General features: G+C 46.7%; 104 protein-coding genes (2 of these 104 cut by a window edge). 60 read left to right on the forward strand and 44 right to left on the reverse strand.

From position 1 onward, the window contains the following. Positions 1-794 carry the 3' portion of a NupC/NupG family nucleoside CNT transporter gene (locus ACF8CV_RS00665; RefSeq protein WP_005459233.1) on the forward strand. Its footprint begins 415 nt before the window's first position, so only the last 794 of its 1,209 coding nucleotides appear in the window; the start codon falls outside the window, past its left edge; it ends in the stop codon at positions 792-794. Between the two features lie 109 nt (positions 795-903). Here ACF8CV_RS00665 and ACF8CV_RS00670 read toward each other — a convergent pair whose 3' ends face one another. Next, positions 904-1,998 carry a DUF3541 domain-containing protein gene (locus ACF8CV_RS00670; protein ID WP_069526002.1) on the reverse strand — a complete coding sequence of 365 codons (1,095 nt, stop codon included), beginning with the start codon at positions 1,996-1,998 and terminating at the stop codon, positions 904-906. Between the two features lie 69 nt (positions 1,999-2,067). Further along, positions 2,068-2,673, reverse strand: coding sequence for an alpha-ketoglutarate-dependent dioxygenase AlkB (locus ACF8CV_RS00675; protein ID WP_069534862.1), 606 nt, complete (start codon positions 2,671-2,673; stop codon positions 2,068-2,070). Between the two features lie 137 nt (positions 2,674-2,810). Between ACF8CV_RS00675 and ACF8CV_RS00680 the strand changes: the two genes are divergently transcribed. After that, positions 2,811-4,166 carry a diguanylate cyclase gene (locus ACF8CV_RS00680; protein WP_138938218.1) on the forward strand — a complete coding sequence of 452 codons (1,356 nt, stop codon included), beginning with the start codon at positions 2,811-2,813 and terminating at the stop codon, positions 4,164-4,166. Between the two features lie 90 nt (positions 4,167-4,256). On the opposite strand, the gene ACF8CV_RS00685 is transcribed toward ACF8CV_RS00680, so the two are convergent. Together ACF8CV_RS00685 and ACF8CV_RS00690 are read right to left on the reverse strand one after the other, a co-directional pair. Beyond that, positions 4,257-6,254, reverse strand: a complete 1,998-nt coding sequence (locus tag ACF8CV_RS00685) for a methyl-accepting chemotaxis protein (RefSeq protein WP_138938217.1) — start codon at positions 6,252-6,254, stop codon at positions 4,257-4,259. A gap of 397 nt (positions 6,255-6,651) precedes the next feature. Next, the gene (locus tag ACF8CV_RS00690; protein ID WP_023583880.1) at positions 6,652-8,208 is read right to left on the reverse strand and encodes a DUF3612 domain-containing protein; all 1,557 of its coding nucleotides are present in this window, start codon (positions 8,206-8,208) and stop codon (positions 6,652-6,654) included. Positions 8,209-8,382: 174 nt separating this feature from the next. Here ACF8CV_RS00690 and ACF8CV_RS00695 point away from each other — a divergent pair, with 174 nt between their 5' ends. After that, a complete protein-coding gene (locus ACF8CV_RS00695; RefSeq protein ID WP_005484284.1) occupies positions 8,383-8,961 on the forward strand; it encodes a malate synthase in 579 nt (192 codons plus the stop codon). Between the two features lie 125 nt (positions 8,962-9,086). On the opposite strand, the gene ACF8CV_RS00700 is transcribed toward ACF8CV_RS00695, so the two are convergent. Further along, the gene (locus tag ACF8CV_RS00700; RefSeq protein WP_005479978.1) at positions 9,087-10,100 is read right to left on the reverse strand and encodes a GGDEF domain-containing protein; all 1,014 of its coding nucleotides are present in this window, start codon (positions 10,098-10,100) and stop codon (positions 9,087-9,089) included. Between the two features lie 320 nt (positions 10,101-10,420). Here ACF8CV_RS00700 and ACF8CV_RS00705 point away from each other — a divergent pair, with 320 nt between their 5' ends. The 3 genes from ACF8CV_RS00705 to ACF8CV_RS00715 are packed head-to-tail and all read left to right on the forward strand — an operon-like array spanning position 10,421 to position 14,010. Continuing rightward, positions 10,421-11,758, forward strand: a complete 1,338-nt coding sequence (locus ACF8CV_RS00705; protein WP_138938216.1) for a DASH family cryptochrome — start codon at positions 10,421-10,423, stop codon at positions 11,756-11,758. Then, the gene (locus ACF8CV_RS00710) at positions 11,759-13,303 is read left to right on the forward strand and encodes a cryptochrome/photolyase family protein (protein ID WP_208871054.1); all 1,545 of its coding nucleotides are present in this window, start codon (positions 11,759-11,761) and stop codon (positions 13,301-13,303) included. Next, on the forward strand, positions 13,303-14,010 hold the full coding sequence (locus ACF8CV_RS00715; protein ID WP_138938215.1) for an SDR family oxidoreductase: 708 nt from the start codon (positions 13,303-13,305) through the stop codon (positions 14,008-14,010). The genes ACF8CV_RS00710 and ACF8CV_RS00715 overlap by 1 nt, the downstream gene beginning before the upstream one ends. Before the next feature lie 3 nt (positions 14,011-14,013). On the opposite strand, the gene ACF8CV_RS00720 is transcribed toward ACF8CV_RS00715, so the two are convergent. Continuing rightward, on the reverse strand, positions 14,014-14,163 hold the full coding sequence (locus ACF8CV_RS00720; RefSeq protein WP_071653083.1) for a DUF2256 domain-containing protein: 150 nt from the start codon (positions 14,161-14,163) through the stop codon (positions 14,014-14,016). Positions 14,164-14,195: 32 nt separating this feature from the next. Further along, the gene (gene msrB / locus ACF8CV_RS00725) at positions 14,196-15,338 is read right to left on the reverse strand and encodes a peptide-methionine (R)-S-oxide reductase MsrB (protein ID WP_138938214.1); all 1,143 of its coding nucleotides are present in this window, start codon (positions 15,336-15,338) and stop codon (positions 14,196-14,198) included. Positions 15,339-15,543: 205 nt separating this feature from the next. Between msrB and ACF8CV_RS00730 the strand changes: the two genes are divergently transcribed. The 5 genes from ACF8CV_RS00730 to ACF8CV_RS00750 all read left to right on the forward strand — a co-directional run bounded on the left by ACF8CV_RS00730 (position 15,544) and on the right by ACF8CV_RS00750 (position 22,992). Further along, entirely contained in the window at positions 15,544-15,942 is a 399-nt protein-coding gene (locus tag ACF8CV_RS00730) for an OsmC family protein (RefSeq protein WP_005459319.1), read from the forward strand. Between the two features lie 123 nt (positions 15,943-16,065). Continuing rightward, on the forward strand, positions 16,066-16,620 hold the full coding sequence (locus tag ACF8CV_RS00735) for a sugar O-acetyltransferase (protein WP_005459239.1): 555 nt from the start codon (positions 16,066-16,068) through the stop codon (positions 16,618-16,620). Positions 16,621-16,707: 87 nt separating this feature from the next. Beyond that, on the forward strand, positions 16,708-16,938 hold the full coding sequence (locus tag ACF8CV_RS00740) for a hypothetical protein (RefSeq protein ID WP_025535771.1): 231 nt from the start codon (positions 16,708-16,710) through the stop codon (positions 16,936-16,938). Positions 16,939-17,972: 1,034 nt separating this feature from the next. After that, positions 17,973-18,842, forward strand: a complete 870-nt coding sequence (locus ACF8CV_RS00745; protein ID WP_138937847.1) for a hypothetical protein — start codon at positions 17,973-17,975, stop codon at positions 18,840-18,842. A 31-nt stretch (positions 18,843-18,873) separates the two neighbouring features. After that, a complete protein-coding gene (locus ACF8CV_RS00750; protein ID WP_392415823.1) occupies positions 18,874-22,992 on the forward strand; it encodes a M66 family metalloprotease in 4,119 nt (1,372 codons plus the stop codon). A gap of 70 nt (positions 22,993-23,062) precedes the next feature. Here the strand turns inward: ACF8CV_RS00750 and ACF8CV_RS00755 are convergent, their stop codons facing one another. The 4 genes from ACF8CV_RS00755 to ACF8CV_RS00770 form a co-directional block, all read right to left on the reverse strand. Beyond that, complete coding sequence (locus ACF8CV_RS00755) at positions 23,063-23,245, reverse strand: hypothetical protein (protein ID WP_171055904.1); 183 nt, start codon at positions 23,243-23,245, stop codon at positions 23,063-23,065. A 164-nt stretch (positions 23,246-23,409) separates the two neighbouring features. Further along, positions 23,410-24,096, reverse strand: coding sequence for a YafY family protein (locus ACF8CV_RS00760; RefSeq protein WP_005497912.1), 687 nt, complete (start codon positions 24,094-24,096; stop codon positions 23,410-23,412). 47 nt (positions 24,097-24,143) lie between these two features. Further along, positions 24,144-24,458, reverse strand: a complete 315-nt coding sequence (locus ACF8CV_RS00765) for a hypothetical protein (protein WP_005497913.1) — start codon at positions 24,456-24,458, stop codon at positions 24,144-24,146. 115 nt (positions 24,459-24,573) lie between these two features. Further along, positions 24,574-25,497 carry a LysR family transcriptional regulator gene (locus tag ACF8CV_RS00770; RefSeq protein WP_021452373.1) on the reverse strand — a complete coding sequence of 308 codons (924 nt, stop codon included), beginning with the start codon at positions 25,495-25,497 and terminating at the stop codon, positions 24,574-24,576. Between the two features lie 138 nt (positions 25,498-25,635). Between ACF8CV_RS00770 and yjjG the strand changes: the two genes are divergently transcribed. Together yjjG and ACF8CV_RS00780 are read left to right on the forward strand one after the other, a co-directional pair. Next, positions 25,636-26,310 carry a pyrimidine 5'-nucleotidase gene (yjjG, locus tag ACF8CV_RS00775; RefSeq protein ID WP_005374109.1) on the forward strand — a complete coding sequence of 225 codons (675 nt, stop codon included), beginning with the start codon at positions 25,636-25,638 and terminating at the stop codon, positions 26,308-26,310. A 51-nt stretch (positions 26,311-26,361) separates the two neighbouring features. Then, positions 26,362-26,901, forward strand: coding sequence for an NUDIX hydrolase (locus ACF8CV_RS00780; protein WP_017635078.1), 540 nt, complete (start codon positions 26,362-26,364; stop codon positions 26,899-26,901). Between the two features lie 79 nt (positions 26,902-26,980). On the opposite strand, the gene ACF8CV_RS00785 is transcribed toward ACF8CV_RS00780, so the two are convergent. From ACF8CV_RS00785 to ACF8CV_RS00800, 4 genes are all read right to left on the reverse strand, one after another. Beyond that, complete coding sequence (locus tag ACF8CV_RS00785) at positions 26,981-27,415, reverse strand: hypothetical protein (protein WP_024701557.1); 435 nt, start codon at positions 27,413-27,415, stop codon at positions 26,981-26,983. A 20-nt stretch (positions 27,416-27,435) separates the two neighbouring features. Next, a complete protein-coding gene (locus ACF8CV_RS00790; RefSeq protein WP_005480925.1) occupies positions 27,436-27,987 on the reverse strand; it encodes a YtfJ family protein in 552 nt (183 codons plus the stop codon). Between the two features lie 79 nt (positions 27,988-28,066). Then, positions 28,067-28,786 (reverse strand): carbonic anhydrase, encoded by a 720-nt coding sequence (locus ACF8CV_RS00795; protein WP_020841751.1) that lies wholly within the window; start codon positions 28,784-28,786, stop codon positions 28,067-28,069. A 78-nt stretch (positions 28,787-28,864) separates the two neighbouring features. Then, positions 28,865-30,208 carry an OmpP1/FadL family transporter gene (locus ACF8CV_RS00800; protein ID WP_005497916.1) on the reverse strand — a complete coding sequence of 448 codons (1,344 nt, stop codon included), beginning with the start codon at positions 30,206-30,208 and terminating at the stop codon, positions 28,865-28,867. A gap of 773 nt (positions 30,209-30,981) precedes the next feature. On the opposite strand from ACF8CV_RS00800, the gene ACF8CV_RS00805 reads away from it, so the two are divergent. From ACF8CV_RS00805 to ACF8CV_RS00815, 3 genes are read left to right on the forward strand one after another with little or no spacing between them, the layout of a single operon-like run. Then, on the forward strand, positions 30,982-32,157 hold the full coding sequence (locus ACF8CV_RS00805; protein ID WP_069508280.1) for an efflux RND transporter periplasmic adaptor subunit: 1,176 nt from the start codon (positions 30,982-30,984) through the stop codon (positions 32,155-32,157). Position 32,158: 1 nt separating this feature from the next. After that, positions 32,159-34,123: a MacB family efflux pump subunit gene (locus ACF8CV_RS00810; RefSeq protein WP_030000367.1), complete on the forward strand. Its 1,965-nt coding sequence runs from the start codon at positions 32,159-32,161 to the stop codon at positions 34,121-34,123. A gap of 14 nt (positions 34,124-34,137) precedes the next feature. Beyond that, complete coding sequence (locus ACF8CV_RS00815; protein ID WP_025794540.1) at positions 34,138-35,514, forward strand: efflux transporter outer membrane subunit; 1,377 nt, start codon at positions 34,138-34,140, stop codon at positions 35,512-35,514. 127 nt (positions 35,515-35,641) lie between these two features. Here ACF8CV_RS00815 and ACF8CV_RS00820 read toward each other — a convergent pair whose 3' ends face one another. Further along, complete coding sequence (locus ACF8CV_RS00820; protein ID WP_138937844.1) at positions 35,642-36,898, reverse strand: type 2 secretion system lipase; 1,257 nt, start codon at positions 36,896-36,898, stop codon at positions 35,642-35,644. Between the two features lie 469 nt (positions 36,899-37,367). Here ACF8CV_RS00820 and ACF8CV_RS00825 point away from each other — a divergent pair, with 469 nt between their 5' ends. After that, a complete protein-coding gene (locus ACF8CV_RS00825; protein ID WP_005464000.1) occupies positions 37,368-39,401 on the forward strand; it encodes a S8 family serine peptidase in 2,034 nt (677 codons plus the stop codon). Between the two features lie 9 nt (positions 39,402-39,410). Next, positions 39,411-39,758 carry a hypothetical protein gene (locus tag ACF8CV_RS00830; protein ID WP_005464009.1) on the forward strand — a complete coding sequence of 116 codons (348 nt, stop codon included), beginning with the start codon at positions 39,411-39,413 and terminating at the stop codon, positions 39,756-39,758. A 123-nt stretch (positions 39,759-39,881) separates the two neighbouring features. On the opposite strand, the gene ACF8CV_RS00835 is transcribed toward ACF8CV_RS00830, so the two are convergent. The 3 genes from ACF8CV_RS00835 to ACF8CV_RS00845 form a co-directional block, all read right to left on the reverse strand. Next, the gene (locus ACF8CV_RS00835) at positions 39,882-41,138 is read right to left on the reverse strand and encodes a PTS ascorbate transporter subunit IIC (protein WP_005463995.1); all 1,257 of its coding nucleotides are present in this window, start codon (positions 41,136-41,138) and stop codon (positions 39,882-39,884) included. Positions 41,139-41,147: 9 nt separating this feature from the next. Next, complete coding sequence (locus ACF8CV_RS00840; protein ID WP_005463968.1) at positions 41,148-41,435, reverse strand: PTS sugar transporter subunit IIB; 288 nt, start codon at positions 41,433-41,435, stop codon at positions 41,148-41,150. Positions 41,436-41,502: 67 nt separating this feature from the next. Next, complete coding sequence (locus ACF8CV_RS00845; RefSeq protein ID WP_021484352.1) at positions 41,503-41,946, reverse strand: PTS sugar transporter subunit IIA; 444 nt, start codon at positions 41,944-41,946, stop codon at positions 41,503-41,505. A gap of 249 nt (positions 41,947-42,195) precedes the next feature. On the opposite strand from ACF8CV_RS00845, the gene ACF8CV_RS00850 reads away from it, so the two are divergent. Beyond that, positions 42,196-43,224 (forward strand): LacI family DNA-binding transcriptional regulator, encoded by a 1,029-nt coding sequence (locus ACF8CV_RS00850; RefSeq protein WP_025527338.1) that lies wholly within the window; start codon positions 42,196-42,198, stop codon positions 43,222-43,224. Between the two features lie 76 nt (positions 43,225-43,300). On the opposite strand, the gene phnX is transcribed toward ACF8CV_RS00850, so the two are convergent. The 3 genes from phnX to phnW form a co-directional block, all read right to left on the reverse strand. Then, positions 43,301-44,116 (reverse strand): phosphonoacetaldehyde hydrolase, encoded by an 816-nt coding sequence (phnX, locus tag ACF8CV_RS00855; protein WP_138937843.1) that lies wholly within the window; start codon positions 44,114-44,116, stop codon positions 43,301-43,303. A 90-nt stretch (positions 44,117-44,206) separates the two neighbouring features. Next, the gene (locus ACF8CV_RS00860) at positions 44,207-45,586 is read right to left on the reverse strand and encodes an aspartate aminotransferase family protein (RefSeq protein WP_138937842.1); all 1,380 of its coding nucleotides are present in this window, start codon (positions 45,584-45,586) and stop codon (positions 44,207-44,209) included. A 26-nt stretch (positions 45,587-45,612) separates the two neighbouring features. Then, the gene (gene phnW / locus ACF8CV_RS00865; RefSeq protein WP_138937841.1) at positions 45,613-46,716 is read right to left on the reverse strand and encodes a 2-aminoethylphosphonate--pyruvate transaminase; all 1,104 of its coding nucleotides are present in this window, start codon (positions 46,714-46,716) and stop codon (positions 45,613-45,615) included. Between the two features lie 267 nt (positions 46,717-46,983). Here phnW and ACF8CV_RS00870 point away from each other — a divergent pair, with 267 nt between their 5' ends. The 6 genes from ACF8CV_RS00870 (at position 46,984) to ACF8CV_RS00895 (ending at position 53,160) form a co-directional block, all read left to right on the forward strand. Further along, complete coding sequence (locus ACF8CV_RS00870; protein WP_025533230.1) at positions 46,984-47,994, forward strand: putative 2-aminoethylphosphonate ABC transporter substrate-binding protein; 1,011 nt, start codon at positions 46,984-46,986, stop codon at positions 47,992-47,994. A gap of 112 nt (positions 47,995-48,106) precedes the next feature. Further along, positions 48,107-48,517, forward strand: a complete 411-nt coding sequence (locus ACF8CV_RS00875) for a GNAT family N-acetyltransferase (protein WP_029804988.1) — start codon at positions 48,107-48,109, stop codon at positions 48,515-48,517. 103 nt (positions 48,518-48,620) lie between these two features. Continuing rightward, the gene (locus ACF8CV_RS00880; RefSeq protein WP_025536258.1) at positions 48,621-49,739 is read left to right on the forward strand and encodes a putative 2-aminoethylphosphonate ABC transporter ATP-binding protein; all 1,119 of its coding nucleotides are present in this window, start codon (positions 48,621-48,623) and stop codon (positions 49,737-49,739) included. Positions 49,740-49,747: 8 nt separating this feature from the next. Next, the gene (locus ACF8CV_RS00885; protein WP_025522305.1) at positions 49,748-51,472 is read left to right on the forward strand and encodes a putative 2-aminoethylphosphonate ABC transporter permease subunit; all 1,725 of its coding nucleotides are present in this window, start codon (positions 49,748-49,750) and stop codon (positions 51,470-51,472) included. A gap of 9 nt (positions 51,473-51,481) precedes the next feature. Beyond that, positions 51,482-52,186: a phosphonate utilization transcriptional regulator PhnR gene (phnR, locus tag ACF8CV_RS00890; protein ID WP_005463955.1), complete on the forward strand. Its 705-nt coding sequence runs from the start codon at positions 51,482-51,484 to the stop codon at positions 52,184-52,186. Between the two features lie 65 nt (positions 52,187-52,251). Then, positions 52,252-53,160 carry a multidrug transporter gene (locus ACF8CV_RS00895; protein WP_025575102.1) on the forward strand — a complete coding sequence of 303 codons (909 nt, stop codon included), beginning with the start codon at positions 52,252-52,254 and terminating at the stop codon, positions 53,158-53,160. Between the two features lie 53 nt (positions 53,161-53,213). On the opposite strand, the gene ACF8CV_RS00900 is transcribed toward ACF8CV_RS00895, so the two are convergent. Further along, the gene (locus ACF8CV_RS00900) at positions 53,214-53,765 is read right to left on the reverse strand and encodes an outer membrane beta-barrel protein (RefSeq protein WP_017448000.1); all 552 of its coding nucleotides are present in this window, start codon (positions 53,763-53,765) and stop codon (positions 53,214-53,216) included. Positions 53,766-53,815: 50 nt separating this feature from the next. After that, positions 53,816-54,724 carry a VirK/YbjX family protein gene (locus tag ACF8CV_RS00905; RefSeq protein ID WP_025505036.1) on the reverse strand — a complete coding sequence of 303 codons (909 nt, stop codon included), beginning with the start codon at positions 54,722-54,724 and terminating at the stop codon, positions 53,816-53,818. A 425-nt stretch (positions 54,725-55,149) separates the two neighbouring features. On the opposite strand from ACF8CV_RS00905, the gene ACF8CV_RS00910 reads away from it, so the two are divergent. The 6 genes from ACF8CV_RS00910 (at position 55,150) to ACF8CV_RS00935 (ending at position 61,832) form a co-directional block, all read left to right on the forward strand. Continuing rightward, on the forward strand, positions 55,150-55,509 hold the full coding sequence (locus tag ACF8CV_RS00910; protein WP_020841762.1) for a DUF3316 domain-containing protein: 360 nt from the start codon (positions 55,150-55,152) through the stop codon (positions 55,507-55,509). A gap of 233 nt (positions 55,510-55,742) precedes the next feature. After that, complete coding sequence (locus tag ACF8CV_RS00915; RefSeq protein ID WP_138937840.1) at positions 55,743-57,143, forward strand: FAD-dependent oxidoreductase; 1,401 nt, start codon at positions 55,743-55,745, stop codon at positions 57,141-57,143. A gap of 113 nt (positions 57,144-57,256) precedes the next feature. Next, positions 57,257-58,381, forward strand: coding sequence for a M14-type cytosolic carboxypeptidase (locus tag ACF8CV_RS00920; protein ID WP_005481455.1), 1,125 nt, complete (start codon positions 57,257-57,259; stop codon positions 58,379-58,381). 454 nt (positions 58,382-58,835) lie between these two features. Next, on the forward strand, positions 58,836-59,813 hold the full coding sequence (locus tag ACF8CV_RS00925; protein WP_015312861.1) for an OmpA family protein: 978 nt from the start codon (positions 58,836-58,838) through the stop codon (positions 59,811-59,813). Between the two features lie 204 nt (positions 59,814-60,017). Then, a complete protein-coding gene (locus ACF8CV_RS00930; protein WP_029805660.1) occupies positions 60,018-60,887 on the forward strand; it encodes a LysR substrate-binding domain-containing protein in 870 nt (289 codons plus the stop codon). Positions 60,888-61,052: 165 nt separating this feature from the next. Next, on the forward strand, positions 61,053-61,832 hold the full coding sequence (locus ACF8CV_RS00935) for a phosphotransferase enzyme family protein (protein ID WP_171055905.1): 780 nt from the start codon (positions 61,053-61,055) through the stop codon (positions 61,830-61,832). Here the strand turns inward: ACF8CV_RS00935 and ACF8CV_RS00940 are convergent. Continuing rightward, a complete protein-coding gene (locus ACF8CV_RS00940) occupies positions 61,829-62,704 on the reverse strand; it encodes a LysR family transcriptional regulator (RefSeq protein WP_023624802.1) in 876 nt (291 codons plus the stop codon). The two genes, ACF8CV_RS00935 and ACF8CV_RS00940, sit on opposite strands and share 4 nt — an antisense overlap. A 208-nt stretch (positions 62,705-62,912) precedes the next feature. Here ACF8CV_RS00940 and ACF8CV_RS00945 point away from each other — a divergent pair, with 208 nt between their 5' ends. Beyond that, positions 62,913-63,149, forward strand: coding sequence for a hypothetical protein (locus ACF8CV_RS00945; RefSeq protein WP_005464033.1), 237 nt, complete (start codon positions 62,913-62,915; stop codon positions 63,147-63,149). A 93-nt stretch (positions 63,150-63,242) separates the two neighbouring features. On the opposite strand, the gene ACF8CV_RS00950 is transcribed toward ACF8CV_RS00945, so the two are convergent. Then, positions 63,243-64,739, reverse strand: coding sequence for a peptide MFS transporter (locus tag ACF8CV_RS00950; RefSeq protein WP_025629881.1), 1,497 nt, complete (start codon positions 64,737-64,739; stop codon positions 63,243-63,245). A 359-nt stretch (positions 64,740-65,098) separates the two neighbouring features. Next, entirely contained in the window at positions 65,099-66,469 is a 1,371-nt protein-coding gene (locus tag ACF8CV_RS00955) for an L-serine ammonia-lyase (RefSeq protein ID WP_025499386.1), read from the reverse strand. A gap of 158 nt (positions 66,470-66,627) precedes the next feature. Here ACF8CV_RS00955 and ACF8CV_RS00960 point away from each other — a divergent pair, with 158 nt between their 5' ends. Further along, positions 66,628-67,470 (forward strand): YdcF family protein, encoded by an 843-nt coding sequence (locus ACF8CV_RS00960; protein ID WP_042765958.1) that lies wholly within the window; start codon positions 66,628-66,630, stop codon positions 67,468-67,470. Here the strand turns inward: ACF8CV_RS00960 and ACF8CV_RS00965 are convergent. Further along, entirely contained in the window at positions 67,460-68,116 is a 657-nt protein-coding gene (locus ACF8CV_RS00965) for a hypothetical protein (RefSeq protein WP_005481502.1), read from the reverse strand. The two genes, ACF8CV_RS00960 and ACF8CV_RS00965, sit on opposite strands and share 11 nt — an antisense overlap. A gap of 258 nt (positions 68,117-68,374) precedes the next feature. After that, positions 68,375-68,629: a DUF333 domain-containing protein gene (locus ACF8CV_RS00970; protein ID WP_069547840.1), complete on the reverse strand. Its 255-nt coding sequence runs from the start codon at positions 68,627-68,629 to the stop codon at positions 68,375-68,377. Positions 68,630-68,962: 333 nt separating this feature from the next. Here ACF8CV_RS00970 and ACF8CV_RS00975 point away from each other — a divergent pair, with 333 nt between their 5' ends. Then, the gene (locus ACF8CV_RS00975; protein WP_005464022.1) at positions 68,963-69,481 is read left to right on the forward strand and encodes an NUDIX hydrolase; all 519 of its coding nucleotides are present in this window, start codon (positions 68,963-68,965) and stop codon (positions 69,479-69,481) included. A 500-nt stretch (positions 69,482-69,981) separates the two neighbouring features. Here ACF8CV_RS00975 and ACF8CV_RS00980 read toward each other — a convergent pair whose 3' ends face one another. The 4 genes from ACF8CV_RS00980 to flgA form a co-directional block, all read right to left on the reverse strand. Beyond that, positions 69,982-70,728, reverse strand: coding sequence for a lytic transglycosylase domain-containing protein (locus tag ACF8CV_RS00980; RefSeq protein ID WP_025579533.1), 747 nt, complete (start codon positions 70,726-70,728; stop codon positions 69,982-69,984). Continuing rightward, entirely contained in the window at positions 70,709-71,146 is a 438-nt protein-coding gene (gene flgN / locus ACF8CV_RS00985; RefSeq protein ID WP_005463929.1) for a flagellar export chaperone FlgN, read from the reverse strand. Before flgN ends, ACF8CV_RS00980 begins: the two co-directional genes overlap by 20 nt. A 23-nt stretch (positions 71,147-71,169) precedes the next feature. Next, positions 71,170-71,451, reverse strand: a complete 282-nt coding sequence (flgM, locus tag ACF8CV_RS00990; protein ID WP_005464040.1) for a flagellar biosynthesis anti-sigma factor FlgM — start codon at positions 71,449-71,451, stop codon at positions 71,170-71,172. A 135-nt stretch (positions 71,452-71,586) separates the two neighbouring features. Then, positions 71,587-72,384 (reverse strand): flagellar basal body P-ring formation chaperone FlgA, encoded by a 798-nt coding sequence (flgA, locus tag ACF8CV_RS00995; RefSeq protein ID WP_138937838.1) that lies wholly within the window; start codon positions 72,382-72,384, stop codon positions 71,587-71,589. 78 nt (positions 72,385-72,462) lie between these two features. Between flgA and flgB the strand changes: the two genes are divergently transcribed. From flgB to ACF8CV_RS01055, 12 genes are read left to right on the forward strand one after another with little or no spacing between them, the layout of a single operon-like run. Beyond that, a complete protein-coding gene (flgB, locus tag ACF8CV_RS01000) occupies positions 72,463-72,825 on the forward strand; it encodes a flagellar basal body rod protein FlgB (protein WP_005463947.1) in 363 nt (120 codons plus the stop codon). Between the two features lie 2 nt (positions 72,826-72,827). After that, positions 72,828-73,262, forward strand: a complete 435-nt coding sequence (gene flgC / locus ACF8CV_RS01005) for a flagellar basal body rod protein FlgC (RefSeq protein ID WP_005464013.1) — start codon at positions 72,828-72,830, stop codon at positions 73,260-73,262. Further along, entirely contained in the window at positions 73,262-73,945 is a 684-nt protein-coding gene (flgD, locus tag ACF8CV_RS01010; RefSeq protein ID WP_005463939.1) for a flagellar hook assembly protein FlgD, read from the forward strand. The genes flgC and flgD overlap by 1 nt, the downstream gene beginning before the upstream one ends. Positions 73,946-73,971: 26 nt before the next feature. Next, positions 73,972-75,168 carry a flagellar hook protein FlgE gene (flgE, locus tag ACF8CV_RS01015; RefSeq protein WP_005463978.1) on the forward strand — a complete coding sequence of 399 codons (1,197 nt, stop codon included), beginning with the start codon at positions 73,972-73,974 and terminating at the stop codon, positions 75,166-75,168. A 12-nt stretch (positions 75,169-75,180) separates the two neighbouring features. After that, a complete protein-coding gene (locus ACF8CV_RS01020) occupies positions 75,181-75,912 on the forward strand; it encodes a flagellar basal body rod protein FlgF (protein WP_005464045.1) in 732 nt (243 codons plus the stop codon). A gap of 25 nt (positions 75,913-75,937) precedes the next feature. Further along, complete coding sequence (gene flgG / locus ACF8CV_RS01025; RefSeq protein ID WP_005481471.1) at positions 75,938-76,723, forward strand: flagellar basal-body rod protein FlgG; 786 nt, start codon at positions 75,938-75,940, stop codon at positions 76,721-76,723. Between the two features lie 32 nt (positions 76,724-76,755). Beyond that, on the forward strand, positions 76,756-77,427 hold the full coding sequence (flgH, locus tag ACF8CV_RS01030) for a flagellar basal body L-ring protein FlgH (RefSeq protein ID WP_011106240.1): 672 nt from the start codon (positions 76,756-76,758) through the stop codon (positions 77,425-77,427). Then, a complete protein-coding gene (locus ACF8CV_RS01035) occupies positions 77,427-78,548 on the forward strand; it encodes a flagellar basal body P-ring protein FlgI (RefSeq protein ID WP_005463987.1) in 1,122 nt (373 codons plus the stop codon). The genes flgH and ACF8CV_RS01035 overlap by 1 nt, the downstream gene beginning before the upstream one ends. Positions 78,549-78,558: 10 nt before the next feature. Continuing rightward, positions 78,559-79,098 carry a rod-binding protein gene (locus ACF8CV_RS01040; protein ID WP_005463927.1) on the forward strand — a complete coding sequence of 180 codons (540 nt, stop codon included), beginning with the start codon at positions 78,559-78,561 and terminating at the stop codon, positions 79,096-79,098. Then, positions 79,099-80,472, forward strand: coding sequence for a flagellar hook-associated protein FlgK (gene flgK, locus ACF8CV_RS01045; protein WP_138937837.1), 1,374 nt, complete (start codon positions 79,099-79,101; stop codon positions 80,470-80,472). Positions 80,473-80,483: 11 nt separating this feature from the next. Continuing rightward, positions 80,484-81,383 carry a flagellar hook-associated protein FlgL gene (flgL, locus tag ACF8CV_RS01050; RefSeq protein WP_138937836.1) on the forward strand — a complete coding sequence of 300 codons (900 nt, stop codon included), beginning with the start codon at positions 80,484-80,486 and terminating at the stop codon, positions 81,381-81,383. Positions 81,384-81,400: 17 nt separating this feature from the next. Then, the gene (locus ACF8CV_RS01055; protein WP_138937835.1) at positions 81,401-82,441 is read left to right on the forward strand and encodes a flagellin; all 1,041 of its coding nucleotides are present in this window, start codon (positions 81,401-81,403) and stop codon (positions 82,439-82,441) included. Positions 82,442-82,565: 124 nt separating this feature from the next. Here the strand turns inward: ACF8CV_RS01055 and ACF8CV_RS01060 are convergent, their stop codons facing one another. Continuing rightward, positions 82,566-85,280: a DUF2339 domain-containing protein gene (locus ACF8CV_RS01060; protein ID WP_138937834.1), complete on the reverse strand. Its 2,715-nt coding sequence runs from the start codon at positions 85,278-85,280 to the stop codon at positions 82,566-82,568. A gap of 314 nt (positions 85,281-85,594) precedes the next feature. Between ACF8CV_RS01060 and ACF8CV_RS01065 the strand changes: the two genes are divergently transcribed. The 6 genes from ACF8CV_RS01065 (at position 85,595) to ACF8CV_RS01090 (ending at position 92,109) form a co-directional block, all read left to right on the forward strand. Next, positions 85,595-87,394 (forward strand): sodium:proton antiporter, encoded by a 1,800-nt coding sequence (locus ACF8CV_RS01065; protein ID WP_138937833.1) that lies wholly within the window; start codon positions 85,595-85,597, stop codon positions 87,392-87,394. Positions 87,395-87,637: 243 nt separating this feature from the next. Further along, positions 87,638-88,657, forward strand: coding sequence for a type 2 isopentenyl-diphosphate Delta-isomerase (gene fni, locus ACF8CV_RS01070; protein WP_005481444.1), 1,020 nt, complete (start codon positions 87,638-87,640; stop codon positions 88,655-88,657). A 160-nt stretch (positions 88,658-88,817) separates the two neighbouring features. Next, positions 88,818-89,081, forward strand: coding sequence for a DUF3012 domain-containing protein (locus tag ACF8CV_RS01075; RefSeq protein ID WP_005481466.1), 264 nt, complete (start codon positions 88,818-88,820; stop codon positions 89,079-89,081). Between the two features lie 235 nt (positions 89,082-89,316). Next, positions 89,317-89,718 (forward strand): GFA family protein, encoded by a 402-nt coding sequence (locus tag ACF8CV_RS01080; protein WP_005464047.1) that lies wholly within the window; start codon positions 89,317-89,319, stop codon positions 89,716-89,718. A 236-nt stretch (positions 89,719-89,954) separates the two neighbouring features. Next, entirely contained in the window at positions 89,955-91,634 is a 1,680-nt protein-coding gene (locus tag ACF8CV_RS01085) for an LruC domain-containing protein (protein ID WP_025508549.1), read from the forward strand. A gap of 10 nt (positions 91,635-91,644) precedes the next feature. Then, positions 91,645-92,109, forward strand: coding sequence for a hypothetical protein (locus ACF8CV_RS01090; RefSeq protein ID WP_138937832.1), 465 nt, complete (start codon positions 91,645-91,647; stop codon positions 92,107-92,109). 155 nt (positions 92,110-92,264) lie between these two features. On the opposite strand, the gene ACF8CV_RS01095 is transcribed toward ACF8CV_RS01090, so the two are convergent. After that, entirely contained in the window at positions 92,265-92,615 is a 351-nt protein-coding gene (locus tag ACF8CV_RS01095) for a rhodanese-like domain-containing protein (RefSeq protein WP_005463885.1), read from the reverse strand. Between the two features lie 259 nt (positions 92,616-92,874). Here ACF8CV_RS01095 and ACF8CV_RS01100 point away from each other — a divergent pair, with 259 nt between their 5' ends. From ACF8CV_RS01100 to ACF8CV_RS01115, 4 genes are all read left to right on the forward strand, one after another. Continuing rightward, positions 92,875-93,165 carry a co-chaperone GroES gene (locus ACF8CV_RS01100; RefSeq protein WP_005373989.1) on the forward strand — a complete coding sequence of 97 codons (291 nt, stop codon included), beginning with the start codon at positions 92,875-92,877 and terminating at the stop codon, positions 93,163-93,165. 33 nt (positions 93,166-93,198) lie between these two features. Then, positions 93,199-94,797: a chaperonin GroEL gene (gene groL / locus ACF8CV_RS01105; protein ID WP_025442509.1), complete on the forward strand. Its 1,599-nt coding sequence runs from the start codon at positions 93,199-93,201 to the stop codon at positions 94,795-94,797. A 105-nt stretch (positions 94,798-94,902) separates the two neighbouring features. Beyond that, positions 94,903-95,112: a hypothetical protein gene (locus ACF8CV_RS01110; protein WP_005464025.1), complete on the forward strand. Its 210-nt coding sequence runs from the start codon at positions 94,903-94,905 to the stop codon at positions 95,110-95,112. Positions 95,113-95,266: 154 nt separating this feature from the next. Beyond that, complete coding sequence (locus ACF8CV_RS01115; protein ID WP_005463923.1) at positions 95,267-96,238, forward strand: leukocidin family pore-forming toxin; 972 nt, start codon at positions 95,267-95,269, stop codon at positions 96,236-96,238. Positions 96,239-96,327: 89 nt separating this feature from the next. Here the strand turns inward: ACF8CV_RS01115 and ACF8CV_RS01120 are convergent, their stop codons facing one another. Continuing rightward, entirely contained in the window at positions 96,328-96,939 is a 612-nt protein-coding gene (locus ACF8CV_RS01120) for a LysE family translocator (protein WP_138937831.1), read from the reverse strand. A 109-nt stretch (positions 96,940-97,048) separates the two neighbouring features. Here ACF8CV_RS01120 and ACF8CV_RS01125 point away from each other — a divergent pair, with 109 nt between their 5' ends. Beyond that, complete coding sequence (locus tag ACF8CV_RS01125; protein WP_025571758.1) at positions 97,049-97,939, forward strand: LysR family transcriptional regulator; 891 nt, start codon at positions 97,049-97,051, stop codon at positions 97,937-97,939. A gap of 59 nt (positions 97,940-97,998) precedes the next feature. Then, positions 97,999-98,370, forward strand: coding sequence for a VOC family protein (locus ACF8CV_RS01130; protein ID WP_005395273.1), 372 nt, complete (start codon positions 97,999-98,001; stop codon positions 98,368-98,370). 100 nt (positions 98,371-98,470) lie between these two features. Here the strand turns inward: ACF8CV_RS01130 and ACF8CV_RS01135 are convergent, their stop codons facing one another. Further along, on the reverse strand, positions 98,471-98,692 hold the full coding sequence (locus ACF8CV_RS01135; RefSeq protein WP_005481464.1) for a hypothetical protein: 222 nt from the start codon (positions 98,690-98,692) through the stop codon (positions 98,471-98,473). Positions 98,693-98,816: 124 nt separating this feature from the next. On the opposite strand from ACF8CV_RS01135, the gene ACF8CV_RS01140 reads away from it, so the two are divergent. Next, positions 98,817-99,353, forward strand: a complete 537-nt coding sequence (locus ACF8CV_RS01140) for a TetR/AcrR family transcriptional regulator (RefSeq protein WP_020841781.1) — start codon at positions 98,817-98,819, stop codon at positions 99,351-99,353. A 73-nt stretch (positions 99,354-99,426) separates the two neighbouring features. Here ACF8CV_RS01140 and ACF8CV_RS01145 read toward each other — a convergent pair whose 3' ends face one another. Beyond that, positions 99,427-100,869, reverse strand: coding sequence for a hypothetical protein (locus tag ACF8CV_RS01145; RefSeq protein ID WP_138937830.1), 1,443 nt, complete (start codon positions 100,867-100,869; stop codon positions 99,427-99,429). Positions 100,870-100,902: 33 nt separating this feature from the next. After that, positions 100,903-102,468, reverse strand: coding sequence for a bifunctional UDP-sugar hydrolase/5'-nucleotidase (locus tag ACF8CV_RS01150; RefSeq protein ID WP_138937829.1), 1,566 nt, complete (start codon positions 102,466-102,468; stop codon positions 100,903-100,905). Positions 102,469-102,746: 278 nt separating this feature from the next. Between ACF8CV_RS01150 and ACF8CV_RS01155 the strand changes: the two genes are divergently transcribed. Then, positions 102,747-103,817 (forward strand): nitronate monooxygenase family protein, encoded by a 1,071-nt coding sequence (locus ACF8CV_RS01155; protein ID WP_138937828.1) that lies wholly within the window; start codon positions 102,747-102,749, stop codon positions 103,815-103,817. A gap of 31 nt (positions 103,818-103,848) precedes the next feature. Here ACF8CV_RS01155 and ACF8CV_RS01160 read toward each other — a convergent pair whose 3' ends face one another. The 5 genes from ACF8CV_RS01160 to ACF8CV_RS01180 form a co-directional block, all read right to left on the reverse strand. After that, positions 103,849-106,329 carry a GH92 family glycosyl hydrolase gene (locus tag ACF8CV_RS01160; protein WP_155006952.1) on the reverse strand — a complete coding sequence of 827 codons (2,481 nt, stop codon included), beginning with the start codon at positions 106,327-106,329 and terminating at the stop codon, positions 103,849-103,851. A gap of 89 nt (positions 106,330-106,418) precedes the next feature. Further along, positions 106,419-108,875: a GH92 family glycosyl hydrolase gene (locus ACF8CV_RS01165; protein ID WP_138937198.1), complete on the reverse strand. Its 2,457-nt coding sequence runs from the start codon at positions 108,873-108,875 to the stop codon at positions 106,419-106,421. A gap of 72 nt (positions 108,876-108,947) precedes the next feature. Then, a complete protein-coding gene (locus tag ACF8CV_RS01170; protein WP_138937197.1) occupies positions 108,948-111,653 on the reverse strand; it encodes a GH92 family glycosyl hydrolase in 2,706 nt (901 codons plus the stop codon). A gap of 47 nt (positions 111,654-111,700) precedes the next feature. Further along, a complete protein-coding gene (locus ACF8CV_RS01175) occupies positions 111,701-114,121 on the reverse strand; it encodes a GH92 family glycosyl hydrolase (RefSeq protein ID WP_138937196.1) in 2,421 nt (806 codons plus the stop codon). A gap of 133 nt (positions 114,122-114,254) precedes the next feature. Then, positions 114,255-115,343: the 3' portion of a GH92 family glycosyl hydrolase gene (locus ACF8CV_RS01180; RefSeq protein ID WP_138937195.1), read on the reverse strand. It continues 1,743 nt past the right edge of the window; 1,089 of the gene's 2,832 nt are visible here — the last part of the coding sequence; its start codon lies off the right edge, out of view — the gene reads right to left on this strand; the stop codon is at positions 114,255-114,257.

Consider the following 115,343-nt stretch of genomic DNA (forward strand, 5'->3'; position numbering starts at 1 on the left):
GTAATATCTTCCTATCTCAAGGTGAGTCACCACTTCTTATTCGTCCGTTCCTATCAAACATGACTCGTTCTGAGCTATTTGCAGTAATGGCTGGTGGTATGGCATCGGTAGCGGGCAGTGTGCTTGGCGGCTATGCCGGCTTGGGTGTAGAGCTGAAATACCTTATCGCTGCGAGCTTCATGGCAGCACCCGGTAGTTTGCTAATGGCAAAAATCATCGTTCCTGAGCGTCAAACGCCAAGCGATTACAACAACATTGAGCTAGACAAATCAGAAGAAAGCAACGTTATCGATGCACTAGCAAGCGGTGCGATGGGCGGTATGAAAGTCGCAGTGGCTGTCGGTACTATGCTGATTGCCTTTGTGAGTGTGATTGCGATGGTGAACACAGGCCTAGAAAACCTAGGTGAAATGTTTGGTTTTGCTGGCGTAACACTGCAAGCGATTTTGGGTTACCTATTTGCACCGCTAGCATGGTTGATTGGTGTGCCAAGCCACGAGATCCTAGCGGCTGGTTCTTACATTGGTCAGAAAGTTGTAATGAACGAATTTGTGGCGTTCATCGACTTCGTACAGCACAAAGCGACACTGTCTGAGCACACTCAAGTGATCATCACATTCGCTCTATGTGGTTTCGCGAACATCGGTTCGATTGCGATTCAGCTAGGTTCTATCGGTGTGATGGCACCTGAACGTCGTAAAGATGTAGCAAGCATGGGTCTTAAAGCGGTAGCTGCTGGTACGCTAGCGAACCTAATGAGCGCATGTCTAGCAGGTATCTTTATCTCGCTTTAATATGATTGAGCAATAAATGAAAACCCGCCGATGTGGCGGGTTTTTTTATGGTGTTGGGAAAGTCGTGTGAGTCAGTGCAAGAGCATTCCCAAACCATGTTTATTCGATGTTATTTGGGGGATTTAGGTACTAACCCATAAGGGATCGATTTGAACGCTTTCGGGTGCGCTTGATATGTTGGTGCCTTGTGCACACCTTTCCAATCTAAAAGCATAATCGCGAGCACATTGCGATGTTCCCCAAACTTTAGATCAAAGTCACCATCAAGGGATGGAATCATCCCTTGTTCGGTGCTGATGGCATCTCGAATCGCTTGGCGTGTTTTCTCAACGACGGGATCGTGGTCAAGGCCAGCCAGTAAAAATGAAATACCTACCTCGGCAATGATGTCTTCTTTTGCTCGCAATAAAATCGTGTCGATGTTGTCGCGGAAGTAATCATAAATCCATTGATGATCCGCTTCATTCACGCGCTTTTGATAATACTGAGAGTCGGCAAAGATGATGTGTGTCATGCCATAGATTTTGTTGCCGTATTGCTGAGCAGAGAGCTTTTTATCATTGTCGTCGGGGTAGGTCGCTCGGAATGCTTCAATGAACGCGTTCACCACATCTTGTTCACCCAGTTGACGCAGCCAATAGACCTGATTTGCCAACTGCGCCGCCCATGCTTCAATCATCTCTTTATCGGTGGCGTAGCGAGTAAAATCGTAACGACGAATGATTTCTCGTAGTGTTTTATCTTGTTGGTGCTTTAAGCCGTACTCATCTGCTCTCGCCATCGCGCCCAGTAAATCGACGCCAAGATACAAATACTCAGGGTGATGTTTTGTTACGGTATAACGACGTTGGCTGCGTTCGTCCTCTTTTTCTTGGTAGCGAGTAAGCCGCTCAGAGGAATATAAAATGATGTCTTCTGGTTTGACGACGTCATTCGCGAAGCGATTCAATCGGCTTGCGACTTGAGCCATGTCCGTCCAAATGGTTGCGTAGTATTTTTCATCTAAGGTTTGGCGGAACATACGCAGCCCAAAGTGGCCTTCCTTAAAGGGAGGAAGCGTGAATAACTCACGTTCGTATGTGTCGCGAATCAGCTGTGCTGATTGAGAGTAATTAAGTGCAGGCACCTCTTCTTGAGATGCCTGAACATTCAACATGAGTGAGCAAGAGAGCAAAACCGCCAAGCTGATAGGTTTGATACGCATAAATCCATTCCCTGATATAACCTGGATGTAAACTTATCATCAATGTTTGTTAAGAATGTAAAACCTGAGTCAATAGTTCAAAATATGTCTAAAAGTCAGGTTGATACGTTCTCCTTTTGGTTTGGCTGTTTTGGGAACACAGTGTCTCCAATGGTGCTGAAGCTCCCCAGCCATGATCAATAATGCGCCGTGGCCGAGCTCATATTCTATTTGAGTTTTACAATGTAAATTTCGTAGCACAAATCGGCGCGTATCACCTAAGTTCAACGAGGCGATCACCGGATTTCTGCCCAGCTCTGGTTCATTGTCTTGGTGCCATCCCATCGAATCTTGACCGTCGCGATACAGATTCGCCAATACAGAGTTGAATGGGGTGTTGGCAAGGCTTTCACAGCGAGCCTTGAGTGATGACAGCTCAGACGTCCAAGGGTGAGGTGCCATGGTTAAACCCGAATAGGTGTAAGGCGCATCGCCATGCCAAGTCTGCAAACGAGGTTGAAGTACCGATTTCCCGAAAATGGTTATGCGTTCTTGTTGCCAAGGCAAGGTACTCCTAAGCGTTGAAAAGTACGTATCCGCTTCTTGCTGAGAAAGAAAGTTTGGCTGATAAAAGAGCTTACCTTGGCGTACCTCTTGCCAATCCGTACTTTCAAATAAATCGCCTTGTCCTTGCATCCCGTTGCCTATTTAAACCATAAAAATTTCAGATAATTATTACCTTTGCAAAGGCTATTGGTTATTCTTGTAGATAATAAGAATTTTAACAATAAAAGAATAATTCTCGTAGTAACGGACGAGCTAGTGGGGAGCTAATGCGTTATTCACCCAGAAAGCAGTGCTATTTTGCACTGTTCTTTTTCGCTTTTGTTGCTTTGTGTGTTGGTGTTATTGAGCTGTTGCATCAGAATCAGCAAGACCTTCAGCAAGAGCGCGTGCAAGTTGAAGCCAAAGAACAACTGTCTATCCTCCGCTCCAATTTGGAAGCGGTACTCATGGCTGATATTTACAAAGCCAGCACATTAGCGACGCTAATCACTTTGCTGCCAAATAGCGAAGAAGAGGAGCTAAGCATTGCCGCCGATCGTATTCTTAACAAAAGTAAGCACATCACGGTCATCGGTATTGCGGAAAATGATGTAATTAGCCATATATTCCCAACTAAAGGCAACGAGCGCGTCCTTGGTCTGGATTACCGTAAAGTACCAGCGCAATGGGTACAAGTTCAAAAAGCCAAAGATATTCAAGAGATTTTCATCGCTGGGCCTGTGTCGCTTGTTCAAGGTGGGCGAGGGCTTATTGTACGCGTGCCAGTATTTCGAGACCCACCAATCAACAAAGAGTATTGGGGGGTGATCAGCGCCGTGGTGGATTTTGATGGTTTAATGCGAGAAACCGGCGTATTCGACTTCTCATACCATTATCCTTTGACGATACGTGGTTATGACAGCGGCGGCGAATATGGGGATATGTTCTTTGGTGATCCTAATCAAACGGGCAAATTGTACGCCAAAGAGCATGTGCACTTCCCTTACGGTGGCTGGAGTATGGCGGCCTACGCGGGTGGTCAGTTTGAGCAACAAATTTCGTGGTTTGAGCTGAACATCGTCAGAATCATTGGCTATCCCATTCTTATTGCTCTGAGTATTGCGTTGATCGTGATTTACCGTTTGTACATCATCGCCGACGACCGTGCGCTGCATGATGAACTGACGCATTTGCCCAATCGCCGTTACTTTATGCAGTCATACAAGCAGCAGTTTGAAATCGCTAAGCGCTATAAAAAACGTTACAGCTTTGCGTTGATCAATATAGATCTAGACCGATTCAAACACATCAATGATACCTTCGGCCATGACGCGGGTGACAAGGTGTTGATTGCTACCGCAGAGCGCATCAAAAGCAGCTTACGACGTTCAGACATGGTTGCGCGAATGGGCGGTGACGAGTTTTTAGTGGTCGTACACAATTTGGGAATGGAAGAGCACGTGCAGAAGTTACTGCAAAAGCTCAGGTTGGCGTTGTGTTCGACGCCCGTTATTTATGACGAAGAGCTGATCTACCTGCGCGTGAGCATTGGTTACGCCATCTTCGATCCGCAAATGACTTCTCCAGAACAAATGATGAAAATCGCCGACGAACGGATGTATCAACAAAAACACGGTGGATAAAAAAACAAAGCCCAGATTGGTTCTGGGCTTTGTTGTATTTACAGAGTGAGAAAGATAGGGAAGGCAGAAAACTGCGCCCCCAAGAATTCTCTATGCCAATTTGAAAGCACTTAGCTGGTGTTTTAGCTCCTTCGCTTCAGCTTGGTAACCGGAAACAATCTGGTTCAAGTCATCAGCGTGCTGACCCGTTTTGTGCGCGATGCTCGCCAATACGTCGATATCTTGGTCGATGGCTTCACATGCTTTAGATTGCTCAATGGTCGAGTGCGTAATGGTGCTGATGTGATTGTTCACGTGTTCGATGCTGCTTTCGAGTAAAGACACACTCTCATTCACTTGTTGCACGGATTCAAACGTGTCGTCACTGGCTTGTTTGCTCTTTGCCATGCTTTCTACTGAGAAACGGGTTTTTTCGCCAATTTGGTCCAACAGTTTGCTGATGTTCTCGGTAGCTTCTTGGCTGCGCTGCGCCAAATCACGCACTTCAGAAGAGACAACCGCGAAGCCGCGACCATGTTCGCCCGCACGAGCGGCTTCAATTGCTGCGTTAAGGGCTAATAAGTTGGTTTGTTCAGAAACGCTGTTGATGGTCTCGACTATTTGGCCAATGCTCTGCGTGTCGTTCGCCAATTCTGCCATGCATTGTTCAGTGGCGTTGATTTGCTCCAACAAGCTCTGCACGGAGCGGTAAGACAATTCACTTTGGGTCTGGCAGTCGACCACTTTGTTATTCATGGTTGTGGTGTCACCCATTGCGCGCTCTGCGGACTGAGCGATTTCCACACTCGATTGTGCGAGTTCAGTCATCGCGGTTGCGATGTTGTCGCACTTAGCGATGGTAGAGCGGCTACTGCTATCAAGATCCTGCGCAGATTCAACAATGTTTTGTAGTCGATTTGAGCTCTCGTTATTGGTCTTAGTAACGTCAAATAGCAGCTTTCTGAAGTTAGAGATCAAGGCATTAATGCTGTTCGAGATGGAAGCGATTTCATCTTTGCCGCGAGAATCGAGTTCAACCGTCATATCGTGGTGCTCAGACATACTGCGCAGGGTTTGTTTTAGGCGACCAACGCGGCTTCGTAGGCTTGCAACCAAACCCCACACCATCATGATCATTAGCAGAGAAATCACAGCAGTCGCAGCCATCAACAAGTTGCGATTTAACGTGGCTTGCTGCGCGGAATGTTCTGCTGCACTGAGCATCTGATCAACCATTTGGTTGCGCAACTGGTTCATGAGACCGATGCGCTCGGTTGCCATAGGAAACCATTCAGTTGCTTGAGGCCCCTGAATGCTGTCTAGGTTGGCACTCTGGTTAAGGAAGGATTGCTGTACTTGCTCAACCTTCTTCCACGCAGGATTGCTTTGGTGCGATTGCAATGACTGTCGATATTGTTCTGGGAATGCAATTTGCGCTTTTCTTGATGCGTAATCACCCGATTGGATGTATCCCTCAATGTTGGAGAACAAAACAGATGTGGCGCTTCCTTTCGCAAATACCCCATTAAGTGCGCCGCGTGCTTGGCCTGCACGCTCTTTCATCACGATTACAGAGATCAACGCATCGCCAAGCGTACCTAGCTCTCGGCTTTGAGTCTGTGCAATCAAAACGTCAATGTTGTCGATGATGAGCTGATTCAGATTGGAGTAATAACCAAAAGGTGCAATTTGAGGCGAAAGGCGGTCGACCCCTTGTCGAACCTGATTGAGTCGATTGAGCTGCACTTGGACATCTTGGAGTAAGTCGTAGCTATCGCTGCTGCTAATTAATGGCGTGTTAAGTTGAACCAATGAATTGATCGCGTCATCGACTTTTTTTCTTTGCTGAGTCAGCTTTTGCACGATTTCAGTTTTGCCTTGGCTACCCAGTACGCCGGCTGTTAGTCCACGTTCGACGGCGAGATTATGCGCTAGGTTGTCGTAGTGGGTGATTAAGGTCACTAGCTGCTGATCTTTCAGGGCTTGGTGGGACTGAGTGTTTAAATTGATGGTGTGCTGAACCGCTAGAAAAATAGCAAGTAATAATGGGACGCCTGCAACAACACTGACCATGATATAGAGGGGAAACTGACGAACGAACGCAAACATAGAGCTCTCCTAGGTACCAACCGTGAAATCCATTTACTGAGGTATTTTTCCTCATTAATTAGCAGTATAGGGTAAAAATATGAAAGCTAATGGATAATCATAAAGTAGTAGTTGGTTTTTTGCTGAGAAAGTGATTAGTAGCAATGTGACAAGTGGCATATTTGCATGCTATTGCATTTTGCAAATGCAATTTGCGAAAGTGCTGGTTAATAATGCGTCGATATGCACCTGGATCTATTAAAAAACGGCTTTTTTAAAGTTGGCACGCATCGTGCTTTATCTAGAGTGACCCTTATTAAGCCGAGGGTCACCTAGCCAACTGACGTTGTTAGTGAATACACATTGTTCACAAGTATATACCGCCAATCACCTTTCTTGTGATTGGCGTTTTTTCTTTCTAGAGACCGATAATATTCACATTGTCACCCGTCTCGTCCGATTCCCCGCATTTGCTGTAACAGCTTGGTTGTCTTGGACATACCGCCCCTCTTGAACAAATCAATCTTGCTTGGCTTTGAATACCGCGTTCTATCCAATTGATATTTAAGATTTTAGCGATCGTAGTTAAGTCTTTTTTGATATGAGGCGGAATAACACTGCTTCCGCCGGAAGCGACACAGAGAGACTTCAACTCTTCCGCTATGGAAACCGCATCGCCACCTTGTGCTGAAATCGCAGGGTTTAAATCTATCCCCGCGCACAACACTCGGTTGTTCCCCGCCGGGTCAAATACGTTGACCGATTCGCAGCAATAAATGCGTGGCTCGTCACCCACATTCAAAATCGAGATTTGCGCAGAGCTCGTATCTAAAGGTTGGGATAGGCGTCTGAATACCGCCCAGTGTTGGCATGGGTCATTCACTTTGCGCATGTTGCCCCAAGGTAATGGGATGCCATTCCCTCGATACACGGCTTTAAGCTTGCCCGGCCCGTACGCGTCGAAATAGTGCCAATGGGGATATGGTGACACAACGGTCATGCGGCGCATCGCAACGGATGGCGAAACGCCTGCTTTTTTATGAACATCAATTTCGTAACCGGAGCGGTCGAGCAACTGACGAAATGGCACTTTAGGGCAAAGCAGAGCTCCTGCAAAAAAGCTGGATTCAAAGTCTCGCCAAGCTTGCAGAATGTCTTGCGAATTTAGCTCAGAGTTCGACACGGGACTGTCCATTTGTTCCCAGTTATTCTGATGTCCGATGGAGAGCACGTTATTCATCGCGTCGCTGCTGTGCAATACGCGGTGGCCAATGTATACCGATAAGTCGTATTTTAAACGGGTAGGGTAGTCGCGCATCCGTTTGTTGAGATAAATGGTGCCCGGTGGTTCCATGAATGACGTAATCAATTGCTTGGCGTTTACACCCAATTCATCGATGACATCTTGAGGCGCTCGGTCAACCCAGCGGATATCCAAGCCCATACTTTTGGCAATGTCGATCAAATCCTCAACCGACAAATTAAGGCGCTTCAATCCCACTTCTTCGGCGGCACGTTCTAAATCAGGAAAATGGTTTTGATGGTTCTCTTGGTGCGCGCGGATCAGCAGGTGAGCAAATTGACGACCTGTGATCCCGGTTTGAGACAGCATTTCTGGAATAGCAATCTGAAGAATGTCATTGGAAAACAGGAAGCTCGGTTCTAGCGCCATGCCATTAATTCCGCCTCGATTCCCTTTGTTGGGGGTAATGGCTTCTAATTCGGGCTCATCATCTAAAAACCACGCCGGATCTTTTTGAAAAACTTCTGCGATTACCTCGAGCATATCGATACTCGGGACGCGTTTTCCGCGCTCAATCATCGAAAGGTAAGAAACCGACGGCGCGTACTCAGGATTAATCCTTACACAACGGGCAGACAAATCTTCCATCGTTAAATGGTTGTTTTTTCTTAGGTTACGAATTTTCGTACCAAGAAAATGGGACTGACGAATAAGGCTTTTTGACACAGACATTTTGTAAAATTCACATTGTAAAATTTTTGTTGTGAAATTGTAGTCAATATTTCGCTAGTCTACATAATGAGCAGGCAAGGAAATTAACCATCAACTTCACAGAATTGCCTGAAACTTAAATAAAGGATTTAAGTTTTTACTCTAGGACGAGTTTTTAAGTGCGAGGATATGACGATGAATATGCTGAACTTCGATAAAAAAGAGATGCAACAACAACAACGCCCATTTATCGCTGAAGCCGTATTTGCCGTCGAAGCGGTAAGTGCTGAGCAGCAGAGTGAGAAACAAGTAAAAGCGAAGCAACTACTAGACCGCATGTTCCCATTGGAGAACGGGTCGCACCAAGATGTATCAAGTTACGTGATTGATTACCGCCATGTTTTGGCTTATTTCAAAGACGGTACACACAGCGGCCTGAAAAGCCCAAAACACTTCGTGGCGTACACTGGTGAAAAGGAAGACCCAAAATCGATCTTGTTCAAAGATGATTCAGGCAACCACGTAGAAGTGCTGTTTGGTTGCCATAAAGGCACAGGTTGTGTGGAGTTGATGGACATCGATGACATCCAATTGGAAACTCGCATTACGTTCAATCCAGAGCTGACAGGCAATGCGCCAACCGCGATGCGTCATTGGATTAGTCTTATTAAAGGCGACAAGAAAGGCAAACCGATGGCGTGTAGCGAAGACAAAGAGTACACCGCAAAAAATGGTGACGACTATGTTCTTAGCTACTGCTACAGCATTGATTAATCAAATATAAGCCCAAGTAGCCTGCTTTAGGTATGTAGGACGAGAAAGTAGAAACCCCGCGCTAAACAGTGCGGGGTTTCTTTATTTGTTCTAACCGTCTTTACTGTATTGCCAGAGAGGTTAGCTTAGATAGGCATCACTCGGTTTCGACCGAGCTGTTTTGCTTCATAAAGCTGTTTATCGGCTTTGTTGACTAATGAATCTACGGTGTCACCAACTTCGAACTCTGCCACACCAAAAGAAGCGGTAATGCTATGAACTTGTGTGCCCGAGCGTTTATCACGAACACGCAGCTTTTCAATCATGCGGCGTAGGGTATCTGCATATTGGCGGGCGATTCGTAGGGATTTGTTTGGCACAATTAACGCAAATTCTTCGCCGCCGAAGCGGTATGCACTCACGCCATCGCGACAGCTCTGTTGCAGTCGACGCGCGATCGCTTTCAATACTGTGTCACCAAATAGGTGCCCATAGTTATCGTTGAACGCTTTAAAGTGGTCGATATCCAGCAAGATGAGAGTCATCGCCTGATTAGCGTTAATCAGCATGCTCAAATCAGTATCAAAGGCACGACGATTGTAAAGATTAGAGAGTCCATCAAACAGCGCGTCTTTTTGTACTTCGGCTAATTGATGCTTCAAACGAGAAATTTCTTCACTCGCATTGGTGAGTTGACGGTTTAAGAATTTAGTTGAGTGGCGAATCTCATGAGATTCAGCAACGAGTTGGCGGATCACCACCATCACTTCTTCGATGCTCAAGCTGTTGTCTTCAACTTTTTCTAATTTGTTGAAGCTTTTATCGACCATCGCAGAGAAAGAAGAGGTATCTGACAAAGTATCACTCATGGAGCTCGACACTTCATGCAATAGCACTTCTACGTTGGTTTTGAGATCTTCTAAACTGGTTTCTGCTCTACTGGCCACGTAGTTGTTGTAAAGCTGTTTGTTCGCTGCTGGTGGACAAATACCGTAGTGTTCTAACACTTCGTCCATCTCAAAATTGAGTTCTGGAATGGTTTTGTCTACGTAGGTATACCAAAGCGCGTAGTTTGCGGGGGTGGCAGCTACATGATTTTTGATCATTAGTGGCACCGCTTTTTTTAAGTTAGCGGTCGATTTCTTAAACTCGTCAGTCATTTCTGCGATGTTACTAGCAAAATGGAATTGGATTTAGATTACCGGATATTAACTAATATCGCTTTAATTTTTATCATTTTTGCTTGGTTTATATAAAAAAATGAGTAAATAGCGGTGATATTCATAAATCTGAAATTTGATTTTATAAAATTGCGGTTTAAAAAGTGAACGATTGAGGATGGAAATACGATTTGGCTCTTATGTTCACGATTCATGCAAAGAGCATGGAAAGCGCTGTAGTTAGTAAGAACGGATGATCCGCTTGCGATGCCGAGCGTAAAACAAATCAGTACATTTAGCTCCTCGCCTAAGGACGTTTGTTGAAAAAGAAAATAGGGCTTTACTGGTTTACGTTTGACCTAAGACTTCACGATAACTCGCTATTGGTTAATGCCTCATCTTTTCTGGATGAATTGGTTTGCTTGTATTGTCGCCCTTCAGTAACTCCTTTTCTACATCATTTTGCTCAGGAGGCAACGCTCGGACGAGCAAGGCAGAAATTTATCGATGCGTCTTTGTGCGAACTGAATTACGCACTCGGCCAGTTAGGTCAGCGACTTTGGACGCTAGATCTACCCCCATATCAAGCCCTCAAATATGCCATTCAATATTTGGGTGTCACTCATCTTTATGCAGACGCAATGGCTGGCTCGGATGAACAGAGCATATTGCACAAGCTGCAAGATGAATACCCACACCTTGTCATTGTTCAGCACGCTGTACGCAGTTTGTTCGACGAAAGCAAGCTGCCGTTTACGTTGCCTGATCTGCCCGAGACTTTTACTCAGTTTAGAAAGTGCGTTGAAGGGATAGACATCGCCCACCCAATAGATGCGCCGAGCCGCCTACCGCCAATGCCAAAAGACGCTCAACTGCCAACTTTATCCTCTTCTTACTTTGATGAGTCTGCGCTGTTTTCTGGCGGAGAATGGAGTGGTCTTGCGCATTGTCGGCGTTACTTTTCTTCTGGCTTGGCAAGCTCATATAAAGAGACGCGCAACGGACTCGACGGGATGGCGTATTCCACCAAATTTTCACCTTGGCTTGCGCTTGGTTGTGTGTCGCCAAGAATGATTCATGCCATGCTCAAACAGTATGAACAAACCCAAGGGGCGAATGATTCGACTTACTGGATTTACTTTGAATTGTTGTGGCGCGAATATTTTTATTGGTACGCAAGGTGTTATCAACAAAGGCTGTTTCGGTTTGGTGGTATTCGCAATCAACCGCCGTTAACCAGCTTTTATGCGCATCGTTTTCAGCAGTGGAAAAACGGCACCACACCGTATCCCATTGTCAACGCGTGTATGCACCAACTGAATCACACTGGTTATATGTCTAACCGTGGTCGCCAGTTGGTTGCAAGTTGCCTTGTTCATGAACTGGGGTTGGACTGGCGGTATGGCGCAGCCTACTTTGAAACGCAATTGATTGACTACGATGTCGGCTCGAATTGGGGAAACTGGCAATATTTAGCGGGAGTAGGGGCAGATCCGAGAGGCTCTCGTCAGTTTAATTTGGAGAAGCAGACACAAATGTACGACCCAAATCATGAGTTCATTGAACGATGGCAAGGGCGTGACAGCCGAGCGCAGCAAGACGTTGTCGATATGGTCGACTGGCCAATCACAACGCAGCAAGAAAATGGAGATAAATAAATGCGTTATGACACGGTGCGATTGATTCTCGGCGACCAACTCAACTGCGAGCATTCTTGGTTTCAGCAAGCGGATGATACCGTGCTTTACTTGATTGCTGAGCTCAAGCAAGAAAACACTTACGTTACGCATCACATTCAAAAGGTGTGCGCCTTCTTCTCCGCGATGGCTATTTTTGCTCAAGAGAAGCAAGAAGAAGGGCATCATGTTCTGCATCTAACGTTGGATGACACTGCCGCTTTTGATGATCTTGACCAAGTATTGCAGCACTACGTTCGTGAAGTAGGGGCAAGCAAATTTGAGTATCAACGGCCTGATGAATATCGACTGTTGGAACAACTGACCAAGTTGAAATTAGAAGGTGTTGTCAAACGTTGTGTCGACACTGAGCATTTTTTACTGCCTTTTGCAGAAATAGAACAGCAGTTCCCGCAAGGTAAACACATCATGATGGAGCACTTTTACCGACGGATGCGCAAGCGCTTTGATATTTTGATGCAAGACGGTAAGCCAGCGGGTGAAAAGTGGAATTACGATGCCAACAACCGCAATAAACTGAAAGCGAAAGATATCGAGCAATTACCCAAACCGCTGATGTTTAGCCTGAATGTTGACGAGATTGTAGAGCGACTAATGCGACACAAGATCTCGACCATCGGTTCACTAAATGGTGATTTGTTATGGCCAGTGAATCGCGCTCAAAGCCTATCTTTGCTCGCGCATTTTTGTCTGGTTTGTCTCCCTCACTTTGGTCGGTTTCAAGATGCGATGACGGCGGAGCACGATGCCAAATGGAGTTTGTACCACAGTCGTTTGTCGTTCTCGATGAACAGTAAGTTACTGCACCCCAAAGAGGTAATCGATGCTGCACTTAGTGCGTATCAATCAAACAAACACATCGATATTGCGCAGGTAGAAGGATTCATTCGTCAGATCTTAGGTTGGCGGGAATTCATTCGGGGTGTGTATTGGGCGAATATGCCGCAGTATCCGCAGAAAAATGAGCTCGAAGCATCACGTGATTTACCCGACTACTTTTGGACAGGAAAAACTAAGATGGCTTGTATGCGTAATGCAATAGGCCAGTCTCTCGACTATGCCTACGCCCATCATATTCAGCGTTTGATGGTGACGGGCAACTTTTGTTTGCTCACCGAGATGAATCCTGACCAAGTGGATGCTTGGTATCTCGGCATTTATGTCGATGCGATTGAGTGGGTAGAAATGCCCAATATACGCGGTATGGCATTGTTCGCCGATGGTGGCATTGTTGGCACCAAGCCTTATGCCGCAAGCGGGTCGTACATCAACAAAATGAGCGATTACTGTAAAGGTTGCCACTATGACAACAAAGCGCGCAGTGGCGAAGGCTCTTGTCCGTTTAATAGTCTTTATTGGCGATTTATGGACAAGCATGAAAAGCGACTCGCTACCAATCCACGCATCGGCATGATTTTCCGGTCTTGGGACAATATGGAAGCTTCGCAGCGCCAAGTGATTCTTGAGACGGCTGAACGCTATATCGCGGATTTGGAGCATTTGTGATGAACATTTTGATCGTCGGTGGAAACGGAGGGATTGGTTTGGCGATGGTCAAAGAGGCACTAGTGCTCTTTCCGCAGGCTCAAATTCACGCGACCTATCGGCGCACAACACCCGATTATGAACATTCAGCCTTGATTTGGCACCAGGTCGATGTCACGGATGAAACGCAGGTCAAAAATTTGAGTCAAGCGGTTAATAGTATCGATTGGGTGATCAACTGTGTCGGTATGCTGCATACGCCAAACAAAGGTCCGGAGAAAAATCTCAGAATGGTGGAGCCTGACTTTTTCCTGCAAAACATCGCCGTTAACACCTTGCCAAGCATGTTACTCGCTAAGTATTTCACGCCACTTTTAAAGTGCAGTGGTGCACCGAAATTTGCGGTTGTATCGGCCAAAGTTGGCAGCATTAGCGACAATCATCTTGGCGGTTGGTACAGTTATCGAGCCTCGAAAGCCGCGCTGAATATGTTTCTCAAAACCATGTCGATTGAATGGCAACGCACGCTTAAAAATGGCGTGGTCTTGGCATTGCATCCGGGCACGACCGATACCGCGTTGTCTGAACCGTTTCAAGCTAATGTTCCTGAGGGTAAGTTGTTTACACCAGAGCGCGTTGCCAGTGATTTAATGGGGCAGATAGTAAAAGCCGCCCCGCAAGATAGCGGGGCGTTTTTGACGTACGATGGTGAGCGTTTGCCTTGGTAAGCGTTACGGTTTTTTCTCTGGTTTGCTGCGTCGGCAGCGTTCAGAGCAATAAATCACTGTCTCCCAATTTCGCGCCCATTTCTTGCGCCATGAAAAAGGTCGCTCACAGACGGGGCACAGCTTTGTTGGTAAGTGCGATTTAAAGCCTTTCATCATACTAATTCTCAAACGCTAACCAGTCCTCATTATTGTTCAAACAAGAACAAATAGTCGCCGTAACCCAATTGTGCCATTTTGCTTACTGGCACAAACTTCATCGCTGCCGAATTCATGCAGTAACGCAGCCCGGTTGGTTTTGGGCCGTCGGTAAATACGTGCCCTAGGTGAGAATCACCAAACTTACTGCGAACTTCTGTTCTAGGGTAAATCAACTTGTAATCGGTTTTTTCGACGATGTAACCTGGGTTGATTGGCTTAGTGAAACTTGGCCACCCCGTCCCCGATTTGTACTTGTCGGTAGAAGAAAACAACGGCTCACCAGTCACGATGTCGACGTAAATGCCGGCTTCTTTATTGTCCCAATATTCGTTGTCGAACGGACGCTCGGTACCTTCTTCTTGCGTTACGTAGTATTGCAACTCAGTCAACGTAGACTTGATCTTCGATTGAGATGGCTTGTTGTATGCTTTTACCTTCGACAGCAGTTTTTTCTCATCGATAAGCTGACGCAGTGTTTTTGGATGTTCTTTGCGATCGTCACCAAACACTTCATCCAAGTATTTGTCTCGACCGGATGCGTAACGATAGTATTTGTACTTTAGGCTGCTCTTTTTGTAGTAATCCTGATGGTACTCTTCCGCTGGATAGAATGTCTCAAACTTGATCAACTCAGTTTTAAGCGGTTTTGGATAAACCTTTGCATTGTCGATTTCCATCATAAACTGCTCTGCGATCTGCTTTTGCTCTGCGTTGTGGTAGAAAATAGCAGGTCGATACTGTGGACCTCGGTCGACAAATGATCCTTTATCGTCGGTTGGGTCAATGTGGCGGAAAAAGTAATCGAGTACTTGTTCGTAATTCACCACATTCGGGTCGTATTTCACTTCGATGGATTCAATGTGTCCGGTTTTTCCAGAAGATACTTGGCGATAGGTTGGGTTGTTCACGTGCCCGCCGGAGTATCCAGACACCACATCCAAGACGCCAGGAAGCTGTTCTAAGTCCGATTCCGTACACCAAAAACAGCCGCCAGCCAGTGTGGCGATTTCTGCATTCTCTAAAGCCTTCATCTTATCCATCGTATCGGCGGTGCCTGTTTTACTCAAAAGTAGAAACAAGACAGGAAGTGCGAAAGAGAATCCGACCAATAACTTAGATATTTTCTTCATAGCTACCTCAACGTTGTTTTCCGTAGAAAGTGTGACTGAAATAAAAAGTGCTACGTAAATAGAAAGGCAACAGAGCGAAAAAATTACAGCGATTTTTAAAATTCCGTTGCCCTTTTTGATAAGAAAGATACAGTATCGGCACGAAATACACCGCTCAATCGGGCAAAAGTTACACCCAACGAGCGATGCCAAAATGAGGTAAACCATGCAAGCAGAAGTTAAATGGGTCGAAGATTTTAAATTCCTCGGTCAATCGCAGTCCGGTCACTCAATCGTGATGGATGGTAACGGTGGTGCAACGGCACCAAGCCCAATGGAAATGGTGCTAATGGCCGCTGGTGGTTGTAGCTCTGTGGATGTTGTGGATGGTTTAAAAAGCGCAGGCCAAAAGGTGGTATCTGTTAACGCTAAGCTAACCACTGAGCGTCGTGAAACCGCGCCACGTATCTTTACGCAAGTGAATATCCACTTTGAAGTGTCAGGTGACGAGCTTGACCCAGAAGTCGTAGCAAAAGTGGCGGCTGACTCGCTAGAAAAATACTGCTCGGTTTGCCTAATGCTTGGCAAAGGTGTCGAAATGACACACAGCTGGGAAATCGTGTAAATCGATACCCTCCGCAGAATGAAAAAATAGCTAAATAGGAAAGAGAAAAGTGCAGGCTTTTCTCTTTTTTTCTTGTGCAATTCGCGTACTGTGTGTTTGGTCTGAAGTAGTAGGAATTTTCCAATGACCGAACTAGAAAAAATGATGTCCGGCCAAGTATTTGATGGCATGGACAAAGAAATTGACGCCATTCGAACTCAAGCGACTCTTGCCCTGCGCGCCTTCAATAACAACACTGACGAAAGTAAGCGCGACGAATTGCAAAAACAGCTGTTTGGCAAAGCGGGTCTTTGCATTGTTCAAGCCCCTTTCCATTGCGAATTCGGTAAAACCATCGAAATCGGCGAAGAAACCTTTATCAACATGAACGTGGTCATGCTCGATGGTGCCAAAATTACCATCGGGAACAACGTGCTCATTGGCCCGAGCGTGCAATTGTATACCGCTTCTCATTCTGTTGATTACCGAAGTCGCCGACGTTGGGAAACGTTTTGTAAACCCATCACGATTGAAGATGATGTGTGGATTGGCGGTAACTCCGTCATTAACCAAGGTGTGACGATAGGTGCTCGTTCAGTCATTGCGGCGAATTCAGTCGTTAACCATGATGTGCCGCCAGATTGTCTATACGGAGGCACACCAGCGAAGTTGATTCGTCGTCTCAACGAAGAAGAGTAAGAATCGATAGTGATGGCATGATGACTCGCTTTACAGGCGTATGAGAATCATGCCATCAGAAAGGGATAATTCGTCAAGGAGTCTAAGATGTCGAACAAGACAGAAGTCCTCATGTGCCCTACATGTGGGGTAGAAACGCATCATGTTGTGGTGTTAGTTAGAAAAAAAAGTGGCTTTGAAGGCGATAAAAATCGCAACAAGAAAGAGTTCATCGCTGGCTTTCTCAAAAGTGTAGTGTTCGGCGCCTTCCTTGCTTCTATGGATGAATTTGAACGTCACTTGATCTGCGAAAACTGTGGTCATAAAACCATTCAATAGTAACTGATAGTCTTTCTTTCTCTGCATAAGTTCATAAGTGCGGTTTGAAGCACTGGTTATTCAAATCGCATTATCCTCTTTTAGTGCTTTTGCTCTTCTTATGTTCCTCTCTCAAAAATGAGTCACATTAGTACGCATTTTAACCGCTTGGATGCAGGTAACTCACTGCTATGTATAATAAATTTTGGTGGGAAATACGTGTTTCAGCTCGATGTTTAACCTCTGTTCTATCGACACGTTTTGAGTCAGTAAACACTTAAATTTCGTTTACTTTATGTTGTACGCGGTGCAATTGTGTGAAATTGGTCACATTAATGTTTAATTTATGAAAAAATAATTAATGAATAGTAATTCACAAATATGCTGACCGTATGTGCTATTTAGTTTTGACTTATCTTTTGGGTATTCACTTGGTGAATGTTTTGTTGTTTTTAGATTGACTGAAAGTTTGATTTTCTATTCAAACTTGTGAAAGGTTGAATCGATATATTAGAAAACATGAATTTGATCTTGTTTCTATCTTTTGTTTTAAATGCGAAATTCATTATTAACAACGGATGGTTTTGATGATTTCTCTTATGTGTATCCCACCAATTTTAGAAATTGAAAATTAAACTTTCTCAATACAATAACGACTAAAATTAAACGGAATGATGTTCTTATATTTTATTGTATTTTAACTTATACATTTTTACTCATTCATTTTAACTGTTTTTGTTGATTTTAAGTTGTTGATAATAATTGTCTTTTAACTTTTGTTTTAATGGCGTTGCTTTGCTGCTTCTTTAATGTTGTGGTGTGTGGCTTTATTTATAAAAAGTCATTTTAAAGTACGTTTTTAAGCAAAGTAGAACGTGACAATACTAAGATAAATAGTATTAAAAAATTAAATAAGGATTTAACCATAAGAGTAATTTTATGGTTGATAGGTTTATTGGGGTTGATTATCTGAATTTTTATGGAATTTCATCCCAATAATCTGTTTGTCTTTAAGTTTATTCTAATGAACTTAATTCTCATGGAAGTTTCAAAACATGCAGCACACAACAAAGTGGATGATGACGCCGCTTGCAATGTTGTTGGGTACGCTGTTTTCAGCGCCATCATTCGCGGTGGAAACGAGTGTAATTGATAGCACTAGCACGCCTGAATCTACACAAAATGAAGGAGATACGTCCTGTATTGTTTGTAAGTTTAGTGGGGCCGTTTACCTATCTTACGATACAAACATTTACGATAAAGACGACTACCGTTCTGTCCGCAATTTCTCGTGGGGAGGCTATCTCGTTTATTCCTTTTCGAGCGACACAAAAGCCTATTTTTCTACGGGTGGCTATCGTGCCCTAGAAGATGAAGTCGGCACCTACGCGACAGATTCGGTGTTGGGCTTGCAATACACGAACCTATATCGCTTTGGAGATACAGGGAAAATCGGCGTTGCGGGTCAGCTCACCATTCCAACTTCAGAAACATCTCGTAAAGATGAACTGCACACCGCGGTTCGTTTAGATGTGCCGATCTCTTTTTCAGCTTGGAGCGTCGATTTTTCGGTTTCGCCAAGACTGAGAAAAAATTTCCACGAATATAAAACCATGGGTGGACGCTCGCTGACTGAGTGGACCTACTCGTTGTTTGCTGTTGCGGAAAAGTCGTGGGAATCGTTCGCAGTGGGGATCACGGCGTTAGGTGGTAACAGCATCAGTTATCAAGGTACGCGCAGAAGCAGTTGGCAGTATGAGGGGGCGTTGTACGGCACATACGAGTTTGATGAAAGCTGGTCATTGCTACTCGCGGCGTCATCAACGGGTTTCTATCAAGATGCAGAGCGAGGCACCTTGGGCAACATCGATTTGTTGGACCAAGAGAAAGCGTCTTACATCGCGACAGTGACTTACTCCTTCTAGGAAAATAACAACAATTAAGGATATCCAAATAATGTTTAAAAAATTGACTCTGGTGTCAGCAATAACGGCCGCACTTGCAGGCTGTGGCGCAGATGATCAGGCGTATGACTATGTCGAAAGAGATGCAAAAGAAGTCGCAGTAAAAGATCTTAAAGACGGTCGTTGGTTTTACGTTCCGACGACTGGTGCCGCGCCACGCTTTGCTCTGAACCAATTCCCATTCTTGCAAGGTTCACCTCGTTACGTTGAGCTTTGTTTTACCAAAGAAGGTCTGGAAGTTCGCAGTTACGATAAAAACTACCCAGACGCGCATCTAAGCAAAGATGCTAATAACTACTGCGGTGAAGAGAAATTTGTCGCAGACGACGACGGCGTTAACTTCGCGCAAGTGCTGACGATTCCGGGTGACTTTGCGGCGTATCGCTGTCAAGAAGACGCGCATGGTGATTGCACCAACAAAGAAGAAACCAACGAAGACGCAAGCCTAAACTACAAGAGGAAAACCCACTTCACTCCTCGTCCTGAAGATCTCGAAATTGCAGAATTCAATATGGAAGATCTGTATGGCATTACCGAGGGCATTGATGAAATTGGCGCACCACGATTGATCTCGTGGGACTTTGACCCTAAAAACGGTCTTCTCAATTTCGAACTAGAGCGCACGTTCCGTATCGATTTAGATAATATTTCCGACTACATCAACTTTGCAACGAAAGCGAGCTTGGATGAAGCGCTTGTAGATGGCGCGTTTAAATCTCGTTTCTACTACTCGTTAGTGCACGAAAGTGAAGTGGCAACCGAAGGTTACCAACCGATCTTGTACCCAGTGGGTGATGAGAACGACATTGGTTTCTTCACCACGTCGACGAAAAAGCTTAACCCAGTCACGAATAAATACGACCGTGATGTAGTTTACCTCAATCGTTTCAACCCAGATCAAGGCTCTATCAAATATTACTTGAGCGACAATTTCTTTGAAGAGAAGAACAAGTTGTTCTTGGATGCAACGCTGCAATCGATCGACAAGATGAACCAAGCGCTGAATGTATTTGGGGCGGATGCAGGCAAGCCTGAAATCGAGATTGTGAACAAAACCAAAGCGGCTGGTATTCACCCAGGTGATCTGCGTTACAACGTGATTAACCTGATTGACGAGCCTCTAGCGAACGGTCTGCTTGGCTATGGCCCGTCGGTTTCTAACCCGATGACGGGGGAAATCATCAAAGGCCACGTGAACCAATACGCAGGTGTTGCAAGAACGGGTGTGCCTTTCTATTGGGACAACTTGGCGCGTTTCTATAATCGTAATCAACTGGACTTAGATGGCTTAGATCCATTGCCAAGCAGCAGCGAATCTGTGAAAACAGAAGTCGCGGATAGAATTGAAGCGCTTTCTACAATGGCGGCGATGGCGAGCCTGAAATCGGATGAAAACATTCATGCGCCGCTCGTTTCAAAAGAAGACATCGTTTCTGGAAAAGCAGCGACGAAGAGCCCAACTCAGCTAATGAAAAACTTCAATGATGACATGGAGTTTGAAAAGGTGGTTGAAGCTGAAGAGAACCGTTTGTCTTTCTGGGCAGAGAACAACGTCTATCCAATCGAAGCGTCGTGGGTTTCTTCAACCAACAAGGCCATGTTGGACAACTTGAAGTTGGATGACGAGCGTTACTTTGAGATCAAACTCGATGACGCAGGTAACGAAGTATCGCGTCAGCTTAAGCGTTGGAAATACCTACCAAAAGAGTTGCAAGTGAAAGCAGCAGATGCGATTACGGTTGCGACTTACAGCAATACGCTTGTTCACGAGCTTGGTCATAACATGGGTCTGCGCCATAACTTTAAAGGCTCAAATGACAAAGCGAACTACTACACGCTCGAGCAAGCGCATCAACTTGGTTTGAACAACATTCCTGCTTACAGTTCGACAATGGACTACGCACCAAGCATGTTGGATGAAACGCCAACTTGGGGTCTGTACGATATTGCGGCGTTTAAGTTTGGTTACGGTCGTAAAGTCGAGACGATTCAAGATTCTTCAGGTTCAGCTCCTGCGCCTGTTGCGAAACCGGCAGACAGTGCGAGCGATGAAGACAAAGCGGCATACGCTCGTTACCTCGCTGATCAGCAAGCCTACCAACAAAGCTTTGCATACAAGTTTGGCAACAATCCAGACAACACATCGCTGATGGTTTGTTCTGAAGTGAAGGCACTAACGGGGAACGAGAAAGGCAAATCACTCTACAACTGTGACTTCAGCCGATTCGATACCGCCGCGTTGTCTGATGATCCAGAACTGAATGCGAAAACTCGTTATGGCGCACTTTACTACCTAGATAAAGTGAATGAAATTGAGCGTAAGTCTTACGATTTCTGTACCGATGGGAACGTTTCTCTAAACAGCGACTGTAACCGTTTTGACGAAGGTACAAACCTAGAAGAAATTGTTTCTTACGAGTGGCAGAACTATCTCGATAGCTATGATCGACGCAACTTGGAGTTATATGGGACGACGGGATTATTCTCGTCCGATTATCCTGGTTACTTAGTGCGCCGTTATATGGAAATGAGCGCTATCCGTGACAAGATGGAAGATCTTGAGCGCATCGATAACCTGTACACCAATCTTGGTTACACTTCGTCAACGGATAAGCCGGGTGATTTCTTATTGCGCATTGCTTCAAACCCTCAATACTGTAGCGAAGGCAAAGCCGATAACTCATGGTTCTGTGATTACGCGAATGGGGCGAAAAAATCCGCGGCGTTCTTCCTTGATATCTTGCGCACACCAGAGCATCAATGTGTGATAGAAAATGCGGCAGGCAACCAAAAAGTGATTTCTTTTGGTCAACTGTTAGACAACAACTCACACCAAATTCCGGCTGATTACGATCTTTCAACAGCCAGCTGTTTTGATGATTTGGCAGCACGCTTTATCGAAGATTCAGATGAGGGCTATATAGCTGTTGCGGAAACTGCGAATGGACGCTTCCTAAACTCAATTGGTAGCTTTGACCCGGATTACCCTTGGTCAAATGCGGTGTCTGTGTTGGGTAACTGGCCAGACAAAGCGTTGGCGAGCCACTTCTTAGCACGTCGATTCTCGAACCGTTTTACCGATGAGGTGAGCTTTGCATCGCTGCTTGATATCCCTGGGGTGCAAGCTGAATACGAAGACATCATGGGCAACATCGTGGCAAATGATGCGTTAAATACGCCAGTTAAATTGGTGGGTAAAGACGGTAAGGAATACACCAATCTAAAAGGTGTTACCGTGAACCTACACATCACTGAGCAAATGGAGTCCCTACCACCAATGCCTCGTGGTATTGCAAGATTCCTTGATATTGGTGCAGAAGGCCGCGGACGTGTTGGCGATGTCATCTTGAGAATGGGTGTGCGCCAAATGAAGTCTTACGACTACACAGTGAAGACTCGTGGTCAATCTCAGTTTGATACGTTTACGAAGCAGCAAGACCGCTACGGTATTATTGCGGGTGACAAGGTTGAGTTTGTTATCGACGGCGAGAAGTTTGTGGCAACAAAAGCAAACAAGCTGGCTTACGACTACGCAAATCAACTGGTGACGTCCAAAGGTTACGATCTAAAAACGTACCTAGATAGCTATGAGCCAGCAACACTAAACAAGGTCGCAGAGAGCATCGATAGCGCTTGGGGGCCATTCCGAACAGCGATTGTCCCAGCGTTCCACGATCCTGTATTGCTGCTGGATGCACCAATGGTCAACGCAATGAAGCGAACCATTGATGCGGATATCGCGGCAGGTGTGCTGTCGTTTAGCCAGTCTTTCATCAACTTTACGACAGCGAATGTGACTTCGGGTGATTTGGTCATCGATGCAACTTCGGGCACATTGAGCTATAAAGGTGGTAAAGCGCACGATGAGCTGAAAGCGTTCGAAGCTTACACAGATGCGATGCTTTTGATTTACAACGATCACACCGAAGACATGATGTTCGCGGTCGACAATGTGTACGCAGGGTACATGGTGTCTTCAGATGCTGACAAAGAACTTTGGCTGAAAGATCTCAATATGATTCAAGCGTATTTACGTGGTGATATCGGCGCTGTGGCTGGTGATTACTACAAGATGCTTGATCGCCTACCAACGGCAGTGAGTTTCCAGTAAATAACTCTTAATTCACTCATACAAAGGCCTGCAGCAATGCAGGCCTTTTTCGTCATAGGATTGATGGAATTTAGGAGTGAAAGATGATCTGTCCGTCTTTTGTCATCACAAGTGTCGCTTTGCTTTGTTCGATAAGTTGGGCAGCATAAGAAGGGGTAACGGCCTGCATATCACCTTTAGATCGAAGAGTTAAAGACTCCCACGCTTTATCTCGATATTTCCCTGCTTGGGTGTATTGAATCAGTACTTTCATAGCTTCACGCTCCGGTGTGGTTGACGTGCTACTTAAGTTAACGATCTTAGGTTGGTTGCGCATCTGTTAAAAATGAAACATTAGTTTAACCAAATGTGCCTTTCCAAATATCGCGCATTGAGCAGAGCAATTTAGAATCCTTGTGATGGAAGGATGAAGAACACTCAATCTTTCGATTCATACTGCGCAATATAATGTTTGAGAGATTTGGTTTCCGCACTCTGAAACTCTTCATCGTGCATACGCAGTGCTTGGATACGGTCGAGGCGGAACTGGCGGTAGTCATCGCGCAATTCGCACCAGGCGACCAGCGTCCAGACTTTGCCCCAAAAGAACTGGCCTAACGGTTGGATTTTTCTTTCGGTCACTTGTCCGCTTTCATCTTGGTAATCCAAACTGACCTTAAACTGATGATCAATCGCGTGGCGCAGAAGCTGCCCTCGTTTGGCAGTCTCGGATTGGGTGTGATAATCGGGCACAATCAGCGGACAATCTTCCACTTGTTGTTTGAGCTTATCGGGCAATACCGAAAGTATTTTGGTGGACGCAGAGTGAGACGCTTCGGCAAGTTCGGCATCCGACCAGGCTCGAACCATCCGCATACCCAGTTCAAGCGCCATCATCTCTTTTTCTGAGAACATCAAAGGCGGCAGATGAGAGCCAGCTTGCAACAGGTAGCCGACACCTGCTTCACCTTGAATCGGAACACCAGAACTGAGCAACGACTGAATATCGCGATAAATCGTACGTTCGCTAACTTCCATTCTTTCTGCGAGCTCTTTCGCTGTCACGGCGTAACGCTTTGCGCGCAGAAGCGTCAGTAGCTCAAACAGTCGTTCTGATTTGCTCATGATGTTCCTTATCTAGACCTACGGGTTGTTAGTGGTAGTGTGGCTGATTACTTCTCTAGCTCACTGCACATTTTTAAGTTGTGATGTTTAAGCTCGAAGCTTTCGCAGTCAATCATTGATAACAGAGGCTGAAATTCAACGGCTTGCTTAATCTGTTTTCCCGCCTGTTTTGCATCGTCCATTGAACGCCAGTAAATGATGTCTGTCCACACATCGTCCGTCGCTTCGTGACTGAGTGAGCGATACAAAAAGCCCGGCAGATTCTTCACAAACGTTTGTGACTGTTTGGCAGCAGCGATCACGTCTTGCTCTGTTGTGCCTGCGGTTAGACGAAATTGCACAGTTTCGATAACGGTTTCCATATTGTGATTCCTTATTGGTTTTGGCGGATTGCCTGTTGAGTTCCAAATAAGGTTACGCGGATGGAATGTCAGAACATGTCAGTAGTGAAATCTCACTCACTTATCATCAATATGGTTATTTTTCTGGGCTGTTGTAACGATCCCAGTAAGGTAAATCTGTGCCGAGTTTTTCGCTGATAAAATCGATAAAGGCTCTTACTTTCAACGGCATGTGCTTGCGCTCAGGAAAAACCGCATAAATGGCGTGTTCTGGTAGAGAATACTCTTCCATCACCGGTTTTAGATTTCCTGCAGCAAAGTCTCTTCCTGCAATAAACGTCGGCAGTTGAGCAATGCCCGAACCTCTTAACAGCAACTGGCGAATAGCTTCGCTGTTATTGACGATAAAGTTTCCTTTTGGAAGCACTTTGTATTCGCTGCCATTGTTGATGAACATCCATTCGACGCCGCCACGGAAATAGGAGTAGCGCAGGCAGTTGTGACTGACTAAATCACTTGGTTTTTGTGGTGTTCCAAACTCCGCTAAGTAATCTGGCGAGGCACAAAGCACACTTTTACAAGGGGCGAGACGTTTTGCGATTAGATTGGAAGAGGTGAGTTCACCAATACGGATCCCCAAATCAAAACCGTCTTTAACCAAATCGACCATTTTGTCTTCGAGGTTTAAATTCACTTCAATTTTCGGGTAACGAGCGAGAAACTCGCTGATCAAAGGCGCGATATGCAGCACACCGAAAGACATCGGCACGGTAATTTTGAGCCGACCTTGTGGAGAGCCTTGCAGTTCTGATACCGCGTCCACGCCTTGCTGGGCCAGATTGAGCGCTTGAGAAGCGTACTCAAAATAGCGTTCTCCCGCTTCGGTCAGGCTCAGCTTACGCGTAGTTCGATTAAGGAGACGAATGCCCAAATCGTCTTCTAGTTGGTTGATGCGTTTGCTGATCGCCGATTTCGTCAGATTCAGCTGTTTGGCCGCAAGGGAAAAGCTGCCGCATTCGACAACAGCAACAAAAACGGGCAGGGAGGCAATCGCGTTCACATCAATCTCCTATTATCGTGAAGCATTTATTGTTGAGCACAAGGATACAATTAATTTCCAATTATAGAGATTATCTTCAAGAAGAAAACAATCTAGACTATGCACCAGTATTACGACCTTGATTTTGGGAAGAAGAAAATGAAGTACGATTGGATCCTGTTTGACGCTGACGAAACCTTATTCCACTTTGATGCTTTCAAAGGTTTGCAGCTTATGTTTTCTCGCAAAGGCGTAGATTTTACTGAACAAGATTTTGCTCATTACCAAACCGTAAACAAACCGCTTTGGGTGGATTACCAAGACGGCAAAGTAACGGCAGATGAGCTAAAACATAAGCGTTTTACCGAGTGGGCTGAGAAGTTGAATACCACAACAGCAGATCTCAACAGTGCATTTTTAGAAGCAATGGCCGATATTTGCAGCTTGTTGCCAGGTGCAAAAGAGCTGATGGAAGCGCTGCAAGGCAAAGCTAAAATGGGCATTATCACCAACGGTTTTACAGAGTTGCAAGCAATTCGCCTTGAGCGCACAGGGATGACTGAGTACTTCGATAAAGTGGTGATCTCTGAACAAGTGGGCGTAGCAAAACCGGACTTAGGTATTTTTGAATATGCGATGCAGCAAATGGGCAACCCATGCAAAACGCGCGTACTGATGGTGGGTGACAACCTGCATTCCGATATTCTGGGTGGTAATAATTTTGGTATTGAAACTTGCTGGTTAAATACCACAGGCGCAAGCGTCGATGAGCGTATCGCACCAAATTATACCGTTGAGTCTTTGAGTGAACTAAAGAACATTTTGGTGGCGTAACTGAATCGGGTATTATTCCGCAGTAACCCTCGGAAAAATCAAGGAATAACCATGTCAGACATCAAACAGCTAGACAGCAAAGTCGTTTACCAGAATAAGTGGATGACGGTGCGTGAGGACAAAATTTTACGTCCGAGCGGCGCAGAGGGTATCTATGGTGTGGTCGACAAACCTGATTGTGCTGCGATTCTGGCTATCGATAACGGGATGATTCACTTGGTTCAGCAGTACCGTTACACCGTAGGTCAACGTTGTTGGGAGATTCCACAAGGGGCGTGGGAATCAAACCCAGATGCGGATCATCTTGAGCTTGCCAAAGGCGAGCTGCGTGAAGAAACGGGCATGCAGGCGAGCGCCATGGCGTATGTCGGCGCGCAGTTTATCGCATACGGCTTTTTGAATCAGACATGTCACGTCTACTTCGCCACTGATTTAACGGACGTGGGCAATCAACTCGACAGTGAAGAAGAGGATTTGATCACTCGCGCTTTTTCGGTTGAGGAGTTCGAACAGATGATGATCGACGGTACGATCAAAGATTGTGTCACCATCGCTGCTTATGGTTTGGCGAAGCTGAAGAAATTCATTTAGTTATTCATGACGATTTTTTAATGAAAACAGCGGCCTAGTGCCGCTGTTTTTAGTTTGGGTGAGTTCGTTGAGCCATCGCTTACTCGTCGATTTTCTTACCTAAGATTTCCACTTGCGCTTTTTTGGTCACCCCCGCGACTTGCAGTGCAGTGCTGCCAACCGATTCATAGTTCAACTCGATTTTGTCTAACTTCGCGTTATCTTTTGTTGGTAGGCTTAAGCTTCTTGATGACATGCCTTTAGTCAGAACCCCTAAACTGTCGAACGTCTTTTCCTGACCATCTTTCATGATTACTTTAACGCTTTTCAGATCGACCGTACCTTGCGTACATTTGATTTTTATGTGGCTGAAACGAGCGTTAGCAAATGGTGACAGTGGATTGACTGTGTCGGTTTCCGATTTAAAACTGACGGTCTTATCTGCAATCTTCTCCCAATCGTTGTCTCCTGCAACCGATTGGAAAGAGGCTACAGCCGCTAAAAGACAGAGTGCGATGGTGTTGAACAGTTTCATAGCTTTTCCTTACCTTAGGTTTAGATATTCTGTTTAATCAGTTCGATGACGTGTGTGACTTCGTCTTGAGTTAAAGCCCCTTCTTTCACGAATAAAATTTCGCCTTGTTTATTTTGTACGATAATCGCAGAACTTTCTTGCTGCAGATCCCAAGTTGTTGCTAATACGCCATTTTTGTCTAACACCATGGAAGACCAAGAGAATGTCTTTTTGCTGTCCTCTGCCGACGATTTAACAAATGTACCGGTTCCCCAGATGGCGTCTTCTTGGTTGATCACGGTTGTGGTCTGATACTGATCTTCAGGAAAGTGAGCGGCAGTGATTGCTGACATCAGCGGCGCGTTCATCTCTTTGGCTTTACTACGACCTGCAATGGCTTGTATCACACGGACTTTGCCTAACATCTGCTGAGTTGCCCAAGGTTGATAAGCCACATCGTCTCCTTGCAGCGTCATTTCGCCATAGGTATCAATGCTGACGGAAGGGGTGGTTTGACCGACAGAAAGGTTATGAGAGAAGGCGAATGTCGGGGCGAGTGCGAGTAAGAGTGACAGAACAGATGGAGTTTTCATTGGGGGTTCCTGTAACGAAGTGAGGTTAGAGCGAATCAAAATAAGGGGCAAATACGATGCCCCTTATCGGATGTGGCGTTTAGTTAGAAAGTACAACGCGCGCATTTAGCGGTTGCAGCGGACGATTGTTTTGTCCCATGACTTCCATCAGTTTCGCGGCTTGATCTTTGGATAAGGTTTGAGTGTCTTTAAGCACAAACCAGCGCACACCTTCTGAACATGGTGGTGTGGTTAAAGAGCCGTTAAATCGATAGTAGTTTGCAGTTTTTGGCAGTAAGTCGTTAATCTCAAACGTATCTTTAAAGAAGGTGGTTTGATTCTCTTGTGGGATTGCGTTGATCAGTTTAGACAGCGCTGCGTTTTGATCGCCAGCATCAAACATCACCGAAATTACCGCCAACTCGCCGTCTGCGTTGGCGTGTACAAAGTGCGCTTCAAGTGGATATTGGCGGCCTTTGATTTGGTTTTCTGAAGGTGTGTGGAAATGGAACTGTTGCAGCTCGAACGTCTCGCCATCGATGGTGAAGCTGTTACGTCCGTTCACTTGCGCTTGCAGCGTATGACCATTGTTGGTTAAACCAATGACCTGACCAGTGTACGAAAGGTTCAGTGCTTCCAGTTTTGCATCGGCTGGGTTGTCGATGTTGATTGGGCTTTGGTTTTTCGTGGTTGCGCAGTCTTTGGCGATTTCTCCCCAGTGTTCTGGCCCGTGTTTGTCATTGCCATAGCCCCATTCCGAAGCCTGAGCCGCGCTTAGAGTGAGAAGTGAGAGTGAAAAAGCAAGTAGTGTTTTGTTCATAATAATGTCTCTGTTCGGTCGCTTTGATAAGCGTTGTTACAAGGCAATGACCTAGAGGTTTGATCACTGCCTGACAAATTAGAAACGGTGGCTGAGTTGGGCACCAATTAGGAACGCATTTGAATGGGTCACACCCGTTACCATCGGTGCAGGAACACCTTCATACGCGTACTCTTCTACGTTGACATCTTCACCAATCAAGTACGTCATGCCGATGTCAACCGTGGTATCTGATGACCATTGGTAAGAGGCACCCGCAGATAACCAGTGACGGTTCGAATCTGGAATAGAAAGCGAAGTCAGCTCATCGACAGGTGTTTTGTCGAACATGTAACCCGTGCGAAGTGTCCAACGTTCATTGGCGTACCAAGTCGCACCGATGGAGTAGTGCGCGGAGTCTTGCCACTGAAAATCTTTTAGCAACTGATCATCAGCTTTCAAGCTGTCAAATGCTGACCAACCAATCCACTGCACAGAATAGTGCAGGGCAAATTTAGGTAAGACGCGGTGATAACCGGAAAACTCCGCAATATCCGGTAGCGGCATAGCAAGCGAGTCGTACGATTCGCCAGCAAAGTGGATGTCGCCCTTGGCATCTATGTTAGGGCTGTGCTTGTAGCTTAAACCTAAGCGATGACGTTCGTTAAACTCGTACATCATGCCAATGTTCGCGCCAAGCCCAATGCCGCCAGCTTCCACATCAAGTGCGTTGCCTTTTACGGATCCACAGCGTTGTTCTAGTTCGTTTCCAAGTATGTTCCCACCAACGCAAACACCCACGTCCATATCGCGGTACAGCTCACCAGAGCCGTAAATCACATCAATACCACCACCGATACTAAAACGGTCGTTCACCTTGTATGCCAAGCTTGCGCCAAGGTTGACACTCGCGACGCTGGTGACACCGCCAAAAACAGGTGCGCCATAGTTTGGTTTAAACTCCATGTCGGTTCCGAAGTTGGAGTATGCCGATAAGCCTAGATACCAGTCGTCGTTGATAGGGTGAATAAAGTAAAAATTGGGTACAACGGCTGGTTGACCAACGCCATCGACGTCATCAATGTCGGTCACGGTTTGAGAGAAGGACGGGGTAATGTCAACTTGAGGGGATGGAGGGAAGCCGCCCATACCAACATTGACATCTGCATTAATGTTAGCTCGATGATATTGCGCATTTTTAACGGTAACGTCAGGTTTGACGTAAGTGACACCGAACGATAAGGCATTTTGTTTAAACAGCGTCATCGCTGCGGCGTTGCGGCTGACTACAGACGCATTATCACCAATAACAGCATCACCAGCAAAAGCACGACCAAGACCCGTCGCCGAATGTTCGTTAATTTGAAAACCACCGGCATACGCCGTCGAGGAGGCTAAACCGATTAATAAATAAATCGGTGAAAGAGTTAATTGTCGCTGCATGTTTTTTCTCATGAGTTAATTAGAGGTTGTATTGCAACGAAAAGCAGTAAAATAAACAAATCTGACCAGTATATTTAGGAGTAAAACTAACAGTATGTTGACAATAAATAAATTTAACTTAATAAATATTTATTGATGAATTTATTAATGGTTCATGTCGTGAATGTGGTGATTATTTTACGTGTAAATTAAACTCAGAGCCTCTATTTTTATTTTTGCGGTATTACTTCTCTATTTTTATTGTGCTGACTGTTCCCTAACAAACAGAGGCAAATCCAGCGATAAAGTGTCCGTGATGGAAACTCTGAGTCATTTGTATTTCCATTGCATCCCAACGTTGGTAGTTCGAATCAGCAAGAGAACTATCGTTTTAAACCCACATGACACACTCCTCTCGGTCTTACCTGTGTTATGTGGGTATTTTTTATTTAACTTGTCACTTAATTCCTCTTGAAATTCAACAATTAAAAAATGTTCATAATGAAATTTAAATGGATGGCATGTTGAATAATTTTGGATTTTACTGGTTTGTTGGCATTTAAAAGTTTTGTTTATAATACTTATAACTTGAATTTCTATATTAAAAATGATCTTTGTTATATTTATTGAATGATAAAGTTTTGAAGTGGCTATAATATCTCGGATTTTACACATTAATGATGTTATTCCTTCAGTATCTTGACGTTAATTTACCTATCTTTACGTCTCGTACCCTGTACGGCTAAGACAAATAGCAGTATAAAATCAAAACGATTATTTACTTCACTCCTGCTATGAAACTCAATAAAAAATGGCTCGTTTTGTGTGGCCTACTTGCTATTGGTGCTGGTGGTTATCATTATCTGCAACGTCCAGAACCCATTTCTCCTTACGCGACAGAAGTCGTTCGTAAAGGCAATATCGAAAAGGCGGTATTAGCCAACGGCATGTTGCAAGCGTCCAAATTGGTGAATGTCGGTGCGCAAGTATCTGGGCAAATTCAACGCCTCGCTGTGAACTTAGGGGATGAGATCAAACAGGGGGACTTGATTGCACAGATTGACAGCCTGACTCAGCAAAATAGCCTCAAAGAAGCCCAAGCGTCTCTTAATAGTCTCAATGCTCAGTATCAAGCTAAGCAAGCGCAGATTAAACAAGCAAACTATGAATACGTGCGCCAAAAAGGCATGTTGGCAGCGAAAGCGAGCTCACGAGCTGATTACGAGAATGCCGAGGCGACGCTCGCCATCTACAAAGCCGAGTTAGCGCAACTGGATGCCGAAATCGAGAAAGCCAAAATCAACGTCGACAATGCGCAGTTAGATCTCGGTTACACCACCATCAACGCACCGATGGATGGCACGGTGGTTTACACCGCGGTGGAAGAAGGACAAACCGTAAACGCCAATCAGACCACGCCAACTATTATCGAGTTAGCCAAGTTAGATACGATGACGGTGAAAGCCGAAATTTCGGAAGCCGATGTGATTTTTGTTCACCCAGGCCAAACGGCGCTGTTCACCATTTTAGGCAAACCGAATCAGCAGTTTAAAGGCACATTGCGCGCCATTGAGCCGGGGCCAACCATCATGGATGGCGATGATAGCGATTTGAGCATTTCAGATAGCGACGCCATTTACTACAACGCTGTATTTGATGTGAAGAACCCGCAAGGTATTTTGCGTATCGGCATGACTGCGCAAGTTTCGATTGTCCTTGAGCAATCGGAAAATACCTTGATTGTCCCTTCACAAGTGCTGCAAAAATCTGGCGGCAAAGGCAACTATACCGTGCCAGTGCTTGAACAGGGCCAAGTGGTGCAAAAGCTCGTGACAGTGGGTATTAACAACAAAGTGAATGCAGAAATTCTCTCAGGTTTGAAGGAGGGCGACCAAGTTGTTCTTGGCAATGCTATGGATGGAGAATCATCAAGCCGAGGTGATCGTCGTCGACCTCCAATGAGGTTCTAAGATGAGTGACGTGCTTTTAAAAGTTGAGGATTTAACTCGACGTTTTGTCTCTGGCGACGAGTCGCTTACTGTGTTGAACCACATTAATTTAGAGATAAAACGCGGTGAAATGGTCGCGATCGTGGGGGCATCGGGCTCAGGTAAATCGACGCTGATGAATGTGCTCGGCTGCTTGGATAAACCGTCCAGCGGTCGATACTTCATTAATGGGCAAGATGTCTCGACGTTGGAATCCGACCAACTGGCGGAACTGCGCCGCGAGTATTTTGGCTTTATATTCCAGCGTTACCATCTGCTGGGGGATTTAACCGCGGTGGCAAACGTGGAAGTACCAGCGGTTTACGCGGGAGTTCCTCATCGTCAAAGAACGGAGCGAGCGCAGTCGTTATTGGCGCGCTTAGGGCTGGAAGATCGTTTGACTCACAAGCCCAGCCAACTGAGTGGTGGCCAGCAACAGCGCGTGAGTGTTGCTCGTGCACTGATGAACGGTGGTGAGGTGATTCTCGCTGATGAGCCCACTGGCGCATTAGACAGTCACAGTGGGCAAGAGATGATGGCACTGCTTAAAGAGTTGCATCAACTTGGGCATACGATCATCTTAGTGACTCATGATATGAACGTGGCGAACTTTGCGGATCGCATCATTGAAATCAAAGATGGTGAAATCATTGCAGATACGCCAAATGCACAAGTTGTAATCAATGAGCAAGCAGTACAGACACCGAGCGCGTCTTTTCATCGCCCAGCGCAAGTCGCCAGTAAGTGGTGGAAGTGGGACAGTTTTATTGACGCGCTCAAAATGGCGCTGCTGGCGATGTCTAGCCACAGAATGCGCACGTTTTTGACCATGCTCGGCATCATTATTGGTATAGCTTCGGTGGTTTCCGTGGTGGCACTAGGTAATGGTTCACAACAGCAAATTTTGTCGAATATTTCATCCATGGGAACAAACACCATTGATGTCAGACCGGGCAAAGGGTTTGGTGACCGCCGCTCCGGACGAGTGAAAACGCTAACCGCCGACGATGCTAAATCGTTGGAGAGTCTACCTTTTGTCGACAGTGTCACGCCGTCTTTATCCAACAGCTTAACCGTGCGTTACGCCAATCAGGATGCAACCGCGTCTGTGGAAGGGGTTGGGGAAGATTATTTCCGTGTGCGTGGTTATGAGATCGCCAAAGGTCAGTTTTGGGATGAAGAGAGCGTGAATTCGCTCGCCCAAGAAGCAGTGATTGATGACAACACCAGAAAGGAAATGTTTGCGGATAGAAATCCGATTGGTGAAGTGATTTTTCTTGGTTCATTGCCAGTGCGTATTGTGGGTGTCACGCAGAAAAAAGAAGACGCGTTTGGCAACAGCGACGCGCTGAAAATTTGGGTGCCATACACCACCATGTCGGGACGAATGATGGGACAACGCTACCTCAACGGCATTACTGTACGGATTGATGAGCACGCCCCAAGCGCAGCGGTAGAACAGAGCATCATCAACTTGTTAAAAATGCGCCACGGTACAGAAGATTTCTTCACGATTAACACTGACACCATTCGTCAGAGCATCGAGAAAACCACCGCAACCATGACGTTACTGATCTCAGCGATTGCGGTGATCTCCCTAATTGTCGGCGGAATTGGCGTAATGAACATCATGTTGGTGTCGGTGACAGAGCGCACGAAAGAGATCGGTGTACGAATGGCTGTGGGTGCGCGGCAAGCGGATATTTTGCGTCAGTTTTTGATTGAAGCGGTACTGGTGTGTTTGTGTGGTGGCATTGCTGGTATTGGCTTGGCGTTTTTGATTGGTTTTGCATTCAGTACATCTGGCAGCAGCTTCCAAATGATTTACTCAATGAACTCGATCATCTGGGCGTTTATTTGCTCAACGTTGATTGGCATCGCCTTCGGCTTTTTACCCGCTCGCAATGCCGCCAAACTCGATCCGATAGAAGCGCTAGCGAGAGACTAAAAATGAGTAACACAATGAAATTCAAGACTCGATTGGTCGCGGCTGCCTTAAGCGCAGTGTGGTTGTCAGGTTGTGGGTCGCTTATGCGTAGTGACTATCAAGCACCTTCGGTGCAAGTGCCTGCAAGTTGGCAGCAGATGCATGTTGCGGGTGATGTCAGTATGGATCCTTGGTGGTTGGCGTTTAACGACCCAACGCTTAATCAATACATTACTCAGGTGTTGGCTCAAAACAACGATTTGACGCTGGCAACGCTAACGCTAAAGAAAGCGCGTTTACAGCTGGGTTTAGCGCAAGATGACCTTTTCCCTACGTTGAGTTCTTCCACATCAGGACAAGTTCAAAAATCTCTTGATGGCGGGGAATCGGCAGATAGCTACAGCACTAACTTGTCCGTCAATTACGAGTTGGATTTGTGGGGAAAAATCTCGGCAGACGTTGACCAAGCCAAGTGGACGGCGATGGCAAGTCAACAAGATCGCGAGGCGACCGCACAAAGTTTGGTGGCAACGACGGCATCGTTATATTGGCAAATCGGCTATCTAAAACAGCGCTTAAACCTCAGTCAGCGTAATGTGGAAGACGCAGCTCAAACGCTACAATTGATTGAAAAACAGTACCAACTTGGCGCTGTGGATCAGTTAGATGTGCTTGAAGCAAAACGTACGTTGGCAAGCTTACAAGCGCAGCAAAGTGAGTTTGAACAGAGTTTACTTGAGGCAAACAACGCCTTTGCGATTTTGTTCAATCAACCGCCGAAGAGCATCAGTGCAAACATCCAAATGCTGCCTGAAGGCGATATGCCATCGTTGAGTGTTGGTGCTCCGTCTGATTTATTGATCCGCAGACCCGACATTAAAGCAGCGATTTATGAAGTCAAAGCCGCGCTAGCAAATAAAGACGCAGCAGATTTGGACTACTTGCCCAAGCTGACGCTCACTGGGGCTCTGGGTGGATCGTCACAAGCGCTTAAAGACCTGCTTTCCAACCCGATTGGCAGCTTAGGTGCAGATATGACGTTGCCGTTTTTGCAGTGGAATGAGATGAAAAATAGCCAAGCCATTGCCGATTTAGACTATCAATCGGCTATTGTGAGTTATCGCCAAGTGTTGTACGCCGCATTCCAAGATGTCGAAAATGCCTTGTCAGCACGCGAGAAATTGAAGTATCAGGCGGCGCGTTTACAAGAGCAATATGATGCCGCAAGTGCCGCTGAGTCCATTTATGCTGCGCGGTATCAGTATGGCTCGACGTCGATCATGGACTATTTGAATGCACAAGAAGACACCAGAAACGCGCAAGCTTCTTTGTTGGAAAACCGCTACAACCAGTTTCTCACTCAGGTTACGCTTTACCAGTCTTTAGGAGGAACCGACGTCGCGCCACTGTAACTTGTTTAGCGTTGCGACTGCTGTGATCACAAAGTTCCTTCGATAAAAATGGCCACGATGTGTCGTGGCCATTTTGCTTATCAACGTGTGTACGAAGATAAGGTTTCAACTCAGAAGCCGTGTCTGGTTAGAAACGGTACTCTGCTAAGTTGTTGCTACTTTCTAGCATTTTCTCTGCAACATAGCGGTGAGTTGCTGTTGTTGGATGCGTGACATCCCAGAACACAAACTTCTCAGCACCAGACGCTGCACACTCAGAGCGCAATGCGTGGGTGTACATGTAATCGACAGACGATGAGCGGTTGATGTCCAAACAAGGATCACTCGCGTTCACGAAACCGTGCTCTTCTGGCGCAGAAGTTAGCGTCTCGAACAAGGCGTGAGTATCAAACAACGTGATGTTGTAACCTTGCGCTTTGTAGTACATCGCTTGTGCCTTGATGAACTCGTTCATCTCAAGCACTTTCTCACGAATTTTGTCGATCTCTTCTTGTGTTGAGTACTTAAACTGAGGCGCTTTCGTCGCGTCTGGCAGTGTCATCAACATGAAGTTCTTCGCACCTGCGTCCGTCAAACGAATCAGTGCTTCTGCATAATCCGCTTTCACTTCTGGAACGCCACGGTTGTAGTTCATGAAGTCATTCAAACCAAACTCAAGCGTAAACAAGGTGTTTGCTGGTTTGTAGTTCTTCGCCAGTTTTGCGTAGGTTAAGTACGAAGAAACTTGCTCACCAACCCCTGTTAGCGCGATGTATTGGTTCTCACCAGCCGCGCCGCCAACTGCCCAGTTGTAGAGCGGAAGGTTCTTCGCTTTGGCAATGTATTCTGTCCACACAAAACCGTTGGAGAAGTGACCTAAGAACCAGCTGTTCGGGTTAGGGAAGCGCCATTGTGATGCGTTAAAGATGTTGCCTGTATCAGACAAGCTGTCACCGAGTGCAACCACTTTGTTGATTTGATCTGGCTGCATTGCTGCGTCGTTGCTCCAGATCGTGTGGTTGTATGAGAAGCGATTGTCAGCGGCGAAGAACGTAATGTCTGCGTTCTCGTTCGCCAAATCTAATGTTGCTTCACAACGCTGACGGATAACGTTTTGCGACGTGTTGGTGTAGAACATGTTTTTAAATGAAACGGAGCTCCACCAGTAACCGTCAATGGTGAAGTAGCTACCATCTTCGTTTTTTGCCCATTCCCAATCGGTCGCCGGATCATCTTTCGAGTAGCTGGTGCGATACCAACAGCGAACATAGGTATAGGTTTGGTTTTCTTGCGTGCTGATCACTTCAGACGCTGAAACCATTTCTGGTGATAAGGTTGGCTCTTCGGCAACTGCAGAAGCAAGCGGGAGTAATGCAGTTAATAGTGTGATTGTTTTTTTCATCATTCACTCTTCTTGTAATGGTTATTGACCCAAGCACATTGAAAAAATACTTGGCTATAACATTGTTTAGATGAGAATTTTTCTCACTAAACCCTCTAATTCTGAGTAAATACTCCAGACAGTCAACAACTAAATATTCATTATTTTGATTTTGGCATCACGGTCAAAAAATTCATTCAGCATAGCAATCGATTAAATGGCTCATATTTAGAATAATTACTCACTAACATTAATTTAACATGCACTTTTTGTTAAATAAGTGATTGCTTTATAAGGTTTTGTTGATGCTTTTTGATGTTAACTAAAAATGTTGATTGAATGATATTTTGTACAAATTTGTATATTCATGAAACAAATTGTTTGGCATTTTTGGACGATGAACTATAGCTGAGTGACTCATGTATACATCGCAATGATGATTTTTCATGAGGATATAGTGAATAAAAATTAGCTCAACTAAGGAATAGGGCAAATGCACTACACAACAAGTAAAAAACAAGGCTTATTTACATTGTCTGCTGTTGCCGTCGCGCTGACTGCTTCCATGTCAGCATTCGCGGCTCCACCGATGGGATTCGACGAATCCAAGTTGCCGACGAAATACATCGTCAAATTCAAAGAAGATCCGGTAAGCCGATCTTCGATGGGTGGCAACTCGTTTTGGGGACCACGTATCGCGCAAGAATCTGTTTTGCAACAGGTGAAAGCACGTAAAGTGGAAAAACTAGGTAACCGTGCCATTTACAGCGTTGAGTTGGATGGGGATGATCTTGAACCACTGCGTAACCGTGGTGATGTGGAATACGTGGAAGTCGATCCACCGCGTTACCTGCTAAGTGAAACGGTACCTTGGGGTTACAACGCAGTGAATGCTCAGCAGTTGGATGACTTCAATGCAGGTAACCGCACAGTTTGTATCATCGATTCTGGCTACGATTTGTCGCACAACGATCTGAGCGGTAACCGTGTTGCTGGTACCAATGATAGCGGCACAGGCTCATGGAGCGATCCTGGCAACAACAACGCGCATGGTACTCACGTAGCGGGCACAATCGCTGCGATCGCGAATACTGAAGGTGTGAAGGGCGTGATGCCAAACCAAAACGTGAACCTTCACATCGTGAAAGTGTTTAACGAAGCGGGCTGGGGTTACTCTTCTGGTCTTGTGAAAGCGATACAAACGTGTGCTGATAATGGCGCAAACGTGGTGAACATGAGCCTCGGTGGTAGCCAATCGAGTCGCACGGAGCAAAATGCGCTGAAAGCGATCTACGATCAAGGCGTACTGTTAATCGCTGCGGCGGGTAACGACGGCAATACTGCGCACAGCTACCCAGCGTCTTACGATTCTGTTATGTCAGTTGCAGCGGTCGATAATCAAAATGATCACGCGGCGTTCTCGCAAGCGACGGATCAAGTTGAAATCGCGGCGCCGGGTGTGGCGATCCTGTCCACCGTAACAGTAGGCGAAGGTAAGTTATCTGACATTACGCTAAACGGTGTTAGCCAGTTTGACCGTGGCATCGTGCCTCATAACCGTTTGGTCCACAACGGCACTGAGTTTGTACCAGCACCCGTTGCAGGTTCAGTCACCGCGACATTGGCAAGCTGTGATGTGTCTGGTGGCAACTTCAACTGTGGCGACATGTCAGGCAAAATCTGTCTTACTGAGCGTATTGGTAATCAATCTTCAGGTACGTACCCAGAGGTGGATGCAGTTCGAGCATGTTACAACGCGGGCGCAAGCGCGGCGATTGTATACAGCAACGCGGCATTAGCTGGGTTACAAAACCCATTCTTAGTTGACCAAAACAACGCTTATCGCATGGTGTCGGTGACAGTTGATCGTGCATTTGGTCAAGAGCTATTGGGTTACGTAGGCCAAGAGATCACGGTTGCAACTACATCAGGTGAAGACTACGAGTACTACAACGGCACTTCGATGGCGACTCCGCACGTAACGGGCGTAGCTGGCTTGGTGTGGAGTTACCACCCAACGTGTACCGCAGCGCAAGTACGTAACGCGTTGATCAAAACCGCGACAGACATTGATGTTGCAGGTCGAGATAACCGCACTGGTCACGGCCTAGTGAATGCGGAAGCGGCGAAGCTGTTCTTGGATGCGGGCTGTAATGGTCCTGACGGTGGCGGTAGCTCTTCAGATTCTAGCTACTCAAACACTAACCCTGTTGCGATTCCTGACAACAAAACCTCTGGTGCCATCAGCGCACTGAATGTCGATCGCACTGGCGACTCAGGTACTGTAAGCATTGACGTAGATATTAGCCATACTTACATCGGTGACCTACGAGTGACTCTGACTTCACCGACAGGTGGACAAGTCGTGCTTCACGACAATACTGGCGGCAGTGCTAACGATATCAAAACCACTTTCCAAGTTGATTTCTCTGGTTTTGAATCACAAGGTTCTTGGGAACTTAAAGCCGTCGACAGTGCCAGAAGAGACACAGGTACAATCAACAGCTGGTCTCTGACATTTCAATAAGGAGTGACTATGAAGAAGCTGACCTTACTTTCCGTAACGGCGGGGAGTTTGACCGCGCTATTGGCGATTGGCATGAGCGCCACCAGCCTTGCCAACAACCAAGGCTTTCCTCTTGTGGATGAGCGTCCAACAAGTGCAGAGCAACAACCGGCTCGCTATTTTGTGAAATATCACAAAGGGAAAGAAAGCGAAGTGAGAGCGCTTCTTCGTCACAACAACCTTGAAGTGGTCGATGCTTTGGTGAAACAGCAAGTGTTGGTAGTAACCGGCTCTCAAGAAGATGTCGACAAGCTTTCCACCAGCGATGCGGTTGAGTATACCGAGCAAGAACCAACGAGAAAGTTGCTGTCCCAATAAGATAGCCTCAATAAGAAAAACGCCCCTCACGTGAGGGGCGTTTTTTTGAGTGCTTTTCTATGGCTAAAGCCTCTCAGAGATGAATGCCGACGAGCCTAATTCCGCATTCATCAGAGAGAAAACTTAGCGAACAATCAAACCAAGTAGGATACCTACCGCGCCGAAGTCAGCATCACTGAATGTTGTGTTTGCAAAGCCAAGATCACCCAGTACTGGCATTAGGAATACAGGTAGGAAAGTAATCAGTAGGCCTTGTGCAAACGCGCCTAGAATTGCACCGCGACGACCACCTGTCGCGTTACCAAATACACCTGCCGCAGCACCCACAAAGAAGTGTGGAACGACACCTGGGATAATCACAGTAAGACCCATCACGTACAGCAGGAACATGCCCACTAGACCGGCTGCAAAGCTCGATAGGAAGCCCACCAATACCGCGTTTGGCGCGTATGGGAACACAACCGGACAATCCAGTGCAGGTTTTGCGTTTGGAACCAGTTTGTCTGAGATGCCTTTAAATGCAGGAACGATTTCTGCGATAACCATACGTACACCTTGCAGGATGACGTACACACCACCGGCGAAAGTGATGGATTGCATTAGCGCAAACATAGACCAATGTTTACCACCACTGACTTCACGGACAAAATCGCCGCCAGCGAACAAACACGTCACCATAAAGATGATGCCCATTGTGAACGAGATAGCCACTGGCGTATCGCGTAAGAACAACAAGCTCTTAGGGACATTCATCTCTTCTGTTGAGTGCTCTTTGTTACCAAACTTGCTGCCAATGAAACCAGCTAGGACGTAAGAAAGGGTAGAGAAGTGACCAATCGCAACGTCGTCTGAGCCTGTTACTTGCTTCATGTATTTGTGCGCAATTGCAGGGAAGAACACCATTACAGAACCCACAACCACAGAGCCAAGAGCGATCAGTGGAACACCTTTCATGCCGCTAGATGCCAGAATCGCCGCCACCATCATCGACATAAATAGTGTGTGGTGACCTGTTAGGAAGATGAATTTCCACGGCGTGAAACGAGCGATCAGAATGTTCACCAACATACCGAAGAACATGATCATCGCCATCTCTTTACCAAACGCTTCTTGCGCGATAGAGACGATAGCTTCGTTGTTTGGAACCACGCCTGTAATGCCAAATGCGTGTTGGAAAATCGTCGCGAAGTCGCCTAGCGAGCTCACAACTAAGCCTGCACCTGCGCCAAGCACGATGAAACCAAGAATGGTTTTTACCGTGCCTTTAATGCACTCGGTGACTGGTTTTTTCTGGGCAATTAAGCCGATTAGAGCGATGAGACCGACCAGAACCGCTGGCTCTGATAGGACATCGTTCATTAAGAAACTGAAAAATTCCATAACGCCACCTTATAGAGCGCCAAGCTCTTGAAGTGCCACAGATAAACGCTCTTTCATTGCGACTTTGTCGACCATGTTATCAAGCGCTACGATACGTTGCTCAACGCCAAGTGCTTCCAACTGTTCTGCAATGTCTTTTGTGCCGATGAAAATGTCGCAACTTGTGCCTTTTGCTGAGCCAAGATCGATGTGATCCACAGCGGCATCGACGTTCAATTCTTTTACGATGCTTTTGATGCTCATTTCCATCATTAGGCTAGTACCAAGACCGTGACCGCAAACAACCATAATTTTCATAATTCAGACCTTTTCTTTTTTATAGGGGGTATACCCATTTGTGAATGGGGTATGTCAGGAGTAAAACTTAGTATTTGTCGATGATCGCAAGAACATCTTCTTTGCTTTGAGCGTTGCAGATGGCCTCTACATGCTCTTCATTCATAAACAATTCCGCCAGTTTCGAAATCGCATCAACGTGGCTATTACTGTCCGTTGCCGCTAGCGTGACCAGCATTTTTACTGGGTCATTTTCTTCAGAGTTAAAGTTGACGCCGTTTTGGATCACCGTGATCGCCAGTGACAAACGGTTAACGCCATCTTCAGGGCGAGCGTGTGGCATCGCCATGCCCGGACCTACCACGTAGTAAGGGCCAAGCTCTTCGTGCGAGAGGTAAATTGCTTCAACGTAACTTGGTTCTATTGCGCCATTTTCAATCAAAGCTTCACAAGATTTGCTGATCGCATCTTTCCAGTCGGTTGCGTCAGAATGGATGCGAATGACATCAGAGGTAATCAGTTCACGTAGCATTGGAATGTTTCCGATTTGTTGTTTTGTTGCTGCGTACTTTATCGATCAATTTGCCAGAAAAACCTGAGAGTGATCACAAATGGTAGCGCTATCTGATAGCGCTACCATTAATTGTGATAGCGCTATCATTTTTATCAGGCATCGAAGTTTCATGTGCTGGTGTTCGAGTTCTAATGCGCTAATATCAAAACCATTAAAGCGCTGTGATAAGATGTTGCAGCTGAAATTAGAGAACATTAAATAAAAACAATGAGCGAACCTCGCAAACGAAGAAGTACCGGCAACGTCACTTTGGCTGATGTCGCCAAACAAGCAGGCGTAGGCACGATGACGGTGTCGCGAGCATTACGAACGCCAGAGCTGGTATCCGATAAGCTGAGAGAAAAAATTCAACAAGTGGTTGATGAGCTCGGCTATATCCCGAACAAAGCCGCAGGGGCACTCGCATCTGCAGAAAGTTATTCCATCGCTCTTATCATTCCGTCACTGTTTGAAAAAGCATGTGCGCATTTCTTACCAAGCTTCCAACAGGCGTTAAACAAAGCGGGTTATCAATTATTACTGGGTTACAGCGACTACTCGATTGAGCAAGAAGAAAAGTTGCTTTCGACTTTTTTAGAGAGCCGTCCTGCGGGCGTTGTACTGTTTGGAAGTGAGCATAGTCAGCGAACGCATCAACTGTTAGAGGCATCAAATACGCCAGTGTTAGAGATTGCCGAACTGAGCTCAAAGGCCAGTTATCTCAACATTGGCGTGGATCACTTCGAAGTGGGTAAGGCCTGTACCAGACACCTGATTGAACAAGGTTTTAAGAACGTTGGTTTTATTGGGGCGCGCGGGAATCACTCAACGTTGCAACGCCAGTTACACGGTTGGCAAAGTGCGATGATTGAAAACTATCTCACCCCAGATCATTTTCTGACGACTCATGAAGCGCCATCTTCACAATTGGGTGCGGAAGGATTGGCGAAGTTATTGCTGCGCGATTCAAGCTTGAATGCTTTGGTGTGTAGCCATGAGGAGATAGCAATTGGTGCGCTCTTTGAGTGCCATCGCCGCGTGCTCAAAGTCCCGACCGACATTGCCATTATTTGCCTTGAAGGTTCTTCTATGGGGGAGCACGCTTACCCAAGTTTGACATCGGCAGAATTTGATTACGAGCGCATGGGCACCAAGGCGGCAGAAAAACTGTTGCATGCCATCAAAGGCGAGCCAGAAGAAAGGCCAACCAGTACGGGCTTTAAGCTAAAGCGTCGAGCAAGTACCGCGATTAATTGACCCCTCCGCTTTCCATAAATACAAAAAGCCTCTCAATATGGAGAGGCTTTTTACATTCTGAATTCACGAGCGAAAACTACGGACGTTCGCCCGTGGCTAGGCGTTGTTCGATATCTACGATCACCTCTGGCATATCGGAGATGGTGTCGATTAAGTAGTGAGGTGCACTCTTGATAAACTTCGCGCGTGCTTTTTCACGAGCTTTCTCTAAGGTTGCTTCGTCTGTAGCTTGGTATTCTTCAAATGTCAGACCCGCTTCGTTACCAGAAAGCAGCAGACCCACCGTCCACATGCCCGCATTGTGACCTTCAAAGATGCCCGGTGCTGAATCGTCCACTTTGACGCATGCTTTAACGTCGGTTACACCAAGCTCAATCACGTTTTTCAGTGCCATAAACGGCGCAGGGCGACCACCTTGGGGCAGATCGTCTGTCGCGACAACGTAATCTGGTTGGTAGCCGTAGTCCGCTGCAACTGGAATCAATACGTCCATCACCTCACGCGGGTAACCAGAACAAGAACCGATCTTGATGCCTTTGTCTTTCAGACCGTTCACAACTTCAATCGCATTGAGGATTGGTTCTGCGTGGTCAGCCACTTTTGCTTTTTGCAGAGGCATAAATGCCGCGTAGATAGCGTCGATGTCTTCGCTGGTCATTGAGCGACCAAACTTCTCATTCCAACGCTTATCAACGGCAGGAATACGACCCACAGCTTGGATGTGATCCCACTTACCAAGCCCCATTGGTTCACGCGCTTCTTCAAGACCGATTTCGAAATCAAATCCTTGCTTGAACGCTTCCACAAAGATACTGGTTGGTGCAAAAGAGCCGAAATCGACGATAGTGCCAGCCCAGTCAAAGATCACTGCTTGAATTGGTGATTTGCTCATGTTCAATCCTTTTTCTTGCTTGCCAGAGCGCTTGCCTACACGTTGAAACGGCGCTCTGAATAAATTGGTTTTTGTTGAGGTCTATTGACCCTAAAAGTAATTAAAGTCTTTACACACTTTGGCGATCGCTTCTTCGAAGATCGCCAACGCTTCTATCAGTTGTTCGCGAGTGATGATCAGCGGTGGGCTGAGTTGAATCACATTGCCTTGCGAGACCTTGAAGCTCACGCCATTGTTGAGGCATTGGTACAACACAGCTTCCGCTTCGTCATACGCGCGTGCTTTGCTCTCGTGGTCGGTGACCAACTCAATGCCCCATAACATGCCGATGCCACGTACATCACCAATCACTGGGTACTTAGCTTTCATCTCTAACAGCTTTTCACGCATGAACTGGCTGTCGGCTTTGGCTTTATCTAGCAAGCCGTCTTGCTCAATGGCTTCCATGGTTGCCAGTGCCGCAGCACAACCGATAGGGCTTTTCTCGTGAGTGTAATGACCCATGGAGATTTGCTCGGCGGTGTTGTATTTGTCTTTGGTTACCATGGCTGCGATAGGCACTAAGCCTCCGCCCAAACCTTTACCGATGCAGAGCATATCTGGCTCGATGTCGTAGGCTTGGTAGGTAAACCATTCACCGCTGCGACCCATGCCGTTAGGGATGTCGTCGATGATCAGCATGACATTGTGTTTGTCACAGATTTCACGGATGCGTTTCCAGTAGGCTTTACTTGGCACTTGAACATCTGTGTTGCGAACCGCTTCTGCGATAAATGCGCCCACGCCGCCTTCTTTCTCAATTACGTATTCAAGGTAGTCGGCATAATGCACATCGCTACCGTCCGCGACTGGGAAAGCGCCACGGTAAGACACCGCTGGTGGAATGCGCTCAACGCCTGCCATTAATGGTCCCATACCTTGGCGGAAACACGCTTCGCCGCCTACTGAGATGGCATCTAGCGATGCGCCGTGGAAAGAATCCCACAGAGACACCACCTTGTAGTTGCCTGTGATGTGGCGCGCTAGTTTAAGTGCCATACCAACCGCAGATGTGCCTCCCGGAGCAAATAGCACGCGGTTCAATTCGCCGCCACAGATTTGGGTGAGTTTTTCGGCACATTCAATCGCGGTCTCGTTGGTAAAACGACGTGGTGAAAACGGCAGTTTGGCAATTTGCTCTTGCACACGTTTAATCACATGCGGATGACCATAGCCCAGCTGGTGGACGTTATTACCATGGAAGTCCATGTACTTTTTGCCGGTAGCATCTTGGATGTAGATGCCTTCCGCTGCTTCCAAGGTATCTAAGCAAGGCGTCGACATAGCTTGATGAAGAAAGACCTCGGAATCGCGCTTCAATAATGCTTGCGTGCGTTCGTCGTCCATCGACGCATTCCAAGCTTGGCGCGCCGGTGTCGTGTTGACATCGCCTTCACTACGAAAATGGGTCGGTTTGATATTCTGAGTCATAGCGCTCTCTCAACCAGAAGGCTGCTTTACGCAACTTGCCAGTACATTGCTTTTTCAATCGCAGCGATTAAGCGCTCGATATCTGCTGGGTAAACTTCGCCAATGTTGCCGATACGGAAGCAATCGGCGTTCGATACTTTACCCGGATAAATCACAAAACCTTGCTCTTTTAAACGCGTGTAGAACGCTTTGAACTGGTAATCTCTGTGCGTCGGAGAGTAGAAAGAAGTGATGATTGGCGAGTGAAGCGCGTCATCGAGTAGTGGCTTGAAACCCAAAGAACGCATACCAGCAACCAGTATTTTCTGATTAGTTTGGTAACGGTTATAGCGAGCCTCAATGCCCCCTTCTTGTTCCAGCTCTAACAATGCTTGGTAGAAAGCGCGAACCGTGTGCGTAGGAGACGTGAAACGCCATTTGCCGTGGTTCACTTCCATGCAGTGCCACTGGTCGTAAAGGTCAAGGCTCAAAGAACGTGCCTGACCTTGGCACTTTTCGAGTTCCGTTTGTTTCGCAATCACAAAGCCGAAGCCCGGTACGCCTTGAATACATTTGTTAGCAGAGCTGATCATAAAATCGATGCCTAGCTCTGCGATATCGATAGGAATGCCACCAAAGCTCGACATGGCATCGAGAATAACCACTTTACCGTGCGCTTTTGCAGCAGAAGAAAATGCCTCAATTGGGTTAAGCATGCCAGTGGTTGTCTCACAGTGAACAATCGCCACGTGTGTGATAGCAGGATCCGATGCCAATGCAGTTTCCACCTCGTTCAAGTGTGGCTGTGATGTTTCGCCTGGGGAAACAACATGGCATGGAATATTTAGGTAATCAGCGATCTGGGCGATACGCGCACCGTAAGCACCGTTGTCGACAACCAACAATTTTCCATCTTTGCCAATGGCACTGCCTATCGTTGCTTCTACTGATGCGGTGCCGCTACCTTGCATTAGTACGCTGGTGTAGCCGTCTTTCTCCGTCGCCAGTTTTACAAGCTTAGTGCGGATCACTTCGACAATGTCTTTGTTGTATTCATCATCCCAAGTACACCAGTCTTTCAGCATGGCTTCGCGTACCGTTTCAGAAGTAGATAGAGGACCTGGAGTCAGTAGTAGGTATTCGTTTTTCATCTCGATTTCCATCAGAATAATTTAATTGGTCTACACCAGAAATTAGGTTCACTCTAGCAAGGATGAAAAAGGGTCGTAAATAGCCATTCAGTGAATTTCATAAAACTTTCATATCCAAAATTTCACCGATCAGTTGGTCGCCTATTTATCGATAATTTTCTCAAAACTGCCATTTTATGGTCATGATTTCGTCACAAAGGCTCAGTAGGGTGGTTATCGTCAACTGGTACAGACCAAATGAAAACTTAGCCAAATTAACTGGAGAAAATGATGAAAAACCGTTTGATGAAAGGATCGCTGGCTGCACTTGTCTCTCTGCTAGCAACGAATGCAATGGCAGCACAGGAAGTGACGGTTTACACCGCTTTCGAAACTGACATTCTTGCGAAATACAAGTCTGCGTTTGAGAAAGACAACCCAGATATCAAGATTAAGTGGGTTCGTGATTCAACAGGTATCATGACGGCGAAATTGCTGGCAGAAAAGAACAACCCTCAAGCGGAAGTGGTTTGGGGTCTTGCTGGCTCGTCAATGGCATTGCTTAAAGATGAAGGTCTTCTTAAGCCTTACACACCAAAAGGTTTGGAAGAGCTGCATGCGAACCTAAACGACCCTCAATCAAACCAAGCTTGGTTTGGGAATGATGCGTTCTTTAACGCAGTTTGTTTCAACGAAGCGGTAGCGAAGCAACTTAACCTGCCTAAACCAACATCTTGGGAAGACCTAACGAAGCCGGTTTACAAAGGCCACATTGCAATGCCTAACCCAGCTTCTTCAGGTACTGGTTACATGCAGGTGTCTGCTTGGCTACAAAACATGGGTGAAGATCAGGCATGGAACTACATGCGTGACCTAGACAAAAACATTGCACACTACACACATTCTGGTTCTAAGCCATGCGTTCAAGCAGGTATGGGCGAAGTGGCTATCGGTATTTCGATGGCGAGCCGCGGCGCGAAGCTGAAAACACAAGGTGCACCACTAGCGGTTATCACACCAAAAGGTATCGGCTGGGAATCAGAAGCCGTTGGCCTAGTGAAAGAGTCGGATGCAGCCAAGCGTGTTGTCGACTGGTCAATCTCTAAAGCAGCAAATGAGCTCTACGTAGAAATGTACCCAGTGGTTGGACATAAAGAAGTGAAAGCGACCGTATCTAACTTCCCGAACGTTCAAGAGAACATGGCGAAGATGGACTTCGCGCAAATGGGCAGCAAGCGTGCAGAAATCTTAGCGACATGGTCTGAGAAATTTGACGCGAAATCAGAGCCAAAATCATAAGGGTTACGACAAATCCGATTGTCAAAGGAGAGCGGTTGCTCTCCTTTTTTGCATCTTGCGAAAAGTAGAGGCACATTAGTGGCCGGATACTCAGGTAGAAAAGAGGAAGTGCATGGAAATCCAACGTATTAATGCGGAGCAGACACTGCCGCTTCGACAGCAGGTTTTATGGCCAAGCAAAAGCATTGAATTTTGCAAGGTTGATGAAGATGAAACTGGCTATCATTACGGGAGTTATGTGAACGGAGAGCTGGTGGGTGTGGCGTCAGTCTTCTTCAACAATGGCGCAGCAAGACTAAGGAAGTTTGCGGTATCTTCAAGTCAACAAGGGAAAGGGATCGGCTCTCGAATGTTGGAGACGATGATTGAAGATGCTAAGGCGTTGAACGCAGCGGTATTCTGGTGCGATGCGCGTGAGTCGGCGTTGAGAATTTATCAGAAGTTTGGATTACAGAAGGAGGGCGAGCGCTTTTATAAATCAGACATTCCGTATTTCAAGATGAGTTTAGATTTAAGCGTTTAATGTCGAGGGCGTTCATCTATTTGTCATCTTCTGGCTATAAATTTGTCATTGGAACGTAACACTCCAAAACTAAAGTTGGTATATACCATTTGGAGCGTGTGTTATGTCAACTAACCAACATTACCTAAATATCGAAAATGTAGTGAAGCAATTCGGACAGTTCACGGCATTAAAGAAAATCTCGCTAGCGATTGAAAAGGGCGAGTTCGTTTGTTTTTTAGGCCCTTCTGGCTGCGGTAAAACTACGTTGTTACGTGCAATTGCAGGTTTAGATCTACCTACTTCTGGCGCGATTTTTCAAAACGGTCAAGAGACCACATTTCTACCACCAGAAAAGCGTGATTTCGGCATTGTGTTTCAGTCTTACGCGCTGTTTCCAAACCTCACCGTACAAGAGAACATTGCGGTGGGTTTGAAAAACCAAGGTATGTCAACCAAAGAGGCGCTGGAGAAAGTAGAGCAGTGGCTCGAAACGATAGGCTTACCAACCTCAGGGCAGAAGTTTCCTAACCAGTTGTCGGGCGGTCAGCAACAACGTGTGGCGTTAGCGCGAGCGCTTGCTTTATCTCCGGGACTGCTTCTTCTTGATGAACCTTTATCTGCGTTGGATGCGAAAGTACGTGTTCACTTACGTGATGAAATTTGTAAGCTGCAACGAAAGCTGGGCATCACTACCATTATGGTTACGCACGATCAGGATGAAGCGCTTTCGATGGCAGATCGAATTGTGGTGATGAACCATGGCGTAATTGAGCAAGTCGGCACGCCTCAAGAAATCTACCAACAACCGGCAACGCGTTTTGTGGCCGAGTTTGTCGGCAGCATGAATTTTATCGAGACATCTGTTGTGACCGAATCTCAGGTGCGTATTGCTGAGACTCTACTGCCAGCACCAAGTTTAACCAATCGTAAGATTCAACGTGGTGATCGCTTTGATTTGGCGGTGCGTCCCGAGAACATCAAGTTTGTCGAAAACTACCGCAACTCTCTGCCTGTACGCATTACCGCTACCGAGTTTTTGGGCGCATTTTTCCGCGTGGATTGTGAGCTACAAAACGACAGCCAAGCGAAACCAATCGTTGTTGATGTGCCAGTCGAGACGGTGCAAAACTTCAATATTCGCATTGGTGATGTGCGTTACATTCAGTTCTTGGAAAGTGGCTTGCACGGCTATGTGATCCCTTCTCAGGGGAATGCGTTTACAAAAGCGTTGGCGGCATAGGTGCAAACATGGATGCGAAGACAATGACGATGAATAGCCTGACGACTCAAGACAAAGCGAAATCAATGATGGGACGCATTAGCCGCGACAATATCGTGCTGTTTGGCTTGTTGGCGGGTCTTTCCACGATGATGATCTTGTTCATCTTGATGCCATTGTGGGCGATGCTGGCCAAAAGCGTACAAAACAGCGATGGAGAGTTTGTTGGGTTAGCCAACTTTGCGACTTATTTTTCTTCTTCAAGCTTGTGGGTTTCCGTTGGTAATACGTTTAGTTTGGGACTCGTTGTAACGACGGTGGTCGGTATTCTGGCCTTTGGTTACGCTTACGCACTCACGCGTTCATGCATGCCATTTAAAGGTCTATTTCACATCTTAGGTACCGCGCCAATCCTTGCTCCCTCACTTTTGCCTGCGATCAGCTTGATCTTCCTCTTTGGCAATCAAGGGGTTGCGAAAGAGCTACTTGGTGGTCACTCAGTGTATGGTGTGATTGGTATTTCAATGGGGTTGATCTTTTGGACCTTTCCTCATGCTCTGATGATTTTGACCACTTCGCTGCGTACTTCCGATGCCCGTTTGTATGAGGCCGCTCGTGCTCTAAAAACCTCACCGATGAAGACCTTTTTTATGGTGACGTTACCTGCGGCGAAATACGGTTTGATCAGCACTCTGATTGTCGTATTCACGTTGGTGATCACCGATTTTGGTGTGCCGAAAGTCATTGGCGGAAGCTATAACGTTCTGGCGACCGACATCTTCAAACAAGTGGTGGGCCAGCAAAACTTTGCCATGGGTGCGGTAACCAGCATCATGCTGTTATTTCCTGCGGTAATGGCGTTTGGTGCGGATCGTTGGGTGCAGAAAAAACAAAAGAGCTTATTCGACACACGTTCAGTGCCTTATCAGCCAGAACCCAACAAAACGCGTGATGGCCTTTGCTTCGTATACTGTTCACTGATTTCTGTCGCAGTACTGGCAGTGTTAGGCATGGCGGTGTACGGCTCTCTAGTGACATTTTGGCCGTGGAATAAAGCGCTGACGCTAAACAATTACAACTTTGCTGAAATGAGCACTTACGGTTGGAGCCCATTCTTCAACTCGTTAACGCTGGCAGGTTGGACTGCGCTGATTGGTACCGCTGTGATTTTTGTCGGTGCCTACTGTATTGAAAAAGGTCGTGCGTTTGGGCCAGTTCGTCAGGCGATGCAAATGCTGAGCGTGGTGCCAATGGCGGTGCCGGGCATGGTTTTGGGTTTGGGATACATCTTTTACTTCAATGATGTGAACAACCCATTGAATGTGCTTTACGGTACGATGGCGTTTCTGGTGATTAACACCGTAGTGCACTATTACACAGTCGGCCACATGACAGCGTTAACCGCTCTCAAGCAACTGCCTTCAGAGATAGAAGCGACGGCAGCATCGGTCAGGCTGCCTCAGTATAAGTTGTTCTTCAAAGTGACCTTACCGGTTTGTATGCCTGCTGTTTTAGACATCGCAACCTACTTGTTTGTTAATGCATTGACCACCACTTCTGCGGTAGTATTCCTGTACTCAACCGATACGATTCCTGCTTCGGTATCGATTCTAAACATGGACGATGCAGGCCAAACGGGCGCAGCTGCTGCGATGGCCGTGATGATCATGATTGCAGCCGCGATTGCGAAGATCGTTCAGATGACGTTGGGGAAGTGGTTAGAAAGTCGCACTCAGGCTTGGCGTAAAAGATAAGGACACCTCGTGCAGTACGTAAAAATTAAAGATTCGATTGTTGAACAGATTGAAGCGGGCATGCTATCACCGCGTCAGAAATTGCCTGCGGAGCGCAAGTTGGCGGAGTCGTTCGACACAACCCGAGTTACGTTGCGCGAAGCGTTGTCGTTATTGGAAGCCGAAGGACGAATTTATCGTGAAGATCGCAGAGGCTGGTTTATTTCACCTGAGCCACTACGCTACGACCCTACTCAAACACTTAATTTTCCGAACATGGCGAAAGCGCAAAATCGCGTGCCAAAAACGGAGCTGATTGCGGCAAAGGGCACTTTAGCTAACAAGCAATCTGCGCGCTTGTTACAACTGCAGCCGTTCTCTGATGTTTTTCGTGTCGACCGCGTTCGATATTTGGAAGACAGACCTGTGGTGTATGTGACCAACTATATTCGCCCAGAGATCTTCCCCAATTTATTGAGCTTTGATTTGACCAACTCGCTGACCGACATTTATCGCGAGCACTTTGGTGTGGTGTATCAGAAGACGCGTTACCGTATTTCTACCAGTACCTTGCTTGGTGAAGTCGCGCAAGCGTTGCGAGCAACATCGGGCACTCCGGCAATGGTTGTTGAACGCACTAACTATAACCAACATGGCGAGTTGATTGACTGCGATATTGAATACTGGCGTCACGATGCCATCAGTATTGAGTCGGTAGCAGAGCTCAATCACTAATGTTCGCATTTTCATATTCAAAGGCTCCATCTCGGAGCCTTTGTTTTATCTAAACAGGAAAACAAATGGATTTTTTGGCAATCGCACTCGTTGTATTTTCTGCGGTTTTGCATGCAGGCTGGAATATCTTGGGTAAAAGCCATTCCGGATCAGGCATGGCATTCACGATGGCTGCAAGCCTGTCTGCTTGTGGAGTGCTTACCCCATATCTGATTTGGTATTTAATCACGCTCGGTTGGACTTCGTTGCCAGTTGAGTTTTGGGGAATGCTGGCTTTTAGTGGAATAGCGCAAATTGTGTATCTCGTCGGTTTGATCATGGCGTATAAACATGCCGATGTTGGTGTGATTTACCCAATTGCACGCGCTTTGCCGGTCATGATGGTGGGAGGGTTCAGTGTTGCACTCGGCCATGCGCTTTCATCTCAACAGTGGCTTGGTTTTGTGTTGATCACCTTTGGCTGCATTTTGGTTCCGTTGACTCATGTTCGCCAAGTTTCTTTGGTGGCGTATCTAAATGTAGGCGTGTTTTGGGCGTTGATCGCGGCAATTGGCACGACAGGTTACTCTGTGGTGGACAAAGAGGCATTAACGTTACTGACTCAGCAAGCATCAACTATTTTCAACGATCAATACAGCGCGATCTTCTATCTTGGTGCGCAGTTTTGGGCGATGGGCTTACCCGTTTTACTTTGGTGTCTGATCACCGGAAATGATCAAGAGTTGCAAGCGGCTTGGCGAATCCGAAAAAGTGCAAGTATGGCTGGCATTATGATGGCATCGACTTATGGATTGGTTCTGTTTGCGATGACGATGACAGACAACGTGAGCTTAGTTGTCGCGCTGCGCCAGATCAGTATCGTATTTGGTTTATTGATGGGCATTTGGTTGCTTGCGGAAAAATGGTATCTCACCCGAGGTATCGGTGTGGCTTTCATCCTGGCAGGCATTGTGTTGTCTTTAGAAGGTGCTTGAAGCACATAAACTAAAGGCACCGGAATTCAGGTGCCTTAGAAAAGAGGGATGAGTTAGAAACGCATTTGTGCGCCAAACATCACGCCACCAGAATCAAAATCGCTGTTTTTGGCGTAATTGTATTCTAAGTTCAAACCAAAGTGTTTATAGCCCCAGGCGACACCTGCTGCGGCTTCTCCGCCAAGGCTAGACTCGTCATATTCTTTATTCTGGCCATTGTTTTTAAGCGTGTAACTTAACGTGTAGTAAGTGATACCGCCTTTACCGTAAAGCTCAAAACCAGCACCCAAAGGGTAGCTTACGTAACCGCTGATTCGCGGACCGCCATAACTCACGTCGGTGATTTCTGATATTGGGCTAATGAGTACAGAACCAATGCCGTTAAACGCGCCTTTGTAACCTGCTTCAAGGCCGAAGTTTTGGTCGAACATGTAACGGTAATACACATCCCCTAAGAACATGTCGCCGTCATCATGGCCATTATTGACGTCGTAACTAACGTCACCATAGCCTAAATTCGCCCCCACAATGTGTTTGGTTGGCTCGGCATGAGCGGTGACAGAAAGTGCAGACAACAAGCATGCTACGGCGTATTTGTAAGACATAAGGACTCCGAATAGTAAACGAATAAACAAGTATCGCGTGATACGCTGGATTAACGCAGACGCGTCGCAAACTCAGCTTTGGTGTTGTCTAGCCACTCATAACGACGGCGGTACATCGAGCGTTTGGAGCGAGACATTCCCTCAGTATCGCGGCGCGTATCATTCACTTTTAATGCGTAGAAATGGCGGTTGTATTCAATGCCCCCCAACTCTTGCCATAGTGCGTCGTAGTCGGTTTTGATGCGTCCTTTACTGTAACGTCGTGCTGCGTATGTGTGAGATTGCGTTTTTACGGCGAGTATGGTGTTTACTTCCCAGACTTGAGCAATGAGTGTTAGCAAACTCACCATCAAGCTTTTTGGTCGCTGACCGTACAGTTTTCGAGTCAGTTTTTTGATTTTTGCGTTGTTTTCTTCACTGCTTCGAGGGCCTTGTAGGCCACCTATCATAATGCAGCGCCCTGTGTCTACATGACCAACGGTAAACGAAAGTGTGTAGAAGTTGCCGTCTTCAGCGCTGTGCAGCACAAGACTCATGTCGCCTTCTTTTTGGTAACGTGCTTCGTAAACCAATCGAACCGAGTACTCGATGCCATCGATTTCAAATGAGGTCAGCGTTAAGCCTTTTGAGTCGGTGTAAATCTCGGCAATGGTCTCTTTAGAAAGCAGTTCTGAAATCGTTTTGTAGTGATCAACCACCAAGTTGGAGCGATCAAAAGCAGAGTTATTCTTAATGATGTACGGGCGAAACGGTTTTTCTAGGAATCGGTGTGTACGCGTACAAAGCATGTCTAACAAAGACGATTCAATGTTGTTCGCAAGGTGTTTGAATGCTCGTTTGTAGTAAAGCGCACGCATGATGAACTTCATTCTATATACCCAAATAGGGTTATAGGTGTTGGCGTACTCATCAGCATAGATCACTTTGGTATGATCAAAAATGGATTTATTTGCAGTCATTTTCACTCCCGACTCACTTAAGAGCTTGTCTTAACTGGGGTTCTGTTTTAACAGCACGAGAAATAACAGCGAGGAACACGAAAATGGAGAGATGCACAAGGCATAAATAGGAGGTGTGTTCTTGCTGATTCCAACGTACTCAAAATTAATTTTGAACAGTGTTCGTTTGTTCGGGATTCTAAGAGAAAAACCACGGCAGGTATTGTATGAGTGAGTAAGGAAGTGTCAGGGATAGGTCTTTGCTAGAGCATATTTCAAGTTTGAAAAAGATCGAATTGGGTCATAAACAAAAGCATGCACAGAACCAAATTGAACAAAACTTGAACATAATTTGAAATTAATTTGACGTGCTACAGGTCTTTATACGTAACTTATAGGTATCGAACCAATGCAGGTTCGATAGTAAGGAAGTAAAGGAGAGGTTTATGAAACGCTTAATTACTTTAGCAAGTCTTCTCGCTCTGACTACTGCACCTTCTGTTGTATTTGCTGGTGGCTATCAGTGGACGAACAATACGCAAACTATTCACGGTGCTGTCGTGGATAGTAAAGAAGCGGCTTACGATATGGGGCGAGTTATGCTCCAAGATTACCAGAACAAATCGTCTGGCCAGCTTAGAGACGAATTTACTCGTAAGTCTGAGTTTGTGGATCGTCAGTCATTTTCGATTACCGATTCAAAAGTGACGGTCGATGAATTTATGGAAAGTAATGGTCAGGTGACTTACCAGCCAGTAGTAAATGTGACATACGAATACCGTATGCGCGAGCCTGGTAGGTACTAACTGACGCTATTCCCCTTAATCTATCCCTAATAGTTAATATCATTGCATTTTTTGGAGGAGCCACGCTCCTCCTTTTTTGTGCTTTTCGGTTCTTTAAAATCGCCCGTCACTTTGCCGCGTGGCGTCATTTTTTCTTACGCGCAGCGATAGTTTTTCTTGCTCGTTGAAACTGCGCATCGTTTGTACAGTGAGCTTCTCGAAAACAAGTTCATGAATGACACGAAGGAAAAACAATGGCACACCTATCTTACTGGTTTAAGCAAGCGCTTGAACTTGAACAGCCTCAACCAGCTAAGCCTCTGAATGAAGATATCAACGCTGATGTCGCGATTATTGGCGGTGGTTACACCGGACTTTGGACCGCCATTATGATCAAACAGCAAGCACCGAAAAAGCATGTTGTTGTGATAGAAAAGGGGCTGTGCGGTAGTGGCGCGTCTGGAGCGAATGGTGGTTGCATGCTGACTTGGTCGACAAAGTTTCCGACCTTAAAACGTTTGTTTGGTGAAGCTCAGGCTGCTTGGTTAGTCAAAGAGTCCGAACAAGCCGTGCTTGAAATTGACGCGTTTTGTAAACAGCACCATATTGATGCTAAGTTGTCGCTTAAAGGCGTGTATTACACTGCAACAAATCACGCGCAAGCGGGCTGCATGCAACCTGTCGTCGATGAGCTTTCACGTTTAGGCGTCAATAGTTGGCGTCGCTGCAAAGAAGATGAGCTGCACGCAAATACAGGCTCGCCCCGTCATCTTGAAGGTTTCCATTCTTCGGTTGCTGCTAGCGTCCAGCCCGCCTTGTTGGCTAGAGGTTTGCGCCGAGTCGCATTAGAAATGGGGATCGAAATCTTCGAAAACACACCAATGACCAAATTGGATTTTGGCCAACCAGTTACCGTGAGCACTCCTGACGTACAAATACAAGCAAAGCAGGTTGTGCTGGCATTAAACGCATGGATGGTGGAGCACTTTACACAGTTCAAAAACAGTATCGTGGTGGTTTCTTCCGACATGGTCATCACCAAACCGCTTGGTGAGTCGTTACGGAAAACGGGCTGGCAAGCGGGAACGAGCGTGTTAGATTCGCGTATTTTTGTTCATTACTACCGCGATACGCCAGATGGTCGCCTCATGTTAGGCAAGGGAGGCAATCAGTTCTCTTTCAACAACCAAGTGGACGTGATGTTCAATAAACCAACTCGTTATCAAAATCTTCTAAGGAAGTCATTCGATAAACTTTTCCCGAGTTTGAAAGAGGCGGAGTTTGAATACTCATGGACAGGAGGATCCGATCGCTCAACCTCCGGCTTTCCATTTTTTGGGAAGTTGAACGAGCAACGTAATGTCTTTTATGGTTTTGGCTATTCAGGTAATGGTGTTGCGCAGACTCGCATGGGCGGAAAAATCCTCTCTTCTATGGTGTTAGGGTTGGATAACGAATGGACTCGAAGTGGCTTAGCCAAAGGACCATTGGGACATTTTCCTCCAGAGCCGTTTCGCTGGATTGGCGCAATGACGGTGCGTAATGCGGTACGCAGAAAAGAAGAGGCAGAAGATTGTGGTCAAAAGCCATTTATCTGGGATAAGTGGCTGGCAAAACTTGCAGGGCCAGCAGGCAAAGCGGATAAGCTCGACTAAACTGAAGACTTTAGCCACAAACGAGACAGTTTGCAGTGAAAGTCGTTGGGGCGGGCTTTCGCCTTGTGTTAGCCTCTCTCTTTCAAGCTCAGATTCAAAAGGTGAGTAACAGAATGAAAATATTCAGCAACTTCGACAGCGGTAGCATCCATGTCGTTAAAGCGGATGATAAAAATGACATCCAACTGAAAATCCCTAACGACAACATGTCGGAATTCTACCAATGGTTCCACTTCCGCTTAGAAACTGAAGCAGAGCAGTCACACACCATCAAACTGCTCGATCTAGCGAAGTCAGCATACCCTGAAGGTTGGCAAGGTTACGACGTTGTTGCGTCTTATGACCGTGAAGAATGGTTCCGTATTCCTGCTGAATTTGATGGTGACACATTAACGTTTACTGTGATCCCAGAGCGCAGCTCTATCTATTTCGCATACTTTGCACCGTACACTTATGATCGCCATCTCGATCTACTGCACATGGCGCAAAGCGCGCACCACTGCAAGCTAGATACACTGGGTCATACCCTAGATGGTAACGACATGAGCCTACTGACTTTTGGTGAGCCAGAAGAAGGCAAAAAGAAAATCTGGATGATCGCGCGTCAGCATCCGGGCGAAACCATGGCCGAGTGGTTTATGGAAGGTATGATTCAGCGTCTGCTGGATGAAAACGATACGGTTGCCCGTGCATTACTTGAGAAAGCAGTGCTTTACGTTGTACCTAACATGAACCCAGATGGTGGTATTCGTGGTCACCTACGCACGAATGCGGTTGGTGTAAACCTAAACCGTGAATGGCAAACGCCTTCAATGGAGAAAAGCCCAGAGGTGTTCCTTGTTCGTGAACGCATGCTCGAAACGGGCGTGGATATGTTCTTAGATGTTCATGGTGATGAAGCGATCCCATACAACTTTGTTGCAGGCTCTGAAGGCATTCCATCGTACGATGAAAACTTAGCGGCGCTGGAAAATGCATTCAAACAAGCACTGTTGACTATTACGCCAGAGTTCCAAGATGAAATTGGCTACGACAAAGACGAACCAGGCAAGGCAAACCTGACGGTTGGTTCAAATTGGGTTGCCGAGCAATTTAAGTGCTTATCGTACACAATTGAGATGCCATTCAAAGACAATAACAACCACCCTGATCCGTTGTACGGTTGGTCTCCTGAGCGCAGCGTGATGTTTGGGCAAGACGTGCTTGCAGCAACACTTGCGGTGACCGACAAAATTTAAATGCAATAGTTCCACAGCATTGATTCATTACCGAACAGCTCATCTTTGATGGGCTGTTTTCTTTCCTGTTATTCGCATTTCTTATTGTAAAAATTAGTTGCCATTCATCCATTTACTGAGTTCTTCTCAAGTTTGAGAAACTGCAAAAATAGGGTGATTTGCATCACAGAAAAGTGCTAAGAGTGTGATATTCTCCGCAACGAATTGACTATGGCTAAACCAATGTCGTTGGATTTTCTCCTCAAATGAGAGCCCACGTTTAGATAATTAACGTGTGATCGAGAGGTGGTGGTATCCGTGTTACATCATTGGCGTTCGAATATCATTTTTTGATTCCTTCCTACGAAATTTAGCTGTTTCTATTCAACTAAAAAGAGAAAGTTGCGGCTTCACATGATAAGCAGCGACTTGCTTAATTTGTGTTGCTTTGTGTACAAGAAAAAGGAAAAAAATAATGAAAAAAATCGCTATTGCAGTGGCTACTGTACTTGCTGGTGGTGTGATCTCTAACGTTGCACTTGCTGACACTTACATTGGCGGTAAAGTAGGTTACAACTCTCTAAACGATGCATGTTACCTAAACGAACCTTGTGACGACGACAGCTTTGCAGCTGGTATGCACATTGGTTACAACTTCAACGAATACGTTGCTGCAGAATACGGTGTTGATTACCTAGGTGATTTCACGGCTAACTTCAAAAAGCCTGGTCTAAACACAGTTGATGGTGACCTTTGGGCGTTGACTCTAGCTCCTAAATTCAACCTACCTCTAACAGATTCTTGGAACCTGTTCGCTAAAGTAGGTGCGGCATACATGATGGCTGGTGACGAGAAAGACTTTGTTCCAACTGGCTCTCTAGGTGCTGAGTACAAAATCAACTACAACTGGAGCCTACGTGCTGAATACCAACGTTACCAAGACATGTCTGACGACATCATTGATGACATGGATTCTGACTTCTTCGGTATCGGCTTCAACTACAAGTTTGGTTCTGAGCCAGTAGTTCAAGAAGAAGCAGTTGAAGAAGTGGTAGAAACACGTCCATCTACTCGTATCGTTGAGCACGTGTACCCAGCTCAAACAGCAACAGTACAATTCGGCCTAGAAAGCGCAGAAGTGAAAGATGCATCAGCACTTTCTGGTACAGTTGATCTAATGAACACTTACCCACAAGCTAAAGTTGAGATCACTGGTTACAGTGACACAACGGGTTCTGCTCAGTACAACCAACAGCTAACTGAAAAGCGTGCTAAAGCGGTTGCTAATGAATTCGAAGCGAAAGGTATCGCTGCTGACCGTATGACAGTTAAAGGCATGGGTGAAGCAAACCCAGTTGCTAGCAACGAAACTCGTCAAGGTCGCGAAGCGAACCGTCGTGTAGAAGTAGTTGTTCCTGCGTTTGAATACCAAACGACTGAACAAGCTCAATAGTTTGTTGCTAAAGCCAACAAAGCAAAAAGCCAGCGTTTATCGCTGGCTTTTTTGATCTTGTCTTCAAACTTATGCTTGCATGGAACCGAGACGGTTGTTGGGCTGTATATTGAAATGACGGCGGCGGCGTGCGCTTTGCTTGTTGTTCATCATTCTGTCATCACAGATTCATAATATCGATGCTCCGTTTAGTAGGAGAGCATGATGCAAAACCTCCCACCACTTAATGCCCTGAAAGCCTTTGAAGCAACAGCCCGTTTGCGAAGCTTTACAAAAGCTGCAAAAGAGCTAAATGTCACTCGCGCGGCGGTCAGTCAGCAAGTTAAATCGTTGGAACTTCAGTTAAACGCGATACTTTTTGAGCGCAATGGTGCGCAGCTTTTATTAACACAAGTTGCCCAAGCCTACTTGCCTGTTGTTAGCCAGACTTTGCAGATGCTATCTGTCGCAACTCAACACCTTTTTGCTCGCCAGAAAAATACTCAACTGACGCTTCATGTTGCTCACAGCTTTTGTTCTCAATGGTTAATGCCGCGCTTGGCTGATTTTCATCGTCAGCACCCTGATGTCGTGATAAAAATTTCAACGACTGCCAACACGGTGCCGAATACTAGTGCCATTGCGGATGTGGAGATCATCAACGGTTATGGAGAGTGGCAATCAGAGCAGGCTGTTCAACTTACCCAAGAAAACTGGATAGTGGTGGCGAGCCCTGGTTTTTTAAATCTTAATTCGGTCATTCATCTTACCGATATCGCGCTAGCGCCTAAACTGTGCACGGGCGGATACCATGAATCGTGGCAAGCTTGGCTGTGTTTTCAGGGCTATGAAGGCAAAGTGAGTAAACCTATCGCCGAGTTTGAACATTCCTTACTAGCCATTCAAGCGGCGGTGAATCAGTTAGGCATACTGCTTGTTAGGGACTTTTTAGTGGAGGATGAGCTACAACAAGGACTTTTGGTTCCGATTGGTGGATGGTCCATGCCAAGCGCCAGCGCGCATCATATAGTGGTAAGGGAAAGCGATAAACCGCAAGTTGAGGCTTTTACTCATTGGGTCATGCAAAGTCTATAAGCTTAAAAGTCTTGCATCTTCGAATAAGTGAAAGTGGTTTCCTGCGATTGAGCTAACAAAGTTGGGTGCTTTTTGGTCGGTAGTTAAAACAAGATTCGTTACTTAAGGTATAAAATGACGCTTGTTTCAATCGTCGCCCCAAATCTGATCGAACAAGGAAAAGTCATGGAAATGCTACAAGGTGGTCGGGACAATGCCATTTATCGTACTGGTGATCGCGTTAGTCGTCCGGCAAGCTTTTGGACGATGACCGTCCACCAGTTGTTAAATCACCTTCATTCCAATGGATTCACGCAATGCCCCAAAGTGATTGGGATTGAGGGTGGCAAAGAGTGGCTGAGCTTTGTGGAAGGAGATACCTTCAACTATCCACTGCAAGGTTCTATTGCTTCTGTTACTGCACTTTTATCCGCGGCCAAAATGTTGCGTAGAATGCATGATGCTTCAGAAGATTTTCTCATTTCACATCAAAGCGAAGTGTGTCATTGGATGCTACCTGATCGCGCTCCCCAAGAGGTGATCTGTCACGGGGATTTTATGCCATACAATGTTGCACTAAATGGTGAAACCGTGGTTGGTGTATTCGATTTTGATACCGCACATCCTGCTCCTCGTTTATGGGACGTTGCTTTTTCCATTTACGGTTGGGCTCCTTTTAAAACGGATGAAAATGACCGAATGGGCAACTTGGAACAGCAAATTCAACGCGCCAAGCTGTTTTGTGACGCGTATGGCTGCTCAAAATTAGAGCGAGAAAATCTGGTGGATGTGATGACGTTAAGGCTCACGGCTTTGGTTGATTACATGAGACTGATGGCAAGCAGCAGGGATGAGAGATTTCAAGCTAATTTGGAAGAGGAACATCACATCGCGTATTTGCAAGATATCGATTATCTGCGTCAACATCACCAAGCGATTACTTTGGGCATACTAAAAGAACGTTAGTTTGCAATCACGTGTTTAATCTTATCAAATAACCATAGATTTAATGGTGCGTGTTGCTGTGAACGCCGACAACTCATCACGTAGCTGACATTCAATTCTAAGCGGTTCGGTAGTGCGATACTTCTGCATCCCTGCGGGACATGGTCACTCATCGTGATACCGAAATGATCGGTTTGAAGGATGATTTTGTGGATCATCGCTGGGTGTTCTATTTCCACTTTTGGCGATGCATTAAAGCCAATGTTCTTCAAGCGTTCCAACAGAGGGTATCGGTAGTCATTCCATCCTGGTGTTTTGAAGAGTAAAAAGGGGTAGAGCTGCAAGTCATCAAAATCTTGCGCGGGGTGATCTTTGCGAACAAAAAAGACGGCCTTTCCTTTTCCCAACTCTTTTTGTGCGACCGATTGAGGTAAGTCCTCATCAAAGTAGTGGATTGCGACCGCATTTTCACCATCTATTAAACGGTTTTTAGCTTCGTTTCCCCAGCGCAGAAACGAAAATTTGGCTCGAGGTGCTTGTTTTAGCAGGCTCAAGTAAAGCTCATCACCGAAGTAATCCCAAAATAGCGTGTTGGCATAAATCGACAGTTGCCCATCAAAGGTCTCTGGGGAAAAGTTTTGCGGCTTAATGGAGTCCACACTCATCAGAATCTGTTCGAAGTGTGCCATGTTTGTTTCAACAAACGTCGTCGGCTCAAAGCCATGTTTCGTTTGCACAAACAGAGGATCATCGAACTGGGTTTTCATCTTGGTGAGGTTTTTACTGATGGCTCCGGATGTTTTTCCTAACGACTCTGCGACTAACCGAACATTGCGCAGCTCATACATGCGCTTCAGCACAAGAATGTTTTGAATATCCAGATTAATAGCCATTCTTTACTCCAACAATTCGGCTCGCTTCACATCATAGCGTTGAGCTGATCATCCAAAGACAGCAAACGGTCAATTTTCTTGAGGCATCTATCGGAAGTGAAGAAAGCGGGATTTCCATTTGGTAAATCAGGAGTTTCCTCGTCTCATCCCCTTTGCGTTGATACAGTTTCTACATCGACACAGGTACAGACAATAACAGAGGTGATGTATGAAAAAACTAATCGCATTAGGCTTGATGGTTTGCTCAGCGAATGTGGCATTTGCGGCGGATGGCTCATACACAGGTACCATTGACATGACAATGAGCAATACGAACCAAGTGGATGTTGAACGCGCAAACTCGCAACTTACGTTGAAAGGCCGTAATGAAGCGATGTACGGCGGCGTGATGATTCAAACCGATGCATCTACCCAACCGATTGAACTTCGTGGCCGCCGCGATTAATCGGTCACGTTGTCATTACGAAAATGCCGCGATGAATTCGCGGCATTTTTGTTTGTTGATTGCGTATGTAATCAAGTGGCGGTGCGAAAGCGATTAGCTCTGTACCTCGACACCCGCTTCAATCTCGACAGGTTGCGCTTGTGCTTCGCTTTCTTTTGCCGCATCCAGCATTTTGCGAATAACAACCGACGCTGCCATAGCAATCGCCACCATCACAACCGCTAGTACAGTAAGCAATTGGAAGTAATCACCGTATACGGTTTGTACGATTTCTTGAGTGATCTCTTGGCCTTTTTCCATCGCAATCGATGTTGAGAAAGCGGCACCAACGATACCACTCAGTGCGATAGCAACGGAGAATAGACTAACCGAGAAGTTCTCGATGTGTTTTGGTGCTACAGACAGAATGAATGCCACAACCATTGAACCAACGATAACTTCCGCAATGGCTTGGAAGAAGTGAATCGCCAAGAAGATTTCAGGCATGATCACCACATCTTCACCAACGGTTGTGACCGCAAACGTTAGGATGCCAAATGCAATTGCAGTGAGTACAAACGCCATCGCGATTTTAGTCGCTGTCGAAAGGTGAACGTCGCGTTTTTCAAGTATACCGAAGAAACCCGCAACAATAGGGCCACCAACCATACACCAAAGTGGGTTCATTGCCATTGCTGCTTCTGGCTCAAGTGGGATAAAGCCAAACAGTGAGCCTTTCAAAGTATTGATTGCCACCATGTTCATTGACGTCATCATTTGTCCGTAGTACACGAAGAAACACGTAGTCAAGAAGGTCACAATGAGGATGGTGCCCATCTTCAATGACTCGGCTTTGCTGGCTTTCAGCATTAAAGAGACGAAGTAAAGAATCGCAGCGCCACCGATGGCATAAACGATGTTTTGACCAATATCCATGTTTGAGAACATGAAGAACACCAACGCGATCATGGCGACGGAAATCAGTGCGAAGAATACCCAGTTTTTCAAGCTTACCGCTTTTTGGTCAAGTTCAGCGGCTACACCAGTTAGGCCCTTTCTGAACATCAATAACATCACAAGCGCAGCGCCTGCCATGACGGCAGAGATGGTAAAGCCGCCGTTAAAGCCAATTACCAGCACGATCATCGGGAACAGGTACTGGCCTAAAAAAGCGCCGACATTGTTCACGGAATAGTTGATTGGGTAACCTTTTTCGAAATCTTCTTGTGATTTAAAAGTGCGTTTGTAAAGACTTGGGTAAGAAGGTGACATCAAACCACGGCCGTAGCTTGCTAGAGCGATACCACACATCGATAAAGGAACGTTTGTCGCCGAAGCACCAAGTACCAGCAAAACGTAACCCGCAGCGAACGCCAGAAAGGCGATGGACAGAGAGCGGTAAGCTCCTAAAAACTTATCCGCAATAAATCCGCCAGCGATGGCAAACAATGGCCCAATGGCAGAAAAAGCGCCCACGATCATCATCGTATCGGCTTCGTTGTAATTTAGATCTTCTAGAAAAAAGCGAGTTAAGCTCACTAACACGCCATAAAATGATAAGCCAAACATCATTTGGCAGAACATCATAGATTTGTTTAGTTTATTCCACATAATTTTGTACTCACATTAGCGGAGAAAGATAGTGATTATTTCTGTTAAATGTTACTTGAACGAGATATTGAGTATTGAAATAATTGTCGCATAACTGACAAAAGACGCACTATATTTTCTAATGTGAAGTTTGTTATTTGCTTATCCGTTGTTCTAGATCAAGTTGATAAATGTAGTTATAAAAACTAATTTATAAATTATTATCAAAACAAAATGCTAATAACGAATTTAACGTATTGAAAAATAAATGATGGAAAGCAGGCGAGTATTGATACAAGGAAGGGAAGAAATCGCACTGTTGATGCTAAGTGCCACCAACAATGCGATGTGTAAAGAAAGATGCAAATTATGCGTACTTATTATTCACATGGTGGTGCCATATGGATGATTGCCAAACCACCTAGAGATGTCTCTCGATATTTCTTATTCATGTCTTTACCAGTTTGGTACATGGTTTCGATAACTTTATCTAATGAAATAAGACATTTGCTAGTGCGTTTTAGTGCCATTCGTGATGCGTTAATCGCTTTTACTGCGCCCATCGCATTGCGTTCAATACAAGGCACTTGAACCAGTCCCCCTATTGGGTCGCAGGTCATACCGAGAGAGTGTTCCATTGCAATTTCAGCTGCGATACAAATTTGCTCGTTGCTGCCTCCTCGCAAGGCGGTTAGGCCAGCCGCTGCCATAGAAGAGGAAACTCCCACCTCACCTTGACAGCCCACTTCCGCCCCAGAAATGGACGCGTTGGTTTTGTATAAAATACCAATCGCTCCAGCAACGGCGAGAAAGTCTTTTAATTGCTTAAGGTCCAGCTCTTTGATGAATCGATGGTAGTACATCAATACTGCTGGGATAACGCCTGCGGCACCGTTGGTTGGTGATGTGACGACTTGCCCGCCTGCCGCGTTCTCTTCGCTGACCGCAAAGGCAAACAAGTTAATCCAGTCCATGATCTCCATTGGATCATTTTCTACTGCTGCATTCGCTTCTAGTTTTTTCAACAGATTCGGAGCTCGGCGAGTGACGTTCAAGCCACCTTCAAGGATCCCTTCAGTATCGAAACCACGCTGCATGCACAGTGACATCACTTTCCAAATTTGTTCAGCTCTTTGGTCAATTTCTTCTTGCTCTCGAAATGCCAGCTCATTTTGCAGAATCATACCACCAAGGCTGAGGCCATTTTTCTCTGCTTTTTCCAACATTTCGTCTGCGGATGAAAAAGGGAAAGGTACTTCTGCGCTGGCTTGTTGGCCGCCATGTTCGAGCTCTGCCGCTGTCGCAATAAAACCACCACCGATAGAGTAGTACGTCTCAAAGGCGACTTGATCTCCTGCGGCATCGAGCGCGGTGATCGTCATACCATTTTCATGCAGCGGCAGGTTATCGCTGTGAAATACAATGTCGTGGTCGTAGCTAAACTCAATTTGATGAGAGCCAGCTAACGATAAGGTATGGTTTTCGATGGTGTGTTGCAGTGCACTTTTGGCACTGGTCATTTTGATGGTATCGGGCTTATTGCCCATCAACCCTAGCACTGTGGCTCGGTCAGTGTGGTGTCCTCTACCAGTCAGTGACAAAGAGCCATATAAGTCAACTTGCACCCGACGCACTTTCGCCATAGAGTCGCTAAGTAGTTGAGTGAAATGGAATCCGGCGAGCATAGGACCGTTAGTGTGGGAGCTGGATGGCCCGACACCGACCTTAAAAATATCGAAAATCGACAGCATAATTGACTTCCTTCAGCAATGAACCTTTCATAGGTCTCTAGAACAATGTTGTTAACTAGATGTTAATGCCTGCAAGGCGGTTGGCAAAGAAGATTTTTGTAACTATGCCAAAGACCACACAACAGTGACTTTGTCGCAGGGGAAATTGAGAGAGAAGTATGAAGTTAGGTAACGTGGTCATCGTACTAGGTAAGCGATTGGTTAATAACCAATTGAGTGCCGAAGGCATCTCGAGAGTCGAAGCACTAGCCGCTAAGATCCGCGAAATGCCAATGGAGAATACTGCTCTCGTATTTTGTGGTGGAAAAACGCAAGGACAAAGCATTTCGGAAGCAGACGCTATGTATGCATATTTTCAGACCCTGAATACGTCGCTGGCCAAGCCTTTTCCGACAAGCCAAGTCCTGCTTGAAAATCGCTCTTTGAATACGTTTGAAAACATGCGAAATGCAGCGAAAGTTCTGTGTGAAAGCGGTTTATTTCCGTTACCGTCTCAAGCGGCGGTTGAGGTCATTTTGCTATCAAACGCCTACCATCTTGAGCGCATATTAGAAATTCAAACGCTAATGGATGAGCAAGGCTTACTGCGCGTGATCAAATCTCAATGCGCGTCCGTGGGTTTAGATTTACACATTTCTCTAGATATTCAGAAGCACATTAGCGTGCCATACCCACATCAAGGACCACAGGCAGAAGCGTTTCTTTTACTTGATGAACTGACGACGTATCGAGTGTATCTGGAGGGCGTTAAAAGTGGGGCATTTCAACGAGATTTAACTAGCGTTCGAGCACAGCCTTTGCTGCGGGCTAAACAAGCAATAAATCAACTTCGCGCTTTACCGTTAGAAATGGATGTTTTGCAGCAAATTGCGGAAATGAAAAAGGCCATCGAAATGACGGCCTTTGATGAATCGGTTGCAACAGCAGAGCGAGCATTGGAAGTGTTTCATCCCATTTTAACTGCGCTCAATCGCCGTTTAGATCCCGAGTCTATTCAGTGATTTCGCGTCGCATACGAACAGCACTCAACGCAATCAGACAGTAGCAAAGCAGCTCCATGCCTTCTTCCGAAATGTTCTTAACATCGCGGATGTAGCTTTCATTCATGACTTGCTGCCAGAAGCTTCCCATACCGTAAAGGCGAGAGAAAACAAGCAGTAGAACGACGGCACCAATCAAGAGCTTCATGTGCGGAACTTGTAGAATGCGTGCCATTTCGTTCACTGTACCTTTACCACCTTGGTAAGCTTTTGCGCAAGCCAGAGCAGTGACGGTTAACGCAGGGAATACCCACGATCCGTGACGGATCATATCCATCCAGTAGTCCAGTTCGCGAATTATCAACACAGCGAAGAAGCCGGAAATCAAAATAGCGGCGTGTTTAACTTGTTCTTCTTGCTTAGAAAGTTGGAAGAACGACCATGAAGCAATCGCCAGCATGATCACTTGTAAGGTTTCAGTGATAGAGACTTCACCCAAACTTGATCCCAATACTACGTAATCAAGACGAATACTCAGATTGACGAGAATACTGATCGCAACAATCATCAATGCGCTTAAACACGATTTGTAGATGATGCGTTTTGACTCATCAGTAATCACGTTGTTTTGTGCCGTTTCGGCTTGTTTAACTATTTGTGTTTTCATCCTGACCACCTGTTTCCAGAAAAATGTGGAAGAAATGTGAATTTGTGTGATGTTGGGCATGATTTTATTGACCAAGTGGAAAGTATTGTCAGAGGAATGTCAGGAATAGAACGCTGTTCGATATTATATTTGCATACGGTAAAGTCAGAGTAGTGTGAAGTTCCTGTAGGAAAATGCGGATATTAAAGAACAAAAAAGGAGCCGATTGGCTCCTTAGTTATTGAATAATATTACTATTTATTAGATTCGAGTTTATTGCTAGTCACTCTCTTTGTGGTTGTTACGGTAGTATTCCCACTGTTCAACACGTTCATCGTCAGAAAGCACACAGTAAGTTACACGCTCACCGTTCTCTGACACAGTGTCCAGTTCGCCACCTTGTTGTACACAGTAAACGGCCGCCGGATTGGCAACAGAGGTGTACTCTGTTGAGCGAGTTGCGCCGTCATAAGTTGAACAACCAGCAAGTACCATTGTCCCTGCCATAGCCATCATTAAACTTGTTTTTTTCATCTTTATCTCCGCATGGGATAGGCGAGTATTGCCTTGATTATAGGCAACTTTCGTCAATTATTGTCTTATCGATGTTAAAAGTAAGAAGGGCGTAGACATATTTAGAAGAATTTTAGACATTTCTCATAAAGAGCTTGCTAGTACGTCACATCTGTTGCGGATACATAGTGAATGTATCGAGCGTAAGCCGCTCAACAAGACGCGAGCTCGTGAACGGTTTAGTACACTTTAATTGGTTAGGTATCGCTACTTTGGCTTGCTTATTAACACAACGATGATTTAAAGAGTGAACTCCGGTAGTATGCGCGCATCATATTTACGGCGGTATTTTCGATGAGACATTTACAATCGACCATTCATCCAGAACTCGACCATCTGGACGATAAAATTATCTTTCAGCGTAATGCAGCGCGTGCCATTGTACTTGATGGTGAAGATGTGTTGTTGCTCTACACAGAGCGTTATCACGATTACACGCTACCTGGTGGCGGAATTGATGAAGGTGAAGACGTTATTGCTGGGCTAGTTCGTGAACTCGAAGAAGAAACGGGGGCGCAAAATATTCATAGCATCAAACCATTCGGTATTTTTGAAGAGTTTCGTCCTTGGTACAAAGACGATGCCGACGTGATGCACATGATTTCGTACTGTTACACATGCAAAATCGATCGTGAGCTGGGTGAGACAGCGTATGAAGATTACGAAGTGAAGAATGGTATGCGTCCAGTTTGGATGAATGTCCATGAAGCGATAGCACATAACGAAAAGACGATGGCAGAAAGCCCGAAGAAAGGAATGAGTATCGAACGTGAAACGTTCTTACTTCACCTGATCGCTAAAGAGTTGCTTTAGCTGTCACCAGAGTGCCGAAGACTGAGCTCATACCTATTGAATGGGAATGAGCTTCAGTAAGCGTTTTTAGAAGTGGTTAGGAAGATGTGTTTAGGGATTTCATCATTCACTTCTTTACGCAATTAAGCGCAATAAAAAAGTCCGAGCTCCCCCCCGGAACCCGGACTTATTCCAGACGCGCAAGCGAAGCGTCATCTCGATATTCTGAGTTTTGTTTCAAACTATGAAAACAATAGCCGTTTTATATTTAGTGTGTAAATAATTAATAGGTCCAACCATTGGTTTTCATCTTTTTTGCACACGTAATGTGATGCATATCTATCCAATAAACAAGTGCAAATTGGACTATTATCAGTAAACCACTACTCTTTCTTATTCTTGAGATACATTACCTTAACTTTTTTGCACACGTTTGCATCGAGATCACGAGTTTTTAAATTAGCAGAACAGGATCTTGTAATTTTACGTTCTTCTGACATTCGGTGTTTTGGTGATTATTATCACAAATTAACGAGTGGAGGAAGTCGACTAAAGTCGATCAGAGGCTGTGATGGTGCCGCAGATTCAGAAGCAAATAAAAGTAACGGCTGAAAAGAAGAGTGTTGTAACTGTCCGATATCTATCAGTTTTTCCAAGGCGAAGAAACGACTGACGTACTGATGTGTTTCTTTTGGCAGAGTGAGCTGTTGGAAGTCATCGGAGCCCGCTTTCTTTATAGCGCGAGCAATTCGGCCTTCTCCTGCATTATAGGCCGCCAGCGTTAATGCGAGGTTTTGATCAAACTTGTTGTATAAAAATGCCAGATAGTCCAATGCAGCTTTCGTGCTGGCTTGGGTATCGAAACGCTCATCCACATTCGAATCAACCGTTAAACCAAAGCGCATCGCTGTTGCAGGAATCAATTGCCATAATCCCGCGGCGTTGGCGTGAGAAACGGCTTTTGCGTTGTAAGAAGATTCTAGCATTGGTACCAAAACGAGACTTTTGGGCAGTGACTTGCTTTTGAGTTGCTTAAAGATGTGGTCGAGAAGTGGATTGACGGAAGTGAGACGTTGGTCGATTTGTAATTTATAAGGCGCAAGAACCTGATACTGCTGTTCTATATCAGTAGTATTGGGTTTTGCCTGGCAAAGAAAAGAAGTGCTGAACAACAAACAGGCAGAAATAAAAAGGCCTACAGTATCCAGCCGAGATGGCGGCTGAATCTGTAGGCAAGACGACCATCGTTTAAAACGATTTATCTTCATAAGTGTGTTGCACAGGTTGTTTGAGTTGACTGACTAACTCATGGAACGCAGCAGAGCTTTGGCCATTGCTCTGGTTGTATTGTTGGCACTGCTTGATGAGTGTCTCCAATAACGTCCACTGTTTTCTCGCTTGCGCACCAATCTTGGCAGGCAAAGCGTTGAAAATTCTTGTTACGCTGGAGTCATTACACGGTAACCCCAGCTCACGCATGCATTGGCTTCTTTCATTAGAAGAGCGGCTCAGCTTATTGAGTATTGGTGTTTGTTGCTGAACGTTGGTGTTCAGTGCCTCACCATCAAACTTCAGATACAACGCCTTTTGTTGTTGAAGTAGGGTCAATAATTGCTGATACAGTTTGATGTCTTCAGAAATTGAACGAACAAAATACTGAATTCGCTGCGATGCCGCGCTTGCCATGGTGTATTCCTAATGCTGTGCTTTTACTCGTGACCAGTATGGAATTGCATAATTGCCTTAGATAGCGCTTTTGTATCTAGGCTCAATTCGCCGCGTGCTAGCGCGTTACGAACTTGCTCAACTTTTTCCATATCGACGTCTGGTAGCGATTTCATTTCTGCTTGGGCACGATCAATTGCTGCTGTGTTTGCTTGAAACGCAGGCTCGCTTACTTTGGTTTGTTCCATTGTTTCAACAGGCTTTTTACTTGCTTGTTGGAAATTTGTTTGTGGGACATGACCGCCCGCGACTTTGTCGATTTTCATGCTGTGGTCCTCATCATCATGTTCTAAATCCAATAGGCGACAAGGATGTGGTGAACATTAAATTTTATTTTTGTACTCGATACTCACGCGATGTGACGAGAGGCAAAATTGAAAAATGTTACGTTGAGTCCAAAATCAAAACTGAGTATGAACTTGGTTTCTTCCTGTCACAACCGCTCGAATGACTCTTCCAGAACTGAGGTTTTCTACCTCAATCTGTTGGCCTTTCGCTCCATCTTCTAAGGCGACACCTTTGGTGCTTGCACTAAATCCATCTTTGCTAGCAATGATGATGATTTCATTGCCTTTCTCAGTCAAAGCGGGGGCACTTAAGTTGGTTGGATCGACGACTTGTCCGGCGCGGAGTCGACGCGTGGTTTCCAAGCCGATGGCGTGTTTAGGATCGGTGTAGAAATCGTCCGAGCGCGAAATGGTTCGAGTTTCCAATTTCAGATGATTGGCTGTCACCACTTCACTGCGACCTACAGTCGTCGCCGCAACCACCACTGGCAGTGTGACCGAAGATTTGATCGTGACATTGATTCGCCATGGAGCAGTGAGATCTTCGCAACTGACGGAACGCTTTAAGTTACCGACTGGCAAAGGTTGGTTATCGCGACCCGTGATCACCAATTTGGCATCGCATTTGGGTAAATGGTTGGCAGAACCTGGCACCCACAAATCGTACTCCAGTTGGTACTCGCCCCACTGGTTGGACTTGGCAACGCGGTCTACTTCTTGTTCAAAATGTTTTGCGACAACGGCCTTTAGCTCCTCCGATGAGAAGGTGGTTTGGTCCGGATTGGCGAAAGTTTGTCCTGCCGAAAGAATTCCTAATAACAGTATCCACTTTGAGGAAATTAGAGTTTTCCCCCTAATTTTTTTGCTTTCCGTAAACCGGAAGTTTGGTTTCCACTCTTGTTTGTAAGTCATTGATAAATATAAATAAAATTTATGGCACGTATCTTGTTTGTATCTTGGCGTATTCGAGCCGACTGTAAGGAAAGATGCATGGCGATCACATTTGAAAATGCTTTAGGTGTACATCCAGAGGCACTCAATTTTCGCGTTCAGCGTACCAAAGTCCTCGCCAGTAACCTAGCAAATGTTGACACCCCTGGGTACTTGGCGAAAGACCTAAGTTTCACCACTGTTATGAACCAGATGTCGACAAACGGTGTGAGTAATTCTGTACCTAAGCTGCAGGTTCAGGCCCAGTATTCGGTGCCGTACCAAAACAGTAAAGATGGCAACACTGTGGAACTTGGTGTTGAACAAGCAAAATTCACCCAAAACAACATGGACTTTCAAACCAGCCTGACGTTTCTGAACATGAAATTTAACGGCTTGGCGAAAGCGATTGAGGGACGTTAATTATGTCATTCACTGATATTTATTCGATTACTGGCTCTGCGATGACGGCGCAAACCGTTCGCCTAAACACGGTTGCCAGTAACCTTGCGAACGCGGATGCGGTGTCTGCAAACCCAGATGATGCGTACAAAGCACTTAAACCTGTGTTCGCTACCGTGTATCAAAAAACGCAAATGACGACAGAAAACGGCATTTACCCAAATGCTGAAGTTCGTATTGTCGATGTGGTGCAAAACAAAGGTCAGGCGGAAAAACGCTTTGAGCCAAATAACCCACTCGCTAACGGCGAAGGTTACGTTTACTACCCAGACATCGACGTGGTTGCGGAAATGGCGGACATGATGTCAGCGACTCGCAGCTTCGAAACGAACGTGGAAGTGTTGGCAAATGTGAAAAGCATGCAGCAAGGCTTGCTTCGTTTAGGGCAGGGTAGCTAATGAGTCTTGCACAGTACACGGCATTATCGTCGGACGCTCCGGTTAAAGCGGCAGCAAAAGAAAACAGTGGCATTGCGCCAAACCCAACGGATAAGAACAGCGCGTCTTCACTTCAAAATGAGTTCATCTCTTTGATGGTGGCGCAAATTCAAAACCAAGATCCGTTAAACCCGTTAGATGGCACAGAGTACGTCGGTCAGTTGGCGCAGTTCTCTCAAGTTCAAAGTACCGAGAACATGTCTAAGGTCATGCAAAACAGCATGGTGCTACTCGACAACATGCAAGTGCTATCGACCGCCGGTTTGGTTGGTCAAACGGTTTACGTGAATTCAAAAGAATTCGAACTGGGTGATGGTGCGCAAAACGGCAAAATCGAACTGAGTCACGGTTCAAACCAAGTGACTTTAGTTGTGAAGGATCAGTTCGGTCAGAAGACGAACGTACCACTTGGCGCTCACGGCGCTGGTGACGTTGAGTTCTCAATCAATCCAGAAGAGCTTGGCTTAAAGCCGGGCAAATACACGGTATCTGTAGAAGTTCAAGAAGGCCAAGCGAGCCCGAATGTTCTACTGGCTGGCACTGTTGAACAGGTTCGTATTCCGAGTTCAGGTGGCGCAGCATTGGTCAATGTTAATGGCGTTGGCAACGTTCCTTTCTATCAAATCACTCAGTTTGGTGCTTAACCAAATAAGCAAATCAGAGGTCTTTTATGAGTTTTAACATCGCACTTAGTGGTCTGGACGCGACCAACACAGAGCTAAACACGATCAGCCACAACATTGCCAACGCTTCAACGTATGGTTTTAAAGGTGCGCGCACAGAGTTCGCAGCGGTATACAACGGCATGCAACCTGGCGGCGTAGAAGTTGCGTCTATTTCGCAAAACTTCGATAAAAACGGTTCAATCACGGGTACTGGTCGTTCAATGGACTTGGCGATCAACGGCAGCGGCTTCTTTGTGACAAAAGATCACATGGGTCAAACGCTTTACACTCGTTCTGGCGTATTTGGTACGGATAAGAGCAACTTTGTAACAGCGAACAATGGCGCGAAGTTGCAAGGTTACAGCGTAGATAGCAACAACAACTTGATGACGGGTTCTGTAGGTAACATCCAAGTATCAACATCGTCACTCAACGCGAAAGCGACAGATAAGCTTGATTTTGTTGCGAACTTCGATGCAAGTGCAAAAGCGATTGATAAAGCGGTAACGCCGTTCGATCCAGCGGATCCAACCTCGTTCAACTCTTCTTACACGACACAGGTGTACGATTCACTTGGCAACTCTCACACCGTGACGCAGTACTTCACTAAAACGGCAGACAACGCATGGGAAGTGAACGTGCAAGTCGACGGTGGTAAAACTCCTGTTTCAACCATTCCAGTGACGTTTAATAAAGACGGTACGTTAGCGGCACCAACAGGCTCTTTCAATGTGGCATTCCCAGCTGCGGGCGCAAACGCAATGAGCGTTGATATCAACCTAAAAGGCAGCACGCAATTTGGTGCCGCGTTTGGCGTGAGCACAAACAGCCCGAACGGTTACACATCTGGTGAGCTTGCAGGCGTGCGTGTAGAAGACAACGGCATGGTTTACGCAACTTACACTAACGGTCAATCACAGCTTCAAGGCCAAGTGGTTCTGGCTGATTTTGCTAATACGCAAGGTCTAGCAAAAGTGAGCGGCACTGCGTGGACACAAAGCTTTAGCTCTGGTGCGCCGATCATGGGCGTTCCGGGTTCTGGCACGCTGGGTAACTTGACTCCAGGTGCATTAGAGGGCTCAAACGTCGACCTAACCAGTGAGCTTGTGGCACTGATGACAGCACAACGTAACTACCAAGCGAACGCAAAAACGATTTCGACCAGCGACAAGCTCACTCAAGCCTTGTTCAACGCGGTGTAATAGGAGTTCTGCATGGATAGCTTGTTATTTACAGCAACCTCCGGTGCAAGCCGAGTTCTTAAAGCGCAACACGTTCGTTCGAATAACTTGTCAAACGCGGATACCGCAGGTTTCCGTGCGGATATGGAACGTGTTCGTAGCGTGGAGTTACAAGGCCCGGGCTTTGATGGCCGAACCATGGTGGTCACAAACTCTGCATCAACGCGTTTTGATTCTGGCGACGTTGTGAAAACAGGTCGTGCGCTCGACGTTGCCGTTATGGGTGAAGGTTACCTTGCGGTAGAAACGCCAGCGGGCAACGAGGCTTACACGCGTGCCGGTAACATTCAAATCGATACCTTTGGCGCAATGTCTATCAACGGATTCCCGGTTGTGGGTGAAAACGGTCCGTTGGTGGTGCCTGATTACCAAAAAATCGAAATCAGTGAGCGTGGTCTTGTCTCGGTTATTCCACCGGGCGGCGGTGCAGAAATCGCAGTCGGCACATTGAAACTGGTGAAGCCAGAAATCAATCAGCTGCAAAAAGAGAGCGACAGCTTGCTTCATAGCGTTGACGGTGTGCCATTCGCAGCGGATGAAACCGTGCAATTGGCACCAGAACACATCGAAGGCAGTAACGTATCGGCGATCGATGAGCTGATCGGCGTGATGTCGCTAACGCGTAACTTCGAGATGCAAGTACGCATGATGAAAACTGCAGAAACGTTGGCGCAAGCCGGTAACAAATTAATGGCGGCGAGATAAGTCTCGCCCCAAAAGGAGATAACCAATGCATTCGGCATTATGGGTAAGTAAGACAGGTATGGCAGCGCAGGATACGAAGATGACTGCCATTTCCAACAACTTAGCAAACGTAAACACCGTCGGCTTTAAGCGCGACCGCGTTGTATTTGAAGACTTGTTCTACAGCATTCAGCGTCAACCTGGTGCACAGGTGGATCAGGTAAACGAGCTACCTAGCGGTGTTCAACTGGGTAGTGGTGTGCGCGTTGTCGGCACGCAAAAAGTGTTCACGCAAGGCAACACACAAAACACGACTCAAGACCTAGATCTAGCGGTAATGGGGCAAGGCTTCTTCCAGATTGAAAACTCTGACGGTCAGATTATGTACACGCGTAATGGTCAGTTCCACATCAATTCAGAAGGTTTGATGGTGAACAGTCAAGGTCTACCGCTTGAGCCACAAATTCAAATTCCTGACAACGCGACCTCTTTCTCGGTTGGCGTAGATGGCACAGTGACAACAACAACGGCAGACGATCCAACACCTCAGCAGCTTGGTCAAATCACACTAGCAAAATTCATCAACCCAGCCGGTCTTGAAGCCGTTGGCGGTAACTTGTTCCGCGAGACGGAAGCAAGTGGCCCAGCCGATGAGCTGATTGCCGGCGCAGATGGTGCAGGCAGCATCAAGCAAGGCGCGCTAGAAGGCTCTAACGTGCAAGTTGTGGAAGAAATGGTCGACATGATCACGACTCAACGTGCTTACGAGATGAATGCCAAAGTCGTATCAGCAGCAGATGACATGCTGAAGTTTGTCTCGCAATCGATGTAATGATGAAGTTGGTGATGATGAAGGAAAAAGCAATGAAATGGCTTTCTAAGAGTTGGGCAGTAGCCGTCGTGTTGCTGGTGGGATGTGCCGGACGTCAGGAGTTTATTCCGCCTCAGCCAAATGCTGAGGAGTATGCGCCGCCGAAGTTGGATTACACCTTACCAGACGCTCAATCTGGTAGCCTTTATCGTCACCAATACACGATGACTCTGTTCCAAGATCGTCGTGCGTACCGAGTCGGTGATGTGCTAACCGTGGTGCTTTCTGAAGAGACTTCTTCAAGCAAAAAAGCCGGAACCAAATTTGGTAAGAGCTCAGCGGTGAACTTTGCTGCGCCAACCATCGGCACTAAAAAGTTTGATGAACTTGGTGTGAGCATTGACGGCAGCCGAAATTTCGATGGCAGTGCGTCTAGCTCGCAAGGCAACAAGCTCCAAGGTGCTATCACGGTCACGGTGCATGACGTGTTGCCAAATGGCGTATTGCGCATCAGTGGTGAAAAGTGGCTGCGCTTAAATCAAGGTGATGAATTTATCCGTTTGACGGGCATTGTTCGCGTCGATGACATCACTCGCAATAACCAAGTTTCTTCTCAACGAATTGCGGATGCTCGCATCACTTACGCTGGTCGCGGCGCGTTGGCAGACAGCAACGCTGCTGGATGGCTGACTCAGTTCTTTAACAGCCCATGGGTACCATTCTAATGAAGCCAATCAATACCTTTTTTTCGTCTTTCCTACTGGCATTGACCTTAGGGCTTCCTGCGACTTCACAGGCTGAAGTGGAAATTCCTATTATGGATTTGGTGGATGTTCGAGGCATCCGCGAAAACCAATTAGTCGGTTACGGTTTGGTGGTTGGTCTTGCCGGCCAAGGTGACCGCAACCAAGTAAAATTTACCTCACAATCCATCACCAACATGTTGCGCCAATTTGGTGTTCAGATTGATGACAGCATGGACCCTAAACTGCGTAACGTAGCATCGGTAAGTGTGACGGCATCGGTAGACCCTATGGCAGGGCCGGGCCAAACCTTAGATGTGGTCGTATCATCCATTGGTGATGCGAAAAGCTTGCGCGGCGGTACGCTGCTTCTTACGCCGCTACGCGGTATCGATGGTGAAGTGTATGCCATCGCACAAGGTAGCGTTGTTGTGGGCGGTTTATCTGCTGAAGGTAAAAGTGGTTCGAAAGTCGAAGTGAATACGCCAACAGCGGGTCGTGTGCCGAATGGTGCAACGTTAGAGCGCGAAATCAAAACAGACTTCAACCAGCGCGATGAAATCACGTTAAACCTGCGCAAACCAAGTTTCACCACTGCAAAAAACATCGCACGTGAAATCAATAATACGTTTGGTCCGAACGTGGCTGTTGCCATCAACAAAGCACGCGTGGATATGCGAGCGCCGAAAGACACGCAACAACGCGTGATCATGATGTCGATGCTGGAAGAGATGAGCGTCGTAGAAGGTCGTAAGCCTGCACGTATCGTCTTCAACTCCCGTACTGGCACTGTGGTGATTGGCAAGAATGTCAAAGTTGGCGAAGCGGCAGTAAGCCACGGCAACTTGACGGTGCGAATTTCAGAATCAGAAAAAGTCAGTCAACCGAATGCGTTTGCTGATGGTGAGACAAAAGTCGTGAATCAAACGGATATTGATGTAAACGAAGAGCTCGCTCAAATGGTGATTTGGCCTCCGGGCACAGAGCTCAATACCATTGTCGATGCGGTCAACAGCTTAGGCGCAACCCCAACCGATTTGATGTCGATTCTTCAGGCACTAAATGAAGCGGGCGCGTTGAATGCTGAACTGGTCGTGATTTAAGGAGTGAACGATGAAACTAGACGGTAGCAGCGATCAAGCTCAATTGAACTCAATGCTTTATCACGACAACAGTGCGTTGGCGAACATCAAGCACAGTCGTGATCAAGAAGGCGCGCTCGAAATGGTGGCGGGTCAATTTGAAGCTATGTTCTTACAATTGGTGCTGCGTCAAATGCGCAGTAGCAGCGACGTGTTAGCGGACAAAGACAGCCCATTTTCAAGCAAGCAACAAGGCGTTTTTCGCGACATGTACGATGGTCAGTTGGCGATGGAGTTGGCGAAAAAGCAAAGCTCTGGCATCGCTAATATGCTGATTCAGCAGCTGAGCCCTTCAATGCGCGAAGTGGCCTTCGATTCGGCGCGCAATGTGTCTTCTGCAAATGACGGTAAACCGGTCGATTCTGAATCGATATCACAGCTTGAACTCGAAGAAATTACCGACCCATTTAACTCAACGGCTCAAGCGGTCGCCTCAGTTAAACAAGTGCTTGGAGAAGCCGGTATGACGACCGCTTTTTCTCAGCCGCTGATCAGGAAAATGGAGCTGTAAATGAACCTAGTTAATATCGCCCTCTCAGGTTTAAACGCAAACCGCGTTGCACTTGACGTGACGGCGCAAAACGTTGCGAACGTCAACACGCCAGGATACAGCCGTCAACAAGCGTTGATGGCGACAGTTGGTGATGGTAAGTCCAACCGCTTAAGTTCTGGTATGGGTGTGGAAGTGACCAGCATCCGCCGTGTAACTGATCAGTTCTTGGTTAAACAAACTTGGTCTACCAATAGTTTGGCGGCTTACGCGGCTGGTTACACCAGCAACATGAGCCAACTAGAAAACACCTTGGGTGCAGACGGATTTAGTATCTCTGCTGGCTTAGATTCGCTTAACGCCGCGCTTAACGACGCGACAGTGAAGCCAGAATCGATGCCTTACCGCCAGCAAATCATCAATGAATCAGAAGCGTTGGCTCGACGCTTCAACACACTAACTCAGTCTTTGCACAACCAACATAAAGACATGAATGATCAGCGCACTGCTGCGCTGACTCATGCAAACAGTCTGATGTCGAACATCGCTCACGTGAACAAGCAAATCGTTGAAATGCAAGGTACAGGCGGTAACCCTGCTCAATTGATGGACACGCGTGAAAAGCTGATCGGTGAGCTGTCACAAGTGATCGAAGTGAAAACAACCGATCAACCGGATGGCAGCATGCAGGTGACGTTGGTTTCTGGTCAGCCGTTAGTCATGGGCTCGGACTTTGGTCAACTGTCTGCGATTCCTGATCCAAGCGATCCGTATCTTGCAGATCTGCACGTGAATTTTGCTAATCAAAGCTTCGCTATTGGCGATTCGGTCGGGGGTAAGTTGGGTGCCATCAACGATTACCAAACCGACGTTCTAAAGCCAAACCAAGTAGCGCTTGATGACATGGCAAAAGCTCTGGCAGATGAGTACAACGCGGTACTTGCTACAGGTACAGACTTGAAAGGCAATGCTGGCAAACCACTGTTTAACTACGACCCTGATAACCCAGCGGCAAGTTTAACCATCACAGATTTGAGCGCGGAAGAATTGGCGTTTTCAAGCGATGGTACGCCGGGTAACGCGAATGTTCTTAAATCTTTGATTGATTTGAGTAACAAACCGGTTGCGGTAACGGGCTACGGCTCAGTGAGCTTAAACGATGCCTTTACCTCAATGGTTGGCCAAACGGCGATCAAGGCGCGTCAGGCTGATGCGGATTACCAAGCAAAACTGGCAATGAGCAAGCAAGCGCATACCGCTCGCGACAACGTAAGTGCAGTGAACAGCGATGAAGAAGCCGCGAACTTGATGACGTTTGCTAACGCGCACAATGCCAACATGAAAGTGATCAGTACGGCGAACCAGCTGTTCGACTCTGTATTGCAGTTATTCTAGAGGAAACCCAGATGCGAATCAGTGATAACCAATTCAGCCAAATGATGCTGCAAAGCCTGCAGAGCAACAGCGCAGGCCTTGGGAAAGTACTTCAACAAATGTCGACACGTGAGCGACTAACTAAGCTGTCTGACGATCCAATGGCGTCTATCAAGCTGCTTAACTTGGAACGCGAAAACAGCGCGATTGCTCAATACCAAAGCAACATCGCAAACCTGAAAACAACGCTTTCAAGCCAAGAGACGCACCTAGACTCAGTGAGCGAAAGTTTGAAAAGCATGCGTGACATTGTTCTTTGGGGCGCGAACGGTTCGTTAACGGATCAAGACCGTAGCGGCATGATCACCGAACTGAAAAGCTACCGTGACTCCATCGAATCGTCTTTCAATGCGCAAGATGAAGAAGGCCACTTTCTGTTCTCGGGCACAAAAACCGATACCGCGGCTCTCAATAAATCAAGTGGCGCTTATGTGGTCGAAGGCAACGGCGATGTTCGTGTGGTGACGGTGGCGAAAGGCGTGACCATGGATTCGAACATGACCGCACAAGAGATCCTAGATATTGGTGGCGGCAAGAACGTTCTTAATCAAATCGACGCTTTGATTGCAGAATTTGAGAAGCCGAGTCCGAATTTTCAAGCCGAAGTGGACGCTAGCCTAAACGCCATCGATGATACGATGGCAAACGTACTAGGCGCGATGACGGAAATCGGTGGTCGCCATAACAACCTAGATTTGATGGATGGCGCACACAGCGAAAACAAGTTGTTTGTCGACAAAGTCTCTGGTGACTTATCTGCATTGGACTACGGTGAAGCTTCGGTACGTTTAAGCAACTACATGGCTGCTCTGCAAGCTACGCAGGCGAGCTACGTGAAGATCAACGATCTTTCATTGTTTGACCGTATTTAAGGTTAGGAAGTTCTTTTATGGTAATGAGTACAGTAGAGGTTAGAGCCCATAGCATACGCTTGGGTGGCCAAGAACAAGCCTCTATCATGCCAACCCGCTCTGCGGATTCAAGCAGTACGATCAAACCGCGTCCAATTCAAGTTCAGGCTGACACCGCGTCAGCCTATTCTGTTTCAGGCATTCAACTGACTCAGGGACAGCAACAAGCAACAGCAGTACAAATTGCTTCAAAATCACTGCAAACCATTGGTAAAGAGCTAACGCACATTAAACGTGGGTTAACTCAAGCCGTTACGCAAGGCACACAAAATGTGCCGGGGTTGCAAGATACGTTTGTGCGCTCTAAAGCGAACATTCAACGTGTTGTGGAACAAGCGCGTTTTGATGGCCAGAAGGTGATTGATAACGAGCTGCATCTCAAGTTGGATAAAGCCGATATTCGTCGCTTCTCTATCCCAGGTTTGAATGTGCATCGTCTCAGTGACCGAGCGGAACAAATTCGTTTGGATTTCCCTCAGGGCCAAGCGGTGATGATTCAGTTTGACGGTCAATCGGACGGCGCACGCACGGTGAAAATGCTCGACCGCAGTTTAATTGCAATGGGCATGCGCGCATCATTGGCTGAAGACGGCACCATTTTGTTTGAAGCGCGGGATAACGCTTATCAACAAATGCAGCAGAAGGTTTTGGTCACGGGCGAAGGGCATCGCTTCCCAGCTGGCCAGCCAAATGTGCTGAACTTGAAATCTGAGCCGGACGGCATTGCAGAGCTGAGTTTTGATTTAGGCTCTCGTGATGGCATCAAACAGACCATCTCGAAAGTCAATCAGCACTTAAGACAAGTGCAAACCAGCTTAGAAGAAGCGAAAGCTTTTCATGGCGAGTTGAACACGCAGATGCGCTCAATCCAAAGCAAAAGTCATCAACTTTCGGTAGATGAAGTGAACGCAAAACTGGATGGTTTTATGGAGACGTCTGGTCAGTTTACCTCGACGTTCCAAGCGTTAAATGCGCAAGCGAATGTTCGCCGTCATACGGTGGTTGCATTGTTGAAATAACGCCGTTTCAAAGAACACTCCAATGATTCCCGGCTTTACATTTTTGCTGCCCCCCAATAACGGCGAAAATGCATTGTCGGGAATCTCTCTTTTCCGCTTATCTTTTTGTGTTGAAGAACGTCGACTATGGCTCAGAGGTCTGAGTGACTGAGCGATGCAGTTTTTGAAATAGCCATCCCAAAGCAATAAGTGATGCCCCCAAGCCTAAGAAGCTGATGGCGCGCCAGAACCCGTCCAAAGAGCTTACATCCCACAAGAAGACTTTCAACGCCACAAAGGCCAATATAATTAAGCCGATGCGTTGCATCATCATCGCTTTGTGAATGACGCCACGCCAAGTTAAAGCGCCACCAACCATTAATCCTGCCACTGAGTAGCTAAACAACTCCGCCATACTGGTCGGTTGAAACAGCGTCATTGACGTGGTTTGCCAGAACTGTCGAATCGACATCCCTAGCCAAATGGCCGCTAATGCAAAGCCAAGACATGCGACCGCTAATCGGTGTACACGCAGCGTATTCCAGCGTCTAACGACCGCAGCAATGAGAATGCACGCTGGCAGAAGCCAACCTAAACTCAGCATGTTGAACACAGGCATGGCTTGTGCCGATACGTTGTTGGTGATGAGTGGCGATTCAACGCTGTTCAGCCATACCGTCAATAGCGCGAATACGCCCCACAATAAGTAGCTGTAGGCTTGATAAACAAGGGTGAGCTGCTGAGCAAATTGGCTGCGATAACTGTAAACCAAGCCCATAACCAGAGCTTGGTTGGCAAAGACCACGGCACTTGTGAAATCGATGTGCCCCAAATAGCCGTATTGTCCCGTTAACCAGTAGTTGGTTTGGGTGAACAACGCCATTAAGAACACATGCAAAAACGCCCCTTCAAACCAGTTGGTCAGGTCGGAATCTTGTTTCGCTAGCACGCTTCGGGCATAGGCTAAGATAGCCAATGACGGCACGTAACTAAGAATGACCCAAGCCCAATGCCCACTTTCAACCGGCTGCCATTGTGGAATAAATGGCAGCAACGTGAGACGAACCACCAAAATACCCATCACGATTTTGACCGCCCAACTTGCTGGGCGAAAGAACCCGGCTTGGATTTGCAGTGCCATCACCGCGACTTGTATCGAAATGGCAGTGGTGAGCCAAGTGTCGCTTAACCAAACGAAAGCGACGCCAGAAATCAGAGCGTGAACGACCGCTGAACATTCAAGTGCAAGAGAGCGAAGGCGCTGGCTAAGGAACGCATAATAGGCCGCGATGAGCGCGCAGAACAACGTCCAGTACAGGGCGTAACCGTGCATGAATTCGTCAGCATAAAACAACGTGACCAAACCCATCGTTGGTGCTAGCACCAACAAAAGCACGTTGCTGATTTGCGAACGGTCACTCAAAGATTGGCAATAGGTTCTAAAGCCAATCAGCGCAATACTCACCGCCAATGCGAATAGGATGCTGGCTTCTCGCTCTAACATATACAGCGCATCAAACGCGATGGTGAGAACAATCAGCGCGGTTGCCGAGACGAGTATGGATGGCAAAAATACACGTAATGACCAGCCTGTGCGAAGTGCCGGTAGCCAAATGATCGCCACAAGCAGCGTATAACAGTACGCCATTTGTAGAGTGTTCAGTTCCGGCATTCTGGTGATAGCAGAAAAGGTCAATAACGCTACTGCAAGAGAGGTCGCGGTTGGTTGATTTGTCCACTTGCTTTGATAGTGGCGAAAACGAGGATTGAGCATCCAACCCATTCTCGGAACCGCGGAAATGAGATACAAAGTGATGGAGAGATAAATCGCGAGCCACGAGAACAGCAGTTCAGTTGGAATACTCTCAATCAACAGCAGCATCCAAATGACATGCGGAACGGCGATGCTTGGCGCAATCCATGCCCGATGCACTTTTTGCATCAATAAGGTCGCCGCGAACGAAATCGCGCAGATGTATCCGGCTAACAAAAAGTAGTTCGGTTCATTACCTCCAATCCAAAGTGGAGCTGTGTAGCCACCGATTAAACCGAGCACCGCCATTAACGGCCCTTGTCGCAATGACAACGCTAAACTGCAAAATGCCGCCGCAGCCAAGATGATCAACGAGACACTTGGCGTCAGCATTTGATAAACCACAAAAGCAAAAATGACGGTGCAGTAAATGCCCGTTAGCCCCGTTCCGGTGACAGCAGCAGGCACATAGGTAAAGCCTTGAGCGCGTGCGGCGCGATCCGGGTTGTTTTGCTCTTTTCGATGGAACCACTCGCCAGCGAGTACCATAAGTAACGAGAGTGAAAAGGCAAAAGAAACACGCATAAGTGGCGAAAACTCAATATGGCTACCAATCACTTGTACCAGATAGCCGCCACCGATCAACATGGCTAATGCGCCGACCCAAACTAGCCAGTTCTCTTGGAAGTTAGCAATGAGTTTTTGCGCGTGCTTCTGGATTAGTGGGTCTTCTTGCTGAGTAAACGTCGCCAACTGAACTTGTGTTTGCTGGCTTTGGTTGAGTTCGGTTTGCTCTTGCTCGCTATGGTGCTGCTGAGTTGCAAGGTATGAAGGCTCAAATTCAGGCTCGATGTTGCTTGGAGCGCTTAATGCCGAGTCGCCAGAATCTGAACGCATCGAAGAGGCCGCCCCAAGGCTGGATTCCGATGTGTCAGGCTCTGGTTGGGAGGCTTCGAGTTTCGAATCGCGACGCGTGCTGACGCGAAGAGAGGCAACTTCTTTCTGTAATTTCGACAGCTCTTTTTCCAGCAACGATATCCGACTGGCGGCTTTCAAACCGATCAATATGGCAAAAAAAGCCGTGATCAGTGCAAGTGTCGTAAACAATCCATTTCTCCCTATCCTTGGTCGTTTGTCTCACACGATAGATGATTCTTAACTTTGAGTACGTACACTAAAGCTTAGTTCATGCTCTATGCCTGAGCGTTTTATGATGCTAGGTTCCGCGTGAAATTTTGTACCCACTTTACCTTGCTCTGAGGGGAACTGCGAGAATGACGCAAGTCTTGATGCAGTTTCTGGACGACTTTTCGGCACACATCGCCGCTAAGTCACTGGGTATAAACTATATTCATAATTCTAAGGGTCAACGCATCCTAGCGCTGTGACGCTAAAACAACGATAAAAATAGGTGACGATAGATGCAAGTGGGTAATGAAGCGCTGGTGCTGTCAGCGGTAGGGGTCATTGGTTTGGGCTGTCAGTGGTTAGCTTGGCGGCTGCGCTTGCCAGCCATTTTGTTTTTGCTGTTGGCTGGCCTCATTGTCGGGCCATTTATGCAATGGCTCAAACCCGATGAAATTTTGGGAAATTTGCTCTTTCCGTTGGTCTCATTAGCGGTGGCAGTCATTTTATTTGAAGGCAGTTTGACCTTAAATTTTAAAGAAATTCGTGGCGTGAGTGGGTCGGTATGGAGCATTGTTTCCATCGGGGCGATCATCTCGTGGGCGGCAACCAGTGTTGCGACACACTATTTCCTTGGTTTTACTTGGGAGCTCGCAATGTTGTTCGGCAGCTTAACCGTCGTCACGGGGCCGACAGTTATCGTGCCGCTGCTTCGGACGGTAAGGCCTAACAGTACACTTGCCAATATTTTGCGCTGGGAAGGGATCTTAATCGACCCTCTTGGTGCGCTGTTTGTGGTGATGGTGTATGAGTTTATCGTGTCGCACAGCGCCGTAAACAGCATGGAAGTCTTTGGCACCATCATTGCCGTAGGTGTCATTTTAGGTGTGGTGTCTGGTGCAGCCGTAGCGACGGTATTGCGTCGAGCGTGGTTGCCGGAATACTTGCAGCCTTTTGCGGTTTTAATGGTGGTACTGGGCGTATTTTCGGTCTCTAACCACATCGAATCTGAAGCGGGGTTATTAACCGTTACCGTGATGGGTATGTGGCTTGCCAACGCGAAAGACATCAACATTCAGCAAATTCTGCATTTTAAAGAGCACTTGACCATTTTGTTGATCACTGGCTTGTTCATCTTCCTTGCGGCTCGAATCAGCTTGGATGATTTTGCAGCGCTGGGCAGTGGTGCGTTGCTGCTGTTTGTCTTTATGCAGTTGGTGTCGCGCCCGTTATCGATTTTTCTTTCTACGATGCGCAGCAACTTGAACCTTAAAGACAAGCTCTTTTTGTCTTGGGTTGCACCACGCGGTATTGTTGCTGCGTCGATTTCTTCTCTGTTTGCGATTAAGTTGATCGAATACGGAGTCGATGGAGCAAGCTTACTGGTGCCAATGACCTTTATGGTGATCATCGGTACGGTGGTATTACAAAGTGCCACTGCTCGCCCTATGGCGATTGCATTGGGTGTCGCCGAACCTGCGCCGAGAGGCTTCCTACTTATTGGGGCGAACCGAGTCGCACGTGAAATTGGCCAAGCGTTAGCGCGTTATGATCGACGTGTATTGATGACGGACTCAAACTGGGAGTACATCAGCCAAGTTCGTATGATGGGCCTGGATTATTATTACGGTAACCCGATTTCTAGCCATGCGGATGACAACCTGAACATGATTGGCATTGGTCAAGTGGTCGCACTCACGCCAGATCAACACTTCAACATCATGGCTTGTATGCAATTTGTCGATGAGTTCGGCGAAGATAAAGTGCATTGTCTGCAAAAAGTGAAGACGAATGGAAACGGCAGTGAGAAGCACTCTGTTGCTCAGGAGTATCACGGCAAGCTGTTGATGGGGGGCAATGTTAGTTACACCCAGCTAGCGAGCCTGTTAAGCCGAGGCGCGGAAATCAAGCACACTAAACTGAGTGAGAACTTCACTTACCAAGATTATTTGGAACATCACAAAACCAATTTGGTGATCCCGCTGTTTAATGTCGAAGACAAAGGCAAAATCCAATTCTGTGATGATCCGGATCAGTTTGCGCCAAGTACGACAAGTACCATTGTGTCGCTAATTCTGCCTGAAAGCGCACAATAGAACGCAAAACATCTATTTCACCGCCTTTAAGTTGGCATCCTATCCGTTTGTTATCCAAGCTTAGGGAGTAACTCGCCGTTATCGTTTTAAACGAGAGGGTGGGTTTCTCTTCCTATAATTTCAGAGTAAATAACGATTCATTGCTGGTTTCGGAAATGCAATGCGCCTATTTCAGAAAATTCGCATTGACGTTACTGATAAGGATGGCAATACTGCGCGACTGTTTTACTTTAGGGTGACATTATGGCTCCACAAACTAACCGAAAAGACTTACATTTAGACGCTGTTTTACATCATGACATGAGCATGAAAAAGAAAACGGCGGGTTTTGAGTCTGTCGAGTTTGAACATTGTGCGCTGCCAGAATGTGACTTCAACACTATCGATTTATCGACTGAGTTTCTTGGCCATCGATTGGCGCTGCCGTTTTTGATCAGCTCCATGACGGGGGGAGCGAGAGACGCCGAAACGATCAACTGCCGCTTAGCTGAAGCCGCAAGCGAGTTAGGTATCGCGATGGGTGTGGGCTCTCAGCGGATCAGCTTAGAAGAAAGCCAGCACTCTGGCTTGGGTAAAACCATCCGTGAACTCGCGAAAGGTGTGCCGCTGTACTCAAACTTAGGAGCTGCTCAACTGCGTGACAAAGGCAAATTGGATAACGCGCAACGTGCGGTTGAGGCGATTCAAGCAGATGCCTTGTTTGTGCACGTTAATCCGATGCAAGAAGCGTTTCAGAAAAACGGCGATCACAATTGGATTGGTGTATTGCACGCTATTGAGCAACTAAAGCCACGCGTTAACGTTCCTATCATCATCAAAGAAGTGGGCTTTGGTATTAGCGGTGACGTGGCGCAGCGACTGGTTGATGCGGGCGTGGATGCAATTGACGTCGCGGGCGCTGGTGGCACAAGTTGGAGTGCTGTTGAAGGGTATTGCCAAGACAACCCTCACATGCAGCGCGCAGCAGAGCTTTTCCGTGATTGGGGTATCCCGACGGCTACGTGCTTGGCTCAAATACGTGCGCAGCATCCTAAATTGCCTTTGATCGCCTCTGGTGGTATCCACAATGGACTTGAGGCGGCGAAAGCGATTCATTTAGGCGCGAACCTCGTAGGTCAAGCTGGTGCAGTATTAAAAGCTGCGACCATCAGCACGCAGTTGGTGGTCGATCATTTTGAACAAATGGCGTTAGAGCTGCGTTTGGCCTGCTTTGGCACTGGATCGGCGAAGGTGAACGCGTTAACTAAAGCACGTCGTCTGTAAGACCAGATATGGTGTGATTATCACAGCGTCGCTCAATAAATTTTCGGTGTCTTAACACGTAGACTGATAATTTCGTTATAGTTGATACAAAAGTCACTTTGATGAACAACGCTTGTCGAAGTGATGGGTATTTAATTGTTTGCAACTGGAACCTGAATTTATGAAAAAACTAGTCATGCTGATGTTAGCTGTGTCTGCTTTAACTGCTTGTAGCGATGAAGTGGGCACCGAAGGCTGGTGTAACGACATGCGCGATAAGCCAAAAACAGAATGGACAGCAGACAATGCCGTCGATTTTGCAAAGCACTGTGTTCTTCAAGATGGTGTTGGCAGCGAGCAATGGTGTGAGAGCTTGAAAGACAAGCCAAAAGGTGACTGGACAGCAAACGAAGCAACCAGCTTTACTAAGCATTGCATTTTCTAAGCACTGAACTTGCTTAACACGATGTCTCTTATGAAGAGCGATGGCGTGGTTAAACAAAATATTAAGAAAACACCAAGCATCTTGCTTGGTGTTTTTGTATCCGAAAAGCCCGTTTTACATTTTCGTTTCATTTTTGAAAACCTGCGTTACCCGTCTTTAATTTGTCGTCTTGTGGTGGCATGGTGACGAGACCATCACCAACCTCACGTAGGTTCATAATAAAAAAGGGACTCAAATGGAAGTACTCAAAGGCTCATGTCTGTGTGGCAAGGTAAAACTCGAAGTGGCGGATGAATTCAAATACATGGGCAACTGCCATTGCTCTGAATGTCGAAAATTTACTGGCTCTGACTATTCATCGGCGGGCGGCATTGCTCTAGATAAGTTGCTCATTATTCAAGGGAAAGAGGATATTCAAACTTATCAGAAAAGTGAAAATACCGAGCTATGTTTTTGTCGCCATTGCGGCTCAAGTTTGTATTCGAAAAAGAATAACGGAATCGTCAATATTCGCTTAGGTGTATTGGATGATGCCCCATCTCACAAACCAAGCTTTCATATTTTCGTGGCGTCAAAAGCGCCGTGGTTAGAAATAACCGACAACCTGACCCAGTTTGAGGCAGGGCCAAAACTTTAGAGAAAATCCGTTGTTATCGCGGGGCGAATATCAACGCCTCGCGGATTAAAATTCCACTGCACACGAGCACATTTTCTGAACTATCCAGACTTCTACTTCGCTTGTCATGTTCATTCTCAAAATGACAAAAAACACCCTTGTCATCATAACTCTTTGTTAGATAAATAATTTAAATTAGGCACCATAATTGCTCCTTCTTGCATATGACCAACGTCCGGTTAAAGAAGGGGAACATTATGAGAACAGGGAAACTAATCGCGCTTTCTGGCTGCTGCTTATCATTTTCAGCCAGTGCGCTTATGACCAGCGACTTTACCTTTGAATCTGGTAGTGACAGTTCAAATTATTCAGCTAAAGGTAAACCCGTTAATACCTATTCGGTCGCAGAAACCTTGCCGCAAGATGTGCTTAGTAACGTTTACTCCATGTTGCCAGAGGGCACACTCGTCAACAGCGCCTTTATTGCGCCAGAACGTTATTCCAGCATTGATATCGATGAAGAGTTGAATGGCGCGGAGTTCGCAACCGCAAAAGTCACTTTTTTGAATGAAGGGGCTGGGTATCGAAATACGCTCGGTTATTTTGTTTTTGATACCAATAACCCGCCGACCAATAAAGATGAAATCGCAGCGCATGTGATCATTTTCCCTAATACATCGAAAGCGCCAGATGGCGAGATGGAAGAAGGTGACACTATCGACCTGAATGTGCAGCTCACTGCTGGTCAAACGCTCGCGTTCTTCATTATTCCGAATGGTTGGGGCTGGTCTGGCTCATACAATAACATTGCCAGCCTTGGCAGTTGGGGCACGCCATTTTACAGCTATTCCAATCTAAACCCAGAGTCGACTTCAGAAAATCGTCGTCATAACGTGGCTTTTATCGATACGCAAAACGAGTTCTTAGTGCTAGGTTTTGAAGATATTTATCGCCCTGATGGCGACAATGATTTCAATGACTTGCTGTTTACTGTCGAAGTGAGCCCATTCACCGCCATTGATGGCGTCAACACTGATGGTTCGACGGACTCGAAATACGAGCCATTGGTGCAAGAAAACAACCCAGAAGTGACGGTGACTTCGGTTTATCCAAGCTCAGACACGTACGCGACGATGGCGTTTGAAGATCGCTGGCCGCTAATGGGCGACTACGATTTCAACGATGTGGTGTGGCGTTATCGCGTTACCGAACTGCTAAATGGTCAGCGTGAAATCAAAAACATTACATTCGATTACACCTTACAGGCGATGGGAGCTGGGTTCTCCAACGGTTTTGCGGTTCATCTACCAAATGTTAACCCTGCCAATATTGCGTCGACCGTGTTGACTCGAAATGGCGAACCCGTCACTCATCAAGTGGTGCAATCTGGCGGTGAGGCGGTGCTTGTGATCTCAGAAAACTTGCGCAAAGACTTAGAAGCATTGGGTGAGTTAGACAGCAATTGTACTTTTTATCGCACTCAAACCGCGTGTGTGAGTCAGCAAACGTCAGATGTTCTGAATTATCAGCTCACCGTTGAGCTATCGACGCCTGTTTCACGTGAGCAAGTTGGCTATCCGCCTTACGACTCATTCATCTTTGCTTCGAAAGACTCGTATCACGGTGATTTTACTGCCACACCTCCGGGTATGAGTTGGCAAACGCACTTCAAGTCCTTTGCGGGAACCAGTGAGATGAATAACTCTTTTTTCAACCTGCATGATGATAACTCCGGCGGTGCTGAGTCATTCTTGACGAACAACAACATGCCGTGGGCGATCAACATTCGTGACGAGTGGGATCATCCGATTGAAAACGTCGACATCAGTAAAGCGTATCCCGATTTCCCAACTTGGGTAACCAGCAGTGGCGAGTCAGAAACAACGTGGTACCAAGCCTCAACCGCTAACAAAGTAATTCCTGCAACTCAGCAGTAAGGAGCCTGACATGAAACATTCTACAACACTGCTTATGACGACGTTGATTTCGGCATTAACCGTAGCTTGTGGAGGCGGCGGTGGAGGTGGTGGCTCAACTACGCCTCCGGCACCAACACCGACGCCATCGGTTCAGGTTCTCGACAATACGGCTGACATCGTGGCGGAACGAGACTTCTCATTCGATATTGGTGAAAAAATTACCTTGTCTGTGAATTATACCGGTTCGACCGAGGGGGCGTTGCACTTGTATTCGAAAGCGGCGTATACCACCGTAAATGGCGATGTGATTGCCGACCCGACATCTCGTATCACGACGTTGTATCCAAACATGGCGGGTGACGTAGAGCTCGAAGTGAATGGCAACTGGACACATCTTTATGCGCAATGGGTGCCGATGAGTGCGCAAGAGTCTGAGCAAAATTGGTCGATTGCGCTATACAATTCCAATAACAACTACCACATTGATTTTTAGAGCCGGACTTTGCGAATAATGGGGAGCGTGTGCTTAAAAGGAGTTGAGCAACGTACATAAAACTAGGGGGAGTCGTAGAGCGCGTTGTCGCTAATCAGCAACGCGCTCTGTTTTTCTAGATGAAAAAACGGGTCATGTAGTAACAAAACGAGGGATTATTGGGCGTTTTGCAACTCTTCCAGGCCGCCTGCATTGTGCAGATTTGTGAACCCTTGCGATTGCAAATATTGATAGGCTTGGCCCGAGCGGTTACCACTGCGACAATACAGCACAATCAATTGATCTTTTTTGACGTCTTTAAAATGTTTATCAAGCTCAGATAGAGGGAAATTCACCGCATTGTCTAAATGCCCCTCAGAGAACTCTTGCGGAGTGCGCACATCGACGATCATTGCGCCTTGTTCTATCAGTAGCCATCCTTGTTCCGCGCGTTCAGAAGCCGCTACGTTAGGAGCGAGCAACCCTAAGCTCAGCGTTGCAAGAAACAGAGAAATTGCCTTTTTCATTCTTTCGTCATCCTTATCAAACTATGTGTGCTACTGCGTAAAATAGCCTCCATCATAGACTCATTATGACGGATGGTGAATGAGAATTTTTGATAGAGAACTTTATTTAGTTCGATAAAAAATTTTTATTGAATTTCCCCCTTGAACTCCAATTTTTCGACCTTATTATTTTCATCGAAAACGAGCAGACGACTCGTTAATCCATCTTTATGTTCAAACTATGTCTTTTATTTTTGGTTCTAAGTAGGAGGCACTTCAAATGAAAATTCGTCCTTTAAATGACAAGCTAATTGTTGAAAGACAAGAGGTGGAAAATAAATCTGAAGGGGGAATCGTTTTAACTTCTCAGTCGGTGAAAAAATCAAACCGCGGGAAAGTCATTGCTGTTGGTTTAGGTAAACGCCTTGAAAATGGTGAACGCGCAGCGATGGAAGTCAAAGTGGGCGACCAAATCATTTTCAATGACGGTTACGGCGTGAAAACCGAGAAAATTGACGGCGCAGAATACTTGATTCTGTCCGAATCTGATGTGTTAGCAATCGTTGAGTAATTATTTTTGTAGTAGTTTTTTGAGGAGATAATTATGGCTGCAAAAGACGTATTATTTGCTAATGACGCACGTCAAAAAATGCTGAAAGGTGTGAACTTACTGGCGGATGCAGTAAAAGTGACACTAGGCCCTAAAGGCCGCAACGTTGTGCTTGATAAATCTTACGGCGCGCCAACGATCACTAAAGATGGTGTGTCTGTAGCGAAAGAAATCGAACTGAAAGACAAGTTCGAAAACATGGGCGCACAAATGGTGAAACAAGTGGCGTCCAAAGCGAATGATGAAGCGGGTGACGGTACAACGACGGCTACCGTACTGGCGCAATCTTTCATCAATGAAGGTCTTAAAGCGGTAGCCTCTGGCATGAACCCAATGGACCTAAAACGTGGTATCGACAAAGCCACTGAAGCGGCGGTTGAGAAACTACGTGAAATGTCTAAGCCATGCAGCGACAAAGAATCCATCACCCAAGTGGGTAGCATTTCTGCAAACAGCGATCGCGCGATTGGTGAAATCATTGCAGAAGCGATGGAAAAAGTGGGTCGCAATGGCGTGATTACGGTGGAAGAAGGCCAAGGTCTAGACAACGAATTGTCTGTGGTTGAAGGTATGCAATTCGACCGCGGTTACTTGTCGCCATACTTCATCACTAACCAAGAAAATGGCAGCGTAGAGCTAGACAACCCTTACATCCTATTGGTGGACAAAAAAGTCAGCAGCATCCGCGAGCTATTGCCAGTGCTAGAAGAAGTGGCGAAATCTTCTCGCTCGCTATTGATCATTGCTGAAGACATCGAAGGTGAAGCGCTAGCGACATTGGTTGTGAACAACATGCGTGGCATCGTGCGTGCGACGGCGGTGAAAGCACCTGGTTTTGGTGACAACCGTAAAGCGATGATGGAAGACATTGCGGTACTAACCGCAGGTACGGTCATCTCTGAAGAAATCGGCCTAGAGCTTGAAAAAGCAACGCTAGAGCAACTAGGTAGCGCGAAGAAAGTGACCATCACCAAAGACACAACAACCATCGTGGGTGGCGCAGCAGAAGCAAGCGCGATTGCTGATCGTGTGGCTTCGATTGAAAAACAAATCGAAACAACCACCTCTCAATACGATAAAGACAAGCTTCAACAACGTGTTGCGAAGCTTTCTGGCGGCGTAGCGGTGATCAAGATCGGCGCTGCAACCGAAGTTGAGATGAAAGAGAAGAAAGACCGCGTGGATGATGCGCTACACGCTACTCGCGCAGCGGTTGAAGAAGGTATTGTTGCTGGTGGTGGTGTTGCTCTAACTAAGATCGCGAAAGAATTGGCGGATTTAAAAGGCGACAACGATGACCAAAACGTGGGTATCCGAGTTGCGCTACGTGCTATGGAAGAGCCTCTTCGTCAAATCGCAACCAACGCAGGTGACGAAGCTTCAGTTGTGGCGAATGCTGTCAAAGCGGGTGATGCCGATTACGGTTACAACGCTGCGAAAGGTGAATACGGCAACATGATCGAAATGGGTATCTTGGACCCTGCGAAAGTAACACGCTCAGCGCTTCAATTCGCAGCGTCTGTTGCTGGCTTGATGATCACCACTGAAGCGATGATCACCAACCACGTTGAAGACAAAGAACTTGATATCTAACGTTATCAATCGTTAGTGATTAAGTAAGCGTTAAAACAACAATAACATTGCAAAACCTAAGCGGGCTCGCTTGAGCCCGCGAATCAGTCATTTGAGGTAAGTGTTATGACCCGTTTGCCTGCGTTTTCTTTCTCAATATCTGAGCCGGGCGGTAATGAAGCTTCGTCAACGTGGCCGACTGCTATTCACTTCCCCCTCGTTCCAGCTGGGCCAGAGTTTTCGATCGAAAATGCTCTGCCTAAACGTCCGACAGTGACGATATTCACTATCGATCTGTCTCAGTTACTTAAAGGGGACGCTCGGGTCATTCATTAACTGCATCGAAACAGCCAACGTAAGTTGGCTGTTTTTTTTCATTTCTGGGTGTAGGTCAAACTATTGATAATGTGAATCGTTTTCGTCACGTTGATGCAGTGTATTCAATATGTTAGCTTGGTTTGGGACTGTTCCCAAGTAAGGTAATAAAATAATGAATAAGAAAATACTGCTTCCCCTAATGTTAGGGATTTCCGCTACTGCTGCTGCTTCTGATAACAAGGTTGTAGAAAGTGTCTTGATTGATAACATCGCGCTAGAAGGTTACGTGAAGAAAAGTTATGAAGTCGTGATGCAAAGCGAGCCTGAGCTTTTCCCGTACGAGTTTCGTGGTAGCCGCGTGCAGATGAAGTTACTGGTTGAGTTATTCCATAACTCAAAGAACGACAAAAAAGCGGCTCGCGTGATCACTCTAGGGAATGGTTATGTACCAGGTAAGCCGGGTGTAAAACACACTTTTGATGCAGCGATTGTTGACCGTTTTACTCAAAACTACCCAGTTGCGTTCGATTACAGCATCTATCAAGCTGGTGGCACGCCTGTATTTAGTGAGGATTACTCACCGCAAAACGAAGCCAATGATGTTTCGGTATCGACAACCACGGTTGCACCGTCTATCGGCTTAACCGCGACTGCAACACCGGGCTCGGCACCAAGTTTTTCTGGCTCGTTGACGACCGATCTCGGTGTGGCTTATACGTCTCGTTACTCGAGTAAGGATTACGTCACCGCAGCCAAACCAAAGGCTTCCATGGAACGCGGTATGGGCGTTAAGTGGACCACCTCTCTTAGCCAGATTTACACCAACGACTACCAGTACTACGGTAAATGGGCGGGTGTTTACCACTACACAGGTTGTTCAAACGAAAACCTATTACCAGAAGAGAACTTGCCGCGTCTGATCTACGGCTTCAAACCGAAATTCCAGTACGTGTTCACACCAGAATTTGAGCGCGGAGAAGAGCCCAAAACGGAGATGATTGCACGAGCGGGCATGAAAGAAGTTGACGAAGGTTTCTCTCGCAATGCGTGTAACTGGTACGATCAAGGCACAACGAGCCACTACACTGAGGCGCAAATTCGCTTCACGATTGATTGGGATAAGCTCACCGTTATCACTCAATAAACGTTTCACTTATCAGACCTAAGGTTTGTGGATTGTAATGCGGCTCCAGTAGCCGCATTTTTTGTGTTCAAACTCTGACCGCAAACGTATTAAGCCTTTAAGCCCAGCATCGCGCCGAAAATGACCAAACCCGCCCCACATGCTTGATTGAGTCGATGCTTAATCTTCAACAAGAAGGCTTGTAATTGGGGGGACGTGAATAAAACTGCAACGATAGAAAACCAAATACCGTGCAGCGCAATCATATAAATCCCGTAAAACAAGGCGATATGTTGCTGACTAGAATCGGGAGAAATCACTTGGCTAAAAATACTCAGAAAAAACAGCATCGTCTTAGGATTGAGTATATTACACAGAAATCCCTGCAGGAAAAATCGCCACATTGAATACTCGCTCTGTTGAATGGTTTCTGAGTTTGGCGCAGGCTGCGAGAAGAATATTCCTTTAATCCCAAGGTAGACAAGATAAGCAGCCCCAAGATAGCGCACGAGATTAAATAACCATTCATTTTGTGAAATTAAGTAACTGATCCCCAGCATGGAGTAAGCGATGTGGATGCTTATCGCCATACTGATACCAATCGCACTGTACACGCCAGCTTCTCGTCCTTGATTTAAGCTATTTCTTAATACCAAAACAAAGTCTGCACCAGGGCTAATAACAATAAGTACCCCCAATAGCGCAAGAGTTACAAATTCCATATCGGTTTCCTGTTTGAATGATGAAGTCTGTGATGTAGCGGAATTGTAGGCGTCTTTGTTACTGACTATAATCGAAAAATATTCCCATATTGGTGAGAAAAACTCACAGATGCGTCACCTAAAATCTTTCTATGTCTTCCACGTTGCGGCGAGCTCTTCAAGCTACACTGAAGCGGCTGACAAACTGAACATCACCCACGGAGCCGTGAGTAAGCAGATCAAGCAACTTGAGCAATATCTGTCGCAACCTTTGTTTTTGAAAGAGGGCAGGAAAGCCGTGTTGACGGCAGAAGGTGAATTACTCAAGACATACACAAAAACGGCATTCCAAACGCTAGAAACAGGCGTGAATACACTCATTCAAGAAAAGCATCAGCATCTTGAAGTGTCTTGTGAACCGACATTAACCATGCGTTGGTTGATGCCAAGGCTTGCTGCGTTTAATGATGAACACCGTGCTGATGTTCGTTTGTCGACGGCTGGAGGCCCGGTAACATTAGGATCGACAGGGCTTTCGATGGCGATTCGTCGAGACGATTTTGCTCAGCAGCACGATTACAACAAAACTATTCTTGTGGAAGAGTGGGTGGGGCCAGTATTTTCTCCTGAGTATTGGCAATCCATTCAAGACGATTTGGATGCAGTTCGATTGTTGAATAGCCAAACTAGACCGCATGCTTGGGCGGATTGGCAGCAATCAACACGTTGTGAAACCTTCAACGGCAACACTCAGCAATCATTTGCGCATTTTTATTTTTGCATACAAGCCGCGGTGGATGGCTTAGGCGCGGCGATGGGATCGTATCCTTTTGTTATGGACGATATTAAGCGCGGTAATTTGGTCGCGCCATTTGGTTTTGTGCTATCAGGTTGCAATTATGTTTTATTGAGCCAAGATAAAAAGCGTACAGAACTCGAACATAAATTCATCACGTGGTTACAAACGCAAATGGTAGAGTGTGTACCACTACCATCGCAGCAAAATACGCAAGGCGAATAGAAGGCGTAGAGCGTGATTACGTCAGTCAGTTTGATGGAAAAGGGCTTAGGAAATTGGAAATGGAAAACCTCAATATTGTTGAAATCAAATCATTTGTTCCAGCGAAAGATTACGCGCTCTCAAAACGTTTTTATGAGGCGATAGGCTTTGATATGGCGTCAGACTTCGGTGATGTGGCGTACTTCTCTCAAGGCAGTTGCGCGTTTCTTTTACAGAATTTTTATGAGCCAGAACACGGCAACAACTTCATGATGCATTTGCTCGTAGAAGACGCAGAAAGCTGGCATCAGCACTTATCCAAAGTAGGCCATGAGGAATTTGGTTCGCGTTTAACTGAGCTGGTCGAGCAACCTTGGGGTATGCGCGAATGTTGTTTGTTTGACCCTAGTGGCGTTTTATGGCGAATCGGTCAGAACATGAATACTGATTAACGCCAGTCCTCTTTTCACCACATCTATATCGCGCAGGTATTGAGATCTCGATACCTGCGCGTTTTGTTTTTGCTTAACCTTGCCAACGTTTCTCGCGCACTCACGCCTTTTTAGAGGTGGTGTGTGATGGACTGACCCCAAAAAGCTCCTCAAGCAGCATGGCTTTGAGTTCTGCTCTGACTTCTGCCCCACCGATTAACGCCAAAAGTGCGAGTCCACCTGGTATGAGAATCACCATCAATATTGGTCTTAAAATATAAGAAAAGCAGAATATGGTCGGCAAGAAAATCAATCCTTGGCCTAGTTTGTTTAATACGTACATGAGCGATTCCTTTTGTTTTTATATGAAATTGAGCGTGCTCATTTTTTATAATTGAGCGCGCTCAATTTGTCAATGTCAGCCGCTCAAGGTATGATCCTTTCAGGCTCATTAAGCAGATACATCAATGACGAAGCGACAACAAACCAGAGACAAAATCCTAAAAGCCGCGTGGGCATCTTTTGCTCAGAATGGCTATGACATGACGACCACAAGGCAGATTGCGAGAGAAGCAGGAGTCGCCGATGGTACGGTATTCAGCCACTTCCCGACCAAACTGTCGATTTTGCGCGAAGGGATGCTGACGCAACTGCAACAGATCAGCCAAGAGACGCTAGTCAGTGTGGAAGGTAAGACAGCTATCGACATTGGTTTGGCGCTGACGGAGAAATACTATCGCTACTATTTTGCGAACGTCGAGTTGAGCCGAGCCTTGTTGAAAGAGGTGATTTGGGATTTGGATTATTACCAGTCGTTTAACCAAGCTTTGTTTCAATCTGCGAGCGTAAGTTCTGTTCTTGAAGACAAAATGCCGTTGATTTTTGACTGCTACTTCATGACGCTAATCGCACATTTAAGCCGAGCAGAACCGGATGTTGAAGCCGCGCTTACAGATCTTCATGCTAAGTTTCAGCAAATCATTCCCATTAAATCACTTGGCTAATGGCTAAAAGTCGAATCTTAGATCCAGCATTTCAAACAATATCGGTTTTGATGAAGCCTTCTTGTTCGAGCGTTCAACGGTGTACAGGAGCGTTTACCGAGCGGTTGATTGATTCGGCTATGCTATCGACGCGAGACAGGTCGAGCTCATCCACCCCAACTTTTGGTGGTGATTGCATGGCTGAGTAGTTATAGAGAAATCGATAAATCGCTTGCCACTGTTTAATGCGCTGCAAACTCAAGTGGGCAGCGTAGCTTGGTGGTAACCATTGGGTATAACGGTTCCAAAACTCGCTGCTCCAATTCGGGTGTGTCGGGATTAATTCGTCTATTGATTCCGATGGTCTTGCGCTTTTTTGAGTCAGCCACCCCATCCCCACTTGCCAACTCCCATATTGATTTTGGATGTTCCCACGACTCCATGTTTCATCCCACCAACTCATCTTTTGCTTTGCATGATTTAAGCTCAGGTTTTCCTCTCTTTGTCCAATATGGCAATAATAGAGTTGCGTCGTGCCCCGCTTAATGGCGGAGTTAAAAGCGGTGATCGCTGCCCCTCGTAAAAAGCTTTCATGTTCGAGGACAAAGCGTTTCGGCACTTTGTTAGCAAAGTATTTCGCCAAGTTTTGCATGTGCGCGTGCGCAGCAAAAACTGGACGAGTGAGTAGCACTTCTTTTGATTTCGCGTGCGAACCATCGCAGTAAGCGAGTTGGTCAAATTGGCTGCGGCTAAGAATTTTGTCGTAAGTGCGCTGTGCTTGGAGAAATACATCTGATTCGTTTGGCATTTCTTCTTGCTGCGTTAATTGGTAACGACTTTGCTCCCAAAGCGGTTGAGGAATGACGTGCTCTGACATCTCTGTCTGAGGAAACCAAGCGTTGTCACTGAGCAAAAGCACGTAACCCGTTTGGGCATCGGCGCTGCATAGTGTCCAAATATGCGCTGCACGTTGTTCTCGACCATGGTGGCGAAAACCAGAGCGCGCCACTTGAACAAAGGAACGAGTTTGGATATTCGAGAACGATAAGTGACGTTCGTATAAGCGACTAAAAGTGTCCAGCATACTTGCCAAACGTTCAAGATATTGTGAAAAACGGCGATGATTCAAGCCCAATTTATACTGTAAATCTTTGGGTGAAACCTCGGCCAATAGAGCATCAAGCAGTGGTTGGAGTGTGTGGGATTCTTTGTTCGGGTTCAGCAGCGTTGCGGTTTTTTGACAGCAGCGACACTTTACTCTTGGGCTACCGACGGCGGTTCTCCCGTAACGTTGCCAAGCAGGTAATCGGCATTCGCAATGAGGCAATAGCTTCAACTCAAAGGTTTGCTGTTGTAGTTGATGAGCCAATGCGAGTATCGGCTCGTTAATCAAAACCGGAGGATAAGCACCACACTCAGGGCAATGCCACGCATCGTAGCCAAGCCGATTTGAGCGCGAATACAAACTGAGATCAGGTACGCCGCAATTAGGGCAGCCAAATGATTTACAGCCATTGTATTCTCGACGAAAAGTCATGGTGCTTATCCTTTGAGGTTATTTGTCAGAGACTCACTCTTTGACGCTGACATCCACTTGGCGACCCAGCGCCGGAACGATAACGTCTTTCTTGGCTTTAAATTGGTCAATCAATACTTGGGTGACTGAATCGCCTTGCGACTCTAACGTGCCTTTTTCAAATACATGATAACCGTCGCCCCCGCTCGCTGCGTAAGAGTAAGTGGCCACTTTGTATGATTGCGAGTCGTTCACTGGTTTGCCATTTACGTTCAGGCTGAGCAGGCGTTTACCTTGCGGTTTTGCGTTGTCGTAGCGCGCTTCAATACCGGAGAATTGTGCCAGACCGTAAGGTAAGGTGTAGCTGTACTCCAGCAGTTCTTTCAGCTGTGCGCCGTTGAGTTTTACGACGGAAAGTTTATCTGTGAATGGGAAAAGATCCATTACGTTTTCCATCGTTACTGGGCCTTTGTTAAGGTCAACGCGAATACTGCCCGAGCTGATCATACCCACATCCGCTTTAGCGGCTTCGCGCATCATATCTGCTACTAAATTGCCTACGTTGGATTCGCGGTAATAACGTCGGTACGCCGTGTCATTAATGGTCGCCAACTGCAGACCAAGCTCTGGGTATTGTTTGCGAGCATTGGCGATAAGATCGCTGGTTTTCTTGTCGCGCTCAAGCTTGTCTGACTCGACTGGGATCAGTTTTCCGTCCAGTAGTTTTACGTCGTGCTTTTCGGTGTCTACGGCAAATTTAGTGTAACCCAAGTATTTACCTTGGCCGAAAGTGAGGCCGATAACTGTGCCCGTTTTTGGGTGCACGACAGGCTTCCATAAGCCATGGTCAGAGTGGCCGCCAAAAATTACATCAACCCCTTTTAGCTTGCCTGCCATGTCGTAATCTTCATCAAAGCCGCGTTGCACTTCGGGATCGGCTTCTTTGTCGGTTTGCATTGGTGCCGTTTTATTTTGGTGTGTGAGCACGACAACCATGTCCACTTCGTCGCGGATCTTATCAACCCAGAACTGAGTGGTTTTGATTGGATCGTCGATAGTCAAACCTTTGCGATTACCTTTCCACATAGTGTTGTAGAAGGCATCAACGCCCATTACCCCAATCACACCGACACGAATGCCATCGCGTTCAACAATGGTATATGGCGAAGCAAAAGGCGCATTGTTTTGCTCAAACTTGATGTTGGCATTGAGCACGAGGTAGGCGGCTCTTGGCATGTTCTCTTTCAAGGTTTGCCAGCCGTATTCAAATTCGTGGTTACCGAGTGTTATCGCGTCGTAGCCCATCGCACTGTACAAATCGAAAGAGAGCTTGCCTTGCGTTTTTTTCGCGAGTGAACCAGTGAAAATGTCCCCCGCATCGAACAAGAAACTGGTCTCCTCTTGCGCGCGGGTTTGTTTGATCAGTGTGGCAAGGTAAGGAATACCGCCAATGCGGCTAATGTCTGGATTCCAAAATGCGTCAACGGGCTCATAAACGCTTTCAATGTCATTGGTGTGCAGCAACGTGACGTTGCGAATTTCCGCAAAGGAAGAAAATGACACACCGATAGAGAACGCCGCTAACGCATACAGCAACGGCTTTTTAGAAAATGTCTTCATAGTTGATCCGGTAAAAGTTGAGTAAGAAGTAAGGTTTCGCGAAACAGAGCAACTTTAAAAAAGCACGTAACTCAGGCGATTGAATTGGATCACATAAATTCATGTCAGTAATCGCTAATTGACGCGGAATGTCATTTTGAGTGGGCGTTGAGTGCACAGAAATAACAACGTAGTTGGGTAAAAATTAGTCGATATGAGATAGTGGACATATTGATGCGTATCAGTGAAAACGCGCATAAAACAACAAAAACTCAGTTGGATGAACTCAAGGAAGAACGATGAAAAACAACGCATTTAATGCACTTTTGGGGACAGAGTTACCGATTATTCAAGCCCCAATGGCTGGCGTGCAAGATAGCCAAATGGCCATTGCAGTGAGTAATGTTGGCGGGCTTGGCTCGTTACCTTGTGGAATGCTGAATAAAGACGCCATCGTTAAAGAACTTCAACTTATTCAACAGGCGACCAATCGACCGTTCAACCTCAACTTCTTTTGCCATGAAATGCCGAAATACGACGCTAACAAGCACGAAGAGTGGCAAAAAACGCTGCAACCGTATTTTGCTGAAGTTGGTGCAACCGTACAGGCTCAGCCAAACGCTCCGACAAGGATGCCTTTCAGTCATGATATTGCTGACGCGATTGAACCATTTGCACCGCCAGTGATCAGTTTCCACTTTGGTTTGCCTGCCGATGACTTGTTAGCGCGAATTAGAGGCTGGGGAGGGAAGACCCTTTCGACAGCGACCACTGTGGATGAAGCACTGTGGCTGGAAGCAAAAGGCGTTGACGGCATTATCGCTCAAGGCTTGGAGGCTGGTGGACACCGAGGCATGTTTTTATCGGATGATTTATCTACTCAATTAGGCTTGTTGGCGTTGTTACCGCAAATCGTTAAGCGCGTGAATTTACCTGTTATTGCTGCAGGAGGAATTGCCGATAAAAGCGGTGTTGAAGTTGCGCTGAAGTTAGGAGCAAGTGCTGTGCAGGTTGGCAGCGCCTATTTGTTGTGTGATGAGGCAAAAACCTCGTCTTTACATCGATATGCGATTGCCAGTGAGCGCGCGCAGCATACGGCGGTGACTAATGTTTTCTCGGGCAGGCCAGCACGAGGCATTGTGAATCGCGCGATGTCGGAGCTAGGCTACATCTGTGAGTCTGCGCCGAAATTCCCATATGCTTCCATTGAAATGACTCAGTTAAGAGCGCTTATGGAGAAGCAAAACCGAGATGAATTTACGCCGTTGTGGTGCGGACAAAATTCGTCGGGTTGCAAAGAAGTTTCGGCGGCAGAAATGACACTGTCATTAGTGGAAGGGATTGATTTGAGCTTATGTTCCTCAGACTGATTTGGCCTGAGGAACACATTTCAAGTGAAGGTTATTGAGGCGCTTTCATCGCTTCTGATTGATCGCCCGTCATCACGAAGTGCAACTCACCACCTGGCTTGAACTCGGAATGGTCGAAGAAGAAACCGTTATCCAAAGCTTTGCCATTGATGGTGACAGACTTGATGTACATGTTGTCATCGGCGTTGTTTTCTGTGGTGATGGTGAACGTGCCCCCTTTAACCGGAATCACTGCTTTGTCGAATAGCGGACGACCCACAGTGTAAATAGGTTCTGCTGCGTTCACTTGGTAGAAGCCTAATGCAGACATCACATACCAAGCGGACATTGCGCCTACATCTTCGTTACCAATGACGCCTTCTGGCGCAGCGAAATACATGTCATCCAGAATGTGGTCGACGACTTGTTGCGTCTTCCATGGTTCTGCGGTCCAGTTGAATAGGTAAGGAATGTGGTGCGAAGGCTCGTTACCAAACGCAACTTGACCAATCAAACCAGACATATCCGGTGTTTCTGTGCCTTGGCTTTCTGCGGTGAAGGTTGCTTCTAGGTTTTTCTGGAACTCAGCATCGCCACCCATGATGGTTTTTAAGCCCGCGATGTCATGCGGTACAAACCAAGTCCACTGCCACGCGTTACCTTCGGTGTAGTTGCCTGTTTCGTGTTCTGTGCCGTATGGGTCGAATGGCGTCATGAAGGTTTCATCAATCATCACTGGGCGCATAAAGCCCGTCACGCCATGTTCTGCGTATTCCGTTGGGTTGTAATCGAAGTATTTTTTGTAGCCTTTTGAGCGTTCAAGGTATTGCTCTTCCGCTTGAGTATCACCGGCTGTTTTGGCAATTTGTGCGATAGCCCAATCGTAGAACGCGTTTTCTAGACCGTAAGAAACAGACTCAACCGTGTAGTCTTCAAATACTGGTTCACCATCGACACGCTGGATAGCAGGCGTGAAGCCGTTTTTCTCAATGTAGTCGATGTGCTTGGTTAAAGTGCGATCCAATACGCCCTGATCCCAATCGGCTTGCAGTGCCGGGTAGTTGTCGTAAGTCGAAGAGTCGATCGCGGCTTTCAGTGCCAGCTCTTTCTCTTGCTGAGTAAACTCTTCTGGGAACTTAGTGATCGCATCCGCAATCACTGCTACCGCTGGGTAGCCAACCATGGTGCCTGTTTCGTCACCTAAGTGCTCCCACTTCGGCAGCAAGCCGCTTTCAGTGTACTTCTGAACTAGGTTCTTCGCGTATTGCACCGCGCGAGTTGGCTCTGTGATGGTTTTTAATGGGTGTAATGCACGTTGGGTATCCCATAGAGAGTAAACCGAGAAGTTTGGCTGTTCTTCTGTTGCTTGACCGTAAGCGATGGAGTATTCCCCTTCGCCTTCACGAATTGAGCCTTTGCCCATGCCACGGAATCGACCATCCACGTCTTGATGCACAATCGGCGCAATTTTGGTGTGGTAAAGCGCGGTGTAGAAGATCTCTTTCTGATCTTCTGTGCCCCCTTCGATAGAGAAGTTGAGTGCTTTTGCCCATTTCTCGCGTGCGTTGTTGCGCGCAGTATCGAAAGAGACATTCGCTTCGGCATCGTGGTTGTTTTCTGCACCTTGTGGATCAACCGCAGACAACGCCACTTGCGCGTTCAACTCTTGTGAGCCCTCATCTTCAAATTCGATGTAGGCAGTGACGTCCGCTTTGACACGCTTGATGGCATTACCTTGGTCATCGTAAATCAATTCAGAAACGCGCTCTGCCGTTAGGCCGTCAACAGGTTCGCCATTGGCAAGGATGTAGACGTCTTTGATCTTCTTATCAAAAGTCGCATAGAAGAAGATTTTTTGGTTTTTCGCCCAACCAGAGAAGTGCGCTGCGTCGCGCTCGCCCGTGATAGTATGACCGTCTTCGCTCACCGTCAGTTTGTTGCGCAGAGAGGTCGAACCCCAATCACTGTTAAGGATGGAGTTGAGGTCTATCTTCAGACGTTGTGGTTGACCTTGTGGGTAGGTGTAGCGGTGGAAGCCGACACGTTCAGACGCTGTAAGCTCAGCTTTGATACCGTTCTCTGCAATTTTCACCGAGTAGTAACCCGCTTCTGCCACTTCTGAGGTTTTGTCCATCTTGACTGAAATCGCTTCGCGGTAGTCGTCGCTGTCTTCGATGTATTTAGCTTTATCTTCGGTAAACGGTAGGAACAGAATGTCACCTAAGCCGCCCATACCCGTGCCAGATAGGTGAGTGTGGGAGAAGCCAAACAGGGTCTTTTTATCGAAGTGGTAACCTGATGAAGAGTGCCAGCCGATCAGCTCGGTATCTGGAGACAGTTGCACCATGCCTTCTGGCACAACAGGACCCGGGAAGGTGTGTCCGTTAAAGCCGGTACCAATGAATGGGTCGACGTATTTTAGGTTGGAAGTATCGACGCTTGGTGAGGTGTTATCGTCGTCATCGTTGCAGCCAGCCAAACCAATAACACTTGCAATCACTGCGGTGGCGATAGCGGTTTTCGTAAAGTTCATAATCTTGATTCCTTAGGCAGGAAGCGCATCACTTCCTGCCACTGAGTTAATCTATCTGCTTATTCTTTAAACACGAATTACATAAAACGTTACTGAGCTTGAAGCGCTTCTTGCTTGTCACCCGTCATGACGAAGTGAAGCTCGCCGCCCGCTTTGATTTCGCTGTGCTTGAAGGTGAAGTTGGCATCCAGCGGTTTGCCGTTGATGGTTACGGACTTCACGTACTTGTTGTGTGGGCTGTTGTTGTCCGCGATGACTGTGAACTCGCCGCCTTCCACTGGAATGGTGATTTCATCAAACATAGGGCGACCGATGGTGTAGACCGGATCCGCAGGCGTCACTTGGTAGAAGCCCATTGCCGACATCAAGTACCAAGAGCTCATCTGACCCACGTCTTCGTTACCAATCAAACCAGTTGGCTCGCTGGTGTACATCTCTGACATGATGCGGTCTAGGTACTCTTGCGCTTTCCATGGCTCATCCGTTAGCGCATATAGGTAAGGAATGTGGTGCGATGGCTCGTTACCGTGCATGTACTGACCGATGTAACCCGTTAGGTCTGGCAGTTCTTCACCAGTGTTGGAAGAACGCGCATTGAATAGCTCGTCCAAGTCTTCACGGAAGGCTTTCTCTGGCGTGGTGTCTTTGCCTTGTGCCAAGTCTGCTTGGTAGATTTTTTGTTTCAGACGGTTGAAATCGTGCATTGGTTGGAACTTCCATTGCCACGCGTTCCCTTCGGTGTAGGCAAACTCGTCCACATAATAAGGGTCGAATGGTAGCAGCGGGCATTTCTCTTTCATCACGCCCGAGCCTTCTGTCCACTCAACCATTTCACACTCATCCAAACGCTCTTCATCAATTGGTTGGTTGAACTCCAAAGGCGGTTTGTTTGGTGATGAGCTTAGCGGGTGGTTTTTCGGACGTAAGAAGCCCGTCTCTGCATCCCAATGGTTAAGCCAGTTGTCAGCACGAGTCATAAACTCTTCTTGCAGTTTTACATCGCCAGCCATGCGCGCGATTTCTGCCATTGCCCAGTCGCCATAAGCAAACTCAAGCGTGTAAGACGCACTGTTCCAATAGCCGTGATGAACAAAGCCGTTTTCTTCGTACACCTTCACTTGCACAACGTTTGCTGCGCCGATGTTGTTGTCTTCCGTCCAATCTGGGAATTCAGACGCCTCGTGGTAACGCACCGTAAACTCAGCCGCTTCTTTGGCAAGTTGTGGGTCGATGTCTAAGCCTTTTGCCATCGCGTCAGCAATGATAGAAACCGCAGGGAAGCCAATCATAGTACCCGTGTAGTGGCTGTGTAGTTCCCATTTCGGCAAGATGCCACCGTCTTCGTATTTACGAATCAGGTCGTTGGCAAACTCTTCGGCACGTTCTGGGTCGATAATGGTTTTTAGTGGATGCGCTGCGCGGAAAGTATCCCACATGGAGTACACGGAGTAGTTTGGCGTATCGCCCGCGTCTTTTTGAATGCGAGTACGCATCGCAGGGTATTGACCGTCGACATCTTGGAAAATCATTGGCGCGATAGAAGCGTGGTAAAGCGCGGTGTAGAAGATCTCTTTTTGATCTTCTGTGCCGCCAGATACCATCATGCGGCTAAGCTCTTGGTGCCATGCGTCGTTGGCTTGAGCGCGCGCAGTATCAAATGACACGTCTTTCGCTTCTGCTTCTAGGTTTTTCTCTGCACCTTCTGTGCCTGTTGGTGACAAGCCTACTTGGATTTCTAGCGGTGTTGATGATGGTGCGAATTCTAGGTAAGCGATGGTTTTCACTGCGTCGATGTTGTCGTTGTTTACATCGATTTCCGTTTCCGCACCGTCAACTAGAGCAATGGCTTTGACGATAGGTTGGTTAAAGGTAGCGTAGAAGTACACGTGTTGGTTGTTCGCCCAACCGTTTGAGCTACGTAAACCGCGAATGGTGTAAGCGTCGATGAACTCTAAATCACCTTTCATGGTGCGGTTGTTGAAGTGACCTTTGTTGAGGGTGTGGTCTAAATCGAACTTGATGTGTGGCGTGGTGCCTTCTTTGAAGGTGTAGCGGTGGAAGCCAACACGTTGCGTGGTAGTTAGCTCAGCTTTGATTTCGCCTTTGTTCAGTTCAACCGCGTAGTAGCCCGCTTCTGCGGTTTCGTTGTCTTTATCGAAGGTATTGAAAACGGCGTTTTCTTTCTTGGTGAAAGGCAGAACTAAGATATCACCAAGGTCGGTAATGCCTGTGCCAGAAAGGTGAGTGTGGGAGAAGCCATACACCGGGATTTCAGTCAGCTTGCCGTGGTCGAAGTAGCCTGCAGCAGAGCCCCAGCCTTCCATTTCGGTATCAGGAGATAGTTGTACCAAACCGTAAGGCACAACCGCCCCCGGGAAGGTGTGACCGTCTGCGCCCGTACCAATCAATGGGTTGACGTATTGGGTTAGCGTGGTGTCGAGGGATGGAGTACCAGATTTGCTGTTGTCGTCGTCACTGTTACAACCAGCAAGACCAAACATGGCAGCAAGTATAGCGGTAGAGATAAGGGTTCTTTTTAGTTTCATTTTTATGGTTCCACTGAAGTGAAGTTTTTTTAGGGAGCTCGATGCCCCCTTTCGTTATTTGGATGGTATCGGTTACTGCGCTTTCATCGCTTCAGATTTGTCTGAAGTCATGACGAAATGCAGTTCACCACCGTCTTTCAAATCGCTGTGCGCGAAGCTGAAGTTGTCACTCAATTGTTTGCCGTTGATGGTCACCGACTTCACGTAGATGCTCTCTTGGCTGTTATTTTCTGAGGTGATGGTGAATTTACCGTCCGCGACTGGAATAACGGCTTTGTCGAACAGAGGACGACCGATGGTGTAACTTGCCTCGCCCGGTGTGACTTGGTAGAAGCCCAATGCAGACATCACATACCATGCCGACATCTGACCGACGTCTTCGTTACCAATCAGACCTTCATGCGTTGGGTGGTAGAACTCGTTCATCGCTTGGTCGACGATTTCTTGTGTCTTCCAAGGTTCTGCCGTCCAGTTGTATAGGTAAGGCACGTGGTGATCAGGCTCGTTACCCATCACGAACTGACCGATGTAGCCAGACATGTCGTGTGATTGGCTCGTATCGGCGTTGGAGTCCGCATTAAACAGCGCATTCAAGTTGGCTAAGAATGCCGCTTTGCCTTGTTCGGTTACGTTTTCAGGAAGAGAGAAGTCAGTACGGTCGATGTGCTCGCCGCCCATCACGTTAGCCAGACCGTTCAAGTTGTGCGGTGCAAACCATGTCCATTGCCATGTGTTGCCTTCAGTAAAATCTTCGCCTCGGTGCTCAGCACGGTAAGGCCAGAAAACGTCGCTTTCGTTGAGTGCTTTACGGTCTTTACACGCGTTGTAGTCCATACCGTCTGGGATAGACAGCGCCATGTTCTCGTCCAAACATTCGGCTTTCAGGTTGTTTGCCCAAACCTTGCTGCCGCTGTTCATGTAAGCCGGACGCATAAAGCCCGTCGCACCCAATGCGTTGCCTTTGGTGTCTTGCAGTTTGCCGTATTGCTCTGGGTTGTAATCGAAGTAGTTCTTGAACGATTCTGAGCGCGCCATGTAGCGGTCGTACTGTTGGTCGTTGCCTGCAAGTTTAGCGATCTGAGCGATACACCAGTCGTAGTAAGCATTCTCAAGACCGTAAGACACCGATTCGTTCACGAGCTCGTCGTATTTATCGACTTTTAAGCCCTCTACGTAACCCGGTTTGTCACCAGAATCCGGCGCCCATTTGGTATTGGCTGGAATAAAGCCGACGTCTTCTTGGTAGTCGTTATGACGCGTCATGACCGTGAAGCGTTTGTCACCGTTCCAAGCATCTTGGTAAGGCACCCAGCTCTCTGTTTTATCAAGGTTGAAGTTGACTGTTTCGTCAGCAGCTTTTAACGCCAAATCAAACTCAGCGGCAGTAAAGGCTTCTGGGTGTTTGACCATGATATCAGCAATTACCGAAACCGCAGGATGACCGACCATTTCACCAGTGTAATCCGAGTGCAGTTCCCATTTTGGCAGCACGCCACCCGTTTGGTATTTGTTCAATAGATCGCGTGCGTGTTCAATCGCGCGATCTTTATCGATGATGGTTTTCAGTGGGTGTGCGGCGCGGAACGTATCCCACATTGAGTATACTGAGTAGTTCACTAAACCGTCTTCTGCTTGGTGCACTTTGCCATCCATGCCACGGTATTTGCCATCCACGTCTTGGTATAGGAATGGAGCAACAAACGTACGGTAGAGCGAGGTGTAGAACATGGTTTTGTCGGCTTTGTTGCCACCTTCTAGTTCAAACTCGCCAAGGATGTTTTCCCAAGCCACGCGGTTTTGTTGTACGACGTTATCGAAATCCCAGCCGTTAGTGTCTGCTTCTAGGTTTTTCAGTGCGCCGTCAACGCCAGTGCCAGAAATCGCTACTTTGACCACCAATGGCTCATCGCTCTTGCCAAAGTTCAAATGCGTCAGGACATCGTTTGCGCGTTTTGCCAAACGTTCTGGGTCAGGTTCTGGTTCGCCCGGCATTGGTTTGTGCTCTGCGTAACCGCGGTAATCTTCTAAGCCGACTTCGGTAGCGTCAGTTGGAGTCAGTTTGCTCTCAGAAGCCAGCTTGGTGTACAGGTTCTCTTCAATGATTGGATCAGAGAATTCTGCCGCGAAGAAGACGGTTTGCCATTGACCCCATTCGTTTGAGGTGCGCGCGCCTACGACGGTGGTGTCATTAACGCGTTTGTAGTAGATGCTGCGAGAGTGGTTGCCGTATTGTTCTAACAGTTCGTGTTGCAGGTCGATACGCACTTTACGATCTTCACCCGGCTTGAAGGTGTAACGTTGGAACGCCACGCGATCGGTTGCCGACAGTTCAGCTTTTACGCCAGTTTCTACAAGGTCAACCGAGTAGTAACCAACTTCTGCCACTTCCGAGCTTTTATCCATGGTCACGGCATCGGTATTGAAGCCTGTGTATGGCAAGAAAGCGAAGTCGTTTAGGTCGCCTTTACCTGCGCCAGAGATGTGGGTCATTGAGAAGCCAGAAAGCAAGCGGTGCACAGGATCGTATTCAACAGGCGAGCCTTTACCATTCCAACCGTTTGGATCGAAGTTATCTGGTGACGGTTGAATCATACCTTCTGGCATCACTGGCGATGGGTTGACGTTGCCAAGACCTTTAGTGCCGATCAAGGTATCAACGAATTCCAAAGTAGGGGTAGAGATAACTGGAGTTTCTGGATCAGAGTCGCTGCCACAACCAGCAAGACCAAGCATGGCGGTTAACACTGCAGTAGAGAGTAGGGGTCTTTTTAGTTTCATTGTTTTTATTCCACGAGAAAAGGGGACACGAGGTCCCCTCAAAATCATTATTCGCCTAGGTTGGCTTGCATTGCTTCAGACTTGTCAGCCGTCATCACGAAGTGCAGTTCGCCGCCTGCTTTGAATTCGCTGTGCTGGAAGGTGTTGTACACATCCAGAGGCTTACCGTTGATGGTCACTTCTTTGATGTACATGTTGTCTGGACCGTTGTTCTCAGCCGTTACCGTGAAGGTGCCAGAACCAATGTCTACCGTCGCTTTGTCGAAGATTGGGCGACCGATGCTGTAGGTTGGATCGGTTGGCGAGATTTGGTAGAAGCCCAGTGCCGACATCAAGTACCATGCTGACATTTGACCTACGTCTTCGTTGCCGATGATGCCGTCTGGCGTTGGTTTATAGAACTGGTCGTAAACTTGGTCTAGGTATTCCTGCGCCTTGTAAGATTCTTCAGTACGGTTGTACAAGTAGATGACGTGGTGCGAAGGCTCATTACCGTGAATGTACTGACCGATGTAGCCTGTCATGTCTTGGTGTGCTTCGCCGCCATTTGGATCGGCGGTAAATAGGTTGTTCAACTTGTCGTTCAGACCTTGAGTGCCGCCCATGATTTCAGTCAGCTTGTCCAAGTCTTGCATGAACGCCCATTGCCACTGCCACGCGTTACCTTCGGTGTAGTAGAACGCGTCAGACTTGTAAGGGTCGAAGTCAGTTGAAGCGTATTTCAGCGCACATGGGTCGCCTTCTTTCAGTTCCGTCGGTACAAAGAAGCCTGTGCCGTCTGCGTTACCTGCTTTTGCATCCCAGTGTTTCAAAGAGTTGTAAGAGCGTGCTTTGAACTCTTCATACGCGTCCATATCGCCAGCAGCTTTCGCCATTTCTGCGATCGTCCAATCGTAGAATGAGAATTCCAACGAGTACGACACTGAGTTCCAGTTCGGGTAACGAACACACTGTTCTTTCTCGTGGTAGTTCAACTGACCTGCCATAATTGAGCTTAGGATGTCGTCATGAATCTGTGGGTATTCATGCGGCGTGTAACGTGCTGATTTTACTGACGCGGTGTAAGCTTGCTCTGCATCAATCAAGCCTTTGGTCACCGCATCGCCTAGAATTGCTGCCGATGGGTAGCCGATCATGGTGCCGGTTTCTGAACCATGACCTTCCCATTTCGGCAATAAACCAAACTCGTCGTTGGATTTACGAATCAAGTCTTTCACGTATAGCGTTGCCTGGTCTGGGTCGATGATGGTCCACATTGGGTGAACCGCGCGGAACGTATCCCACGTTGAGTAAATCGAGTAGTTTGGTGTGTCGCCATCTTTCAGTGTGCGCACCGTGCCAAGCATATCGACGTATTGACCGTCCACATCGTAGAACTCGATTGGGGCGATCATCATGTGGTACATGCCAGTGTAGAAGTTGGTTTTCTCTGCGTCTGTGCCGCCTTCTACTTTGATTTTCGCCAGCTTCTCAGCCCACGCGTATTCTGCGTCTTCTTTTACTTTTGCTAGGTCGAAACTTGGTGCTTCCGCCTCTAAGTTTTTCTGTGCGCCTTGCCAGTTAACAGGAGAGATACCCACGCGGATTTCAATTGGTTCTTCGCCTGTGCCGAAGTTTAGGTAAGCGGTCAGATCATCGCCTGAGTAAACCGCGCCATTACGCATTTCGCGCGTTGGTTCTAGATCTTGTTCGCCCAACAGTGCTTTGGCGATTGGTTGGTTGAATTTCGCGTAGAAGAAGATGTCCTGACCTTGGTGATCTTGCCCTTGGAACCAGCCTGTTGAGGTTTTACGACCGCGAATGGTGTATTCGTCCACCACTTCTACTTTGTTCTTCAAAGACTTGCCGTTGTTGTTCATTAGGGTATGACCTAAATCGAACTTCACGTTACGGTCCGCGCCTTCAGCAAAAGTGTATTTGTGCAAACCAACGCGTTTGGTTGCGCTCAACTCTACTTCGATTTGACCTTGGTTTAGCTTGGTTTTGTAGTAGCCTGCGCTTGCTTCTTCATTGGCTTTGTCGAAAGAGTTCAGTTGTGTGTTCGCTATGTCTGCGTATGGCAGAACCAAGATGTCGCCTAAGTCCGTTGCGCCTGTACCTGAAAGGTGAGTATGTGAGAAGCCGTACAGCGGAACGTCAGTGTTAACCACTTCGCCAGTTTCGTAGTTGGATGAATCCCAGTAGCCAGATGCCGAGTGCCAAGGGTTAAGTCCTGATTCATGGTCTGTGTTAGAGCCGATGAAAGTATCTGGAGACAATTGAACCATACCTGCCGGTACCGTCGCGCCCGGGAATGTATGACCAGAAGCCGCTGTGCCGATCATTGGATCGACGTATTTCAATACCGCAAGATCAACAATTGGATCGCCCGGCAGTGAAGAGGAAGAATCGTTGTCGCTGTTACAGCCAGCCAAGCCACCCGTCAGACCAACCAGGATGGCCAAAGAGATAAGATTACGTTTAAACATGTGCATACCATTTTGTCGTTATTCGTATATAAAAAGTGTTTATAAGAGACTGTTTATAAAGGACTGCTTATAAAATTTGCTTGTAGGGATAGCCGGGAGATGTGCTCCCCCGGCTGAGTTGTCACTATTGGGATTAACGAGAACCTGCTGGCATCTCGTCTTCATGCAAGAACTCACCGATACCTTGTGCTGGTGGAAGATCTTGCTCTAGAGAGCCCCAACGTTGATTTGGTTTGTCGCCCATCACGAACTCCAACTCACCGCCGTACATGATTTCGTCATGAGTCAGGTAAGTGCGGTTGAAGTCTTTGCCGTTGTAGCGAGCCGATTGAATGAAGATGTTTTCGCGGCTAACGTTCTTCGCGGTAACCGTGAACTTCTGGTTGTTGCCGACATCGATAGACGCGCTTTCAAACAGCGGAGTACCGATTTCGTAGATGCCAGAAGAAGCGTTCACTGGGTAGAAGCCAAGTGCACGGAACACGAACCACGCAGAGAGCGTTCCGAAGTCGTCGTTACCACAAATGCCGTCAGCGGTGTTCTTGTAGCAAATGTTGGTTGCTGCGGCGATGGCTGCCTGACCTTTCCAAGGTTGACCGACGTAGTTGTACAAGTACGGCACGTGGATATCTGGTTCGTTACCTTGCACGTGCTGACCAACGTTACCTGTGTTGAACACTGGGAATTGGTTGTCGCCTGCGTTGCGGTCTGGGTAGGTTGACCAGTACTCATCCAAGCGAGCTGCGAACAAGTCACCGCGTTCTGCTTCAGGGTTTTGTGTCTTGTCGAAGCGTGTCATCAGGTCAATCAAGCCATGAATGTCGTGTTGAACGCTGAACGAGTATTGCCAGCCGTTCGATTCAGAGAATGACCAGTTGAACATGTCTGGACGCCAGTCTTTACCAACCGCGCGACCGGTGATTGGGTCTACCCAACCTGCATCGATAAACTCGCCATCGTAGTCACGGGCTTTGAACCAACCTTGGTATTGCTTACCGCCGAAGTCGAATTGCGCTTGCCAGTTTTTAGAACGGTTAGCGAACTCGGTGTAGCGTGGATCTTCTTCACCAAACACTTCTTTGATCGATTGTGCGATTGCCCAGTCGTTCATTGAGTATTCAAGCGAGTAAGATGCTGTCCAAGAGTCTTTAAATGGTGAGTGACCGCCGTAAGAATCTGGTGGAGTGTCGTGCAATTGCGCTGGCACGTAACCTTGTTCTTC

This window comes from Vibrio sp. zbq_1, assembly GCF_043102935.1.
GTDB lineage: Bacteria > Pseudomonadota > Gammaproteobacteria > Enterobacterales > Vibrionaceae > Vibrio > Vibrio parahaemolyticus.

Excerpts from the sequence above, each read along its gene's own strand:
- ACF8CV_RS00670 (WP_069526002.1), bottom strand. The coding sequence starts at position 1,998 with ATGCGTATCAAACCTATCAGCTTGGCGGTTTTGCTCTCTTGCTCACTC.
- ACF8CV_RS00675 (WP_069534862.1), bottom strand. The coding sequence starts at position 2,673 with ATGCAAGGACAAGGCGATTTATTTGAAAGTACGGATTGGCAAGAGGTA.
- ACF8CV_RS00680 (WP_138938218.1), top strand. The coding sequence starts at position 2,811 with ATGCGTTATTCACCCAGAAAGCAGTGCTATTTTGCACTGTTCTTTTTC.
- ACF8CV_RS00685 (WP_138938217.1), bottom strand. The coding sequence starts at position 6,254 with ATGTTTGCGTTCGTTCGTCAGTTTCCCCTCTATATCATGGTCAGTGTT.
- ACF8CV_RS00690 (WP_023583880.1), bottom strand. The coding sequence starts at position 8,208 with ATGTCTGTGTCAAAAAGCCTTATTCGTCAGTCCCATTTTCTTGGTACG.
- ACF8CV_RS00695 (WP_005484284.1), top strand. The coding sequence starts at position 8,383 with ATGAATATGCTGAACTTCGATAAAAAAGAGATGCAACAACAACAACGC.
- ACF8CV_RS00700 (WP_005479978.1), bottom strand. The coding sequence starts at position 10,100 with ATGACTGACGAGTTTAAGAAATCGACCGCTAACTTAAAAAAAGCGGTG.
- ACF8CV_RS00710 (WP_208871054.1), top strand. The coding sequence starts at position 11,759 with ATGCGTTATGACACGGTGCGATTGATTCTCGGCGACCAACTCAACTGC.
- ACF8CV_RS00715 (WP_138938215.1), top strand. The coding sequence starts at position 13,303 with ATGAACATTTTGATCGTCGGTGGAAACGGAGGGATTGGTTTGGCGATG.
- ACF8CV_RS00720 (WP_071653083.1), bottom strand. The coding sequence starts at position 14,163 with ATGAAAGGCTTTAAATCGCACTTACCAACAAAGCTGTGCCCCGTCTGT.
- msrB (WP_138938214.1), bottom strand. The coding sequence starts at position 15,338 with ATGAAGAAAATATCTAAGTTATTGGTCGGATTCTCTTTCGCACTTCCT.
- ACF8CV_RS00730 (WP_005459319.1), top strand. The coding sequence starts at position 15,544 with ATGCAAGCAGAAGTTAAATGGGTCGAAGATTTTAAATTCCTCGGTCAA.
- ACF8CV_RS00735 (WP_005459239.1), top strand. The coding sequence starts at position 16,066 with ATGACCGAACTAGAAAAAATGATGTCCGGCCAAGTATTTGATGGCATG.
- ACF8CV_RS00740 (WP_025535771.1), top strand. The coding sequence starts at position 16,708 with ATGTCGAACAAGACAGAAGTCCTCATGTGCCCTACATGTGGGGTAGAA.
- ACF8CV_RS00745 (WP_138937847.1), top strand. The coding sequence starts at position 17,973 with ATGCAGCACACAACAAAGTGGATGATGACGCCGCTTGCAATGTTGTTG.
- ACF8CV_RS00750 (WP_392415823.1), top strand. The coding sequence starts at position 18,874 with ATGTTTAAAAAATTGACTCTGGTGTCAGCAATAACGGCCGCACTTGCA.
- ACF8CV_RS00755 (WP_171055904.1), bottom strand. The coding sequence starts at position 23,245 with ATGAAAGTACTGATTCAATACACCCAAGCAGGGAAATATCGAGATAAA.
- ACF8CV_RS00760 (WP_005497912.1), bottom strand. The coding sequence starts at position 24,096 with ATGAGCAAATCAGAACGACTGTTTGAGCTACTGACGCTTCTGCGCGCA.
- ACF8CV_RS00765 (WP_005497913.1), bottom strand. The coding sequence starts at position 24,458 with ATGGAAACCGTTATCGAAACTGTGCAATTTCGTCTAACCGCAGGCACA.
- yjjG (WP_005374109.1), top strand. The coding sequence starts at position 25,636 with ATGAAGTACGATTGGATCCTGTTTGACGCTGACGAAACCTTATTCCAC.
- ACF8CV_RS00780 (WP_017635078.1), top strand. The coding sequence starts at position 26,362 with ATGTCAGACATCAAACAGCTAGACAGCAAAGTCGTTTACCAGAATAAG.
- ACF8CV_RS00785 (WP_024701557.1), bottom strand. The coding sequence starts at position 27,415 with ATGAAACTGTTCAACACCATCGCACTCTGTCTTTTAGCGGCTGTAGCC.
- ACF8CV_RS00790 (WP_005480925.1), bottom strand. The coding sequence starts at position 27,987 with ATGAAAACTCCATCTGTTCTGTCACTCTTACTCGCACTCGCCCCGACA.
- ACF8CV_RS00795 (WP_020841751.1), bottom strand. The coding sequence starts at position 28,786 with ATGAACAAAACACTACTTGCTTTTTCACTCTCACTTCTCACTCTAAGC.
- ACF8CV_RS00800 (WP_005497916.1), bottom strand. The coding sequence starts at position 30,208 with ATGCAGCGACAATTAACTCTTTCACCGATTTATTTATTAATCGGTTTA.
- ACF8CV_RS00805 (WP_069508280.1), top strand. The coding sequence starts at position 30,982 with ATGAAACTCAATAAAAAATGGCTCGTTTTGTGTGGCCTACTTGCTATT.
- ACF8CV_RS00810 (WP_030000367.1), top strand. The coding sequence starts at position 32,159 with ATGAGTGACGTGCTTTTAAAAGTTGAGGATTTAACTCGACGTTTTGTC.
- ACF8CV_RS00815 (WP_025794540.1), top strand. The coding sequence starts at position 34,138 with ATGAAATTCAAGACTCGATTGGTCGCGGCTGCCTTAAGCGCAGTGTGG.
- ACF8CV_RS00820 (WP_138937844.1), bottom strand. The coding sequence starts at position 36,898 with ATGATGAAAAAAACAATCACACTATTAACTGCATTACTCCCGCTTGCT.
- ACF8CV_RS00825 (WP_005464000.1), top strand. The coding sequence starts at position 37,368 with ATGCACTACACAACAAGTAAAAAACAAGGCTTATTTACATTGTCTGCT.
- ACF8CV_RS00830 (WP_005464009.1), top strand. The coding sequence starts at position 39,411 with ATGAAGAAGCTGACCTTACTTTCCGTAACGGCGGGGAGTTTGACCGCG.
- ACF8CV_RS00835 (WP_005463995.1), bottom strand. The coding sequence starts at position 41,138 with ATGGAATTTTTCAGTTTCTTAATGAACGATGTCCTATCAGAGCCAGCG.
- ACF8CV_RS00840 (WP_005463968.1), bottom strand. The coding sequence starts at position 41,435 with ATGAAAATTATGGTTGTTTGCGGTCACGGTCTTGGTACTAGCCTAATG.
- ACF8CV_RS00845 (WP_021484352.1), bottom strand. The coding sequence starts at position 41,946 with ATGCTACGTGAACTGATTACCTCTGATGTCATTCGCATCCATTCTGAC.
- ACF8CV_RS00850 (WP_025527338.1), top strand. The coding sequence starts at position 42,196 with ATGAGCGAACCTCGCAAACGAAGAAGTACCGGCAACGTCACTTTGGCT.
- phnX (WP_138937843.1), bottom strand. The coding sequence starts at position 44,116 with ATGAGCAAATCACCAATTCAAGCAGTGATCTTTGACTGGGCTGGCACT.
- ACF8CV_RS00860 (WP_138937842.1), bottom strand. The coding sequence starts at position 45,586 with ATGACTCAGAATATCAAACCGACCCATTTTCGTAGTGAAGGCGATGTC.
- phnW (WP_138937841.1), bottom strand. The coding sequence starts at position 46,716 with ATGAAAAACGAATACCTACTACTGACTCCAGGTCCTCTATCTACTTCT.
- ACF8CV_RS00870 (WP_025533230.1), top strand. The coding sequence starts at position 46,984 with ATGATGAAAAACCGTTTGATGAAAGGATCGCTGGCTGCACTTGTCTCT.
- ACF8CV_RS00875 (WP_029804988.1), top strand. The coding sequence starts at position 48,107 with ATGGAAATCCAACGTATTAATGCGGAGCAGACACTGCCGCTTCGACAG.
- ACF8CV_RS00880 (WP_025536258.1), top strand. The coding sequence starts at position 48,621 with ATGTCAACTAACCAACATTACCTAAATATCGAAAATGTAGTGAAGCAA.
- ACF8CV_RS00885 (WP_025522305.1), top strand. The coding sequence starts at position 49,748 with ATGGATGCGAAGACAATGACGATGAATAGCCTGACGACTCAAGACAAA.
- ACF8CV_RS00895 (WP_025575102.1), top strand. The coding sequence starts at position 52,252 with ATGGATTTTTTGGCAATCGCACTCGTTGTATTTTCTGCGGTTTTGCAT.
- ACF8CV_RS00900 (WP_017448000.1), bottom strand. The coding sequence starts at position 53,765 with ATGTCTTACAAATACGCCGTAGCATGCTTGTTGTCTGCACTTTCTGTC.
- ACF8CV_RS00905 (WP_025505036.1), bottom strand. The coding sequence starts at position 54,724 with ATGACTGCAAATAAATCCATTTTTGATCATACCAAAGTGATCTATGCT.
- ACF8CV_RS00910 (WP_020841762.1), top strand. The coding sequence starts at position 55,150 with ATGAAACGCTTAATTACTTTAGCAAGTCTTCTCGCTCTGACTACTGCA.
- ACF8CV_RS00915 (WP_138937840.1), top strand. The coding sequence starts at position 55,743 with ATGGCACACCTATCTTACTGGTTTAAGCAAGCGCTTGAACTTGAACAG.
- ACF8CV_RS00920 (WP_005481455.1), top strand. The coding sequence starts at position 57,257 with ATGAAAATATTCAGCAACTTCGACAGCGGTAGCATCCATGTCGTTAAA.
- ACF8CV_RS00925 (WP_015312861.1), top strand. The coding sequence starts at position 58,836 with ATGAAAAAAATCGCTATTGCAGTGGCTACTGTACTTGCTGGTGGTGTG.
- ACF8CV_RS00930 (WP_029805660.1), top strand. The coding sequence starts at position 60,018 with ATGCAAAACCTCCCACCACTTAATGCCCTGAAAGCCTTTGAAGCAACA.
- ACF8CV_RS00935 (WP_171055905.1), top strand. The coding sequence starts at position 61,053 with ATGGAAATGCTACAAGGTGGTCGGGACAATGCCATTTATCGTACTGGT.
- ACF8CV_RS00940 (WP_023624802.1), bottom strand. The coding sequence starts at position 62,704 with ATGGCTATTAATCTGGATATTCAAAACATTCTTGTGCTGAAGCGCATG.
- ACF8CV_RS00945 (WP_005464033.1), top strand. The coding sequence starts at position 62,913 with ATGAAAAAACTAATCGCATTAGGCTTGATGGTTTGCTCAGCGAATGTG.
- ACF8CV_RS00950 (WP_025629881.1), bottom strand. The coding sequence starts at position 64,739 with ATGTGGAATAAACTAAACAAATCTATGATGTTCTGCCAAATGATGTTT.
- ACF8CV_RS00955 (WP_025499386.1), bottom strand. The coding sequence starts at position 66,469 with ATGCTGTCGATTTTCGATATTTTTAAGGTCGGTGTCGGGCCATCCAGC.
- ACF8CV_RS00960 (WP_042765958.1), top strand. The coding sequence starts at position 66,628 with ATGAAGTTAGGTAACGTGGTCATCGTACTAGGTAAGCGATTGGTTAAT.
- ACF8CV_RS00965 (WP_005481502.1), bottom strand. The coding sequence starts at position 68,116 with ATGAAAACACAAATAGTTAAACAAGCCGAAACGGCACAAAACAACGTG.
- ACF8CV_RS00970 (WP_069547840.1), bottom strand. The coding sequence starts at position 68,629 with ATGAAAAAAACAAGTTTAATGATGGCTATGGCAGGGACAATGGTACTT.
- ACF8CV_RS00975 (WP_005464022.1), top strand. The coding sequence starts at position 68,963 with ATGAGACATTTACAATCGACCATTCATCCAGAACTCGACCATCTGGAC.
- ACF8CV_RS00980 (WP_025579533.1), bottom strand. The coding sequence starts at position 70,728 with ATGAAGATAAATCGTTTTAAACGATGGTCGTCTTGCCTACAGATTCAG.
- flgN (WP_005463929.1), bottom strand. The coding sequence starts at position 71,146 with ATGGCAAGCGCGGCATCGCAGCGAATTCAGTATTTTGTTCGTTCAATT.
- flgM (WP_005464040.1), bottom strand. The coding sequence starts at position 71,451 with ATGAAAATCGACAAAGTCGCGGGCGGTCATGTCCCACAAACAAATTTC.
- flgA (WP_138937838.1), bottom strand. The coding sequence starts at position 72,384 with ATGACTTACAAACAAGAGTGGAAACCAAACTTCCGGTTTACGGAAAGC.
- flgB (WP_005463947.1), top strand. The coding sequence starts at position 72,463 with ATGGCGATCACATTTGAAAATGCTTTAGGTGTACATCCAGAGGCACTC.
- flgC (WP_005464013.1), top strand. The coding sequence starts at position 72,828 with ATGTCATTCACTGATATTTATTCGATTACTGGCTCTGCGATGACGGCG.
- flgD (WP_005463939.1), top strand. The coding sequence starts at position 73,262 with ATGAGTCTTGCACAGTACACGGCATTATCGTCGGACGCTCCGGTTAAA.
- flgE (WP_005463978.1), top strand. The coding sequence starts at position 73,972 with ATGAGTTTTAACATCGCACTTAGTGGTCTGGACGCGACCAACACAGAG.
- ACF8CV_RS01020 (WP_005464045.1), top strand. The coding sequence starts at position 75,181 with ATGGATAGCTTGTTATTTACAGCAACCTCCGGTGCAAGCCGAGTTCTT.
- flgG (WP_005481471.1), top strand. The coding sequence starts at position 75,938 with ATGCATTCGGCATTATGGGTAAGTAAGACAGGTATGGCAGCGCAGGAT.
- flgH (WP_011106240.1), top strand. The coding sequence starts at position 76,756 with ATGAAATGGCTTTCTAAGAGTTGGGCAGTAGCCGTCGTGTTGCTGGTG.
- ACF8CV_RS01035 (WP_005463987.1), top strand. The coding sequence starts at position 77,427 with ATGAAGCCAATCAATACCTTTTTTTCGTCTTTCCTACTGGCATTGACC.
- ACF8CV_RS01040 (WP_005463927.1), top strand. The coding sequence starts at position 78,559 with ATGAAACTAGACGGTAGCAGCGATCAAGCTCAATTGAACTCAATGCTT.
- flgK (WP_138937837.1), top strand. The coding sequence starts at position 79,099 with ATGAACCTAGTTAATATCGCCCTCTCAGGTTTAAACGCAAACCGCGTT.
- flgL (WP_138937836.1), top strand. The coding sequence starts at position 80,484 with ATGCGAATCAGTGATAACCAATTCAGCCAAATGATGCTGCAAAGCCTG.
- ACF8CV_RS01055 (WP_138937835.1), top strand. The coding sequence starts at position 81,401 with ATGGTAATGAGTACAGTAGAGGTTAGAGCCCATAGCATACGCTTGGGT.
- ACF8CV_RS01065 (WP_138937833.1), top strand. The coding sequence starts at position 85,595 with ATGCAAGTGGGTAATGAAGCGCTGGTGCTGTCAGCGGTAGGGGTCATT.
- fni (WP_005481444.1), top strand. The coding sequence starts at position 87,638 with ATGGCTCCACAAACTAACCGAAAAGACTTACATTTAGACGCTGTTTTA.
- ACF8CV_RS01075 (WP_005481466.1), top strand. The coding sequence starts at position 88,818 with ATGAAAAAACTAGTCATGCTGATGTTAGCTGTGTCTGCTTTAACTGCT.
- ACF8CV_RS01080 (WP_005464047.1), top strand. The coding sequence starts at position 89,317 with ATGGAAGTACTCAAAGGCTCATGTCTGTGTGGCAAGGTAAAACTCGAA.
- ACF8CV_RS01085 (WP_025508549.1), top strand. The coding sequence starts at position 89,955 with ATGAGAACAGGGAAACTAATCGCGCTTTCTGGCTGCTGCTTATCATTT.
- ACF8CV_RS01090 (WP_138937832.1), top strand. The coding sequence starts at position 91,645 with ATGAAACATTCTACAACACTGCTTATGACGACGTTGATTTCGGCATTA.
- ACF8CV_RS01095 (WP_005463885.1), bottom strand. The coding sequence starts at position 92,615 with ATGAAAAAGGCAATTTCTCTGTTTCTTGCAACGCTGAGCTTAGGGTTG.
- ACF8CV_RS01100 (WP_005373989.1), top strand. The coding sequence starts at position 92,875 with ATGAAAATTCGTCCTTTAAATGACAAGCTAATTGTTGAAAGACAAGAG.
- groL (WP_025442509.1), top strand. The coding sequence starts at position 93,199 with ATGGCTGCAAAAGACGTATTATTTGCTAATGACGCACGTCAAAAAATG.
- ACF8CV_RS01110 (WP_005464025.1), top strand. The coding sequence starts at position 94,903 with ATGACCCGTTTGCCTGCGTTTTCTTTCTCAATATCTGAGCCGGGCGGT.
- ACF8CV_RS01115 (WP_005463923.1), top strand. The coding sequence starts at position 95,267 with ATGAATAAGAAAATACTGCTTCCCCTAATGTTAGGGATTTCCGCTACT.
- ACF8CV_RS01120 (WP_138937831.1), bottom strand. The coding sequence starts at position 96,939 with ATGGAATTTGTAACTCTTGCGCTATTGGGGGTACTTATTGTTATTAGC.
- ACF8CV_RS01125 (WP_025571758.1), top strand. The coding sequence starts at position 97,049 with ATGCGTCACCTAAAATCTTTCTATGTCTTCCACGTTGCGGCGAGCTCT.
- ACF8CV_RS01130 (WP_005395273.1), top strand. The coding sequence starts at position 97,999 with ATGGAAAACCTCAATATTGTTGAAATCAAATCATTTGTTCCAGCGAAA.
- ACF8CV_RS01135 (WP_005481464.1), bottom strand. The coding sequence starts at position 98,692 with ATGTACGTATTAAACAAACTAGGCCAAGGATTGATTTTCTTGCCGACC.
- ACF8CV_RS01140 (WP_020841781.1), top strand. The coding sequence starts at position 98,817 with ATGACGAAGCGACAACAAACCAGAGACAAAATCCTAAAAGCCGCGTGG.
- ACF8CV_RS01145 (WP_138937830.1), bottom strand. The coding sequence starts at position 100,869 with ATGACTTTTCGTCGAGAATACAATGGCTGTAAATCATTTGGCTGCCCT.
- ACF8CV_RS01150 (WP_138937829.1), bottom strand. The coding sequence starts at position 102,468 with ATGAAGACATTTTCTAAAAAGCCGTTGCTGTATGCGTTAGCGGCGTTC.
- ACF8CV_RS01155 (WP_138937828.1), top strand. The coding sequence starts at position 102,747 with ATGAAAAACAACGCATTTAATGCACTTTTGGGGACAGAGTTACCGATT.
- ACF8CV_RS01160 (WP_155006952.1), bottom strand. The coding sequence starts at position 106,329 with ATGAACTTTACGAAAACCGCTATCGCCACCGCAGTGATTGCAAGTGTT.
- ACF8CV_RS01165 (WP_138937198.1), bottom strand. The coding sequence starts at position 108,875 with ATGAAACTAAAAAGAACCCTTATCTCTACCGCTATACTTGCTGCCATG.
- ACF8CV_RS01170 (WP_138937197.1), bottom strand. The coding sequence starts at position 111,653 with ATGAAACTAAAAAGACCCCTACTCTCTACTGCAGTGTTAACCGCCATG.
- ACF8CV_RS01175 (WP_138937196.1), bottom strand. The coding sequence starts at position 114,121 with ATGTTTAAACGTAATCTTATCTCTTTGGCCATCCTGGTTGGTCTGACG.